Source organism: Rhodococcus sp. IEGM 1341, from assembly GCF_030056895.1.
Taxonomy (GTDB): domain Bacteria; phylum Actinomycetota; class Actinomycetes; order Mycobacteriales; family Mycobacteriaceae; genus Rhodococcoides.
Map to the genome: position 1 here is coordinate 1 of NZ_JASHKV010000012.1, position 115,343 is coordinate 115,343.

Below are 115,343 nucleotides of genomic sequence, written 5' to 3' on the forward strand. Positions count from 1 at the left end.
CATCGCAAACATCCCTAATGATCAGGCCCGTTGCGACCACCGCTCGAATCCGCCCCACTCCTGCTACGAGTTTCCACGCACGAGGGGAAGCGCGATCAGTCGAACTGCGGGTCCTCGTTGCGGCTGCGCTTGAGCTCGAAGAAGTGCGGGTACGACGCGAAGATCACCGATGCGTCCCACAGTTTGCCTGCCTCTTCGCCACGCGGGATTCGGGAGAGCACCGGGCCGAAGAAGGCCACGCCGTTGACGTGGATGGTCGGGGTGCCGACATCGGGTCCGACCTTGTCCATACCTGCGTGATGGCTGGTCCGCAGGTCCTCGTCGTGGTCGGTGCTCTCGGCGGCCTTCGCCAGGTCACCGGGCAGGTCCAGTTCCGCCAACGACTCCGCGATCACGACGTCGAAATCCTTGTTGCCCTCGTTGTGAATTCGCGTTCCCATGGCCGCGTACAACGGGTCGAGGATCTCGTCACCCTTCAGCTTGGCTGCCGCGATCGCAACGCGAACCGGACCCCAGGCCTTCTTCATCATCGCGGCGTACTCCTCGGGCAGATCGCGGCCCTCGTTGAGTACTGCCAGGCTCATGACGTGGAAGTTCACATCGATGTCTCGCACCTGCTGCACTTCGAGAATCCACCGCGAGGTGATCCAACACCACGGGCACAGTGCGTCGAACCAAAAATCCGCGGTGTCTTTCTGTCCTGAACCGGCCACTGTCCTACTCCTTGGAAGTCGAGGTCATCGTGTCTTCATTGCGTAACAACCGCACACCGCGCAGACATTCCGCACGGCCCGTCGGCCAGCGCGGGGTACGCGTGACGTGATGGGATGGACGGCACTATCCATAACTACACGAAGAGGTGTCGACTGAAGTGGTTGCTCCCAACCTGACGCGTGACCAAGCCTCCGAACGTTCGGCGATCATCGGGGAAACGAAGTACGCGATCGTTCTCGATCTCACCGACGGCGAGGGCAATCCGGGCGAGAAGACTTTCCGCTCGCTCACCACCATCACGTTCGCGGCCACCGCCGGGGCGTCGACTTTCGTGGACATCATCGCGAGCACGATCCGCTCCGCGACGCTCAACGGCACCGGTCTCGATACCGCGAACTACGACGAGTCGACGGGCCTCGCACTCGAGAATTTGGCCGAGCACAACGAGCTCGTCATCGACGCCGACTGCCTCTACTCGCACACCGGAGAAGGTCTGCACCGCTTCGTCGACCCGTCCGACGATTCGGTCTACCTGTACTCGCAGTTCGAAACCGCCGATGCCAAGCGCATGTTCGCCTGCTTCGATCAGCCCGATCTCAAGGCCACCTTCGATGTGAAGGTCACCGCGCCGGAGAGCTGGGCCGTCATCTCCAATGCCGCGCACGCCGCCGAGCCTGCAGCGGGCGAGCACGTGTTCGACACGACCCCGTCGATGAGCACCTACCTCGTCGCGCTGATCGCCGGGCCGTACGCGGAGTGGACCGACTCGTACACCGACGACCACGGCACCATCCCCCTCGGAATCTATTGCCGCGCATCGCTTGCCGAGCACATGGACGCGGAGCGCCTGTTCACCGAGACCAAGCAGGGCTTCGGTTTCTACCACGAGAACTTCGGCACTCCCTATGCCTTCGGAAAGTACGACCAGCTGTTCGTGCCCGAGTTCAATGCCGGCGCGATGGAGAATGCCGGTGCCGTCACGTACCTCGAGGACTACGTCTTCCGGTCCAAGGTGACACGCGCCTCGTACGAGCGGCGCGCCGAGACCGTGCTGCACGAGATGGCACACATGTGGTTCGGCGACCTGGTGACCATGACGTGGTGGGACGACCTGTGGCTCAACGAGTCGTTCGCGACGTTCGCTTCGGTGCTGTGCCAATCCGAGGCAACCGAGTACACCAACGCGTGGACCACCTTCGCCAACGTCGAGAAGGCCTGGGCGTACCGCCAGGACCAGCTGCCGTCGACGCATCCCATCGCCGCCGACATTCCCGATCTCGCGGCCGTGGAGGTCAACTTCGACGGCATCACCTACGCCAAGGGCGCGAGTGTGCTCAAGCAACTGGTGGCGTACGTCGGTAAGGAGGACTTCCTCGCCGGCTTGCGGGCGTACTTCGTCGATCACGCCTTCGGCAACGCCACGTTCTCGGATCTCCTTGCAGCACTGGAGAAGTCGTCGGGACGCGATCTGTCCGATTGGGGCGCCCAGTGGCTGCGCACCACCGGCCTGAACACCCTGAGTCCGGATTTCGACGTCGACGCCGACGGCAAGTTCACCCGCTTCTCGGTGCAGCAGACCGGTGCGGCCCCGGGTGCAGGCGAGCATCGCGTACACCGCATCGCGGTCGGCATCTACGACGACGTCGACGGCAAGCTGGTGCGCACCGACCGCGTCGAACTCGACCTCGATGCTGCCGAGTCGACGAATGTCGACGCGCTGGTGGGTGTATCACGCGGCAAGCTCGTTCTGGTCAACGACGACGACCTGACGTACTGCGCGGTGCGTCTCGACCCGGATTCACTCGAGGTCCTGCTTTCCCGAATCGGCGACATCGCCGAACCACTCCCCCGCACCCTTGCGTGGTCGGCGGCCTGGGAAATGACTCGATCCGCCGAGATGAAGGCGCGAGACTTCGTTGCCCTCGTCCAGCGCGGAATCGGCGGTGAGACGGAAGTGGGTGTGGTGCAACGTCTTCTGCTTCAAGCGCAGACCGCCATCACCAGCTACGCCGATCCGGCGTGGGCGGCCGAACACGGTACCCCCGAGTTCGCCGACGCTCTGCTCGAGCTGGCCCGCGGGGCCGAGGCAGGCTCGGATCACCAGCTGGCCTTCGTCAACGCCCTCACCGGCATCGAACTCGGCGATCGCCACATCGAGGTGCTGCGCGCATTGCTCGACGGTGACGTCGACGGTCAGTCCCTGTCCGGTCTGGGAGTCGACACCGATCTACGGTGGCGCATCGTCACGGCCCTGGCCGGTGCCGGGGCCATCGACGCGGATGGACTTCAATCGCCGGTCATCGACGCCGAGGCGGGCAAGGACAACACAGCTGCCGGGGCTCGATCGGCTGCGGCGGCACGTGCTGCACGCCCGAGCGCGGAGGTCAAGGAACAGGCGTGGACCACAGTGGTCGACGACGACGCGGTGCCGAACATCACCGCTCGCTCGATCATCGGCGGCTTCGCCGGCCCAGGTCAGGGCGAGCTGCTCGAACCGTATGTCGCTCGCTACTTCGACGCCATCGAAGGTGTGTGGTCTCGTCGATCCAGCGAGGTCGCGCAGACCGTGGTGATCGGGCTGTACCCATCCTGGTCGATCAGTGAGCAGTCACTGGCGGCCGCGGACGAGTTCCTCGACGGCGATCTGCCACCCGCACTTCGACGGTTGGTGATCGAGGGCAGGGCCGGCGTCGTCCGCGCTCTCGCTGCGCGGGAGTTCGACGCGAGCTGATCTCGACGGCACAGACGACGAGGGCCGGTTGCCCACCGCGAGGTGGACAACCGGCCCTCGTCGTGGAAGCGCGGTCGGGAGGTGAAGAGTTACGGGCTGAGGATGGATGCGGTCATCACCCGGACGGCCGTGACCAGACCGTCGATGAGATTGCCGTCGCGGAACGGACCGAGCGCGGCGGTGACACCCAACTGTGCAACCCGGTCGGTCGCACGGTTGGACACTCGCCTGCCGGTGCGGATCTCGAGAGCATGCCGATTGGGGTCGACGGCGATCAGGACCGAACGGATGGCATCGGGTGTGCCGGGGAACACCGAATCCGCACCCGCAGCGGGATCGACGCCGAGATCACCGATGTAGACGTTGAACCGGATCTTGGTCTGTCGAATCGCCTGCGTGAGTGCATCGTCGAGTGCAACCAGGTCCTGCGTCGCGAACGGCAGGTGCTCGGGGTTGGTCGTCCCGAATTCGTGAGCAGCCGAGATGCGGCCGCTCGCGGTGAGGGCAGCACCGACGGGCAGGTCTTCTTCTCTGACGTCACTGCGGACGAGTTCACCACTTGCCACTTGCGGAACCTCCGATCGAGTCGGCTGTGTCGGCACCGTGCGAACCGTGACCTCCGAAAGGAGTCACCTCGTCCGTAGCAGTCCACAGCAATGGCTCGCGCGTCCACTCGTCCGTCAGTCGGTAGGGCGGAACGTCCATACCGGGCTGCTTGTCGGTCAAGTAGGACAACGCGCCGAGGAGTCCGATCACCGCAACCGGAATCACCCCGAATATCAGCGTGGTCTCAAAAATGCTCACAGGGTGTGACGTTAGTCGACAATTGCGCGTCGGACCACGTCGGGGCCGGTGTTGTGACCGAAAAGTGCAGGCGTGCCCGAGTCAGGCAGCGCCCTCACCGAGGTACGCGAGCCAACTGGGATCCAGCTCCTTCGTCGTCGCCAACAGTCGCCAGTGCGGACCCTTCGGCGGCACCAACTGGGCGCGCAACGTCCAGCCGATCTCGCTGAGCAGTTTGTCCGCCTTGCGATGGTTGCACGAGGCGCAGCAGGCGACACAGTTCTCCCACGAGTGGCCACCTCCGCGGCTACGCGGAACCACGTGGTCGACGGTCTCGGCCTTGCTTCCGCAGTATGCGCACCGGAACCGATCGCGGTGCATCAGCGCCTGTCGTGTCATGGGTACCCGGGCTCGATACGGAACACGGACGAACGTCCGCAGTCTGATCACCGACGGGACCTGCACCGAGCGGTCGGCCGACCGGATGAACGGCCCCTCCGGATCGTCGTGCACCACGTCGGCCTTCCCACAAACGAGAAGAACCACCGCCCGGCGCATCGGAAGCGCGGTCAGTGGTTCGAATGTGGCATTGAGGAGCAGCACACGGCGCTTGACCCACGCCGGTACGGCGTCGTCGCCCGTGGCACTGTGGGCCGTCGGCACCACACGCAGCGGAGAAGCCCCCGAGGCCGTCTCACGCTGGTCGTGCGTGGTGCGGCCCTCAGTGGGCGGGAGTTGTCGATGGCGGTGTTGCGAATTCTTCATGCGTTGCTCCAGAAACAGTCGGCGCCCGCGCATGGCTTGCGTGGAACACGAGTCACAGTGGAACACGAATGCACCCTCCTCGCACAGCCTTTTTCCCGGCATTTTCTGTTGCCGATCGGTGAACATCTCGCATCCTCGCGTTCACGAACGACGAACGACGGCTCCATGCGCTGCGTGACTGGCAAGATTTCTGCGTCTCCGTAGACTTTTCGGGTGTCTGTATCAACCTTCCTGTCCGCATCGTCCCTCTCCGAACCGTCGCTGTTGCGAGATCTCGACACCCGAGCGTTCGAGCTGACGGAGACCGGACGCGACTGGTTGGTCGATCGTCCGCTGCAGGCCCTTGGCTATCTGGCCCTCGCCATCGTGCTGCGCCTCGTCCTGCACAAACTGATCGATCGATTCACCCGCAACAACGTCGGGAAGTCTCCGACGCTGCTGCGTCCGCTGCGCGAGCGTTCGTCGAGCACCGTCAAGGGCGCGATTCTCAACGAGCGACGCAAACAGCGTGCCAACACGATCGGCTCGGTGCTCAAGTCCGCCGTCTCGGTCATGATTCTCACGTGGTTCGTGCTGTCGGTGCTCGACGTCGTGGGGGTCAACGTCGCTCCGTTCATCGCCTCGGCCGGGATCGTCGGCGTCGCCCTCGGCTTCGGTGCGCAGAACCTGGTCCGAGACTTTCTCTCGGGCATCTTCATGCTCCTCGAGGACCAGTACGGAGTGGGCGACGTCGTCGACCTCGGTGAAGCGACCGGCACGGTCGAGAGCGTCGGGCTACGCGTCACGACGATCAGGGACGTCAACGGCACCGTGTGGTACTGCCGCAACGGCGAGGTGCTGCGCGTGGGCAACATGAGTCAGGGCTTCGCGGTCGCCGTGTTGGATCTGCCCGTGTCCCACACGGCCAACATCGACGAGGCCCGCGCAGTCGCCGAACGCACCACGCTGGCGGTGGTGGAATCGAAGGACTTCGCCGATGACATCCTCGAACCGCCCGAGATGCTCGGTGTCAACGCGGTCAGCGCCGACACCGTCACCATCCGCATCACGATCAAGACCCGCCCCGGACGCCAGTGGGCCGTACAGCGCAGACTGCACCAGGAGATCCTCCAGGCGTTCGACGATGCCGACATCAAGGCACCGTACGCACTGGGTCGCCCGGGTGGGGTCGTGGCCGAGCGAGGCAGCTGAGGGACAATGAACGTGACCGACGCCGACCAGGAACGAACAGAGAGAGTGTGATGACCGAACCGCAGCAGACGTTCTACGACGCGGTAGGCGGTGCCGAGACGTTCCGGTCACTCACGGCGAAGTTCTACGAGGAAGTCGCCAAGGACGAGATAGTGCGGCCGTTGTACCCCGAGGAGGATCTGGCACCGGCCGAACGGCGGATGCGGATGTTTCTCGAGCAGTACTGGGGCGGGCCGCGAACCTACTCCGACGAGCGCGGCCATCCTCGACTTCGCATGCGCCACAACCCGTTTCGGATCGGACCGATGGAGCGAGACGCGTGGCTGCGCTGCATGCACATCGCGATCGCGTCGATCGCCCCCGAGGTCATGGACTCCGCACACCGAGCCCAGTTGATCGACTACATGGAGATGGCCGCCAATTCGATGATGAACTCGGCGATCTGACGGCCCCGAAAGCGCAGCGGGCTACAGCGATCCGACGCGCTGCGGGCTCTTGCCGCCGACGGCGACCTTGAGCTTGCCCACCCGCGCGCGAACGGAGCCGGCCACCTTGAGCGCGAAGCTCATGGGAGCGGGTAGGTGCTGGCGCAGGATGGCGTGCTTGCGTACGTAGCTCTCCACGTGCCACTCCGACCAGGTGCCCGCACGGAACAGTGCGGCATCGCCGGGAAGCAGGGTGCGCGGTGCGTGATCCTCACTCGAGACGGTCACCGAACCGTCCATGATGTGCACGATCTCGTCGACGGCGAAGTACCACCGGAAGCGTCCTGCCGTGCAGTCCCACACGTTGGTGGTGGTGGTGCCGTCGATGCTCTTCGACCACTCGGCGAGGCGAGCCTGCGGGCTTCCTTCGAGAATCCAGGTCGGCTCGATGGGGCTGTCGTCGAGCGCGATATCGCCGAGTCGTACGGCTTCGATGGTCGAAGTGATCATGGTTTCCGTCGCGTCCTCACCGTCGGGCGCGGCTTCCGCCGCTACTGGTTCCAGGAGCAGAACATACAACACTTTCCCAACGAACCGGCACGAGTCGGTCATGTGAATGAGCACAAAGCTTTACTGTTCGTTGACGTACGAGGTTGCCTCCTGTCATGCCCCAACGCCCCTGAATCGTTCCGTGGCCGATCGTTTGGCACTATTGCCCCTTGTGACCGATCCGATCGAAAGCTCCGAGCTGTTGTGGTGGCAGGACGCCGTCTTCTACCAGATCTATCCCCGCTCGTTCGCGGACTCCAACGGTGACGGCATCGGTGACCTCGACGGAATTCGCGACAAGCTCGGCTACCTGGAGCTGCTGGGAATCGACGCAGTCTGGATCGGACCCATCACCCGGTCGCCCATGGCCGATCACGGGTACGACGTGTCGGATCCCCGTGACATCGACCCCCTGTTCGGCAACCTGGAGATCTTCGACGCATTGGTCGACGAAGCTCATGCGCGCGACATCAAGGTCACGATGGACCTGGTGCCCAATCACACCAGCAGCGAGCACCCGTGGTTCCGATCTGCCCTGACGGCGGCACGCGGTAGTGCCGAGCGTGCTCGCTACATCTTTCGAGACGGACGTGGTGACGACGGTGCGCAGCCGCCGAACAACTGGCCGAGCATCTTCGGTGGCCCGGCCTGGACGCGGATCACCGAGCCCGACGGATCCCCCGGCCAGTGGTACCTGCACATCTTCGCGCCCGAGCAACCGGATCTGAACTGGAACAACCCGGAGGTGTTCGAAGACTTCGCGCGCACCCTGAGATTCTGGCTTTCTCGCGGCGTCGACGGCTTCCGGCTCGACGTGGCACACGGTATGGCCAAACCAGTCGACCTGGCCGACATGAGTCTCGAACTCAACGCGTTGATGAAGAACGACGACGACGATCCCCGGTTCAACAATCCTCGGGTCCACGACCTGCATCGACGCATCAGAGCCGTCATGGACGAATACCCCGAAGCGGTGACCGTGGGCGAAATCTGGGTGCAGGACAACGTGCGCTTCTCCGAGTACATCAGGCCTGACGAGTTGCACCTGGGTTTCAACTTCCGGCTGGCCAGTGTCGATTTCGACGCCGCAACCATCCGCGATGCCATCTCCAATTCCCTTGCCGCAGTAGAACTGGTCGACGGAACTCCGACGTGGACGCTGTCGAATCACGACGTCGAGCGTGAGGTCACCCGGTACGGCGGTGGGGATCTCGGTCGGGCGCGCTCGCGCGCCATGATCCTCGTCGAATTGGCGCTTCCCGGAACGATTTTCGTGTACAACGGTGCCGAACTGGGGCTGCCGAACGTACAACTGCCCGACAGTGCGTTGCAGGACCCGGTGTGGGAGCGATCCGGGCACGCAGAGCGCGGCCGCGACGGCTGCCGAGTGCCGATGCCGTGGGAGGGGCACACACCACCGTTCGGGTTCTCCTCCACCGATCGAACCTGGTTGCCGATGCCACCGGAATGGGACGGGTACACCGCCGAGGCGCAACTCGAAGACGTCGATTCGATGCTGAGCCTCTATCGGACGGCGTTCGAGCTGCGGGCTCTACGTCCGGAATTCACCGGTAGCGGAGTCGATTGGTACGGATCTCCTCCCGGCTGCCTGGCATTTCGTCGACGCGGTGGCCTGATCTGCGCCTTGAACGCGTCGGAGGAGTCGATCCCGCTGCCTCCCGGCGAGCTACTGCTGGCCAGTGCGCCGTTGGTGGACGGCAGGCTTCCGGCGAACGCCGCTGCGTGGCTCGTCTAACGCTCGACGGTGAGCGACAACTGTTGTCCCGCGCGACGAGCGAAGACGGAGCCGTAGCGGGCATCGAGACGTAGCCAGACCTTCGACACCCGCACACGAACCACCTCGTCGGGCGCGATCCGATCCGGGTCGACGTCGACGGTCAACGGGTCGCTGCCACTGTGCGGCACGAAACCCATTGCAGTGAGCGCGAATACCGTCCGCATGGAGATCGAGACGTCGTCGTTCTCGCCCGCGACGTGCAGCACCTCCTGTTCGAGCAACGAACTCGGCGGGCCGTGACTGCTGCCGTGCTCCTTGGCCAGTGCAACGCCGCGTTGCGCGAGCCCCACGAGCACCCGGGCCGGCACATCGTCGAGATGGCCGAAGCCGCCGTCCGGTGGCAGGGCTCCGCGCCAGGCGGAATCCATCGAAAAGCCCGGGTCGATCACACCGTCGGTCGCCTGCTGCACCGCCGCGACCAACACGTCGGCACCGGCACTCGTGTCGTCGGGCACCACGGTCCCAGTGATGACGCGAGCCGCAAGAGCATCGAAACCCGTTGCAGCCCAGCAGGACACACCTCCTCCCGCTCGGGTCCGCATACGGATCACCGCAGCTTCGTCCAAACGCAGCGCCCTGGTGCAGAACGTCGCCAGGTTCTCCCGCTCGACCGCATCGGGAACGGTCAGTACGCGCTCATACACGCTGCCAGCTCACGAGAAACTCACGCTCTTCGGGAGTGAGCCGGCGCAGCCGCTGCGCATCGATGTCGAACGCCGCAATCTGCGTCGAGGCCACCACGGCCGCGGGAGTGTCCAACGACGCTCCCCGGGCTCGTACCTCGTATCCGACGACGAAGTCCACCGCCCGCACCGCGTCGATCCACATGAACACATCGAGGGGGCCGTCCTCGTGCCGGAGCTGGCCTCGATACTTCACGTGCAGATCCGCGATCACCGCGCCGTGGCGCAGGTTCGCCGTCGGCCTCCCGTCCACCAACAGCCAGGGAATGCGTGCCTCTTCGAGGAGAGTGACCATCCGGGCATGGTTGATGTGTTGATACACATCCATATCCGACCACCGCACGTCCACGGTGGCATGAAAGCCCACTCGCTCGGTTTCAGGTCGCTTGTCGGACAGATGGGCGTCGGGCACACTCACGTGGTCGTTTCCTCTTCTCGGTCGAGTATCGGCGGTATCGCCCGTGGCGATGTGGTGCGGGAGGTCAGGGCACCATGTTGCGGACCTGTCGGGCAGCGACCGACAGGGTGGCCAGGTCGAGGGTTCCCGACTCGGCGATTTCGGTCAACGCCGCACGAGACCTCGCCAGACGAGACGAGTTGGTCGACTCCCATTCGGCGATCTTCTCCGCGACCGACTCGTCCGGCTCGCCGCCCGCCAATACGGCCTGCGTGATTCCCCGCAACGAGGAATACAGATCGTCGCGAAGAGCCAAGCGCGCCAACGAATGCCAGCGGTCTCCGCGGGCCAGCTTGGACACCGCGGTGAGCAACCAGTCGATACCGATGTGCGCATCGAGGGCGAAGTAGAGCTCGGCGACCTCGGCTCCGTCCCGGTCGACGATGTCGGCGATATCGATGATGTCGAGTAGGCAGTACACATCGAGCAAGCCGTAGATCCGGCGCGCCAGCTCGGCCGGCGCGCCGCGTTCGATCGCCGCAGCCGATCGGGAGTCCAGGTCGCTGGCTTGATGCCCGGAGATCCACCTGGACACCGACGGTTGCAGTGCCCGCACCTGACCGGCGTACCGACTGATCTCGGCACCGACGGCCAACGGCTGCGGACGGTTGGCCAGCAGCCAGCGCGAGACACGGTCGAGCATGCGGCGAGACTCGAGCAACAGTTCGGCCGAGACTGCAGTCGGCACGTCCGCGGCCCTGATCGAGTTCCACACCTCGTCGAGTCCGAATATCTCGGTGGCGGCGGCGAAGGCACGGATGGCGTCGGTGCCTGCCGCACCCGAATCCTCGGTCAATCGGTAGGGGAACGTGATGCCACCGCAGTCGATGGCCTCGTTGGCCAGCGTCGTAGCCACCAGTTGTCGCCGGAGAGGATGCGTGGTGATCGCGGCGGCATACGGCTCTCGCAGCGGCTCGGGGAAATACTTGGGCAGCCGCGGAGCGAAGACGTCACTGTCGGGCAGTTCACTGTCGAGCAGTTCCGCCTCCAACGCCAGCTTCACGTGAGCCATCAACGTCGCGAGTTCCGGCGAGGTCAGCCCGCGGCCGTCCTGCTTGCGACGCCGTAGATCCGCCTCGGTCGGTAGCGCCTCCAGCTCGCGGTCGAGACCTCGGCGCACTTCCAGATCCTCGATCACCCGACTGTGCACGGTGACCAGGCTCGGTGCGTCGAACCTGGAGGTGCCGAGCAGTTCGTTCTGCATGATGTTGTCCCACAACACCAGCCGGCCCACCTCGTCGGTCATGGACGCGAGCAGCTCGTCCCGATCCTCGCGCGCGAGGTTGCCGTTGGTGATGGCCGTCTCCAACAGGATCTTGATGTTGACCTCGTGATCGGAGCAGTCGACACCCGCGGAGTTGTCGACGGCATCGGTGTTGATCTTGCCTCCGGCAGCGGCGTATTCGATGCGGCCCAGTGCGGTGGCTCCGAGGTTGCCACCCTCCCCCACCACGGCGGCGCGCACGTCGATTCCGTCGACCCGCACCGTGTCGTTGGCCTTGTCACCGACCTCGGCATTGGTTTCGGTGGACGCCTTGATGTACGTACCGATTCCGCCGTTCCACAGCAGATCGGCCGGGGCCCGAAGGATCGCGTTCACCAGCTCCGGCGGTGACAGCGCGACCACGGAATCCCCCAGCCCGAGGGCGGCGCGCGCCGCCGCACTGATCGGGACCGACTTGCGCGTCCGCTCCCACACGCCGCCGCCCGCACTGATGAGCGAGGTGTCGTAGTCCGCCCACGACGACCGCGGCAGTGCGAACAACCGCTCCCGTTCGGCGAACGAGGACTCACGCTCGGGGTCGGGATCGAGAAAGATGTGCCGGTGATCGAACGCGGCGAGCAGGCGAATGTGCCGGCTGAGCAACATGCCGTTGCCGAACACGTCCCCGCTCATGTCGCCGACGCCGACGACTGTGAAATCCTGGCTCTGCGTGTCGATTCCGAGCTCACGGAAGTGGCGTTTGACGCTCTCCCACGCACCCTTGGCGGTGATGCCCATGGCCTTGTGGTCGTAGCCCGCCGAACCACCGGACGCGAAGGCGTCGCCGAGCCAGAAACCGTATTTCGCGGCAACGTCGTTGGCCATGTCCGAGAAGGTCGCGGTGCCCTTGTCCGCGGCAACGACGAGATAGGTGTCGTCTCCGTCGCGGCGCACGACTCCGGTGGGAACCGTCACCGTTCCGGTAGCGCGGTCGAGATTGTCGGTGATGTCGAGCAGCCCGGCGATGAACAGGCGGTAGCAGGCCTTGCCTTCCTCGGCGTGGGCCTGGCGATCTCGATCGGCGTCACCGGTCACGGCAGGGGGCCTCTTGACGACGAATCCGCCCTTGGCTCCGACCGGCACGATGACGGCGTTCTTGACCATCTGGGCTTTGGCGAGTCCGAGGATTTCGGTCCGGAAGTCCTCCCGTCGATCCGACCAGCGCAGTCCGCCGCGGGCAACGGCTCCGAATCGCAGGTGCACACCTTCGACGCGGGGCGAGTACACGAAGATTTCGAACTTCGGCTTCGGCTTGGGCAATTCGGCGATCGATTGCGGATCGAACTTGAGCGAGAGGTACTCGCGATATTCGCCGTCGACCCCCACCACGAAGTAGTTGGTGCGCAGGGTGGCACGGATCAGCTCGAACATGCTGCGCAGAATTCGGTCGGCGTCGAGACTGACGACCTCGTCGATCAGTTCACCCAGCTGGGTGCCGATCGACTGCGCGTTCTCCTCCGAACTCGCCTCGGGATCGAACTGCGCCTCGAACAACCCGACGAGCAGCCGCGCAGTGCGCGGGTGTGTCAGCAGCACGCCCTCGATGTTGAACTGGCTGTAGGGAAAACCGGCCTGGCGCAAGTACTTCGCGTACGCGCGTAACACCACTGCCTGCCGCCAGTGCAGGCCGGCGCGCATGACCAGCTCGTTGAACCGGTCGGCCTCCGCCTCGCCGCTCCACACCGCCGCGAACGCATCGGTGAATCGGTGCTGCACTCGACTCTCGCGATCGGCGGTGCCCGCCTCGGACAACTCCGCGTCGATGTCACCGTCGATTGCCGAACGCAGCATCTCGCGCGAGGCCGAGAGCCCGAAATCGTAGATCCAGCACGACATTCCGTCCGGCCGCACCACCGGGTACGGCCGTTCGTCGTCGACCTCGACGCCGAGACTCTGCAGGATGGGCAACACCTGCGACAGCGAGACACCCGCGCCGCCGATGTACAGCGAGAACCGCCAGCTACCCACGGCCGACTGCTCGTGGCGGTAGAGCTGCATGTCGATCGACTCGTCGCCGAGCCCTTCGAGGCGAGCGATGTCGGTCACGGCCCGAGCCGGACTGAAGTCCTGCTTGTAGGCCTCGGGGAACGCCTCTGTGTAGCGCTGAATCCGCAGCGGGTCCACGGTGCGGTCCAGCGAGACCGCGTCGCCGAGGGAGTCCTCCCAGGTTCTGGTGGTCTCGGTGAGAGCCGCCTCGATCCGGGTGATGTCCTCGGCGGCCAGCTCCGTCGATGCCGTTCCCGGCGTCCGGCGGACGGTCACGTGCAGCAGCGCCAGGTCCGATTCCGTCACGCGCGCCGTGTAGTCCAGAGAGGTGCCGCCGAGCTCACGGAGCAGCCGATCCTGAATGGCCAGCCGAACACGGGTGGTGTAGCGATCTCGCGGCAGGTACACCAGGGCGGAGACGAAGGATCCGCCGGCATCGGGCCGCACGAACAACTTGACCTTGCGCCGACGGCCCAGTGCCAGAACAGCACTCGCGGTCTCGAACAGCCAGGACGCCGAGGTGGCGAACAGTTCCGAGCGCGGCATCGACTGCAGCACTTCGAGCATCGCCTGACCCGAGAACGACCCGAGATCATGACCGGCCCTGGCGATCACCGAGCGCACCCGACGCTCGATCACCGGAATGTCGAGCACGTTCTCGTGCAGCGCCGTCACGGTGAAGACGCCGACGAAACGGTGTTCGGCGGAGTTCTCGGCGTCGAGAACACTGACGAAGTAGGGGTAGACGGCGCGGTGCACCGTGGCCGGACTCGGTCCCTGAGTCAGGGCGACCAGGTCGCGCTGACCGAGCGGCTCCGAACCGTCCACGTCGTGGGCCGCATCGCGCAACACCCCGAGGCTGCTCGACTCCTCCCCGGTGGACGTCCGTGCACCGTCGACGCCGCCGAGCCGGTACCGGCGGTAGCCGAGGAGCGTGTAGTGACCGTCGCCGAGCCAGCGCAGCAACGCGGCTGCGTCGCGATGTTCGACGGCAGTGTCGGACTCCGCATCACCGGCCCGCTCGGCCGCGCCGTCGAGCAGATCGGCGACCTCGGCCTGTACCCGACGCATGCGCTCGGTGTCGCCGACGACCTGACGCACGTCGGCCAACACCCGGCTCGCCTCCGACTCCACGCGGTCGAGGGCCTCCGCGGACGTGGACGGATGCAGCTGGACGTGAATCCAGGATTCGCGTCGACCGTCGGCGATCGGACCTGTCAGCTCGCCGTCCGCGTCGCGGGCGACCGACAGAATGGGATGGACAACGTCGGTGTACTCGATGCCGAGTCTGGACAGCAGCGAGATGACCGACTCGACGAGGAGCGGCATGTCGTCGGTGACGATCTGCAGATAGCTGCCCGCGGCCTGATGGGCGGCCGAACTCGACTCGCTGGGGCGGTGCACCGCTACGTTTGCGGTCTCGGGCAGCCGCTGAGCGGCCAACCGGACGTGCCGGTGAAAGGACGTGGTGTCGGGAGTGTGCGCGGACGCCCCGACGGCCGTCGTGTCCACATGCTCGAAGTATTCGGTACGCAGTGTCGCCAGCTCGGCCAGGAGTCGGTCGTCGAGGCCGTCGGCCCAGTCGTTGTCGGGCAGGTCCAGCGAGCGTGGCATGGTGTTCGAGTACTCCCTCGTGAGGATTTTCCCGACGCCCGCCGATCGCCGGTCGTCGATGACTCCTCGACCTTAGTGTCGAACACCCTTTTACCGCAGTGACCTCGCTGAGCCGGCGCGTGGCGAACTACTTCGCGACGAGATACTCCGCGAGAAGGTTCCTCTCGTCCTCCGACAAAGGACGAGAGGAAGACGTCGCGAGATCGAAGGCGACCATCAGTGCTTCGGCATCCGCGCAGACTTTTCCGTCCCGGTCGGTCACCACGTGCCGGACGCCGTACGAGGTGGTCCCGATGCGGGTGATCCACAGCTCGATCGTCAGCGGACCCGAGTCGTCGAGAATCGGATGCAGAAAATCGGTGGTGAGTTTCCGCACCACCGCTGCGCCGCGCACACCCGGACCCCCGAAGACCGCGTTCAGGAACCGAACGCGGCCCTCCTGGAGGTATTCGACGAACCGGGTGTTGTTGACGTGGCCGAGACGGTCGGAATCACCCCACCGCACCTGAAGTGTGCAGGTGAAGGTTTTCGCCGACATGTCAGTCTCTGGTCAGCTTTCGGTGCGTGACGCGATGCGGGCGAGCCGCGTCGGGTCCGAGGCGTTCGACCTTGTTGGCCTCGTAGCCCTCGAAGTTGCCCTCGTACCAGTACCACGCGGCCTCGTTGTCGCCGAAGCCACCTTCCCACGCCAGGATGTGCGTGCAGGTGCGGTCCAGGAACCACCGGTCGTGCGAGATGACCACGGCGCAGCCCGGGAATTCTTCGAGAGCGTTCTCGAGAGATCCGAGCGTTTCGACGTCGAGGTCGTTGGTCGGTTCGTCGAGCAGGATCAGGTTGCCGCCCTGCTTGAGCGTCATCGCCAGGTTCAGACGGTTCCGCTCACCACCGGAGAGCACTCCGGCAGGCTTCTGCTGATCGTGGCCCTTGAACCCGAACGAGCTGATGTACGCACGCGACGGGAACTCGGAGCTGCCGACGGTGATGAAGTCCAGACCGTCGGAGACCGTCTCCCACACCGTCTTCTTCGAGTCGATGCCCGAGCGGTTCTGGTCGACGTAGCTCAGCTTGACGGTCTGACCGATCTTGACCTCGCCGCCGTCCGGCTCCTCGAGCCCGACGATGGTCTTGAACAGCGTCGTCTTACCGACGCCGTTGGGGCCGATGACGCCGACGATGCCGTTGCGGGGCAACGTGAACGAGAGATCCTTGATCAGCACGCGGCCGTCGAAGCCCTTGTCCAGGCTCTTGACCTCCACCACGACGTCGCCGAGGCGCGGCGGGTTGGGGATCTGGATCTCGTCGAAGTCGAGCTTCCTGGTCTTCTCGGCCTCGGCCACCATCTCGTCGTAGCGAGCCAGACGAGACTTGCTCTTGGCCTGACGTGCCTTGGCACCGGAACGAACCCAGGCGAGCTCGTCCTTGAGGCGCTTCTGCAGCTTCTGGTCCTTCTTGCCCGAGACCTCGAGACGCTCGGCCTTCTTTTCCAGGTACGTGGAGTAGTTGCCCTCGTACGGGTACAGGTGTCCGCGGTCGACCTCGGCGATCCACTGCGCGACGTGGTCGAGGAAGTACCGGTCGTGAGTGACGGCGAGAATAGCGCCTGCGTATGCGGCCAGGTGCTGTTCGAGCCACAGCACACTCTCGGCGTCGAGGTGGTTGGTGGGCTCGTCGAGCAGCAGCAGGTCGGGCTTGCTCAGCAGCAGCTTGCACAGCGCCACGCGGCGCTTCTCACCACCGGAGAGGTTGGTGACGGGCGACTCGGGCGGCGGGCAGCGCAGCGCGTCCATGGCCTGTTCGAGCTGGGAGTCGATCTCCCAGGCATCGGCATGGTCGAGCTTTTCCTGCAGCTCGCCCATCTCTTCCATCAGCTCGTCGGAGTAGTCGGTTGCCATCAACTCGGCGATCTCGTTGTAGCGCTTGAGCTGGACCATCGTCTCGCCCAGACCGTCCTCGACGTTCTCGCGAACGGTCTTGGTGTCGTCGAGGACCGGTTCCTGCATGAGGATGCCGACCGAGGCACCGGGAGCGAGGAATGCCTCACCGTTTCCGGGCTGATCGATTCCCGCCATGATCTTGAGGATGCTGGACTTACCGGCGCCGTTGGGGCCGACGACGCCGATCTTCGCTCCTGGATAGAAGCTCATCGTCACATCGTCGAGGATGACTTTGTCGCCGTGCGCCTTGCGCACCTTCTTCATGGTGTAAATGAATTCAGCCATGAGGGCCAGCTTATCGGTGCGAGTGGGTCTCCGGCACCACCGCCCGAGCGCGCAGCCGCCGCCCGCACTCGATCGAGGTTCCGATGCAGCGCGGACGGCGGATACCGGGAGACCGTCAAGCCGGAACGGACTCGCGCACGTCGTCCTCGATGCGATCGTGGTCCCGATCCTCGTCCACAGGTTCGGTAGCTCCCGGATCGCCGTCCGTCGCAGCCTCCGGTGCCACCGCTTTCGTCCGATGGATCGAGACATTGCAGCGCGCGAGATCCGGTCCGACGGCGCTGGCCCGCATCTCCAGATCGGCGCGTTCGACCCCGTCGCGGTTGGTGTACTCGTTGGTCCGCAGCTGCCCGTAGGCGATGATCGGGTCGCCTTTCATCAGCGATGCTCCGACGCCGCGCACGAGGCGACGCCAGCACGTGACCGTCAGGTAGAGGGTTCCGCCGTCGGTCCACTCGCCGGTGTTGCGATCCTGACGTCGGGCGTTGCTGGCCATCCGGAAGCTGAGGACCTCGTCGCCGGTGGGTGTGGAGCGCTTTACGGGATTGGTGATGACCGTTCCGACAACTGCGCACTGTGCTTCGTACATGGTGTGTTCCCCCTCGATCGATGTCGCGTGGTTGCGATCGATATCGACACTGCTACGCGGAAGACGTCCGTGGTGAACGAGTCGGCGAAATGTGGACAACCGGCCGGCCTGTGGATGAAGCACCCGAATCGGGGCCCGTGCGACCCGAGAATGTCGGGACCGTGTGCTAGTCGGGAATCTCGGCGTACATGTGGCCGTCGAGCTCGGGGATCACTCGCCCCGCAGTGAGCGAAGCAACCAGCGCCGCAGTCGAATCGGCGTCCGGAACCGCGACGGTCAGTACCGCGGACGCGCCGTAGGAGGTGCCGACCACGAAAACCCCGTGCCCGCGTAATTCCGATTCCACACGACCGACCTCGGCGTGGTCGAGTTCGAGAGTCATGATCTCGCGTCGTTCCCGGGTCAGGAACATCGCTCCGGACAACGCCTCGGTCACCGCGCCGCCGTAGGCACGGGCCAGTCCGCCGGTGCCCAGCTTGGTTCCGCCGAAATATCTGCTGACGACCGCGACGACGTTGGTCAGGTGATGCCCGCGCAGCACGTCGAGCATCGGTGTACCTGCCGTACCGCTCGGTTCGCCGTCGTCGTTGGATCGCTCGATGCGCGGATCCGGCGGCGACACATCGACGATGAACGCCGAACAGTGATGTCCGGCAGCAGGATCGGCCTTGCGGGACGCCTCCATCACAGCTCGCGCCTCGGCTTCCGTGGCCGCGCGATCGACGACCGCGAGAAACCTCGACTTCTTGACCTCGATCTCGCACTCGACACGACCGGCGATGGTACGCAGTGGGATCACCCGATCTCACTCATGCGGCAACACTGTCCACCACATCGTCTGCGGCTCGGACCAATTGGGCGTACATGCCGTCGTTCTCCAACAGGGATTCGTGGCTTCCGACCTCACGAACGACGCCGTGATCGAGTACTGCGATGCTGTCCGCGGAGCGCACCGTGGACAGTCGATGCGCGATGAGGATGGTCGTTCGCCCGTTCATCAGGCCGTCGAGCGCGGTTTGCACTGCGCGTTCGGTGCGATTGTCGAGGGCGCTGGTCGCTTCGTCGAGCACCAGGATCGGTGGATTGCGCAACACCGTTCGGGCAATGGCGATGCGTTGCTTCTCACCGCCCGAGAAGCGGTATCCGCGTTCGCCGACCATGGTGTCGTACCCGTCGTCGAGGCCGTCGATGAAATCGTGGATCTGTGCCGTTCGGGCCGCCGCGAAAATCTCCTCGTCGGTGGCGTCGGGTTTGGCGAATCGTAAGTTCTCTCGAATGGTGGCGTGGAACAGGTACGTCTCCTGGGAGACGACGCCGACCAGGTCGGCGATGTTCTCCGACGCCATCTCCCGCAGGTCGATGCGGTCGATCGTCACCGATCCGGCCGTCGGATCATGCAGCCGCGCAACGAGATAGCCCAGAGTCGTCTTGCCGGACCCGGTTGCGCCGACGAGAGCGAGCGTGCTGCCTGCCGGGACCTCGAGGTCGATGCCGGTCAAAGTCGGAACCGTTGCCGAGGTGTAGGTGAAGTCCACGGCGCGGAAGGCGACGTCTCCGCGGACGGACTCGCGAGGCAGCGCCACCGGATGGGCGGGCTCGGCCACGTCGATCGGCAGATCGAGGTACTCGAACACTCGCCCGAACAGGGCGAGCGAGGCCTGCACCTCGACGCCGGTGTTGAGCAATTGCATGGTGGGCCGGAACAATTGGGTCTGCAGAGCGGTGAACGCGACGAGAGTTCCGATCGTCAGTGCGCTCCCCTGCCCGATGGTGATGCCGGCGAACCAGTACACCAGAGCAGGCATGACGGCGAAACTGATCTGGATCGTGGCCATGCGCCACTTCCCTGCCATCATCGCCGCGAGTTCGACGCCGGCCACTTCGTGGGATCGGTCGGCGAACTTCTCGGTCAAGACCTGTGCGGAACCGGTGGTCTTGCCCAGCAGAATGCCGCTGACCGAGAGTGATTCCTCGATCTGCACCGACAGGTCGCTGAGCAGCTTCTGTCGCTTGGTGGAGATCTTGCGCCGCTCGTCGCCGATGCGGCGAGCGACACGGACGAAGACCGGCAGGATGATCAACGAGAACGTGGCGAGCTTCCAGTCGAGCAGGAAGAGTGCGACCACCGTCGCGGCAACGGTCGTCGCGTTCTGCGCGATGGACGTTGCGGTATTGGTGACCACCGATTGCATGCCGCCGATGTCGTTGGCGATGCGTGATTGCACCTCGCCGGTGCGGGTGCGTGCGAAGAATCCGAGGGATTGGCGTTGCAGGTGCGAGTAGACCTGGACGCGTAGATCGTGCATGAGTCGCTGACCGACGCCGTTGGACATCCAGGTCTGCACGACGCCGAGAGTGTTGGTGGCGACTGCGACTGCGATCATGCCGAGTGCGATCAGGCTGACGAGCGTGACGTCGCGGTCGGGTATCGCATGATCGAGGAGTTCGCGGAGGAGTAAGGGGGACGCGAGCGCGATGATCGCGCTGACGACGATGATCGCGCTGACGACGGCGATCTTGCGGCGGTAGGGCGTGAACAGAGCCAGGACTCGGCGCACGGGTGCTGGATCGGACGCGAGGAGAGAACGTTCGGGTCGGCTTTCCAAGTAGACCTCCGTGATAGCTGAAGTAATATGCAGAGGCTACCTCACTATGAGGTGGTGAGCAACCGTCGCTATGATCCCGTACATGGAAACCGGACACTCGCCCAACCTGAGCGAGCAGTTCATGGCCGTCGCGCGGCAGATCCGGCGCAGCCACATGACTGCGTTGGAACCGTTCGGCCTCAATCCCTCTCAGAGTCGGGCCCTGCACGTGTTGGCGCGCGAGCCGGAGTCCGTGCGACTACGCGATCTCGCCGAGCACCTGCGCATCGTCGCGCGATCGGCCACCGACATCGTCGACTCCCTCGAGGCGGCGCACCTGGTGATCCGGCAACAGGATCCGAGCGATCGGCGAGCCGTCCTGGTCGAGCTGACCGACACCGGCCGCGCGCTGTTGGACAGAATCGACGACGCGCGCCGTCAGGTGTCGTCGGAAATGTTCGACGGCCTCGAGCCCGCGGAACGCGACGAGCTGAACCGACTGTTGAGCAAGATCGCCGAGACCGGCTGAACCGACCGAGTACTACTGCTCACCGGTCCGTTCGCGTCGTGCGAGCTCGGCGAACATCGCGTTGTGCGCGGCCAGGTCGGCATCGTGATCGCGCTCGGCGGCGCGGTCACTGCGCCTGGCATCTCGATCGTCGCTGCGGGTCCATTGGATCAGCAACGCCAGCATGACGAGCACCAGTGGAACCTCGCCCGTGGCCCAGGCGATTCCGCCGCCGAGCTTCTGATCTCCGAGCAGGTCGGAGTTCCAGTCCAGCCCGAGCGTCCGGTAGAACCAGCCACCCATCACGGTGTGCATGCTCATCAGAGCCACTCCGAAGAAGGCATGGAACGGTAGCGAACCGAACACGACGGCGAGTTTGGTGACCGGAGCGATCTTGCGCGGAGACGGATCGACTCCGATGACGGTCCAGTAGAACAGGTAACCGCTGAGCACGAAGTGCAGGTTCATCAGAAGGTGCGCGCCGTGACTGTCCAGTACCGCCCCGAAGATTCCGCCGAGGTAGAGCACGTAGAAGCCGCCGACGAAGATCAGCGCCGCGACGAGCGGGTGGGTGACGAACTGCGAAAGTCGACTGTGCAGGCCCATCAGCAACCACTCGCGCATCCCGGGGACGCCGTCCTTGCCTGCCGCAGGCAGTACCCGCAATGCCAGCGTCAGCGCGCCACCGAGCGCGAGGAGGACGGGGGCCAGCATCGAGAGCATCATGTGTCCGGTCATGTGCACGCTGAACACGGCCGTGGAGTAGCGACCGATTCCCGAGGACGTGCTGATCAGCAGCGTGAGGCAGCCCAGCACCCACGCGACAGTACGGCCGACGGGCCATGCGTCGCCGCGCAGCCGCAGACGGCGGACTCCGATCAGGTACACCACGGCCATGACGATTGCCGCGGTGCCGAAGATCAGATCGAAGCGCCAGTCCAGAGCCATGCGCGCGAACGTCGGCGGGCCACTGAGGTTGTACCCGAGTGCCGCTTCCGTGGTCGTGAGGTTGGGGTCGATCTCGGCGGGGGGCGGTGTGCGGCCGAGCCCGACGGCCAGGCCGATGGTCGCAGCGAGGACCAGCACCTCGGCACCGGCGAACCGGAGCAGCGGCCCGCGGGCCGTGGGATCGGCGATCAGGGCCGGTAGGGCGCGGCGGCGCTGCATCCAGCCGAAGCCACCCAGCACGATCAGGGCGACGATCTTGCCCACGATCAGCAGGCCGTAGGTGGTGGTGAACAGGTCGGCGAGCGAAACCCGGACCAGGGCGTTGATGACGCCGCTGATGCCCATGACCACGAAACAGACTCCGGCGATCGTGGAGAATCGGCGAGCCGCGACATCGGCGTGTGCACCGCGCCTGCGAACGTGCGCCAGCAGCGCGAACAATCCGCCCGCCCACAGCGACGCGGCCCCGAGGTGCAGGATCAAGCTGTTGGTGGCGATGTCGTGCGAGCCGCCCGCCGAGGAGTGTCCGCTGAGCGCGATCGGCAGCAGCGTCGCGAGGGAGAACCCGAGCAGTGCGGGCGTCCAGGCCCACCGCAACACCGTGCGCGACGCGATGGCGAGCACAACGGCCATGATGGCGGTCCAGCGCCAGGCACTGGCGATCTCCACCTGGTCGAGCGCAATCCACAGGTTCGCCGGTTTGATGGCCTCGGCGAACGGCTGCCCCGAGGTGTCGGACAACGTCAAAGGCACCAGAAGCAGGGCGCAGACGGCCCAGATGATCGACGCCACCGAACCGGTCCGGACCGCGCGGTAGCCGTCGACGTCGAGAATCCCGTTCTTCTGCGGCGGTACGAGGAACGCGGCCAGCAGAAAGGATCCGATGGCGATGACGGCGGCGATCTCGCCGATGGCCCTCAGCGCAGGCAGACCGTACGTGGTGGCCGGGCCCGGATCCGGGATTCCGAGCAATACCAGCGCATCGGAGGCGGAGAGCATCACGATGAGTGCGGCGACCACACCGGCGATGACGCCTGCGGTGGCGAACACCGTCGTCGTGGTCGACCGTGGATCGTCGTTCGTCGAACCGTCGTTCGCCCGGACATCGTCCGCCGGGAGTTCAGCGGTCGAGGGTTCGGGCTTCTCGAGATCCGGTGTTGCCATACCACCAGAGTAAGAGGTGATCGGGAGTACTCGAAACGCGAGTCCTACACAGCGTCGTACTTGTCCGTGCTCGCGGCCTCGGTCGCGTCGTGATGGATGCGACCGTGTCGGGCGCGCAGCGGTTCACCGGTACCGCCCCAGCGGTGGGCGATGATCTCCGCTGCGATCGACACGGCCGTCTCCTGCGGGGTGCGCGCGCCGAGATCGAGACCGATCGGGCTGGCCAGACGAGTGAGTTCCGTCTCCGTCAGACCGGAAGCCCGCAACCGAGCCATGCGGTCGTCGTGGGTTCGGCGCGATCCCATCGCGCCGACGAACGCCAGCGATGGAATGCGTAACGCCACCTCGAGCAGTGGCACGTCGAATTTGGGGTCGTGGGTCAACACACAGACGACGGTGCGTTCGTCCACCTCCCCCGCCGCGATCTGTGCGGATAGATAGTCGTGCGGCCACGCGACCACGACCTGCTCGGCTGCGGGGAACCGCTGCGGAGTCGCGAAGACTGCCCGTGCGTCGCAGACCGTGACGCGGTACCCGAGGAATGCGCCCTGCTGCGCCACCGCGGCAGCGAAATCGATGGCTCCGAACACCAGCATCCGCGGCGGCGGAGCGTGGCTCGAGACGAACACCTCCATCCCCTCGCCCCGTCGCTGGCCGTCGGGCCCGTAGGTCAGGACAGCCGAACGGCCCGCGGCGAGAAGCCCTTTCGCATCGTCGGCCACGGCAGCGTCGGCACGCTCGCTGCCGAGCGAGCCTCGGGTGCCCGATTCTCCGACGACGATCCTGCGGCCGACCCGTTCCGGATCGCCGTGCGCGACGACTGTCGCCATCGCCACGGGCACATTGGCACGAACGTCCGCGACGAGGGCCTCGAATTCGGGAAACGTCTGTCGGGTGAGCACTTCGACGAACACGTCGAGCGTTCCGCCGCAGGTGAGCCCGACGGCGAACGCATCGTCGTCCGATACCCCGTATCGGGTGAGCACCGGAGCCCCGGTGCGCATGACGTCCTGCGCGAGTTCGTAGACCGCGCCTTCGACGCAGCCGCCGGAGACCGAACCGGCCACCGCACCGTCGGAACCGACGAGCATGGACGCTCCGACCGGACGCGGCGCGGAATCGAAGGTGCGGACCACCGTCGCGACCGCTGCCACGTCGCCGGACTGCCAGGTGCGCAGCGCGTCGTCGAGGACGTCGTGCACAGCACCTCCTTCGACCTGGGGTCGGAACGATTCCGAAACCACCGCTTTCCCGCTGCGACCATCGCCCAACCCATGCCGGCGCGATCGGCGTATACGGAAAGGTACACTCGTCAACCGTGCTCGAGCGGGTCCGCCCGCACGTGCCAGCCTCCGTAGCTCAGGGGATAGAGCAAGGGCCTTCTAATCCCTTGGTCGCAGGTTCGAATCCTGCCGGGGGCACCCTCTGACCAGCAGAAACGTAAGTCCGTTCGGCTCACTGTGGTTGACTTCGCATAACGAAGGGTCACACGTGCATCAGCTCACTCTCGGAGTCCTCTCACGTTCGCGCAAGCCCGATGAGCGGCGACTACCGATTCACCCACTGCATTTCGATCGAATAGATGCCGATATCCGCGCCCGAATGTTCCTCGAATCCGGCTACGGCGAGCCGTTCGGAATTTCGGACGAGCACCTGGCCACCCAGGTGGCGGGCATTCGCACGCGCGACCAACTCATCGCCGAGTGCGATGTGATCCTGTTGCCCAAGCCCCAGGCCGAGGATCTCGCATCCTTGCGCCCAGGGCAGACACTGTGGGGCTGGCCGCACTGCGTACAGGACGAAGAGCTCACCCAGATCGCCGTCGACCGCAAGCTCACGCTGATCGCCTTCGAGGCGATGAATCACTGGACCCACGAGGGCTCGTTCAATCTGCATGTGTTCCACAAGAACAACGAGTTGGCCGGCTACTGCTCGGTGCTGCACGCACTGCAACTGATCGGGTCCACCGGTGATTACGGTCGCCGGTTGCGGGCTGCGGTCATCGGTTTCGGTGCCACCGCTCGCGGTGCGGTCACTGCACTCAATGCCCATGGCATTCACGATGTGGACGTTCTCACCCAGCGCGGCGTCACTGCGGTGAGTTCGCCGATCCACTCGGCCAACATCGTCAACTTCGATCTCGACGACGCCGATCCACGCCAGAGTCGGGCCCTCACCCCCGACGGCCGCGTACCACTGTCGAGCTTCCTCGCCGACCACGACGTCATCGTCAATTGTGTTCTGCAGGATACTAATTCACCACTGACATTCTTGACGAACCAGGACCTGCCGACTCTCGCGCCTGGCACCCTCGTGGTGGACGTCTCGTGCGACGAGGGCATGGGGTTCGAGTGGGCCAAGCCCACGTCGTTCGCCGATCCCATGTTCACCGTGGGCGACAACGTGCGCTATTACGCCGTCGACCACAGCCCCTCGTACCTGTGGAACTCTGCTACCTGGGAAATCAGCGAATCTCTGCTGCCGTACCTTCGGATCGTGCTCGACGGCCCCTCGGCGTGGAGTACCGATTCCACCATCGAGCGTTCGATCGAGATCAGGGGCGGCATCATCGTGAACCCGAATATCCTTGCCTTCCAACATCGCAGTGCGGAGTACCCGCACACCGCAGCGTGAACGAAGCGCACGGCATGAGCATCACGTGGATCGAGGACGGTAGCGAGCGGACGTGCCGCTGGCAGTCGGAGAACGGCGCTCCCGCACCCCGCACGGTACGCATCGTCGACGATTCGACGACGGCAGACGTGGCATACAAGCTGGCCACGATCGGCGAGGCTCTGTTGTGGCGCGGCGATTACAACAATGCTCGGCAGCTGCTGTCGGCGATGACCCGGCGGGTACCAGCGGCCAAACAGACTTCCGACGCGTCACCTGCGGAGCAGTTTCATCTGCATCGTCAACATCAAGCCAGACGTGCCCGCGTGCTGGGAATGCTTCTGGTGGAACTCGATTCGAGCTTTGGACTCGACCTGGGCCGAGCTCCGGAAGTCCGTGCAGCCGTAACAGAGGCGCTCGGCCCCGACGCCGCGCCGTGCGTGCTGTCGTTGCGCGAGCTGCTCGGCATGGTCGGCGCACACGAATGGCGTCGCAAGGGTGTCTTCGTGCCGGCGCTGAATGCCTCGATCCACCCGCACTACGGCGTCTTCTCCCCCGTCCGCGGCGAGTACATCCAACTCGTCGCCGACGCACCGCTGCCGGACACGGACCGAGCGTTCGACATCGGCACCGGCTCGGGCGTTCTGGCGGCAGTGCTCGCCCGCCGCGGCGTGACCTCGGTGGTCGCGACCGACAAGGATCCGCGGTCGATCGCGTGCGCACGAGCCAACGTCGATGCTCTCGGATTCGCCGATCGGGTCGAGGTGGTGCAGGCCGACATCTTCCCGTCCGGGCGTGCGGGACTGATCGTGTGCAATCCGCCGTGGATTCCCACGAAACCCACGTCGGGCATCGAACATGCGGTGTACGACCCCGGGTCGCGAATGCTCAAGTCCTTCCTCAGCCGACTCCGCGGGCACCTGACGCCGAACGGTGAGGCGTGGCTGATCGTGTCCGACCTCGCCGAGCTGCTCGGATTGGTCACGCGCGCAGAACTTCTCACCGCCATCGACGCGGCAGGCCTGGCCGTCCTCGGCCGAACCGACACCACCCCGACGCATTCGCGCGTCACCGACAGCTCCGACGTGCTGCACACGGCACGCTCACGCGAAACCACGTCACTGTGGCGGCTCCGCGCACGCTGACAGTGGGCACACGACAGCGCCGCCCGAGCATTGCTCGGGCGGCGCTGGTGGATCCGGTACTTCTTACCGTTCGCGGGTCTCGAACTCGCCGTTGATCACGGTGCCCAGCGGCGCGTCACGCTCCGCCTTCTTCGCCGCCTCACGCATTTCGATTCCGTCGGTGATCAGATCACCGATTTCACGAGTGACGTCGCGGACGGCTCCGGCGATGATCACCACGATCCGGCCGACGTGAGTCGCGGCCGATTCGGTGAACTCCTGCACGGTGTCCTTGTTGCGCTCGAACTTTCCTACCAACAGGACCGCCCCCTTCGAAGTCGTCACGCTGCGCTGGTCTTCTTACGCTCGACGATAACACCGGCCGGAGCCGCCGATCCTGTGAGCGAGTTGGGCAGGGCGAGCTTGAAGATCTTGCCCCACACGGTGCCGATCTGGTGAAAGAAGCCGCCGGTGTTGTAGGGCAGGTCGTACTTCTCGCACAGGGCCTTGACCTCCGGCGCAATCTGCGGGTAGCGGTGCGCGGGCAGATCGGGGAACAGGTGGTGCTCGATCTGGTGCGAGAGGTTGCCCGACATGATGTGGAACAGCGGAGTTCCCTCGATGTTGGCCGATCCCAGCATCTGTCGCACGTACCATTCGCCGCGGCTCTCCTCGGCGGTCTCTTCCTTGCTGAAGGTCTGGACTCCGGTCGGGAAGTGGCCGCAGAAGATGATCGAGTAGGTCCACACGTTGCGGATGAGGTTGGCGGCGACGTTGCCGACCACGGTGGACGCGAAGAACGGGCCGGTCAGCGCGGGGAAGATCACGTAATCCTTGAGGGCCTGCTTACCCGCCTTGCGCCACATGCCCTGCAGCAGCGGCTTGACGTCGTGCCACTTGCGCTTGCCCGCGACGATGTTCTCCGTCTCGAGGTCGTGCAGCATGACGCCCCACTCGAAGAACGTCATCAGCAGGAACGCGTACACCGGGTTGCCGAGGTAGTACGGGTTCCACTTCTGGTCCTGATCCATACGCAGGATGCCGTAACCGATGTCGCGGTCCATGCCGACGATGTTGGTGAACGTGTGGTGCATGTAGTTGTGCGAGTGCTTCCACTGGTCTGCCGGGCAGACGGTGTCCCACTCGAACACCTCGGAGTTGAGGCCGGGCTCACGCATCCAGTCGTACTGGCCGTGCATGACGTTGTGGCCGATCTCCATGTTGTCGAGAATCTTCGCCACTCCGAGGGCACCGACGCCTGCGAGCCATGCAGGCGGAAGGAAGGGCAGGTACATCAACGCGCGTCCGGCGACCTCGAGGCCGCGCTGCGCCTTGATGATCTTGTAGATGTATTCGCGGTCCTCGTCACCGAGCTTGGCGACGGTGCGGGCGCGCAGGTCGTCGAGTTCGCGGCCCAGTTCCTCGACCTGTTCGTAGGTCAGCACGGTCGGCTGATCCGGCAGGGTCTCGTCACGTCGGAAGGGCAGGACGGTGGTGGGCAGGATCGAGAGAATCGTTCCGAGCATCTGATGATCTCCAATTCGATCGGGTCGAGATGGGTCTTGGGGTTGTCGCTGTTCGAGGTGGATCTAGATGTCGATGTCGACGTCGCCCACGGCAACGGACACGCACAGCTGGATCTTCTTGTCCGATTCGGTGTCGGTCTCACCCGTCTTGATGTTCTTGGTGCAGCCGGACTTCTTCACCGAGGTACAGGTGAAGCAGATACCCATCCGGCAGCCGTTGGCCGGTGAGAGTCCCGCTGCTTCGGCCTGTTCGAGCAGCGTCTCGCCGTCGTTCTCCGAGGACACGTCGCTGCCGGAGAACGTGGTGGTTCCGGTGACGTCGTCGCTGACGGTGGCGAACGAGGGTGTGAACTCCTCGAGGTGCAGCCGCTCGCTGAGACCTGCGTCGTCGAAGTAGGACGTCACGCTCTTCATCAGTCCGGGAGGTCCACACAGGAAGGTGTCGGCCTCGGCGAACCACGGGGCCACCGCATCGAGATGTTCCTGGCCGAAGAACCCGTGCAGGTCGCCGCCGGTCTTCTGCTCGGTGTACGCGAAGACGATGTTCACGTTCTCGTGCTGGGCGGCGATCTTCTCGAGGTCCTTCTTGTACGCGACGTCGTTTTCGGTGAACGCGTAGTGCAGGAAGGTCAGGTCGCTGCTGTACCCCTCGTCCAGCAGCGACCTGAGCATGGACAGCACCGGCGTGATACCGCTGCCACCGCTGATCAGCAACGTCTTTGCCGGGCGTGGTTGGGGAAGCTCGAACGTGCCGTCCGCCTGCGACAGGCTGACCACCAGGCCGACGTACGCGTTCTTGTGCAGGTACTGCGACACCAGACCCTCGGGATGCGCCTTGATCGTCAGTTCGATCCGGCCGTCCTTGCGGTACTGCGAGCACGCGGGCGAGTAGCAGCGGGTGTGGCGTACTCCGTCGATGACGACTCCGACCTGAACGAACTGGCCGGCCTTGAAACCCTTCCACTGACGCGTGGGACGGATGGTGAGCGTCAACGAGTCTTCGGTGGACCGGTGTATCTCGGTCACTTCGCCGCGAAGGTCACGAACGGTCGTCATCGGGTCGACGAGTTCGAGGTAACGATCGAGCGCGTGGGGCGTGGCCATGGCCTCGAACAGGGAAAGAAGCGAGAACTTGCGCGAACCCGAGGCCCGCGACGGACGTTCTTGAAGCGTCATTCCATCCTCCCTTACCGGATCGAAACCTACGACCCATTCAGTGAACGATTGTGCACTAACATGAGTGTGGCAGAGCGACACCGGTACCTGTCAACGTTTATGTGACCGCCGTTACAGAGCGAATCGACAGTTCTGTGGGTGCCGGGGAGGAACCGGAAGGGAGATCACAGAGTGCGCGCCCATAAACTGGACGTTGTGACAGAACCGGGGACCCGCGCCGAGCGCAAGGAGCGCACGCGGCAAGCACTGATCGAGGGCACCCTGGACCTGCTCCGCGAGCGTTCCTTCGCCAGCGTCAGCCTCCGTGAGGTCGCTCGATCCGCCGGCATCGTCCCCACCGCGTTCTATCGACACTTCGCTTCCATGGAGGACCTCGGCGTCGCTCTCGTCGAGGACAGCATGCGGATGCTGCGACAGATGCTGCGCGACGCCCGACGCAACCCCAGCACCAAGACGGCCACCGAGTCCTTCGGCATCCTGGTTCGCCAGGTTCGCTCTCACGAGGATCAATTCCGCTTTCTCAGTCGCGAACGGTACGGCGGCGTGACCGGAGTGCGCCGCGCCTTCGCCACCGAACTACGACTGTTCGTCAGCGAGCTGACCATCGACCTGTCCCGCATGCCCGGGCTCGAGCAGTGGGACGTCGCCGATCTGGAGATGACCGCCGACCTGCTCGTCTCGACGATGCTCACCGCGGTGGTCGGCCTGTTGGAAATCGACAGACCGGGTAGTCAGAACGAGAAGGATCTGATCGAGCGGACCGAGAAGCAGATCCGCATGATCATGCTCGGGATGAGCCGATGGGAACCACGACGGGCTTGACCGTTCGAGAACGAGACGGCCGCGAAGGGATGTTCATGACCGAGGTAAATGTCGGCGAGTACGTGTTCGAGGTCGAGATGTCTGGACCACCGGACGGCGTTCCGGTGGTTGCGCTGCACGGCTTTCCGCAGACCAACGCGTCGTGGACCGCGGTAACGCCCGGCCTGGTCGCCGTAGGCTGTCGCGTGATCGCCCCGAACCAGCGGGGCTACTCCCCCGGTGCGCGTCCGGTCGGCGTCGAGCACTACCGCATCGAACATCTCACCGGCGACATCCTCGGATTGCTCGACACGCTCGAGCTGCCGTCGGCGCATCTGGTCGGACACGACTGGGGTGCGGTGGTCGCCTGGCATCTCGCAGCCGAACATCCGGATCGCGTACGTACTCTCACGGCGGCGTCGGTCCCGCATTCGGCCGCGTTCAACTGGGCCATCCGCGAGGATCCGGATCAGCAGGAACGGTCGACGTACTTCGGTCTGCTCCGAGAACCGGAGAAGGCCGAGCGAGTTCTGGTCGAGAACGACGCACAGCGGCTGCGCGCGATGTTCGGTGCGGACAGCCTCGACGACGAATACGTTCGGCATCTCACCGTCCCCGGCGCGCTGACGGCCGCATCGAGCTGGTACGCCGCGATGACCAGGGAGTTCGCAAACCTTCCTCCGGTGACCGTGCCCACCACCTACGTCTGGAGCAACGGCGACACCGCCATCGGTCGAGCTGGAGCGGAGCGCTGCGGCGAATTCGTCGATGCGCCGTACAGATTCGTCGAATTGGACGGCATCTCGCACTGGATCCCGGAAGAAGCGCCCGAGGAACTGACGGCCGAGATACTGGCCCGTATCGAGTCTGTCTAGACCTGTTCGGGTGCGCGTACCTTCAGCAGCGCCAGCAGGCCGGCAGCGAGGACGATGATCAGCCCGGCGATACCCGCGCGATCGGCGTCGAACATCCACACGAACAGACCGAACAGCGACGGCGCGAGGAACGAGGCGGCGCGTCCCGTCGTAGCGAACAGTCCGAAGAATTGACCTTCGCGTCCCGGTGGAGCCAGCCGAGCCAGGAAGGTGCGGGCGGACGACTGCGCCGGCCCGACGAACAGGCACAGGATCAGCCCGAAGATCCAGAACATCGTCGGTCCCGAGACGAACAGCAGAATCGTCCCGGCGGCGATCATGCAGGTGAGCGAGAAGACGATCACCTTCTTCGGGCCGATTCTGTCGTCGAACCGTCCGGCCACGATCGCTCCGAGCCCGGCGATGACATTGGCAGCGACACCGAACAGCAGGACATCGCCTGCTCCGATGCCGTAGACGCTGACAGCGAGAACGGCACCGAAAGTGAAGACCCCTGCCAGCCCGTCCCTGAACAGTGCACTGGCGATGAGGTAGTAGACGGCGCGGCGGTCTGCACTCCACAGCTCACGGACATCACGGAACAAGACGCGGTACGAGGCCGCGAAGCCGGCCTCTGCGGCCTTCGGATCGGCGACGGCGCGGGGTACCTCGGGAACGGCGAGCAGCACCGGGATGGCCGAGACGGCGAACCACACGGCAGCGAGTAGAGCGACGAGTCGGATGTTCAGTCCGCCGTCGGTGCTCAGCCCCAGAACTCCGCGGGTGTCACCGTCGCCGGCGATGAAACCGACGTAGCACAGGAGCAGCAGTACGATTCCGCCGAAATAGCCCATGGACCAACCGAACCCGGATACTCGGCCGATGTTCGCCGGAGTGGAGACCTGCCGCAGCATCGAGTTGTACGGGATGCTCGCCAGCTCGAACATGATGGATCCGAGACCGAGCAGCAACAGGCCGAGCCACAGATAGTGGTAGTCGTCCTCGACGAAGAACAGGCCGGCCATGGCGACGACCGTCAGCGCGGTCAACACCCCCAGCAGCCACTTACGTTTGCCGCGCGCGTCGAAGTACTGCCCGCAGACCGGCGCGAGTAGTGCGATGACAACGCTGGACACGGCAATCGACCAGCTGAACCAGGTGGTGGCCGAGATGGAACCGGGCAGATCGTCGCCGACGGCGTCGGTGAGATACACCGAGAACACGAACGTGAGAATGACGGCGTTGAACGCGGCCGAGCCCCAGTCCCAGAACCCCCAGGCGGTGACCTGCTTACGCGTTGTGGCGACTCCGACGACAGCGGCCTCCGGCTGGGTTCCCATGGTTGCCAACACTAGACCGCGGCATCCGAATTCATCGGTGCACCTAGTTGCATAGTCACCGTGTTGCATACATACTCTCGGGTGTGGCTTTGGAACACGCGATTCTGGTTTCCCTCACCGAGCTCTGCGGCTCGGGGTACGAGCTCGCCCGCCGCTTCGACAAGTCGATCGGATTCTTCTGGAGCGCAACGCATCAGCAGATCTACCGGACGCTGACGCGGATGGACGGGGCTGGGTGGATCACCGGAGAGGCAGTCGCGCAGGACGGCCGGCCGGACAAGAAGGTCTACTCCGTCAGCGCTGCGGGTCGCGCGGAGCTCGATCGCTGGATCGCCGCTCCGACCGATCCTTCGCAGCTACGCGAGGAGCTCGCGGTCAAGATCCGCGGGGCCGCCAACGGTGACATCGATGCTCTCAAGATCGAAGTCGCCCGCCATCGCGATGTTCATGCCACCCGCCTCGACGTCTATCGACTGATCGAGAAGCAGGACTTTCCGGCCCCCGCTGCCCTCACCGGCACCGCGTTGCATCAATACCTGGTGCTGCGCGGCGGAATTCGCGTCGAAGAAGGATTCACCGAGTGGTGCACCGAGGTATTGGAGAAGCTGTGAAGACCGAGCAGACTGCTGGCCCGTATCCGATTCTGTTGTCTCCGTTGGATGTCGGCGCAACCACGCTGAAGAACCGCGTGATCATGGGATCGATTCACACCGGCCTCGAAGATCGCGCCCGCGACACCGGCCGCCTGGCGGCCTACTTCGCCGAGCGTGCCCGCGGCGGAGTCGCGCTGATCATCACCGGGGGCTATGCCCCCAATCGCACCGGTTGGCTGTTGCCGTTCGGAGCCAAGCTGACCAACCGCATCGAAGCCCGTCGGCATCGCCGGATCACTGCTGCCGTCCATGACGAAGGCGGCAAGATCGCACTGCAGATCCTGCATGCCGGGCGCTACTCCTACCAGCCGCTGAGCGTGTCGGCGTCGTCGATCAAGGCTCCCATCAATCCCTTTCGGCCGCGGCGACTGACATCGAGGGGCGTCCGCTGGCAGATCCGCAACTACGTACGCTGCGCCCGGCTCGCGCAGAGCGCCGGCTACGACGGCGTCGAGATCATGGGCGGAGAGGGTTACTTCATCAACCAGTTCCTCTCCGAGCGCACCAACAAGCGACGTGACGAGTGGGGCGGTTCGGCGAAAAACCGTCGGCGGATGGCCGTGGAGATCGTGCGGCAGACGCGAGCGGCCGTGGGCCCCGACTTCCTCGTCGTGTTCCGGCTGTCGATGGCCGATCTGGTCGAACAAGGCCAGAGCTGGGACGACATCGTCGCGCTGGCCGAGGACGTCGAAGCTGCGGGTGCGAACATCATCAACACCGATATCGGCTGGCACGAGTCGCGGGTGCCGACCATCGTCACCTCGGTTCCCCGCGCCGCATTCGCGGACATCACCGGCAAGCTCGAGAAGCACGTGTCCATCCCGGTCGCCGCGTCCAATCGCATCAACATGCCCGAGATCGCCGAGAACATTCTGGCTCGCGGCGACGCGCAGTTGATCGCGATGGCCAGGCCGATGCTGGCCGATCCGTTCTGGGTCGAGAAAGCCGCCACCGACTCCGCCGACCGGATCAACACGTGCATCGCCTGCAATCAGGCCTGCCTGGACCACGCCTTCGTGCACAAGAAGGTCTCGTGCCTGGTCAACCCGCGTGCCGGACGCGAGATCGACCTGCAACTGCTGCCGACGAAGATGACCAAGAAGGTGGCGGTCGTCGGAGCCGGACCCGCAGGCCTGGCCGCCGCGCTCAATCTCGCGCAACGCGGACACGCCGTCAGCCTCTTCGAGGCCAGAGACGAGATCGGCGGGCAGTTCGGAATCGCGCGACTCATACCCGGCAAGGAGGAGTTCGCCGAGACGATCCGGTACTTCTCCAGTGCACTTCGCAGCGCAGACGTCGCCGTTCACCTCGACACCCGAGTCACCGCCGCCGAACTCGTCGCAGGCGAGTTCGACGAGGTGGTGCTGGCCACCGGCGTCACTCCCCGAATGCCGAGTATCCCCGGCATCGAGCACCCCTCGGTCCTGTCGTACGCAGAACTGGTGCGCGACGGCAGGCCCGTCGGCGATCGGGTCGCGGTCATCGGTGCAGGCGGTATCGGTATCGACATCTCCGAGTTCCTCACCACCGACGCCTCCCCCACCTTGGATCTGAAGGAATGGAAGCAGGAGTGGGGCGTCACCGAGCCCGAGGCCGCGCCGGGGGCGTTGACGACTCCGGTACCCGCACCCTCTCCGCGTGAGGTGTATCTGCTGCAACGCAAGCCGGGACGCATCGGCGCAGGACTGGCGAAGACGACCGGCTGGGTTCATCGAGCTGCACTGAAAGCCAAAGGCGTGCATCAGCTTTCGGGTGTCAACTACGAGAAGATCGACGATGCGGGCCTGCACATCTCCTTCGGTGACAAGCACGAGCGTCCCCGCGTTCTCGAGGTGGACACCATCGTGATCTGCGCCGGCCAGGAATCGGTACGCGACTTGGTCGACGACCTGAAGGCCGCGGGCACCACCACGCACATCATCGGCGGTGCGGACGTCGCTGCGGAGCTCGACGCCAAGCGGGCCATCGAGCAAGGCACCCGGCTCGCGGCCACGATCTGATCTGTCCGCTAGCCTGTCTCACCGTGAGCCTGCCCAAGCCCAGCCCAGATGCCCGCGCCGTCGTCACCGGAGCCTCTTCCGGAATCGGTGAAGCCCTGGCCACCGAACTCGCCGCCCGAGGTCATTCACTGATCGTGGTGGCTCGACGCGGCGAATTGCTCGAGGCGTTGGCCGCAAAGCTCACGGCCGAGTACGGCGTCACCGTCGAGGTGCGTCAGTCGGATCTGTCGAACCGTGAGCAGCGACAGGAACTGGTGACCGAGCTGTCCGAGCGCGAGATCTCGATCCTGTGCAACAACGCAGGGATAGCAACGTTCGGGCCGTTGTCCGGTCTCGATCCCGCGTACGAGCGCGACCAGGTCGAGCTCAATGCCGTTGCGGTGCACGACCTCACACTGGCGGTCATGCCCGGCATGATCGGTCGCGGAGCGGGCGGCATCCTGATCACCGGTTCGGCGGCGGGTAACATGGCCATCCCCAACAACGCGACCTATGCAGCGACCAAGGCCTTCGTGAACACGTTCTCGGAGTCACTGCGCGGTGAGCTGGCGGGTACCGGAGTCAACGTCACCCTCCTCGCTCCCGGCCCGGTCCGCACCGAGACACCGGACCCGGCCGAGGCCTCGATCGTCGACAAGATGGTTCCCGATTTCTTGTGGATCGACAGCGCCTACACCGCGAAGGTGTCTCTCGAGGGCCTCGAGAAGAACAAGATGCGCGTCGTACCGGGTCTGCTGAGCAAGGGCATGTCGGCGGCCGGCCAGTACAGCCCGCGCAGCATCTCCGCACCGATCATCGGCAGCTTCTACAAGAAGCTCGGCAACTGATACCCGAATTTTGGTCGTTCCGCGGGCTCCACTCCCGACTGAGCAAGCTCAGCGTCGGCGGCGACGTCCGGTTCCGAAGATGCTGCGCGAGATCTCCCGTCCGGCAGCCGAGGCGGCCGATCGAAGGAAGCTCTTGACGGCAGGGTTGCCCATGATCCGCTCTGCGGCCGACGGCCCATCCGGCTCGCTCGGCGGTAGATCCGGCAGATCCGCAGGCAGGGGCGGGATGTCGAACTTCTCGGCCGGGGCCGGTACGTTCGCCACCCGCGCGTTCATCCGCTCGTAGGCCGACTCGCGGTCGATCGTTTCTCGGTACTTCGAGGACAGAGTGCTCGACGACGCGGCCGCCGCGATGGCGTCGTTGCCGATGGTGTCCATCAGAGAGCGGGGCGGCCGAATCTTGGTCCACGCCACAGGAGTCGGTGCACCCTTCTCCGAGAGCACCGTCACGATCGCTTCGCCGGTACCCAACGAGGTCAGCGCCTTCTCCAGGTCGTAGGCGTCGGTCTTGGGGTACGTGCGGACCGTCTTGTTCAAGGCCTTCTGGTCGTCGGGCGTGAAGGCGCGCAGGGCGTGCTGAATCCGCGCACCCAATTGCGAGAGAACACCGTTGGGGACGTCGGTGGGCAGCTGCGTGCAGAAGAAGACACCGACACCCTTGGAGCGGATGAGCTTGACGGTCTGCTCCACCTGCTGCAGAAACGCCTTCGAGGCGTCGGCGAACAGCAGGTGTGCCTCGTCGAAGATGAAGACCAACTTGGGCTTGTCCACGTCACCCACCTCGGGCAGCGTCTGGAACAGATCGGCCAGCACCCACATCAGGAACGTGGAGAACATCACCGGCCGCGAAGCCTGCGCCCCGAGCTCGAACAGGGCGATCACGCCTCGGCCGTCCGGCCCGACGCGCAGCAGGTCCTCGGTCTCGAGCTCGGGTTCGCCGAAGAAGGTGTCGCCGCCGTCTGCTTCGAGGTTGACCAGCGCGCGCAGAATCACCCCTGCGGTGGCCGAGGAGACTCCGCCGATGCCCTTCAGGTCGGCTTTGCCCTCGTCGCTGGTCAGGTGCATGATCACCGACCGCAGGTCTTTGAGATCGAGCAGGGCGAGCCCCTGCGAATCGGCCCAGTGGAAGATCAAGCCGAGAGTGGATTCCTGAGTGTTGTTCAGCCCCAACACCTTGCTGAGCAGAATCGGCCCGAAGGCGGTGATGGTGGCGCGAACCGGGACGCCGATTCCGTCGGTACCCAGGGAGAGGAACTCCACCGGATGGCCGGCGGGAGCCCAGTCCGGAATACCGGTGTCCGCTGCTCGGCTGCGGACCTTCTCGTTGTCTGCTCCCGGCTGCGACAGGCCGGACAAGTCACCTTTGACGTCGGCCATGACCACGGGAACGCCTGCGGCGCAGAGCTGTTCGGCAATGCCCTGCAGCGTCTTCGTCTTTCCGGTTCCGGTGGCCCCGGCCACCAGTCCATGTCTGTTCAACGTGGCCAACGGAATTCGGATACGAGCGGACGGATCGGTGACGCTGTCCAGCACCACGGTTCCCAATTCCAACGCGGCACCCTCCGACGCGTATCCGGCGGCGATCTCGGCGGCCTTGCCCGTCGATGCCTGCGGCTGCCCCTGTTCCGCGGCCAACGCCTCGGCTTCGGCGGCGTCCGCTGCGGCCAGAGCTTCGGCGGCAACCCGTGCCGCTTCGACGGCGGCGGCCTTGGCAGCCCTCGCCTTCTCTGCCGGGCTGAGCGTGGGTGCCGGCTGCGTCGGGTCGACTGTCATGTCCGCGTCCTCCATGAACGTGTGCTGATGCTGAACTGGCTCGATCGCCACCGCAAACCCTAGTGGCACAGCAGCTCGCACTAGTGTGGTGCGAGTGCAGGACAAACTTGTGTGGATCGATTGTGAAATGACCGGCTTGGACCTGAGCAAGGACAAGCTGATCGAAATTGCGGCGCTGGTGACCGACAGCGAGCTCAACATCCTCGGGGAGGGTGTCGACATCGTCATCCATGCCGACGACGACGCGTTGGCGAACATGCCTGCCGTCGTCACCGACATGCATGCCAAATCGGGCTTGACCGACGAGGTGCGCGCGTCGACGGTGACGCTGGAGGAAGCCGAGCAGCGCGTCCTGGCGTACATCAAGGAGCATGTCCCGGTGGCCGGGACCGTTCCCCTCGCGGGAAACTCCATCGGCACCGATCGCGGCTTCATCTCTCGCGACATGACCGCGCTCGACACCTACCTCCACTACCGCATGATCGACGTCAGCTCGATCAAGGAACTCGCCCGCCGGTGGTACCCGCGGATCTACTACGGACAGCCACCCAAGGGCCTTGCGCACCGCGCCCTGGCGGACATCAAGGAGTCGATCAAGGAGCTGCAGTACTACCGCCGGACTGCCTTCGTAGCGCAGCCGGGGCCGTCCACCAGCGATATTGCAGCTGTCGTTCAAGATCTCGACACGCAGTCAGGGGCGGATTAGCAACCCGGGATTCAACCCGCTAGTATTGTCGACGCTGCTGATGGAGAGCCCGAAAAGGTTCTGCGGATGCGTGCAATGGTGGGCGTAGTTCAGCTGGTAGAGCACCAGGTTGTGATCCTGGATGTCGCGGGTTCGAGTCCCGTCGCTCACCCCATACGAACAAGGCCGGTCTCCTCGTGAGGCCGGCCTTTTTCGTGTCTCCATTCCCCGAGCGACGAGCCCTCCGGTGCCGCCGCGACCACGCTGACCTCGAATTACGTTGTTGTAATTCAACTTTCAGGTTTCTTGTGGGGTTAATGTGACGTACGGTTACCAATGGCACTTTTGGGGAAGAAAAGTACCAATGTGATTCATGTGTTTTTTGCTACGTGAGTTCAGCGTGCCCCGAAGCGTCACCGAACATGTTCTTACGTCCTGCGCGCACCCATCCGAGGTGCGCGGAGGACGCAGACGAGGAGGCTTTTCGTGGGTCGCAGAATGCACAGAGTCATAGCGGGTTCGATCTTGTCGGCAGCACTGTGCATCGGCACAACCGGCTTGCTCAGCCCAGCGGTGGCCACCGCTCAACCCACCATCGAACTCCCCCAGATCCCGATACCGCAGCCCGACGCGCAGCAACGGGCCGCGATTCTCGCGGCCGTTCTGGACGCCACCGGCGTCCTCATCAACCAGGTGGCAGCGATCGTTCTCGACAGCGACGTGCTCTCCGCACCGGACTCACCGGACGCTCCGAGCGCCGCGGAAGTACCCGAGATCGAACTCCCGACCGCTCCGCCGACCATCGGGCTCGGTGGAGCAGTGCTGCCCATCGATGCAGGCGACTACCGCATCACCTCCGGCTACGGCGGGCGCAACAACCCGACCGGCAACGGCGCGCAGTTCCACCAGGGTGTCGATTTCGCTGCGGACAGCGGAACTCCGATCCACGCGGTCACCGGCGGAACCGTCGTTCAGGCCGGAGACGCAGGCGACGGCTACGGCAAGCTCGTGCGGGTCAAGAGTGGCAACACCGAGACCTACTACGGCCACCAGTCCAGCATCGCGGTCTCGGTCGGCGACGAAGTGGCACCGGGCGATGTACTCGGCGCAGTCGGCAGCACCGGAAACTCGACCGGACCGCATCTGCACTTCGAGGTGCGCAACAACGGTTCGAGCGTCGAACCGGTGGCCTACCTGAAGACGCTGGGTATCGATCCCTCGCTGTACCAGACTCGCGACCGAAGCTGATCGGCCGAACCACGGTCCGATCAGACCGTGGTGGCGTTCCCGGCCTTCCACTCGTCCCACGGGACGTTCCAGTCACCGAGGCCGTCGGTACCCGACAGCGTTCCACCGACGGTGTTCTTCACGACGACGATGTCGCCGCGCTTGGTGTTGTCGTAGACCCACTTCGCATTGGTGGGGCTCAGGTTCAGGCACCCGTGCGAGGCATTGGAATAACCCTGCTGTCCCACCGACCACGGTGCGGAGTGGAAGAAGATGCCGCTGTAGGACATCCGCGTCGCCCAGTCGACCGGGGTGCGGTATCCGCTGGACGAATTCACCGGCACACCGTAGGTCGAGGAATCCATCACGAGATGTTCGAAGCGGTCGCCGATGATGTAGACGCCGTTGTCGGTGGGCGTGCTGTCCTTGCCCATCGATGTCGGCATGGTGATGACGTCCTGGCCGTTGACGTTGAACGTCACCTGCTTGGTGTTGTCGTCGGCGGTGGCGATGACCGCATCACCGATCGTGAACGAGGTCGTGGCGTTCTCCTGACCGAAGATGTCGTCACCGAGATCGCGTCCGTACACGTTCACCGCCACGTCGACCTTGGTGCCCGGTGCCCAGTAGTTCTGCGGACGCCAGCGAACTTCTTTGTTGTTGACCCAGTAGAACGCGCCCTCGACGGCTGGCGTCGTGGTGACGGTGATGGCGTTCTGTGCGGCCACTTTGTCGGTGATCGGTTCGTCGAACTGAACCGCGACCGGCTGACCGATTCCGACGATGTCGCCGGGGTTCGGCAGAACGTAGGGCTTGGTGAAGTTGCCGGGTTGGCTGGTGGTGAAGCTCGATACCGTGCTCGACGCTCCCCCGAGTCCGTACGCGTCGGCTTGGACGCGGTATTCGCGGTCGTAGCCGAGCGGTTCGGTGTTGGTCCACGACAGTCCGTCGGGCGAGATCGCGCCCGAGACCGGCACGCCTTCCGGGTTGAGCATCGTCACCGAGGACAACTTGCCGTCGGCGACCGAGACGGTCACCGGGTCCGCCGGCGAGAATCCGACGGCTCCGTCGAGGACGCTGGAGGTCAGCTTCGGCTTCATGAGCTCGGTCATCGGGTTGGAGTCGATCGGCACCGACGGTTCGGAGACGTCCGATGCAGAACTACATCCCGACAGGACTGCCACCGAAGCAACCACTCCCACCGCGGCGAGTACGAATCCGCGATACACCCTCATGAATCACACCACTTCCCACTTCGAGCCCGACCCGGACGATTGTGCCAGCGGAAAATCGGACACTCCACTCGACAGCCCGTTCGATGAGTAACGTTCGAGTACCAATCGCAGACCAGGAAGTTCGTGTTACCTCCCATCCGCCTCTCACCAGCTCCCGGGCGGACATCACCGCTCCTGGCGGGGCACAGTGAGGACAACGTCATATCCGGCTAACTGACGTGTAATGGCGGCGCACCCTGGGCCGGGCACTGTGGAATCCATGGTCACCACGGTGAAGACACTCTGCGCGTACTGCGGCGTGGGATGCGGCATGGTGCTCGAGATCGGCGGCCCGACCACATCGTCCGATGCCACCCCGACCAGGCCTGTCGTGACCAAATCCGTCGGCGACAAGTCCCACCCGGCCAACTTCGGTCGACTGTGCACCAAGGGGACCACCACCGCGGACATGCTCGCGGCGCCCGGGCGGCTCGAGAAGGCCCAGATCCGGCATCGCCGCGGCGAGCAACCGGAGAGCACGGACACCGCGGTGGCGATCAACGACACCGCTCGGCGACTGCGCACCATCATCGACGAACACGGGCCCGATGCCCTCGCGTTGTACGTGTCGGGGCAGATGTCGATCGAGGCCCAATACCTGTCCAACAAACTGGCCAAGGGGTTCATCGGCACCAACCAGATCGAATCCAATTCCCGACTCTGCATGGCGAGCGCAGGAACCGGATACAAGCAGTCACTGGGAGCCGACGGCCCGCCCGGGTCGTACCAGGACTTCGACCACGCCGACGTGTTCTTCGTCATCGGCTCCAATATGGCCGACTGTCACCCCATCCTGTTCCTGCGGATGATGGACCGCGTCAAGGCAGGGGCGAAGCTGATCGTCGTCGATCCCCGTCGCACCGCCACAGCGGACAAGGCCCACCTGCATCTGCAACTCGAGTCGGGGTCGGACCTGGCGCTGCTCAACGGTCTGCTGGCGCTCATTGCGGAGAACGGCGACCTCGACACCGAGTTCATCGCGGAGTTCACCGACGGCTGGGACGCGATGCCGGAGTTCCTCGGCGACTACACCCCGGAGAAGGTCTGCGCCGCAACCGGACTCGACGAGAAGGACCTACGAGCCGCGGCCGCGATGATCGGCGGTGCAGAGAACTGGATGAGCTGCTGGACGATGGGTCTGAACCAGTCGACGCACGGAACCTGGAACACCAATGCGCTGTGCAACCTCCATCTGGCGACCGGTGCCATCTGCAAGACCGGCAGCGGCCCGTTCTCCCTGACCGGGCAACCGAACGCCATGGGCGGTCGGGAAATGGGATACATGGGCCCCGGGCTGCCGGGCCAACGAGCGGTGGTCAACGACGCCGACCGCGCATTCGTCGAGGATCGATGGGGCGTTCCGCGCGGAACGCTGCGCACCGACGTCGGCGGCGGAACCATCGAGATGTTCTCCAAGCTCGCTGCCGGGGAAATCAAGGCCTGCTGGATCATCTGCACCAATCCGGTTGCCTCGGTGGCCAACAGAACGACGGTGATCGACGGTCTCGAGCGCGCCGAGTTGGTCATCACTCAGGATGCGTTCGCCGATACCGAAACCAACGACTACGCCGATGTGATGCTGCCCGCCGCGTTGTGGACGGAAGCGCACGGAGTGATGGTCAATTCCGAACGCAATCTCACGCTGTTCCAACCGGCGCTCGAGGCACCGGGCGGTGCACTGCCGGACTGGAAGATCATCGCCGACATGGCGTGCGCGCTCGGATATGCAGATGCTTTCACCTATGCGAGCGCCGAGGAGGTGTTCGAGGAGATCAAGCAGTTCTGGAATCCGAACACCGGCTACGACATTCGCGGAGTCACCTACGAACGGTTGCGCGAGAGTCCCATCCAGTGGCCGTGCCCGCCCGACGCGACAACCACCCGGCATCCGATCCGCTACCTCAACGACGGAGTGAGCCAACGGCAACGAGTGTCCGACGACGGTTCGATCCCCGCACTGTCCTTCCCCACTCCGAGCGGTCGGGCCCAGTTCTTCGCCAGGCCTGCGATGGCACCCGCGGAGATGCCCGACGACGACTACCCGTTCGTGCTGAACACCGGACGCCTGCCACACCAGTGGCACACCATGACCAAGACCGGCAAGGTCGCCAAGCTGAACAAACTCGATTCCGGACCGTTCGTCGAGGTGCACCCACTCGACGCCGACCGGCTCGGTGTGATCGACGGCGACAGCGTCCAGGTCGCGTCCCGCCGAGGCCGAGCCGTCCTTCCTGCCGTCGTGACCGATCGAGTGCTCCCGGGCAGCTGCTTCGCGCCCTTCCACTGGAACGAAAAATTCGGTGAGTACCTCGCCATCAATGCCGTCACCAACGACGCCATCGATCCGTATTCTCAGCAGCCGGAGTTCAAGGCGTGCGCGGTCACTCTCACCAGAGTTGCTGCAGCCCAATCGCCCTCACCCGTAGGCGACGAACCTTCCCACGATCCCGTCGAGGCGCTCGCCACGATCGTCGGTCTCCCTGCGCGTCCTTCTCAGCCCCTGACGACCGTCGAACAGCGTTACGTCGCAGGGCTTCTCGAAGGTCTGGGCAGTGAGGCCGGTCGCAGCGCCGCCGGAACGCCCACTCTGCCGTCGCGCACTCCCCTGTCCCCCGAGAACCACGCATGGCTCGACGGCGTTCTCGCGGGCCTGTTCTCGCGTGGACCCGCCACCGGCGGTGCTGGTGCCGATGTATCGGCCGAGACAGCCGATCCGGGGCGACGGCCGGTGCTGTTGCTCTGGGCTTCGCAAACCGGCACCGCCGAGGAGTACGCCCAGGCCTGCCTGTCCCACCTGCGGGGAGCCGGCCTGTCTATCGCCGAACACTCGATGGATTCGTTCACCGTCGATTCCCTGCCCGCCGAGGCCGATGTGCTGATCGTCAGCAGTACCACCGGTGACGGCGAAGCGCCGGACAACGGTGCGACGTTCTGGGACAGCCTCGTCGCCGAGCCCACCAATGAGCTTCCGGGAATTCGTTATGCTGTGCTCGCTTTCGGCGACTCCAGCTACGCAGACTTCTGTGGCCACGGACGCAGGATCGACGAGCGGCTCGCCGAGCTGGGTGCGCGGCGACTGCTGGAGCGGGTCGACTGCGAGCCCGACTACGAGAACGAGGCGGCAGCGTGGCTCGATGCGGTGATCGAGCGGCTTCGACGCGATGACGACACCACCACCGAAGCAGCGGTGGAGTCCACTGCTCGCACCGTTCCGCAAACCCGAGCGGAGCCGGAACAGTACAGCAAGAAGTCACCGCTGGTGACGACTCTCGTACGCAATCGGGTACTGACCGCACGCGGATCCGTCAAGGACGTCCGCCAATTCGGATTCCATGTACCCGACGGGACTCTCGAGTACGAGGTCGGTGACGCACTCGGAGTGTGGCCGCGCAACAGCGATGCCTACGTCGACGAGTGGCTCGAGGCCACCGGACTGGACCGGGACACCGCTGTCGATCTCGCTGGCCACGGTTCGATGTCGCTGCGCACAGCGCTGGGCCGCCACCTCGAAATTGCTCGTGCAACACCGGATCTCCTGAAGTTCGTCCACCGACGGACTGCGGACGACGATCTCGAGGCGATGCTGCACCCCGACAACAAGCATGCGCTGTCCGACTGGATGTGGGGTCGTCAGTCGATCGACGTGCTTGCTGCCCATCCGGTTCGAGCTTCGGTGGACGACTGGTTGGCAGTTCTCAAACCTTTGCAGCCACGGCTGTACTCGATTTCGTCGAGTCCGAAGGAGAACCCCAACGAAGTACAGGTGACCGTCTCGGCGGTGCGGTACAACGTGCACGGAGTTCCCCGGCGCGGCGTGTGCTCGACCTACCTGGCCGACCATGCGTCGAACCACGACGTGGGGATCTTCGTGCAGAAGTCCTCGCATTTCAAGCCGCCGGAGGACCCGACAACCCCGATGATCATGGTCGGCCCGGGTACCGGTGTCGCCCCCTTCCGCGCATTCCTGCACGAGCGTCGCGCGCTCGGGCACACCGGCCACAACTGGCTGTTCTTCGGTGAACAGCACGCCGACACGGACTTCTACTATCGCGACGAACTGACGGCGATGCTCGGCGACGGTTCGCTGAACCGCCTGGACGTCGCATTCTCACGCGATCAGAAGGACAAGGTCTACGTCCAGGATCGGATGCGTGAACACGGGGCCGAGTTGTGGAACTGGATTCACCGCGGAGCCCACTTCTACGTGTGCGGCGATGCGTCCCGAATGGCCAAGGACGTCGACGCCGCGCTGAAGGGCGTGGTGGCGCAACACGGCAAACTCGCGCCGAGCAGTGCCGAGGCCTACGTCAAAGCTCTTGCCGCAGAGAAGCGATACGTCCGCGACGTCTACTGAGTCGGTGGAACCGTGCGGGTGAGGAACTCGATCTGGTCTGCCACCACCCGCTCGAACGCCCCGCCCAGGTAGATCTCGAAATGGCCGACGTCGTAGGTCTTGATCTCGCCTTGTGGTGCCGTCCGTGCGTAGCGCAGAGTGGCCTTCGCCGGCGCGACCGAATCCGTCTCGCAGACTACGAACAGGATGGGACAGCGCACGTCCTTTGCCCTTCGCCCGGGCCGGTGCCGCACGATCTGCAGCGCGACTCTGGCTGCGACTCGGTTGTGGAACGTTTCGTCGGCGTCCGGCGCAAGTGCCAGGTAACCGTCGTAGCTGTCGGGCGAGGTCATCAATGCGGTCGTCCCCGGCCGTCCGGCTGTGTTCACCATCAGCGGCGCTCGTCCGATCACCGATCCTGCCAGATCAAAGAGAGCCCGGCCGGACAGCTTCATCGATGTCCAGCTGTTCGACGCGAGTCCCGACGCAATCCCGTCGGTGAACGGGCACTGCGAGATCACCGCCGCGACCTCCTGGTCTCGGGCGGCTGCGACGATGACGTGACCGCCGCCGAAAGACGAGCCCCACAACATGATTCGGGAGTTGTCCACGTCCGCGCGCGAGCGGGCATGGGCAATGGCCGAAGCCCAGTCCCGCAGCTGCGATTCGATGTCGAGCAGCTGCCGGGGCTCGCCGCCGCTGGCCCCGAAACAGCGATAGTCGAACACCAGGCAGGCATACCCCGCAGCGCGGAAGCGCTCCGCGTAGGCGTCGAGCCGCATTTCCCTGGTTCCGCCGAGTCCATGCGCCATGACGATCACCGGAGCGGGGCCGGATTCGGTCGGAAGATAGAGCCAGGCCGCGCAGGCCACGCCGTCAGAATCGAACGTCACATCGATGCGATCTGGGATCGAGCCCCCCGGCTGCGAATTCATGCGCAGACAGTAGCCCATTCCGGTCGACGGTGAAACAGGTCGATCAACGGCCGGAATGCTCCGCGGCGTAGGCGTCGACGCGTCCGTAGGCGATCTTGGGTGTCCAGTCTCTGTGCACCAGTCCGAAGTTCTGTTCGGTGTCGGCTGTGTCGGAGCCGGCGTCACGGAGGCTGTAGACATAGGCCGGCCCCAGCCAGTCGTTACCGAGAACCGCGTCGAGGACGATCCCGATGCTGTCCGATTGCACCTGCTCGCTGACACTGTTGGGGTTCGTACCCGTGGGCGCTCCGAACTCGGTGATCCAGATCTGTTTGCCGCTGTCACCGCCGGCGACCATGGTGTCTCGCATGGACCACATCTTCATGGCGGTGTTCCACGACGCCGTGCTCGGATCGTTGGGTAGGTACGGCCACGTGTAGGGATGCACGTTGAAGGCGTCGAAGTACTTGTTCGATCCCTGCGCGTACATCTTGGACAGGAACGTCGTACCCGCGATGTTGCCGTTCGTGTCCTCGGCGGGTGCCATCCCGCCCGCGAGCACGGTGGAATCGGCTTGCACCTGCTTGATCGCCGTGTAAGTCGCTTTGATCAGCGCCGAGTACGCCGTCACGTCGGGGGCAGGCTTGAAGAACGTCACGATGTTCGGCTCGTTCCACACTTCCCAGATCTTGATCCGGCTCTGGTAGCGCTGAACCACAGTCTTGGCGAACGCTGCGAAGGTGGCGGGGTTCGCCGGACGGGAGTGCGAATCGTTGACGGCGGCGGCTACTCGCGCCCACCTCGGGGTGTACGCGATGATGCCGTGCACGCACATCCCTTGGGCCACAACAGCATCGATCACCCGGTCTGTTCGGCTCCAATCGAATCTGCCCCGGGTCGACTCGATGGCAGACCAATCGATGTCGAGACGAACCGAGAAAGCTCCGGCGTCACGGGCGAGCGTGAGTTCCCGATCGAGATCCGCAGGAGACAGCCCACCTATGGTCGCTCCGGGTGATACTCCGATCCGGACCGCATCCGATTGCCGCGCACATCCTGGATCTCCTGCCGGTGCTTGCTGCGTTCGCAGAGCAGATGCAGCTGCGGGTACCGCCCCGGCCGCGAACGACAACAGCACGACCAACAGTGCTGCACTCGCTCGTCGCGTCGAATTCCTTCTCATCGGCAGATGCTAGCAATGACCGGGAACGCGATATCGCGTTATCGGCGTTGCCCCGTTGTTTCCTGCTTTGTCTCACCGAACCCGAATAACTCACGCCGGGCGCGAGAATAAGGAATGCACCTCCCGAGCGTCGGTGCAAGAACTCGGCCTGTACTACCATCTGGACAATGACGACAGGATTTTCCGGTTTCGACGACCGTCTGAACGAGCTGCTCGCCCGGCAGGCGGAGAAGTCCGGTCTTTCCACCGATGAATTCATTCGCGGTGCGGTGGTAGACCGGCTCGTGCGGGAACTGTCGGATGATCAGGACTCCGATGTCGGCGCTTTGCTTCGTGCGCTGCAGGAGGGCTCGGAGAAGGGCGTCGGCCCAGCCGAGGTCACGCGAGTGTTCGGCACCCCGATCGACGATCCCGACAGACTGGCCGCTGTAGCTCGGACTGGGCTGATGGACACCGGATCCGACGCGGGATACGACAGGATCGTCAGAATGGTCGCAGACGCCCTGAGCGCCCCTTCTGCTGCATTCTCCCTTCTCGACGACAAGCGTCAGTACTTCAAGAGTGCACTCGGACTCCCTGCGGAACTCGGTGGCGCGCAGGAGGTCCCCATGGACGGGTCCATCTGCCGCTATGCGATCGATCTCGGGCAACCACTGGTTGTCGAGGACGCTCGACTCAACGACATCCTCAAGGATCACCCCTCCGTGCAAGGCAACCTTCTCGTGTCCTACCTCGGAATTCCGCTCACCGACGACGCAGGCCACTCCGTGGGCACCCTCTGCGTATGGGATCAGCGACCGCGTCAGTGGACGACCGGTCACGTCCAGATACTCCAGGATCTGGCGTGGATAATTCGCGAGCGAGTTTTCGAATAAAGGGGCTGTTCCCCGACAAATATAAGCATTTTCGACTTACAACCGACTTCAGGTTTTTTTCGATAAGTCGACCGGGTGGCCGCTTTCGCGCCGGTATACATTTATGGGATATATGGGACCGACCGATCCGAACTAGCCACCGGAAGTAGCTGTGCCGAAAACACTGGAATCACCGCGCACTCGCCCGCGGGCCGCCGAGGCCGACACCGTTGCAACCGGTCGCCCCCTTGTGGATCGGCTTCGAGTCGATCCCCTCAACACCGCGATCAGCGTCGCGGTGGATGTGCTCGCTGCAGCCGTCGCTCTGATCGGAGCCTTGCTCTGGCACTCGGGCAGTCTCACCGACACCGGTTGGCTCCCATGGCTGTTCCTGCCACTGCTGATCGGAATCCTCGCCGGAAAGTCGATGTACCGACGCAGTCTCCGGCGCAACTTCCTCGACGAGATCGGTCCTGCCGAAACCGCTGTCGCCTTCGCGTCGCTCGCTCTGCTGGTCGTGATGTTCCTGGCAGACACCGACTACCGTCCCAGTGAGGTCGTGCTGCGACTGTGGTTGCTGAGCGCCTTGACGATCGCGATCGCTCGATTGACACGAGTCGTTCTCCAGCGCACGCTGCGCACCAGGTTCGGATCCGCAGCGCCGACCATCGTGCTGGGAAACGACCCGATCGCGCACCAACTCGTCTCGCGCACAAAGCAGTTCCCGGAGTACGGTCTCGAACCCATCGGTTATGTGGGCGAGGCTCCGGTTGCCGACGTCTCCTCGAACGGCGAGGTGCCCCACCTGCCGCACCTCGGACTCCCCAGCAATTTCGAGACGGTTGCCCGCAAGACCGGTGCCGAGGAGTTGATCGTCACGTTCGCACCGACCGAGGATCGGGAGTTGATCGCCGCCATCAGGATTGCGCATCGGCTCGGTATGCGGGTGTGGGTGGTACCCAGGTTGTACGACGCAGTCGGGGTCAACACGCGCGTCGAGCACATCGGCGGCCTGCCGTTGATGGTGCTCCCGCATGTGAACCCCAAGGGATGGCAGTTCGCTCTCAAAGGACTTCTCGATCGGGTTCTCACCGCGTTCGGGCTTCTGTTGCTCTCCCCCGTCTTTCTGACGCTGATGCTGCTCGTGCGCCTGAGCTCACCTGGCCCGATCTTCTTCAAGCAGGAGAGAATCGGCCGCGACGGATTGCCGTTCGATTGTCTGAAGTTTCGCTCCATGCGGCCTCCACGTGCGTCCGACGCCGAGTTCGAGCGAAAGGCCGGGGACGCACCCGGCGGTGTCGAAGGTGTCGACCGACGAACGCGCATCGGAAAGATCATGCGGCAGACCTCGATGGACGAACTTCCGCAGCTGCTCAACGTACTTCGCGGCGATATGAGTCTGGTCGGTCCGCGCCCGGAACGACCCGAATACGTCGACCTGTTCGAGATGCAGATCCGTAGGTACGGGGAGCGGCACCGCGTCAAGGCAGGCGTGACGGGATGGGCTCAGGTGCACGGCCTCCGCGGCCAGACGTCCATCGCGGACCGCGCCGAGTGGGACAACTACTACATCGAGAACTGGTCGGTGTGGCTCGATGTCAAGATCCTGTTCCTCACCGTCCTGGCCGTGCTGAAGCGCGCCGAGGACTGATCGTGGTCTCCGCCGAACACGGCCACGTTCTGGTCACCCCGTGATCACGTACGTTGCGCTCGCTTTCGGCGCAGCGGTCGTCCTCGCGCTCGGCTGCGCGGTGGCATCGGCGATCTACCGCCGCCCGCAGCGCGGCGTGCTGTTGCTCGCAGCATTCGTTCCGCTGCACGGCCTTCTGGTTCTGGTGCCCCTGCCAGGGGTGGTGTCGGGCTGGAAGGAAGGCCTGGTCGTCTTCACGGTTCTGTGCGCGTGGTTACGCCGACCGCGACACGTCCGTGGCTCGATGCCTCGGGTCTTCATGCCGTGGTGGCCCGCCGCTGCTGTCTTCGTCGTGTTCGGCAGCGTGTCTGCGTTTGCCACCTTCGGAATTGTCGGCGTGTTCGGCATCAAGGTGACCTTCTTCTACATTCTGCTGGTGGTCGTCATGTGGCTCGCGCCGTTCGATGCCACGGACCGAGACCACCTCGTCTCCGTTCTCATGGGCATGGGCGTGTTCACGTCGGCGGTCGGCATCGCGCAACTTCTGGCCGGGCCAGCCGCACTGGTGTCGCTGGGTTACGAATACGGCACTCAGGTCCGCACATCGGGCGGGCTACTGCGCACGTTCAGTACGTTCAACCTGCCGTTCCCGTTCGGGTTGTACGTGATGTTGGCGTTGCTGGTCGGCGGTGCGGTGGCGCTGGCCGATCCGCGTCGACGGCGAAACATGTTGTTTCTGTGGGCGACTCCGATGATGGTGGTCGCCATGTCGAGTTCGATCGTGCGCGGAGCCATTCTGGGACTCGGAGTGGGGGCGATATACCTGATCGCGGTCCGCTTCCGCTATCTCGCCGCCCCCCTGGCGGTGGCCGCGGTCGCGGTGGCCGCGGCTGTTCCGTTCGTCCCCAACATCACATCGGTGTTCTTCTCGTCGAGCAGCCTCGGTCAGCGCGGTGACGGATGGGCCAACATCATCGCCAGCATCCTGATTCATCCGTTCGGGACGGGGCTGGGATCGAGTGGGTCTGCGGCAGACCGCATTTCCACCGCCGAGGGTGTCGCGTTCACGCAATCGGGGCTCTCGACCAACTACCAGCCCGACAACTACTACGTGAAGGCACTGCTCGAACTCGGACCGATCGGCCTCTGGGCAGTGGTCGCCTTGCTCGTGACGTCGCTGCTGTGGTGCACCCGCCTGTCCCGGGCGCTACCGGGCAACGACGGTGCGCTCGCCCTTGGCGTCGGCGCTTCCATCGTCGCAGCGATGTTCGCCAGCCTCGTCTCGACGTATTTCGAGATCTTTCCGATCGATGTCTATTTCTGGCTCTTGTTAGGAGTGGTGGGATGCGCAGCAGCGCAACACGAATCGTCTTCGGGGCGCTCGCCCTCAGGCCCGGAGGAAGCGGAGTACAGACCTACATTCGCGAGCTCCTGAACGAGCTCCCCCAGTGCCTACCCGGTGCCGATCTCGCCGCGTCCGTGCAGCGCGACGCCGTCGGTGAGCTCCCGCCCTCGGTCACGGCGTTGGAACGGCCTGTCACCAGCGGTGCGGCTCGTGCAGTGCTCGGTGCCCTCCCCGTCGGTCGTTGCGATGTGGTGCACGGCCTGGACGTCGACCTACCGTTTCTGACCAAGGCCTTCACGGTTGCCACGGTGCACGACCTGTCGGTCATCGACATGCCGTCGGCCTCCAGTCGGTTTCGCGCGTTGGGCGAACAGAGACTGGTACGGCGCGCACTGCGCCGCGCAGATCTGCTCATTGCGGTCTCACAGTTCACCGCCGATCGAATCAAGGCGGTCAGCGGACGAGACGCCACGGTGGTCGGTCTGGCACCCGCAGCGTGGGCCGCTGTCCCCACCGACAGCCGGATAGATCTGGTTCGGCGCAAGTACGACTTGCCGGACCGTTTCGTGATGCAGGTCGGAACGGTGGAGCCCCGCAAGAACGTTCAGCTCGTGGCCGACGCGGCGGAGAGTCTCGGAATACCGTGTCTGCTGGCCGGGGCCGGCTCCACCGGTCCCCACGCCCCTCGCAATTCCCGGGGGCTCGGGTACGTCGATGTCGAGGATCTGCCCGGCCTCTACGCTGCCGCGACAGTCACTGCGTACGCCTCTCGGTACGAGGGCTACGGGCTCCCGCCCGTCGAGGCGATGGCGTCGGGCGGCGCGGTCGTCGCCAGTGCCGTCGGTGCCCTCCCCGACGTCGTCGGCGACGGCGCCGTTCTCGTCGAGTCCGAGAACGTGGACGACTGGGTACAGGCGATGAAACCACTCGCTTTCGACGGGGACGCGCGCGCAGCTCTTCTCGACGCGGCAGCCGTAGCCACCCGCGAGATCAGCTGGCGTAGAACGGCGGAGCTCACCGCCGACGCGTATCGAGCCGCGGGCATCGTCTGATGGCCGAGGAGCTCGCGCTCGACGGCACCGAGCAGCCACCGGACTACCGCGCGATCGCAGCGGATCCGAAAGCCGCGGCCAGAGCGACGATTGCCGTTCTGATCAGCAGAGTGATCATCGCGACGCTGGGGTGGGTGGGCAGCGTCGTCGTCGCGAGGTCCCTCGGACCGGACGAGTGGGGCCAGTTCAGCTTCGTCTTCGCGCTGCTGGGCTTGATGTCCGTCGTGACCGATCTGGGGGTCGGACGCGTCGTGCTGGCGAAATTGATGGACGACGATTCCGAGGAAATCGGTCGAACGGCGTCGGCGTTCCTGGCGCTCCGAACCGTGCTCGGTTTGGTGGGGTACGTACTGGCCGTCGCATACGTTCTGCTGCTGCAATATCCGAGCGAGGTGGTCCTCGCGACGGTGGTCGGCGGACTGGTGGTCGTGTTCGCAACCCCGGGTCACGCCCTGAGCGTGCTCTTTCAGAGCCGTCACCGCCTGGTACTCGTGGCCGTTGCCGAAAGCGCCGGGCAAGCAATCCAATTGGCGTTGACCGTGCTGGCCGCCGTGCTGGCCCCCACCCTGCTGATCTTCGTTCTCCCGGCCGTGGCCAACGAAGTGTTCAAGTTGGTGACCAAGGGTTTCGGTATCGGCAACCGTTCGATGGGCCTGCGACCGTCGCGGCACATCGACATTCGTCGCTGGGGGCCCTACCTGAAAGAGGCCGTGCCACTCGCGATCGGCTTCGCCCTCACCATCGCCATGCTCAAGATCGACATGCTGATGCTCAGCCTGCTCGACACGTTCGAAGCCGTGGGACTGTATTCCATCGGCTACAAATTCTCGGACATGATCGACACCTTCGTGTTGGCGGCAGTCGCACCGATCAGCACCTTGCTCGTCGCGTCGTGGCCCCACGACACCACCGCATTTCGCGCACGCTCGCGTTCGGCCGCACTGCTGTTCGCACTCTTCGGCGCAATGGCTGTCGCGGCGTTCGTACCGTCGGCCGAGCCGTTGATCGGGCTGCTGTACGGCGAACGGTTCGTCGACGGAGCTCACGCAGCCCGATTACTCGTCATAGGCGCGGCGCTGATGTCGTTGGTTATGCTGGGAATCTTCCTGCTCGCGTCGGCCGGAATGCAGCGACACTACCCCGTGGTGGCACTGGTCGGTCTGGCCCTGAACGTCGGGTTGAATCTGTTCCTGATCCCGCGGATGTCGTACGACGGAGCCGCTGTTTCCACCGTCGTGACGATCGGCACCACTCTCGTTCTGCTGTGGATCGTGATCGCGCGAAGCATGCCCATATCCGGACTGCTTCCCGTGCAATCCATTTCGGTGATATTGGTGGTCACCGCAGCCACTACGGTCGGCGGCTGGTTCCTGGTGCAGCACTATCCGGGCCTGTGGCTGCTCGTCTCGGTTGCGGCAGCCTTGCTGGTCGCACTCTTGCTGTACGTGTTCGTCACCATCGGACTCGTCGAGTCACCACTTCCGGGACCGGCCGAGAAAGGACGTCACCGTGCGCGTTCCGAATGACCATCGACACAACGGACACATCGCCCGATTCGGACCCCGCCCTGCGGAGTCGAAGTCGGGTTTCACGAAGGTAGAAGACCGTTGTGCCCGTTCTTCGAATGTTGTTGATGTGCAGTTTCATTCACGAGCGGCACGGCTACGCGAACGGCATACGAGCCCGGCTATCATCGAGCCTGTCGGCTCCACGAATCTCCGAAGCGGTACGTCCGCTCGCATCGACGACGGAAGGGTACACGGTTGATGTCCGTCCACGATGCCGTACACCGGGGCGACGTGCCCCCACCTATCGACCTCGCGGGACACATGCGAGAACTCGGCCGGGCACTGCTGCCCGCCGTGATCGTTGCTGTGCTGGTGGGTGCGGGCGTGTTCTACCTCAGGAGCGAACTCACCGAAAAGCAGTACGCCGCGTCGGTCGTGGCCGAGATCGAACCGGCCCAAAGCCTCGTTCCCGGTGACGCGTTCATCGAGCAGATGCGCGCACCGTTCGTGGAATTGGCGACCGATCGCAGCGTGCTCGATCAGGTCCTCACACAGGTCGACTCCGGACTGAACGCTGCCGAGCTGGCGTCGAGCGTAGAACTCTCCCCCGGTACTTCACCTGCACTGCTGACCGTCACGGTGACGACCCGTTCTCCTGAGCTCGCCGCAGATCTGGCTCGCGCGATGGTGTCGACGATGGCAAGTACCAGCACTGCCAACGCGATTCGTGACTCGCGAGAGCGAACCGACGAAGCGCAGTCCGCGATCGACGCGCAACAGGCGCGATTGGACGCTCTGCCCGCCGACGACCCGAGCCGGCCCGCATCCGTGTCGGAACTGGCCGAACTGCGCACCCGCCTGAGCGAGTTGGAGGCCACTGCGGGCGGAGACCGACTGGTCGTGCTGTCGAACCCCGACCAGAGCACCACACCGGTGTCACCCAAACCGGTCTCGGAGGCACTCGTCGCCGGGCTCGCCGCACTGATCGTTGCAGCCGAACTGATCGTGTTGCTGCGAGGACGTCTCGGACGCAAGCCCTCTCGGTCCTGGGCTCGTCGGGTGTCTCGCAAATACGGAGCGAAATTCGACCCGACGGCGAGCGACACCATGCCGCCCGCCGTGGCCGCGCGGATCGCAGCACTCGAACGCGGCGATAGACCCGTCTCCAGGGGTGCTCGGCACGCTGCGCCCAAGGGCGACAACGTGATCGTCCTGTTGGTCGGCGAGGGCGCTGTGACGGCCTCGACTCATGATCCGGATCGGACAGGCGAACGTCCTCGGGTCACCGAAGAATTCGGGTTGTCGGAGCAGTGGTGGCAGCACACCGACGTGGGCGACGTCGAGACCGTCGTGGTGTTGGTGTCGACACGTGGGCGCGACAAGAAGGCGGCAACTGCCGCGCTGCGGCAGCTCGACGAGTTCGACATTCCCGTGCATCTGGTCCTGCAGAGCAAGAACTCGACCCGACGGGTGGAACAGACCGCGCAGACGATCGCACCGGAAGGCCAACGCCATGCCAGCTGACAGAATTGCCGTCGTACACGAAAGATTCACCGAGATCGCCGGATCCGAGCACGTCATCGAACAGCTCGCGCTGCACTGGCCCGCGGCCGAGGTGTTCGCGCCGATTTCCCGGCCGGCCGGGGTTCCGTCGGGAATCGGCCGGGAGCCGCACACGACCGGCCTCAATCGTGTGTACAACGCGTTGGGCCAACGGTCGTACGCACCCGTTCTGCCGATGATGCCGCTCGCCTTTCGGCGCATGCCGCTCGACGGTTTCGATGCAGTCGTGGTGAGTCACCACGCATTCGCCACTCAAGCCGTGTTCGCCACCGACTCCCCGGTGATCGCCTATGTACACAGCCCGGCACGATGGGCCTGGGACCCCGAACTACGCGCAGGCGAGGGTGGCGGACGAGCAGGAGCAGCGATACTGACGGCACTGTCGGCCGTTGCCCGTCGTTGCGAGATCGCTGCCGCCCCGAAACTGAACACCGTGGTGGCCAATTCGACTGCAGTCGCACGTCGCATCGAGGATTGGTGGGGCCGTGACGACGCAGTGGTGGTCCATCCGCCCGTCGACACCGAGGGCTTCGTTCCCGATCCGTCCGTCGAGCGAGAGAACTTCTTCCTCCTCGCCGGACGCCTCGTTCCCTACAAGCGGCCCGATATCGCAGTCCGGGCCGCTGCCGAGGCCGACGTTCCGCTCGTGGTGGCCGGAGACGGACGAGCGATGGACGCCTGCCGTGCACTCGCCGGTCCGAAAACGACCTTCCTGGGCCGAGTTTCACACGAGAAACTCCTCGAACTGCACCGAACGACGCGGGCCCTGTTGATGCCGGGAGTGGAGGACTTCGGCATCGTCCCCGTCGAGTCCATGGCCTGCGGGACTCCCGTGATTGCGCTGGGCGACGGCGGTGCCATGGACTCGGTCGTACCGGGAAAGACCGGAGTGCATGTGCCACCGGGGTCGGACGAGGAAGTCGTCGCCGGATTCGCCGACGCCATGCGCTCGTTCGCTCCCGGAGACTTCGACCGCAGAGAGATTCGCACGTGGGCAGAGGGTTTCTCGCGGGCCCAGTTCCGCAGTCGTATGCAGGAGGTAGTCGATGCGGTCCGCTGAACGCCGATATCGTTCGACCGCACTGGACCGAGTCTTCGCCGACACCCGGATAGTGACTGCCGTCGGCCCCGTTCGTGGCCTGGACATCGAGCGCACACGCGCAACGCTGCGCGCCGCCGAACGTGTCGCCCGGACACCCCACGTTGCGCTCGAACCGCGGTCGGATACACGACAATGGCGCTACCGCAGCGACATCGCCGGAGACAACGTCACGGCCGGCACCGGAGCCACCGAGGATCTGGGCCGCATGCTCACCGACATTCGACGGCGAGACGGTGCGAGAGGACCGCTCGAGGTGATCGTGTTCGAGGACCATCTCGCTGTCGACTACTCGCACGGAATCGGCGACGGCCAGATCGGCGTCATGATGCTGGCGGCTTTCTCCGACGACGCCGATGGGACCCTGGTTCCCGCGCTCGCGACAGGGTTACCGGCCAGCGCAACGTGGAAAGCGCTGTGGCGTCACTATTCTCGACATCCGAAGACATTGGCGGACTTCTGGAAGTTGCGCGGTCGCCACCGAGCCGAGGCCGACGGCGATTCTGCTCCACGTCGCAGAATCGAGAACTGGGAGTCCGCGAAGGTCAGCCGCGCCGGGTACATGAACCGAACCCGAGTGGACGAACTCAAGCACTGGACGGCCGAGTACATGCCGGGAGCGACCGCCGCGTCGATCTCGACAGCGCTGTGGAGCGCAGCGCTGCGGGCCGAGGGCGTCGACGTCGACGATCACATCATGGTGTTGTTCAACAGCAGGCGTTATCTCGATCCGGCGCAGCAGAGTTCGCACGGGAACTTTGCCGTCGGCATTCCGCTTCACCTCCCTTCGGGCACGACACCCGTCGGTATCACTGCGGCAATGCGCGAGGTGATCGAATCGGGATGGCCGATAGCGGTGTTGGGAATGTCGCTACTGCGCGATGCTGCGACGCGATTTCGGTCTTCCGCTCGCGCACAGACCGATTCGGTCGTCGAGGTTCCAGAGACCTTGAGGTTGGCCGTCAGCGACCTCGGGCGACTGCGCGTCTTCGACCACCTCGATTGGGCCGACGACGGCAGGCCGCCGCAGATGGCAGCATCACTCGAGCCCGACGGCCCGGATGGCTGCACCATGCTCATTGCCGAGATTGCGGGTGGGCGGACCTACACGGCATCGTTCTGCAGCAAGATGATCGACGTCGCTGTGGTGGACGCAGCACTGCGGCGCATGTGCGACGACCCCGTCGCGCTACTCCGAGATGCTTTCTGACACAGGAACGGGGCTCGATCATGACCGCTGGATCGACGGTGTTGTTCCTGGCCCACACCGGGCAGGTCTCCGGTGCCGAAAAGGTGCTTCTGGATCTGATCGACGAGGCCGAGCGCCGCGGCTACGACACTGTGATCGCCTGTCCCTCCGGCCCCCTGACCGACCGAGTGCCCACGACGACGCGACACATCCCCATCGGCGAGCTGGGGCTCGGTGGTGAACGAGGAGCCGCCCGAGGCGTCGCAGCGGCACGCATGTCGGCGCGGTGGGTCACCGCAGCACGCGCGGTGCGTACGGTTGCCCGGGCGCCGGGCACCGTCACCGTCGTGAACTCACTCTTCGCGCTCCCGGTCGCACGGCTGGCCCGACCCCCTCGCGGTGCGTCGTGGCTCGTCCACGACACCATGACCTCTGCCAAACAGCGCGTGGTGGTGCGGTTCGCACGGTCGGCCGTTCGCGTCGCAGTCTCGGTATCGGAAGCCACCGCTGTACCCCTGCGCGCGGCCGGACTCCCGGTCGTGGTGTCACACAACGGAGTTCCATGGCCGGTTCCGCGTTTCGGCGGTGAGCTGCACGCCCCGCCGGTCGTCGGCATACTTGCCCTCCTCACGCCGTGGAAGGGCCATCGAGTTCTGCTCGACGCCGTGGCCACACTCCCCGAGATCCGTGTCGAACTCGCCGGCGGCAGCTTCCCCGGTGATCGTGACTACGTCGCAGAACTTCACGAGCGAGCGTCTCGATCGGACCTCGCGGGTCGTGTCGAGTTCCTCGGGCACACGGACGCGAAATCGGCGCTACAGAGATGGGACGTGGTCGTTTCCTCGAGCACGTCGCCGGAGGCGGGTCCGTTGTCGGTGCTCGAAGCGATGTCACACGGGCTGCCGGTGATCGGAACCGACCACGGCGGCACCCACGAGTTCCTCGCCGACGGTGCAGGAATTCTCGTCGAACCCGGCAACGTAGCAGCCCTCGCCGCAGCCATTTCCACGGTCATCGGCGATTCGAACCGACGAAGCGCACTCGGGGACACTGCGAGACACCGTGTTGCCAGCCGCCACGACATCGGCCGGACACTGCCCGAACTTCTGCACCGTCTCACCGACTGACAGACCGCCCGACCGCGCGAATTCGGTTAGGAAATCGAACGAAGCCGACCCCGGGCCCCGACGGCTGTGTTTGAATCGGGGCCCGATGGGAACGATGGGGGCTGATATGACTCGCGCCGTGACGAGATCCAACGAGCATTATCAATGGTGTATCGGCGTCATGACCAGCCTCGCGTTGACCACCGCCGTCAAACGCATCGTCTCCGCTGCAGCCCTGGCCATGGCTGTGGTCGTGACCCTCGAGCTCGCATTCGGCTACGGAGCCACGACGGCGATCCCGTCGATCGTGCAGTGGACGTGCATGATCGCCGCATACATCATGGGCGCGTTCTGGTGGTTCGGTCCGTGGCCGACGCTCGGACAGGCGTTCGCCTTCGTCGTCATCGCCAACTTCGCAATTTTCAGTGCCACCATCACCGCAGATTTCGCACCCGAGGTCACGCTCGGCAAATGCGCGTTCCTCATCCCGATCGGCATGCTTGCCGGCTTCTTCTTCGACAAGTGGCGGCTGGCCACCCACATCGCTCTCTGCCTGCTCGGCACCACGATCGTCGCGGTCTACATCGTCGTCGAGCGCGGTGTGGATACGTTCGTGGCAGTGGTTCTGTGGGCTCCGATCGTCATCTCCTTCACCGGCTTCGCCCTGCTGCTGCAGGCAACCACCCAATCCATGCGTCTGGAGTTCGAGTAACCGACATGCGAACCTTCTCCCTCCCCCACACCGGGACAGAAGTCTCGAGCATCGTGCTGGGGTTCATGCGCATCACCGATCTGGACGACGACCGGATCAGGAGATTGGTGGCCACCGCGCTCGACGTGGGCGTGACGATGTTCGACCACGCCGACATCTACGGCGGGTCACCGCACACGTGCGAGAAACGATTCGGCGATGCGGTGACGTTGACCCCGTCGCAGCGCGAGCGCATCAGCATTCAGAGCAAGGTGGGCATTCGCGAGGGCTGGTTCGACTTCTCCAAGGATCACATCGTCACCACGGTCGAGGCGTCACTCGAAGCCCTCGGCGTCGATCACCTGGACACTCTTCTGTTGCATCGCCCGGACACCCTCGTCGAGCCGGAGGAGGTCGCAGCAGCGTTCGACGACCTGCACGCGTCGGGCAAGGTCTTGGGCTTCGGCGTCTCCAATCACACACCCGGACAGATCGAGTTGCTGAAAACGGCTGTCGATCAACCGATTCTGTTCGATCAAGTTCAGCTGAGCATCGTGCACTCGCCGTTGATCGCGGCGGGCCTGACCGCCAACATGGGCGCCGAGGACCAGTCGATCGACCGCGACAACGGTCTACTTGACTACGCAAGAACGCGCGGCATCACCTTGCAGGCGTGGTCACCGTTCCAGAGCGGGACGCCGTCCGGCGTGTTCGTGGGCGACCGCGAGAACTACCCGGATCTGAACGTGGCACTGGACGAGATCGCCGACGTGTACGGGTCGACGCCGTCGGCGGTGGCAACGGCCTGGATCACCAGGCACCCGGCCGATATCCAGGTCGTGCTCGGTACCACCAGTCCTGATCGAGTCGTCGAAGCCGCCGGGGGTTCGGACCTACGCCTGACCAGGCAGGAGTGGTACCGCCTGTTCCGGACGGCGGGCCACACACTGCCCTGAACGACGCTCAGCGGCGTCACATCTGCCGTTACCTTTTCGTTCCCGACTAGCTATCGGTCCGTGATGATCAGGCCTCGATTCGGTGACGTTGCGCTGTCAGGATTGCCCCACGGCGCGCATCGGAACCTGTAGCCCTCGGGTTCCACCCCGTGCACGTCGGTCGTTAGGCCATCCGAACTGAGAGGTTCGCACCGTGACTGTCACCGACCACTTCGATTCTCGCCTCGCACGTGTCGGGCGCGGCAATGCTCATTACTTCATCGGCACCGAGCTCTACTCCCCTCGTCTGACTGTCGTCCGCGCGACGGGCGATCTCGACCATGGGTCTCGTGCCGATCTGGCGCAGGCGATCGATGAGGCCCTGCACGGCGAATCCGTTGTGCTGCTCGACTTGTCGGCAGTGACGTTCATGTACACGGGGTCTGCGTCCGTGGTCCTCGACGCTGTAGCACGCAGCGCCGGCCGCCTCGAGGTCTTCGCCCCGACGCGGCCCGCGCGCATCGTTCTCGACGCACTGGGCGCGGCGACGATCGGGGCGGATCCGCGCGCCGCCTGACCGGTGGAGGTTTGCGGTCCGGCCGATTCGGCAAACCCGAGGAGGACAGCGACTCCGGACGGCACATGTGCCGCGAGTCGTCTCCACGGAATCGAAGCGGCTCGTTCGACTTGCCGCGTGGAGCATTTCACGCACACCGAGGCAAGGATCGACAATGTCCGACCAGTTCAGCAAATCCGACCCGACCACCGCGTTTTCGATGCCCGATCGGGCCGAACAGGGTCGTCTCGAGCACCCCGGACTGACCCGCGACATGGTCACCGCTCCCGATCACGGCGAGGATTCCTACCGTGGATCGGATCGCCTGCACGGCCGTAAAGCATTGGTCACCGGCGGCGACTCGGGTATCGGCCGTGCCGTTGCACTGGCATTCGCGCGCGAGGGTGCCGACGTCGTCATTGCACACCTAGAGTCCGAAGGTCCGGACGCGCAGACCACCGTCGACCTCATCGAGGGAGCGGGCCGCGCCGGTAGAGCCATCGCCTGTGATCTGACCGACGAGTCGCAGTGCGTGCAATTGGTCGACACCGCGTCCGAGGTTCTCGGCGGGCTCGACATCGTCGTCAACAACGCCGCGTTTCAGATGGCGCAGATGGGCGGCATCGCAGACATCACCACCGAGCAGTTCGATCGCGTACTCAAGACCAACTTGTACGCCCTGTTCTGGATCTCGAAACGCGCTGCCGAAATCATGGACGCGGGATCCACCATCATCAACACCACCTCGATCCAGGCATCGAATCCCTCTCCCGAGCTGATGGACTACGCCACCACCAAGGCCGGAATCGTGGCGTTCACCAAGGGTCTCGCCGGCGATCTCGCCGAACGCGGAATTCGCGTCAATGCCGTTGCACCCGGGCCTATTTGGACGCCGCTGATCCCGGCCACGATGCCGGTGGAGAAGTACGAGAAGTTCGGCGAGACCGTCCCGCTGGGACGACCGGGTCAACCTGCAGAGCTGGCACCGGCTTATGTCTTCCTGGCATCGAACGAATCGAGCTACATCACCGGCGAGACCATCGCGGTCACCGGCGGCACGCCGTTCAACTGATCTTGTCGCCCTCTGCGGTGTCGCGCCACGCAAGTAGCACACCGTTTCCCTCGGGTCGTCGCCATGGCAGGAACAATGCGACGGCAAGCGCACATGCCACAGCGGCACCGACGGTCACGAACGACGCGAGCTGAAAGCCCTCCAGCGAGGCCGCTTTCATCGCGTGGATCAGGTCGGCCTTCTGCGTCGCGAAAATCGGGTCGGTGGGCGCTTTCCCGATTTCGATGACGCTGACGACCGTTTCGCGAGCGAACGCCTTTTGGTAGGGCTCCATGATCGCGTCGGGTATCGCGTCGATCTTCGGACTCACCTGTGAGGTGTAGATCGACGCGACGATCGATCCGAGCACGGCAACTCCGAGCGTTCCGCCGACCTCTCGGGTGGTGTCGTTCACCGCGGAGCCCGCACCTGCTTCGTCGAGCGTCACCGAGGACATGATCGACTCGGTGGCAGGGCCCTGCACGATCGCCAAGCCGAGGCCCATCAGCACCATCGAGACGAGAACCGGTCCCAGATAGGGCGTTTCGACCTCCACCTGACCTGCGATGAACATCCCGATGCTCATCACCATCAGCCCGAAAACGATCACCGCCGTGGTTCCGATGCGTTGCGCAATGATCGTCGCCAGCGGCGCACCGATGGCGATGGATACTGCGAAGGGCAGTGAGTGAACGCCGAACTGCAGTGGGGTCAACTCCATCACACCCTGGAAGTACTGGGTGATCATGAACAGGAAGCCGAACATACCGAAGTACGCCACGGCAATGGCCAAGGCGGGCAGTGAGAATCGTCGGTTCCGAAACAGGTTCAAGTCCAGTACCGGAGCCGGTGTCCGCAGCTCCCACCAGACGAACGCGACGATGGCTGCCGATCCTGCCAGATATGCTCCGATGCTCGTTGCAGACAGCCAACCATTGTGTGGCGCTTCGATGATCGCCCAGACCAGCACGGTGATGCCGGCCAACGACAGCGCGATACCCAGGGGGTCGTACTTCCCGACGTGCTCTGCTCTGGACTCCGGTACGCACGCCAGCGCGGCCACCAGAACGAGCAGTGCCACCGGAACATTGATCCAGAACACCGAGTGCCACGAGAAGTGCTCGAGCAGAAACCCACCGGCAGTCGGGCCGATTGCGATGGCAAAGCCCGCCATGGCAGTCCAGGCCGCGATGGCCAGCGCTCGCTCCTTGGCATCGGTGAAGATGTTGATGATCAGGGCAAGGGTCGCCGGAAACACCGCGGCCGCACACACTCCCATGGCCGCCCTCGCGGCGACCACCTGCCCCAGATCGGCGGCGACAGCGCCGCCGATCGACATCACAGCGATGCCCGCCAGTCCGAAAATCATGACCTTCTTGCGGCCGTAGCGATCGCCGAGGTGACCGAACGCCAACAGCAGTCCGGCGAACGTCAGTGTGTATGCGTCGACGACCCACTGCAGGCCGCTCATATCGGCACGTAGCTGCAGTCCCATCGAGGGCAGCGCGACGTTGACGACGGTGTTGTCCAAGACGACGAGCAGCTCGGCTGCGCAGATCACGATCAGCGCGAGGTATCGCCGACGGAACTGCGGCAACTTCACTGGCTGACTGGAGGTGGTGGGTGACGACATCGGAATCCCTTCGACTATGACGGTCGGCATAGTTCCTGAAGGGAAGTTAGCTGTAACTAGTAGTTATAGCAACATCGCCCGGCTCCTCCCGGTCGACGTCAGCGGCCCGCCGAGGCCTCCAGAACCGCCTCGAGCAGCGCCGACAACTCCCCCTCGGTCCGATCCAGAGCCGTGGTCGAGCGCTGCGCCTTGGCCATGATCAGCGCACCTTCGATGGCCGCGATCGCAAAGGTCGCCAACGCGTACGACCGCTCGCGAGTCAAGCCGCGCTGCCACAGGGACGCCGCGATCACGTCCTCCCAGGACGAGAAGGACTCACCCGCCGCGGCAACGGCCTGCGGCGCATGCAGCCCCTCGAGCGCGGCCGGCGCGACGGGACACCCCGCCTCGAAATCCGTGGCCAGCAGTTCGCTGCGGAATCCCTCGAGAATGGCCCGTACGGTCGCCGACGGACCGGCCGACGCCAGGCCGGCCGAGATCATCGCGCTCATCTCGGCTCCCGCAGTACGCGTAGCCTCTTCCACCAGCTGAGGCTTGCCGCGGGGAAAGTGGTGATAGATCGAGCCGCGGGGAGCGCCCGCGTGATCGATGACGTCGGCCAGCGAGGTGGCGTCGACGCCGCGTCGACGAAACAGCTGGGCAGCGCTGCGCAGCATGTCGTCCCGAGCACTGCTTCGATTCGTCATCCGAACCCCTCCCACGGACGCCACAATGATTGACGTGACGTCTCGTTACACCTACAGTCGTTCTGTAGCTATGTTGTCCATCATAGCTGGAGCCGCAGTCCCGGAACCGGAGCAACGCATGTCCCCTGACACCGACGTGATCGACCTGAGCAGCCCGCTCACCCTCACCTGCGGGCAGATCCTGCCGAATCGTGTGATGAAGGCAGCGCTCAGCGAAGGACTGTCCACCGCCGAGCACGGCCCGGACTCCCGCCTCGAAACGCTGTACCGCCAGTGGGGCGCCGGCGGCTACGGCCTGGTGGTGACCGGCAACGTGATGGTCGATCGGTCCCATCTCGGCGAACCGGGCAATGTCGTCATCGAGGACGACCGAGACCGTGATGCGCTGGCCCGTTGGGCGAAAGCGACGACCGACGGCGGTGCCCCCATCTGGATGCAGCTCAATCACCCTGGCCGGCAGGCCAATCCGATCGTCACCCGCACCAAGCCCGTTGCACCGTCCGCCATCGCCCCCAACATTCCGGGCATCCCGGCACCTCGCGCGTTGAGCGAGAACGAGATTCACGACATCATCGGCCGATTCGCCACCGCGGCGGCCGTGGCCGAGACGGCCGGTTTCGACGGCGTCCAGATCCACGGTGCGCACGGCTACCTGGTGTCGCAGTTCCTCTCCCCTCTGTCGAACAGGCGCGACGACGCCTGGGGCGGCGACCTCGACGGACGCATGCGGTTCGTGATCGAAGTCGTCCGCGCAATCAGAGCGGCGGTGTCGCCGAGTTTCGCGGTGGGAATCAAGCTGAACTCGGCGGACTTCCAACGCGGCGGGTTCAGCGAGGAAGAATCACGCATCACCGTCGAGCATCTCGTTCGGGAATCGATAGATCTGATCGAAATCAGTGGCGGCAGTTACGAATCACCCGCGATGATGGGCACCGCAAGCACCCGCGATCGTGAGGCGTACTTCCTGGAGTACGCGCGGACGGTGCGCGACGCGGCCGGAACAGTGCCATTGGCGGTCACCGGCGGCTTCCGTACCCGCTCGGTCATGAGCGCGGCAGTGCAATCGGGTGAGTGCGACATGGTCGGTCTCGGCCGTCCGACCGCCCTCGCCCCGGCCGTCGCGACATCGCTGGTCGACGGCACAGTCGATCGAGTCGAATCGCCGCGCGTGGCTCTGCGCGTCCCGTCGAAGTCCAGCGCGTTCAAGCAGATCAACGGCGCTCTCGATCTGCAGTGGCACACCGACCAGTTGCAGCTCATCGGCGCTGGGCAGCAGCCGAATTCGAGCCGCCCGGCATGGAAGACTGCGGCCACGATGCTGCAGCGCAACGGCTGGGACGCGTTCCGTAATCGTCGAGGCTCCGCTCGGGTGGACACCTCTGCTGCCGTGACGAAGTTTCGCCGCGAGCGCTTGATCGGAAAGTATGTCGCCAATCCCATCGTGAACGGATTGACGTCGCTGGGAGTGACGACCTCCCTGGTGACCGACCTCGAGACCATAGGACGCAAGACCGGGCACGCCCGTCGCGTGCCGGTGTCGGCGGCATTCGACGATTCCGGTGCGTGGCTGGTGTCGCAGCACGGCACCAGGTCCGGTTGGGGCGCAAACATCACAGACGAGCCCAGAATCCGAATTCGCGTGGGCAACCGATGGCGCACCGGCACAGCCACATTCGTTCCCGACGACGATGTCGTCGTCAGAGCGCGGTCGTTCTCCGGCAATCCCGTCCTCGGACGCATCATCGGAGCCGGCTTCCGAGCGCTCCAGACCGATCCGATCTCGGTCCGCATCGAGTTCGACGACTGACCGGTTCTTCACTTCCGACTTAGGTTTGCTTTACTTAACTAGTGAAGACTCTCCCCCTCGCGCCCGTAACCGTTGCCGCATTTGTTGCCGTATCGCTGATCACGTCGTGCAGTTCCGCTGCCGAGCCGGCGGACGACGCGGCAGGCCGACCGGTCACCACACAGTTCGGGACGATCGTGGTGCCGGAACGGATCGACTCGGTGGTTGTGATCGACGGCCGACGCGATCTCGACATCGCGCTGACCTTCGACCTACCCATAGTCGGGATGCCGGTGGAAACCGAGGCTCCGCCGGAGATGGCCGGGCCGCTGACCGAACCGACTCGGATGTTGCTCGCCGACGGCGTGCCGGAGCTGTATCCCCGCAACACGGTCGACCTCGAAGCGGTCGCGCGAGTCGCGCCGGATCTGATCATCGGGCGCGACGAAGTGGTCGAGGAGATATACGGCCGGCTCAGCGACATCGCACCGGTGCTGCCGGTGGGGTCCACCGGCAGCGGTGTCAGCTGGCAACAGGACGTGACCACGGTAGGTGATGCACTGAACCTGCAGGACCGAGCGGCAACGATCGTGGCCGAGTACGACTCTCGCGTCGACGAGCTCATCGTGCGGCATGCCGACGCGATCGCGAACACCGCGGTCCTGCCGATCAGTACGTCCGAGGAAGGTGGAATTTCGGTGGGCAGGCAACGAGTGCCGTCCATCGTGCTCGGAGACGTGGGAGCCCGGTTCGCCTCCGCTTGGAACGACGCCGATCCCGAAATCGAGTACGGCCCCGAGAATGTCACTGCCGCATCCGACGCGGTGGCCATGATTGCCGCCATCACGTCCGAGCAGGATCTGCAGGCGATGAACGCCAACCCGCTCTGGACCGGATTGCCGGCGGTGCGCACCGACCGCATCGTCCGGACCGACAAGTTCACCAACGACGGCGGCCCGCTGACCGCGCTGTGGACCCTCGGCCTGGTGGAGAAGCTCTACGCCCCGAGCTGACCGAGATGCATAATCGGTCGATGGCACCTACCCCCACTGGAACGTTGCGCAGCACCGACACAGGCGTCGCTCTCGAGCTGACCAGAACCTTCTCGGCTTCGCGTGAGGACGTGTGGGCACGCCTCACCGAATCGTCCTGGACGGCACAGTGGTTCGGTCCGTGGGAGCGGATCTCGCACAACACCATTCGCGTCACGATGGCATTCGAGGAGGATGCGCCGGCGTCGAACATGATCATCGACGCGTGTGAGCCGCCGGGCCTCCTGGCAGTGCGGATGACCGGCGAGGTTCAATGGCCAGTCGAGGTCCGTCTGACCGAGGCAGGCCCTGCGACCGTTCTCGTTCTTGCACACAGCTGCAGGAGCACGGACGGTCTGGGCGACATCGGACCGGGGTGGGAGTACTACCTCGACATGTTCATCGCCGCCGGAAACGGCGACCCGCGCCCGAGTTTCGACGATTACTACCCATCACAGCAGGAGTACTACTCATCTCTTCGCCCGCGGTGAATCAGTGCTTGCGTAGCGCGTCGATCAGCTCTTCCTTGTTCAGCTTGGAATAGCCTTCGAGACCTATTTCCTTGGCTCGCTCGGTCAATTCGTCGACCGTCCAGTCCTCGTAGGATCCGGATTCTCCACCCTTCCTACCGATCTGATCTCGCCCCTTCTTCGCGGCGGCGTTCGAGATGCGGGCGGCCTTCTCCTTCGAGTTGCCTTCCTCGCGGAGCTTGTCGTACAGGCCCTGGTCCTTCAGCTGTGGTTGGTCTTCGGTTTCGCTCTTCTTCGCCGGCATCGGAACTTCCTTTCACTGGGTCGTGTCGAAGCGCTACCCGGTCTGCACGGCGACAAACCTCGCTCGACGTCGCGGATCGGGTGTGTGTTTCGAGTTCCATCGGGTAAGCGATCGGGATGCATTCGGATAGACCGCAATCGGTAAGCCGAGACACCACCGGCAACGACGACACCACCGACGCAGACGACGCGCCGCTCTCGGTGGGGGTGGTCAGCGACGATGGCTTCGCGGCGACGGTGGCGTCTGCCATCGTCGCCAAGTTGCCCGATCACGCGAGGATCGACGGGCAGCGGCGAGAGATCCGCGTGTCCCGAGCATCGGTGCCGCTCCCGCCCACCGCGACCGGAGCGGCCCCGCTGGGACAGTGGCTCGCGTCGGTGAAGGCCGACGCCGACTACGACATCGTGTTGTGTGTGTCGGAGGTTCCTCGCCGTCTCGGGTCGCGTCCGGTGATCGCCGAGACTCGTGACGGTACGACCGGCGCGCTGTACGTGCCTTCCTTCGGAACGCTGGCGGTTCGACGACGTGCTGTCTCGGCTGCACTGGCCGTGTTGCACGAGTTGATCGAAGCCGACGATTCGTCGCGACCACCGCGGAGGTACTTCGAGTCTCGCTGGGCTTCCAGTGATTCCGAGGAGGGCGACGAGGTGCTGCTGACGTCGAGCATCTTCGGTCGAATCAGGTTGGTGTCGGGGATGATTCGATGCAATCGTCCGTGGCGATTGGTTCCGACGTTGTCGGGCGCACTCGCTGCCGCGAGCGCGGCGTCCGCCTTCGGCGTGTTCTATGCCAGCATCTGGCAGATGGCAGCGTCGATGAGCCTCGGCCGACTGGCCATGATCGGGCTCACCGCAGTGATCGCCATGACCGTCTGGGTCATCTTTCCCAACGGCCTGTGGGAGAGGCGTTCGTTCCGAAGTTCCACGATCGACCGATGGATGTACAACGCAGCCACCGTGGGAACCGTTCTGACCGGCGCTCTCTGTATGTACGCGCTGTTGTTCGCGGTGGTGCTGGGCTCGGCGGCAGTCGTGATCTCACCGGAATTCCTGGCAATGCAGATCGGTCGTACCGCGACTCTGGGCGACTATTTTTCCCTCGCGTGGCTCGCTGCGTCGCTGGGCACGGTGGCCGGTGCAGTCGGGTCGTCGGTGGCAGATCGCGAGGACATTCTCGGTGCCACCTACGGTCATCGCGAGTTGATTCGTCGTCGGTCGGCCACCTCCTCGTCCTGAAAATCGCCACGTGGTTCGCGTTGTGAGCTAGAACAAGAAAAACTGGGTACGTTCGGGATATGCCATACCTGGATCGCGTTGCGGACGTGTTCGTGCTGAACCTCGGAACTCGGGGCGTCGAAGACAGCGAAAATCGCATGAGCCCCGACTGGGTTGCCGAGATCAATGCACTGCTCGACGAGGTGGAGTCCTCCTCCGGCCCGGCTGCCCTGGTCACGACGGCAACCGGCAAGTTCTTCTCCACCGGCGTTGATCTGTCGTGGGGTGCCGACAACCTCGATCAGATCAATCGGTTCATCGGCACCGTGCAGGAGATGCTGGTGCGCTTCCTGACGTTCCCGATGCAGACCGTCGCCGCCATGCAGGGTCACACCTACGGCGGTGCCGCGTTCTTCGTGATGGCACACGACCACCGCATCATGCGTTCCGATCGCGGCTTCCTGTGCTTCCCCGGCGTCAACATCGGGGCGACCTACAGCCCCGGAACCGTCGACATGGTGCGAGCGAGGTTGGCCCCGCACGCCTTTCACGAGGCGCTCACCACCGGACGCCGCTACGGCGGTGGCGACGCCATGGCGCTCGGTCTGGTCGACGCCGTCTCGACGCAGGAGCGTGTGCGCGACGACGCCATCGCCCGCGCAGCCGCGTTGGCCGGCACCCGCGGTGAGGTACTGGGCGAGATCAAACGCACCATGTACGCCGGTGAGGTCCGTTCCCTGCTGACGCCTGTCGCAGGCGTCGACGAAATGGAATGGGTCTCGAACTAGGCGGAGTTGTCAGTGCACCACCAGAACCGGGCATTCCGAGTGATGCACCAAGTTCTGGCTCACTGATCCCAATATCGCTGCGGTGAAACGATTTCGTCCGCGGCTTCCCACTACCAACACCTGGGACGTCGCGGAGATCGACCGAAGTTCGTGTGCCGCCGAGGCACCGACGGACACCGCCCGAACCGGCACCGTCGGATACCTGTCCCGGTAGGTGTCGACGTTGGCCTGCAACCACTTTCGTTCTGCCTCACGAAGGTGCTGCCAGTCGACCGAGGGGCCGTAGTCGAGTTGATCGGTTTCGTGCACGGCACCCACGTGGACGGCGAGCAGTTCCGCACCCAGGATGCTCGCCATCTCGAACGCTGCCGACAGTGCGCGCTTCGATGGCTCCGATCCATCGACCCCAACCGCGACAGGGGCCGGCTCGGCTCCGGAGTCGTCGCGACGCTCGTGCCACACCAGCACCGGGCAGGTCGCGGCGTTGACGATTGCCGTCGTCGAGTACCCGAAGACGATGTCGCGCAACGGCCCCGACTCGCACGCGCCCACGACGAGCATTCCCGCGTCCGCGGAGAGTGCCTTCGCCATACGTGCAGCCGGCAGTTCGGACACCTCCGATTCCACCGTCACCTGGGGATCGACTCCGTGCACGACGTCGACGGCGCGGGCGAGTACGCCTTCACCCTCCTGCCGCAGCCGCGTCGGGAAGTCGGTGGTGTTCAGCTCGGCGGCGACGGCCGCACTCCACTCGTCCTTCGGTGCACCGTGGACGAGGTGCACCGACGTCGATGCCGCCCGGGCGAAATGCGCCGCCCATTCGGCCACCCCCTTGTCCGTGGGCGAGCCGTCGACAACGACCGCGAGCGGTCCGTCGAATGTGGTTGCCGCGATCGTGTGGTCCATCGTTCCTCCGTTGGCCGAAGACGGTTTCTACGTCGTCTCCCACGATCGCTGCCCTGGCGACGCGCCACTAGGGCATTTGGCCACCGGTGTGACGGGTATTTCGGGTCGAGGCCGCTACGCCCCGGCAACCAGGGGCGCCACTTCGGTGCCGAGTAGCTCGATGCCGCGCAGAAGGTCGCTGTGTGCCAGCCGCGGATTGGTCATCTGCAACGACAGTCGATCCACTCCGCCCAGTTGTTCGCTCACTCGCTGAATCTTGTCGGCCACCGTCTTCGGATCTCCCATGAAGAACGCACCGTTGGGACCGGCGGTGGCATCGAACTGCTGCCGACTGGGCCGCGCGAATCCGCGCTCCCGAGAGATCTTGGTGAACATCTCGTTCCAGCCGGGGTAGATGGTGTCTGCTGCGGCCGTCGTGGTCTCGGCAACGAAGCCGAACACGTGCAGGCCCACCTTCAGCTGCTCCGGCGGATGGCCCGCCTGCGCTCCGGCGCGACGATAGAGGTCGACGAGCGGGGCGAACTGTCGTGGTTCTCCGCCGATGATGGCGATCATCAGCGGGAGCCCCAGAAGCCCTGCGCGAGCGAAGGACTCGGGAGTCCCACCGACCCCGACCCAGATCGGCAACGGATCCTGCAGCGGACGTGGGTAGATGCCCTGACGGTTCAGCGCCGGGCGGTGCCGACCGGACCAGGTCACCTCGACGTTGTCCCGGATCTGCAGCAGGAGGTCGAGCTTCTCGGCGAACAGCGTGTCGTAATCGGCCAGGTCGAGACCGAACAGCGGGAACGACTCGGTGAAGGATCCGCGTCCCACGACGAGATCGATCCGGCCCTTGGAGATCAGATCGAGGGTGGCGAACTCCTGGAAGACCCGGACCGGATCGTCGGCGCTGAGCACTTTGACTGCGCTGCCGAGCCGAATGTTCTCGGTCCGCGCGGCTGCTGCAGCGAGAATGATCGACGGAGCCGAGTCGTAGTACTCGCTGCGGTGGTGCTCGCCGATACCGAACGAGTAGAGCCCGACCTGATCTGCGAGGGCGATCTCTTCCAGTAGGTGACCCATTCGCTCCTCGGGAGCGATCACCCGACCGTCGGTCGGGTCGGTCACGGAAGAGACGAAACTGTCTACGCCCAGATGCATGGTGGGACCTTTCGATTCGGGATGGTCGATTCCAACAGCATCGGTGAAGATTCAATTATTCCGATGGGTGTCGAGTTGGCAGCTACTCGCCCCATCGTTTCAGCTCGTCCGCCGCGTAGTACATCTGCTGTGATGCGCCGAAACGAACGAGCAACCGCTGCTTGTCCTCGTAGAACCAGACCACGGTTCCGTACATACCTGCCATGGGCCCACTCAGCGGTGTGACTCCGTCGCCCACCTCGAATCCATACATACGTGCACCGTACCGATCGAGGGTGCCGAAATCGGACACCCAGCGTTCGGCTTATCGGCGTCCGCGTTTGCGTGCGCGACGCTCGTCGAGCTTCCGCTTGCCGTAGCCCCACGTGACGCGGCCCAGACCCTCGAAGAGTCGGCTGGAGAGACTTCTGCGTCCACTCATACGGCGGCCCCGTTTCCGATGACGGTCATTCTCGGTCCCTTTCTCTGAGGCAGTAGAACCCTGCGACTGGCCGGTGAAGTGATCCGGCACGATCGATGAGTCGAATCGGAACGGAGCAACCACACATCGGACACGCGTGATCTACATCACGTACGACGTCTCGATCGTCGAGCTACGCCCGTGTGACGAGTCGATCCATCCACCCGATCAGCTCGGGGTAGGCAGCGACGTTCGCGGCCGGATGGTCGAACGCGGGTACCAGATCGGTTCCGAAGTCGAACTCTCGGACGGTGATGTCCGTGACGCCTGCGGCGCGCCAACGCTGTACCAGGATTCGGCTCTGCTCGATCTCGACGGAGGTGTCGTGGACGCCGTGCACGATCATCACGGGTGCGACGGGCGCGGTGAACCCGGTGGTGTTCTCCTGCGTCATCGGACCCAGCACGGGCCCGGTCATGAGCGTTCCCAGGGAAGAGCCGTCCGCAGTGAGGTCCTCGGATCGCAACGGTCCGTAGGTGAGAGCGTCGACCGTGCAGAAATCCTGCGCCGCATCGATGGCTGCCCGTCCTCGATCGTTGAACAGAGCCCGAATCTGTTCGGCCCGGTCGGGGTGAGCGCCGATCAGGCCGCCGATCGTGTACAGCATCGTCGCGGCGGACTCGGAGCCGTCCTGGCCCTCGACGCGCAGCACAGGATCGGTCGGTGCGGCACCGACGAAAGCACCGACCACGGACACATCGGGCGCGTAAATGGACGCGAGCTCCGCGGCCGCGGCCGACGCGACGCCGCCCGCCGAGTATCCGTAGAGCACAACAGGCGCGTCGGTCTCCCCTGCCGCAGCCCGTGCCGAGTCCAGCACGGCGCGGGCACTGGCGATCCGACCCAGAAACTCGTACTCGCCGGGGGTTCCCAGCCCTTGATAGTCCGTCGTGACCACCTGGTACCCCTGCGCCAGTAGTGGCAGCAGTGCCGGCATCGTGGTTGTCAGCCCCAGCTCCGAGGAGCCCGAGCAACGATCGGCAACCCCGTAACTGCCTGGCGCATAGGCGATCACGGGCCGGGGCCCGGGACCGGACCACGCACGCGTCGGCGTGACCAGCAGCCCCGACACGGCCACCGCACGATCGCGGGGATCGGCCGACCGGTACAGAATGCGCTCGGTGTGCGATCCCAGAACGTCGAGCTGTGGCACGGATTCTCGGCGCAGGATGGACCCGGGTGCGTATGCCTCCAGGCCGACGACGGGCTCACTGTAGAGATCGGCACCGTCTGGAGCCGCCGAGGCGGGTGCGGCCGAGGCGGGTGCGGCCGAGAGAACGAGGCACCCGACAAGAACGGACAGGGCGAGGGTGACGAAAGGCAGTCTCATGTCGCGAGCCAGTATGCGGTCCGAAGTGCGGGTCCGCATTCTGTATTCGCGGATTTGCGACACCCACGTCTTGGTCGGTGATGCACCACAAAAAATGCCCCTGCCAGCGTTTCCACTGGCAAGGGCATTCGTTGTGCGCCATCAGGGATTCGAACCCCGGACCCGCTGATTAAGAGTCAGCTGCTCTAACCAACTGAGCTAATGGCGCCGATCCGCACCGCGTGTTCTCTGCGGTGCGGGAGAAACATTAACAGCAGATGCCGCCAGATGTGAAATCGGCTGGTCGGAGCACCTGTCGGGTCAGTTGAAGATCCTGCGAACCACGAGAACTGCCACCACTGCGCCCACTCCGAGGAGGGTGAACTTCACTGCCGGCTCGTTGAGCTTGGCCACCACGGACTGCTTGGTGTTGGCGACGATGTTCTTGGGGCTGGCACGGACGCTCAGCTCGTCCAGGGTGCTGGCGAGCTGATTGCGAGCGGCCTCGATCTCGCGCTCGATTCGGTCGGTGTCCTTGGCCACGTGTCCTCCAGCTTGTTGCAAATAGTCTCGGTCGCAGTCGAGCCTAGAGCACGGCGATATTTCGATACTCTCGTGCGGTGACCGAATACAGCAAGCTCGAGCCGGGCGACACCGCTCCGGCGTTCACCCTGCCCGATGCCGACGGCAACGACGTCTCCCTCGCCGACTACGCAGGCAAGAAGGTGATCGTGTACTTCTACCCCGCCGCGAGCACCCCGGGCTGCACCAAGCAGGCCTGCGATTTCCGCGACAGCCTCGCCGAGCTCAACGGCGAAGGCCTCGAGGTCATCGGCATCTCCCCCGACAAGCCGGCCAAGCTCGCCAAGTTCCGCGACAAGGAAGAGCTGACGTTCCCGCTGCTCTCCGACGAGGAGAAGACGACCCTGCAGGCGTGGGGCGCGTTCGGGGAGAAGAAGAACTACGGCAAGGTCTACGAGGGCGTCATTCGCTCCACGTTCCTCGTCGACGAGGAAGGCAAGATCGAGGTGGCGCAGTACAACGTCCGCGCCACCGGCCACGTCGCCAAGCTCCGCCGCGATCTAGCTGTCTGACCCTGCGAGCCGCTGCAGGAACAACGCCTCGGCGACGGCCATCTTCTCGATTTCCGTCGGGTCCACGCTCTCGTTGGGAGCGTGGATCCGGCACCGAGGCTCCTCGACGCCCATCAGCACGATCTCGGCGTCCGGCAGCACCTGAGCCAATGCGTTGCACAGCGGAATCGACCCGCCCTGGCCTGCCGTCCCCATGGGATACCCGAAGGCCTTCTCCAACGCTTCGAACAGCGCCGCGTAACCCGGCCCATCGGTTCCGGCCCGAAACGGCGACCCGATGGCCTCACGCTCGACGGTGACCCGCGCATTCCAGGGCGTACGCGCCTCCAGATGAGCCACCAACGCACCCTGAGCCCGCTGCGGATCCATCCCGGGCGGCACCCACAAATTGAGCCGTGCCGACGCACGAGGCGAGATCGCCGCAGCCGACCCCACGACCGGCGGGCAGTCGATCCCCAGGATCGTCAGAGCGGGCCGCGCCCACACCGCCTCGGCCACCGAACCCGAACCCGCCAGCCCGACGCCATCGAGCACGCCGGCATCGGCACGGAACTGCTCGGCGTCGTACTCGACCCCGTCCCAGGTCTGCGTTCCGTCGAGTCCGTCGACCACGGTGTCGCCGTGCTCGTTGCGCAACGTCGAGAGCACCTGCACCAGTGCGGCGAGCGCATCGGGTGCTGGCCCGCCGTACATGCCCGAGTGCACCTCTCCGGCAAGGGTTTCCACATGCACCACCACGTTGGCGATACCGCGGAGCGTGGTGGTGACCGTCGGCAAGCCCACCTGTGCGTTGCCGGTATCGGCGATGACCACCATGTCTGCCGAGAACAGTTCGGGGCGCTGTTCCACGAGCGCTTCCAACCCGCCGGTGCCCATCTCTTCCGAACCCTCGCAGACGATCCGCACGCCGACCTCGAGCGACTCCCCCAGCGCCCGTAGCGCCAGCAGATGCATGATCACGTTGCCCTTGCAGTCCGCCGAACCTCGTCCGTACCAACGACCGTCCCGCTCGGTCAGCTCGAAAGGCTGACTGTCCCAAAGTTTTTCGTCACCCGGAGGTTGAACGTCGTAGTGCGAGTACAGCAGAACGGTCGGTGCTCCTGCCCGAGCCGGCCGTGAACCGACGACGGCCAGTGAGCCGTCGATCGTCTCGATCAGCTGCACGTCCGGAATGCCAGCGTCGACGAAGGCCCGCTGCACCCACTGCGCCGCACCGGTGCATTCCTCGACCGGAAACTGCCGTGGATCGTGCACCGAGGTGAAGCGGACCAACTCTGCCAACTCGGATTTCGCTCGGGGCATCTGCGATGCGATCGCAGATCGAACGTCGACGGGGCGCGCATCGGCGGGCATGAATCCTCCAAACGAGAAAATGACAGACGGGCCGTAGCCAGTCTGTCATCACTCGCCACAGGAACGATTCAGCGTCAGCGGCCGGAGAACTCCTGATGAATCCACTCACCGGTCTGCTGCCAGTGCCGATCCCACGCTTCCTGCTCGAGCTGTTCGGGCGACTTGCCCGGCTCCGGAACGGGAACAGGAACGGTGAACTGCGGAGGGGCCACCTCGGTCGGCGACGGCAGAGGTCCCGGCTGCGGGGCCGCCACAGCCTGACGTGGCGGATCCTGCGTCGCCCACGTCTGAGATGTCGGTGCAGGCTCGACAACTGTCGATGGGTCCGCAGCCGGGGGAATCGTCTCGGGCGGCGGCGCAATCGCCGGCACCGGCGCAACCACGACCGCACCCGGATCGGACGTCGTCGGATCCACCTGCCTGGTTGCCCCCGCCAGATCCGCACCGGCATCGCGTCGATCGACTACCTGCTCGGCGTTCGTCTCGGATTCACCCGGCAACGTCGCAGCGACCGCGACACCAGCGGAGAGCACACCGGCCAGCAGCACTGCGGCGAACACGAGCTTGCGCCCGGAGCCTCCCGACCGGGCCGGCTTCGAGCCGACAACCGACAGCACTGCGGGTGAAGGAAGCGGCGCTGCCACCCTGTCGTTCACCACCGCAGGGGCGGGCCCGGAGTCGGCAATCTCGGCGTCGGCCTGGTCGGACTCATCGGCTGCTACGACCTCGGCATCGGCGGCCGCGACCGGCTCCGAGTTCTCGGTCGCCTCCTGCGCAGCGGCAACCACAGCCGGCTCGTCCTGATATGCCAGCAGCGCAGCTCCGCGGGCTGCGACCTGATCCGCGTCACCGACGCGCACCACGGGGACACCGAGTCCGAGCGACAGGATGTCGACCAGGTCTCGATTACTCGAAGAATCACCGAAGAGGGCCACGAACTCGGGCTTCTTGCCGGACTGATCCACAACTTCCCACGCCAGTGGGATGGTGCTGCCGATGCGCTCGGGCGACATCGAGTCCAGCGTCGCAGTCTTCACCGGGGTGATCGAGGCATCTGCGGCATCGGCGAGCGAGATGGAGACGCCCGCGTCGCCCATGTAGTACAGCAGGACGGTCTTCGCGTCGGCGAAGTCCTTCGACGTGGCGAGCCAGCCGAGGAACGATTCGGATGCGGAGGACAGGACTGCGGAATCGTCGCCGAGAGCGGCTGCGAACTCGGCGCGCTCGCCCTCGGTTCGGTACACCACACCCACTGCGTCCACGCTTGCGTCGAGCTCTGCCGCCTCGGCGAGCATCGTCTCGATCGCTGTCGTCAGAACCGAAGCCGCATCGGGATCGAGCGGGGTAGTCCGATCGGCGAGTATCTCGCCGGAGGTCGGCTCGACAAGAATTGTCTGCATCGAGCCAGATTCGATCGCTATACCAATAGTTGCCATGGCAGTCTCCCTGTGCTCAGGGTGGAGGCGCCCGACCATGAACGTCATCCAGCGGATCCGAACGACGATCACCCTGCACGGAATTTGATTCTGTTACCTGAACCATACCTGTTGACGGTTAAATTGGTCCGAATCGGTCTTGGAGTTTGTCACAGTATGAGGAACCAGCAGTTGTCGTCGACCCCAGGTTTCTTCGATACCTCCAGCTGAAACACGCGTGTCCGCCCCAGAACCGAAACCGGTGGGAGTGACCTACCGGACCGTTGTGGATAACGAGCACCCGCGCCGGATAGCCTGACCGGGTGGAATCCTCTGCTCGTGCCCAGTCCTCGCGCCGTCTCGACGCCGCGCTCGAGTCGACGGCACAGACACAGGAACTGATGCCTCGACGACGACCCACCCAGGAACGCAGCCAACGGAAGTTCGACGCACTGCTGCAGGCCTCACGCGAGTTGCTCAGCGATGTGGGATTCGAGTCGTTCACCTGCGAGGAAGTCGCGTCGCGCGCCGAACTCCCGATCGGCACGCTGTACCAGTTCTTCGCCAACAAGTACGTCATCGTCTGCGAGCTCAACCGCCAGGACCTCGTGGGGGTCCAACAGGAACTCGCCGAGTTCGACGGCGAAGTCCCGTCCCTGGACTGGGTGCGGTTCCTGAACAACTTCGTCGACCACATGGCCGGCATGTGGATGACCGATCCGTCGCGACGCGAAGTGTGGCTCGCCATGCAATCGACACCGTCGACGCGCGCAACCGGGGTGATTCACGAGCGGGAGTTCGCCGAGCAGGTCTCGCGCATGCTCGGACCGCTCACTCCGCGCACGCCTCGGCATCGCCGCAACCTCATGGCTCAGGTGTTGGTGCACATCGTCTACTCGATGCTCAACTTCTCCGTGCAGGACGGCCAGAGCCACGAGGACGCCGTCGCCGAGCTCAAACGCATCATGATGGCGTATCTGCTCGTCGCCGAGAAGGAGAGCAGGCGTTCCGGCGGCTCGACGAACGAGAGCGAACCGGCCTGAGCAACCCGAGCCCGCACAGACGAAAGGCCCGCCCGATCACGTGGATCGGACGGGCCTGACTCGTTCTCGGAGCGAATTCACTCCTCCAGAATCGCCACCGCGGCGGCGATGTCGCCGTCATGTGTCAGCGACAGATGAATCTTCACCGTCGGCAGGAACTCCTGTGCCATCCCGTGCAACTTGATCGACGGCCGACCCCACGCATCGTTGACGACCTCGATCAACGGATACGGGTTGTCACCGATCTGCGGCGGACGCGCGAATCGCGATGTCGCCCAGGCCTTCAGCACCGCTTCCTTGGCGGCCCACCGAGCCGCGTAGTGGCGGGTCGGGTCGGAACTCTTCGTTGCGGCATGACGCCGCTCGCCCGCGGTGAAGCTGTCGCGGATCATCGTCGTGCCGACCTTCTCCATCTGCTCGGCGAAGTCGGACACCGTCACCAGGTCGAAACCCACTCCCAGGATCGCCATCAGATGGCACCCGGCAGACCGGAGGAGTAGACATCGTCCGCGCCGAGGCGAGCGGACTCGTTGAGCAACACGTTTGCCTCCAGTTCGCGTGACGCCTTGGCCGGCGTCCCGTCATGTCCGAGCCGTCGATCGTCGGGCCGCTCGTAGAGGGAGTCTCCTCCCACCATCGCGGAGATCAGCCTGCGCTGACCGGCGATGCGACGCTCGTTCGCCTTCGCGATGTACTGCGCACGTCGGTCCGCCGGAACGGCCTCGAGGAACGCCTGCGGGTGCACCAGAGCGATGAGTCCGGACACGTGGCCGAATCCGAGCGAGGTGAGCAGACCTGCCTTGAGCGGTACCGAGTCACCGAAGCGCAACGGCTCCCGTGCCCACACCAGATGCTCGAAGCCGGTCATCTTGTCGTCGACGCAATCGAGGCTGCGGTTCGGCGGAATGACACCGTTGGCCAGCACCTGGCACAGGCCGATCAGCTGCCAGGCAGCCGCTCCACCCTTCGAGTGTCCGGTGAGGCTCTTCTGCGAGACGACGAACAGCGGAGCGCCGTCCGAACGGCCGATGGCCTTGGCGAGGCGAGTGTGCAGTTCCGCCTCGTTCGGGTCGTTGGCTGCGGTGGAGGTGTCGTGCTTGGAGATCACGGCCACGTCGTCTGCACTGACGCCCAGTGCGTTCAGCGAGAGCGCGAGCGCCGAATCCTTTCCTCCGCGACCGGCACTGAGCGCGCCGAGTCCCGGAGCCGGGATGGACGTGTGCACTCCGTCGCCGTACGACTGTGCGTAGGCCACCACTCCGAGGACCGGCAGGCCCATCTCGAGTGCCAGGTCTCCGCGAGCGAGCAGAATCGTTCCGCCGCCGTGGGATTCGACGAATCCACCGCGCCTGCGGTCGTTGGCCCGCGAGAACCGTCGATCGCTGATGCCCTTGGCGGTCATCGCTGCCGAGTCCGCGGTGGCCGACATGTCGCCGAAGCCGATGATGCCCTCGGTGCTCAGGTCGTCGAAGCCGCCGGCGACCACGAGCTGCGCCTTGCCCAGCTTGATCTTGTCGACGCCTTCTTCGACGGAGACGGCCGCGGTGGCACAGGCGGCGACGGGGTGAACCATCGCGCCGTAGCTACCGATGTACGACTGAACCACATGCGCAGCAACGACGTTCGGCAGAGCTTCCTGCAGGATGTCGTTCGCACGAGCGTCGCCGAGCAAGGTGTCGATGTACAGCGAGCGCATCGATTCCATGCCGCCCATGCCGGTGCCCTGCGTGTTGGCGACCAGCGTGGGGTGCACCCAGCGCATCAGTTCCGACGGGTTGAAGCCCGAGGAGATGAACGCGTCGACCGTGGTGACGATGTTCCACAGTGCCACTCGGTCGACCGAGCTGGCCATGTCGGGCGAGATGCCCCACTTGGTGGGATCGAATCCGGTGGGAATCTGTCCACCCACGGTGCGGGTGAGCTTCATCTTGCGCGGAACGCGAATCTCGGTGCCCGCCTTGCGGGTGACCTGCCAGTCGCTCGAATCCGGAACCGGTGTGATCAGCGTGTGCTCGGGGTCCGCTGCTGCGAACGACCGGGCGTCGATCTCGGTTCCGACCACGAACGTGAGGTCGTTGTCGAGGAAGATCGAGGTCATCAGCGGGGCGGTGTTGCCGACCATCGCGCCGTCGTCGCCGTAGGTACGGATACCGCACTTCTCGACCACCATGTCGTGATACTTGTCGGCGATGTCCTCCTCCGGCACCAGGTCACCGGACTCGATGTCGTACCAACCCGGCTTGGGATCGTTCTCCCAGGCGATGAGGCCGGTGTTCCATGCGAGTTCGAGAACGCCTGCGGCAGAGAGCTGCTCGTCGACCTCCATCTCGAAGCGGGTACGTGCCGAACCGTACGGTCCGAGCTCGCCCGCGCCGACGATGACGACCAGGTCCTTCGGGTCGACGTCCAGTGTCGGCCAGGCCGGAGCCGTGGTCGACGTGGACAGCCGCGGCGGTGCGGGCAGCGCCGCGATGACCGAGTTGTCCTCTGCCTCTTCGGTCTTCTCGGCAGCGGCCGCAGCTGCATCCCGAGCGAGCTCGACGAGGTTGAGCTTGGTGTTGGCCAAGCCGCCCGTGAGATCGACGACGATCGGCTCCTGCGCAGCCTGACGGCGAGCGGTAGGTGTGCACAGTTCGAGCAGTTCGGTCGCCATCTCGTCGGTGGACCAGGTGCGAACGCCTTCGGCCTCGACGGCCTCGACGATCGGATCGTTGCCACCCATCAGGCCGGTGCCGCGCACCCACCCGATGTGAGCGTGGGCGATGGACACCCGCTCGGCCCAGTTCTTCTCCGAGCCCCACTTGGCGACGACTGCGTCGAGTGCGGCCTTCGATTCGCCGTAGGCACCGTCGCCACCGAACATTCCGCGGTTCGGCGATCCCGGCAGCACCACGTGCAGGTGAGTGTCGATGTCGGTGTCGTAACCGACCTTCGACAGTCCGGTGATCAGACGCTCGACCGACCAGAGCAGCACGCGCATTTCCATCTCGGCGCGAGCTCCGGCGTCGGACATCTCGCCCATGACCCGAGGCGCTGCGAACGGGAACAGCATCGTCGGTGTCGTGGCGGCCTTGACGAGAGTCTTTGCGCCACCGGCAGTGTCGATGTAGTCACTGCCGATCCACTCGATGAGTGCATCGACGTCGGTGTACGACGCGATGTTGGCCGGAACCACCCAGAGCGACGCTCCGCTGCGTGCGCTGTCGCGGTAGAGGCTGCGGTAGAAGCCGAGTCGCTCGTCGTCGAGCCTGGAGGTGGTGACGAAGACCGTCGCTCCCCCGGCCAGCAGCTTGGCCGTCACCGCAGCTGCGATGGAGCCCTTGCTGCCGCCGGTGACCACTGCGACCTCGTCGGCCCATGGGCCCTTGTCCTCGGATGCGACCGCGATGTCCGCGATGCGTCCGAAGGTTTCGGCCAGCACTGCCTTGTTCTCGTAGTCGGCCTTGGCCTTCCACCACTGTGCTTGAGCTGCAACGGCATTGCCGGCACCGGCGAAGGACTCGACGGCGACGTCGCCTGCGGTACCGAGCCACAACCGGGCCAGGTCCTCACGGGCGGTGGCCCAGCGGTCGTCGATCAGGACGGCGCGCTTGGCGTCGAACGCCGGCGCGACGAGGCGAGGCCAGTCGGATCCCAACTCGGCCGAGACCAGCTCGACCAGAGCGGCGTCGGGATCCTCGGCCAGCAGTGCGTTGGGCGCATCGGCCAGTCCGAGCTGTTCGAGCACCAACCGGGCTGCGGAGGCGAGGACGCCGTCGCGGCCGGTGATGTGCTCGGTGAACTCACCGAGAGCAGCAGCGTCGACGGTTCCGCCGGCTCCGCCCCCTGCCTGCGGCATCGAGACTGCGACGCCGCGGCGTGCGGCCACCGCGGCCACGGCCGCGTCGATGACGTTGTCGACTGCGTTGCCGTCGGCGAGAGCGCCGTCGGCCAGGCCACCGAGTGCGCCACCACGAACCGAGGCACCGTCACGGGTACCGAGGGCGACCTCGGCGGTGACGTGGTGCGCCCAGCCGTCGCCCAGTTCCCAGGTCTTCTTGACGCGATCGGCGATCGAGGCCGGGCGTCGACCCGAGGGGCCGAAGACCTTGCGGAGATGGTCGTTGATGGAGTCGCTGAGCACCGGACCGAACGGCTTGTACGTACGAGCCAGCTTGTTCACCGTGCCCGAGAGCGCACCCATGTCGGCATCGGCTGCACCGTCGATGGCACCGAGCGAGAGCTCGGAACCGAGGTCGACGAGCAGCTGATTACGACGCGAGGACACACCGTCGCACAGAGCCTCGATGGTGTCGGCAGGCCCGATCTGATCGAGCTGCAGCTTGGTCCACAGACCGATGAGGATCTTGGTCGCATCGGCGGCGACGAACGCGATGTCGTCCGGACGAGGTCCGCCGGACGGTGCTGATGCCGGAGCGGGAGCTGCGGCCGGAGCTGCAGCTGCCGCCGGAGCAGCGGCCTCCACGGGTGTCGACTCTTCCTCGTCGGCCGGAGCCGGGTCGGTGTCGGTGCCGTAGATGATCGCAGCCTCGCGCTCGAGGTTGAGTACCTCGACCGGGTGGCCGAAGCGGCCCGGGAGCTTGAGGGTCTGCGACGCGAGGTTCGCCACGGTCGGGGTTGCCCCCAGGCCGATCTCGACGAAGCGCTCGACGCCCATGCCGCCGTCGGACTCGTCTGCGAACAGCAGGTCCTGGGTTTCGATCCAGCGCACCGGGCTGGCGAACTGCCATGCCAGCAGCTCGGTCAGGATCACCCGGCACAGAGCGCTCGGCCGTGCTGCCCACGAATCGAACTCTGCGAGAACGGTGTTCAGCGGCTCGGACGGAACCAGATCGGCGATCTCCTGAACGAACTCGCGATTCAGCGAGAACGGCTTGGGCACCAGGTTCGGGATGTAGCGCCCCACCAGGATCGCCGGATCGATCTGCTCGGGGAGCAGCGTCTCGAGGCGGTTGCGGAAGTCGTCGACTCCGCCGCGCAGCACCGTGGAGTGGAACGGCACGTCGATGCCGGGAACCATGATGTAGGCGGCCTTGCCACCGAACTCCGCTCGGCGGATCGCGATCTTCTTCTCCAGCTCGCCGAGGCCGGCAACCGTGCCTGCGATGGCGTACTGCGAACCGCGCAGGTTGAGGTTGACGATCTCGAGGAACTCACCGGATTCTTCTGCGACACCGGCGACGAAGCCCTGCACGTCCTGATCGGCCAAGCCGATCTGCGACGGGCGGATCGCTGCCATGCGGTAGTCGCTGCGGCCGCTGGCATCACGCGGAACCAGCGCGTGCATGGCCGAACCACGCTGGAAGACGACCTCGAGGACGGCTTCGAGCGGGAGTACACCGGCAACGGCTGCGAGGGCGTTGTACTCACCGACGGAGTGGCCCGCGAGAATCGAGTTCTCCACGAAAGCACCGGATTCACGCAGTTCGGCAACCTGTGCGACGCCGAGAACGGCCATCGCAACCTGGGTGAACTGCGTCAGGTGCAGCACACCATCGGGATGCTTGTGCGTGACGCCGCGCGCCTTGAGCGACGTCGGGTTGTCGCGCACCACAGCGAGAATGGAGAATCCCAGTGCGCTGCGGGTGTGCTTGTCGGCACGCTCCCACACCTCACGTGCAGCCTTCGACCGAGACCTAGCGTCCAGGCCCATGCCCGCACGCTGGATGCCCTGGCCCGGGAACGCGTAGACGGTCTTCGGCGGCGCGGTGCGAGCGGTGGCGACCATGACCAGTTCGCCTGCGACACGGCAGGAGACCTCGATCAGTTCGGCACCCTGGTCGAATCCGGTGCGGTCGACGCGAACATCGATCTCCGCTCCGGGTCGAACCATGCCGAGGAAGCGTGCGGTCCATGCGGTGAGGCGACGCGGCGGAGTCTTGGTGTCCGCGTGGTCGACTGCGGTCACCGTCTGCTGCGCGGCGGCCGAGAGCCACATGCCGTGCACGATCGGGCTGCCGAGGCCGGCGAGCAGCGCCGCGGCGTCCGAGGTGTGGATGGGATTGTGATCGCCCGAGACCTGAGCGAACGCGGCCATGTTGCGCGGGGCCACGATGGTGGCCTGACGGCGACGACGACGCGGGGTGTCCTTGGCGTCGGCGCTCACCGAGCCGCCGGCGCGGGCCGGGTCGACGAGTTCGCCCTTGCCGGTGCGTCCACGAATCGCGAAGCGCTCCACCAGAGTTGCGACGGCGGGAGCATCGAGGCCCTCGCCGAGCATGGCACCGATCTCGACGGTGACCTCGACGACGCGGCCGAGGTCGGTGTCGAGCACCTCTCCGGCCGCAGCCTTGACCACGAGAATCGAGGTGTCGGTGGGCAATTCGCCGATCAGGTTGACGCTGTGATCGAGGTGCACCAGGTCGAGCATGCCCTCGATGACGTCGATGCCTTCGGCGTTGCGGGTGGCACCCAGCACTGCGAAGACAGCGGGCCAGCAGGCACCGACCAGAACGTCGGGAACGGCCTTGCCGCTGACGGTTAGCGAATCCGGCAGTCCCGATCCGGTGACGCCTGCGTGATCGGCGATCAGATCGGGGATCCATGCGATGTTCAGCCGGGCGACGCCGCCCTTGACGGCCGGAAGCTCTTGGCCTGCAGCAACTCCGAGCAGCGCCGACATGGCCTGCTGAGCGTCCTGCGCGGTGACGACGGGAGCGCCGCCGTCGATCGTCGAGGCCGGAACCGTCAGGCGGATACGAACTTCCTTGCCCGGGGCGAGCGGAACCAGCAGCTCCACGTGCTCGGAATCCAGAACGGTCAGCGACGAACCGGTCTGCGGGTGCACAGCGACCGTCTCGGACTCCACGGTCCAGTCGGCCGGATCACCCAGGCGTGCAACGGGGTTCTGCGTCATCCGCGAGGCCCAGGTGACGTCGGGAGCAGCGAGCACGATGCCCAGCAGTCCGGGTGCGATCTCGGCGTGGCGACGGCTCGCGATGGCCGTGGGCTCGACGCCCTCGGCGAGAAGCTGATCCGCAGTGGCCTTCTCGAAGCGATCGAGCAGCTCGCCCACGGGCTCGTCGACGCGAGTGATGCCTGCGACGGCGACGGTACCGGGGATGATGCAGACCTGATCGGCGGAGTAGCGGGCGTCGTGTGCCTGCCACAGCGAGTCACTGCGCCACCAGCGGCGCACGTCTCCGTCGACGACGGGGACGAAGTTGACCGGCTTGCCAGGCATGCGGCACAGCGAAGTGAAGAAGGTGATGTCGGCCGGGTGCAGAACCACGTCGGCAGCGTCGGGGAACTGTGCGAGCAGCGACTTCAGAGCTGCACGCGGGCGTTCGAGAACCTCGGCGTCGGCGAACAAGGTGGGGATGGGTCCGCGATCGACCGGGTGCAGGCGAGCCTCGGCGCGCTGCAGCATCTCCAGGAAGCGAGTACGCCAGGTGACGTCGAGCCACACCGACTCGCGTGCCTCGGAGACGGCGTCGGTGAATTCGCCGCCGCAATCGAAGTCGCTGCGCGAGTCGGTTCCGATGGCCAGATCGAGGTAGCGAACCAGCCACTGCTGGTACGTCATCTCGGCAACGTCACCGAAGAAGGGCTTGGCGGTGCCGTCGAGTGCGGCGATGATCTCGTCGCGACGCTCGGCCACGGCGTCGGCGTTGCCTGCGACCTCGTCGAGCAGTCGGCCGCACCGCGATGCCGCATTGTCGATCTCGTGGATGTCGGCACCGAGCTGGCTACGGCCCGAGGCCATTCCGCCGTTCGCGGTACCGGCACCGACCCAGTCGGGGGTTCCGGGTGTGTCGACCAGAAGCTGCTTGACCTCGGGAGCCGTCGTGGCCTCCAGGGTTGCCATCGCTGCAGTGCCGACGAGGATGCCGTCGAGCGGCATCTTCGGGTAGCCGTGCACAGCCGACCAGGTTCCGGTGAGGTACTCCGCTGCCCGCTCGGGTGTGCCGATGCCGCCGCCGACACAGACGACGAGGTTGGGCCGTGACCGCAGCTCCGCGTAGGTGGTCAGCAGCAGGTCGTCGAGGTCCTCCCACGAGTGGTGTCCGCCTGCGCGGCCGCCCTCGATGTGGACGTTGACCTGGTACGAGGGAACCTCGTTGGCGATCCGGATGACGGCGCGAATCTGCGCGACGGTGCCGGGCTTGAACGAGACGTAGCTGATACCTGCCTCGGACAGCTCTTCGATGAGGGCCACTGCCTCTTCGAGTTCCGGGATGCCTGCGGTGACGACGACGCCGTCGATGGCCGCACCCGCTGCGCGAGCGCGCTGCACGATGCGGCGTCCGCCGAGTTGCAGCTTCCACAGGTACGGATCGAGGAAGAGCGAGTTGAACTGGATCGCGCGGCCGGGCTCGAGAAGTGTGGAGAGTTCGGCGACACGATCGGTGAAGATGTCCTCGGTGACCTGGCCGCCACCGGCGAGCTCGGCCCAGTGCCCTGCATTGGCAGCTGCGGCAACGATTTTGGCGTCTACCGTCGTCGGCGTCATGCCGGCGAGCAGGATAGGCGAACGTCCGGTCATCTTGGTGAACGAGGTCTCGACCACGACGCGGCCGTCGGGCAACGTGACCGGAGTGGGGGCGTAGGCAGACCATGCGGGCTGGACCTCGGGAGCAGCTCCCGGAGTGAGCAGATTGCGGTGGCCACCGCGCGAGGAGGCGGCGATGATGCCAACGCCCTGTCCGCGCAACGCCGGAGTGGTCATGCGGGTGAGCAGGTCGCCCGGACCGAGATCGAGAATCCAGTCGGCACCGGCGTCGACGACGCCGTCGATGGCGTCGACCCAATCCACGGAGTCGACGAGGATCTTCTGTGCGAGCTCGCGTGCGAGATCGACATCGAGACCGCAACGCTGTGCCCAGGCGCTGACGAGTTCGACGGCGTCTGCCAGAGCGGGGTGATGGAAGCCGATCTCGACGGGAAGCTGCTCGAAGACCGGGGCGAACACGGCACCGCCACGCTTCTTGGCGTCGCGGTCGCGCTCTTCCTCGGCAGCGATCTGCTCGCACTTCTCCTGCACGCGAGCCAGCTGGGCCGGCGGTCCCGAGAGTACGACGCGACGACGGCCGTTGCGGATGGCCAGAGCTGCGGATCGCTCCGGCGCTCCGTCGATCGCGAGTTCGGCGATGATCGCCTGCAGCCGTGCGGGTTCGACGTTGGCAACCGAGACCATCGGCGCGCGGTCTCCGGCACCGATGATGCCGCGGCGGCGGCCGACGAGACCTGCGGCAGCACCCACGAGCTGGGCGATAGCCAGGAAGTTCGCATCCTGTGCGCCGTCGGCTGCGACGGACTCGGCGGCGATGAGTCCCTGCGAGTGTCCGACGACCTTGACGGGCGGGGTCTGGGCCGGATCGAGTCCCTGCAACTTCAACGCACGCAGTGCTGCGACCTGGGTGAGGAACACTCCGGGGAGCGAGACGGCAGCGGAGGTCAGAGCAGCCTCGGACGGTCCGTACGAGCCGACGGTGTCGTCATCGGCGAGGTCCTGTTCGAGCATCCAACCGATCGGATCGAAGCCGACCGAGCGCACGACCAGCAGCTCGTCGGCCACGGGCGCGAGAGTGACTGCTGCCTCGTTGACGAGATCGGTCAGTTCGGGTTCGAGCGCGGAGTCGCGAGCCAATTCCTCGAGGGAGCTGAGCCACGGTGCGCCCTGGCCGCCGAAGGCCAATGCGTACGGCTCGCCCGCGGCGAAACGATCTGCCAGAGTCCGAGAGCCGCCATTGCTTCTAGGGGATTTGTCTGCGTTGCCGGTGCTTCGCGAGCCTCGTCCGTGTGATGGTGTGCTCTCGTTGATCGTCAAGGCTGAAGATTCCTCTCGTGGACGCCTCGGGGGTCGGGGCGTTCGCTGTGATGACTGCCCCATGGCGTCGTGGGCTACAGGGTCGAAGCGGTGAGCCGGTCTTCGTCGACAGCTCCTCCGCGCTGCTCAAGGTTGACACAAAATCATGAGGAAATCCTCAGGTTTGCTCGGACGTCCGAGTGCTACCAGCGAGTACGTCACCCGAAGCGGCTTTACCTTTTGTTTACCCGACTCGTCGGTAACCCGTATAGACGCTGGCGAGAGCGCCGAGCGGAACACCAGAACATGAGGAAAGCCTCGCATTTTTCGTTATCTTTTCGTGATGTGATCTCGAGCACAGACGAGCGCTTCCCGACCTTGTCGGTGCGGTCCTCTACCTTGTGCGAACGAGCCGCTCGTCGGGAGAGCGGTCGACGAAATTCGGGGGGAATTCATGTATTCATCGGTAACGGATATCGGCACCGAGGACGAGCTCGACGCGATGCTTCTGCACATCGAATCGCATGCGCCGCAATCCCGTTCGCCACACTGGACACCGGGCTGGCGGGGCGAGAGCGAGGTGGCGTTGCTGGATGCGATCTTCTCGGCGCGCGCTCCCTACGGCGGCCCGTCGAGTGGGGTCCGTGCGGTGGTCCAGCGATGGCGATCGCATCGCGGCGATAACCGACTCGACGACTTGACAACCCTCGCCGAACTGACCGACAGTCCGGATCTACTCGTCGAGATTCTCTCCAACCGTCAACTGGTTCCGGGAAACAGTCGAACCAAGGGCGCTGCCGCTGCCGTGGCCGCTCGGACGTTGATCTCGGTGGGCCTGAGTCGTTCGAGCGACTTCGAGCAGCACACCGAACACCAGTTCGAGGCGTTCTGCGCAATTCCCGGGCTCGGCGAGACCACCTGGGAGTGCATGCTCATGCAGCTGGGAGTGCGCACCGACAAGGCGACCGAACATCTGAACACGTTCGTCGCCGACGCGCTCGAACCGCTCCACCAGAACCTGTCCGTCGGCATTGCCGAGGATCGCGCGTCCGTGATTCTTGCAACGACGGCGGACGCACTCGGCACCGAACTCGCCTCACTCGAGCACGCGATCTGGCGATATCAACACAAGTTACGCAGGCCGAAGCAACGTCAGTCCGAGGCGGCACTTCGACCGACGGGCTGACCTCGCGACATCATTGCCTCCACGCCGTCGAGAATGCACTCCAACCCGAACCGGTAGGCGTGCACGGGGTCGCTGGCGGCGTCGTACGACGTCGCCGCGGCCGTCCCGACCCGAGACGACACCGGAAAGCGTTCGCGGTCCATCACCCGTTCGAGGATCGGCGCGGTGGCCGCCCACCACTGGGCGTCTGACATGCCCGACTGTTCCTTGACACGCGTCACGCCGGCGAGGGCTCGCGCAGTACCGGAGACGTGTGTGAGAACCAGCGTGAGAACGGAGTCGATCTCGACGTCGCCCAGGCCGATGCCGTCGAGGGGGCGCAACTCGGCCTCGTACTTGTCGTTGGTGTGCGGGCCGAGCACCGGCCGTGCACCCTCCGCTTCGAGCAGCCACGAATGCCGTTGGTACAGAGCCCAATTGCGCTCGGCGACGAAGCGCATCGCCGGACGCCATCCGCCGGCGACGGAGGACGGCTCGTCGACGTGCGAGTAGAGACCTGCAAGCGCTCGATCGATCATCAGATCGGCCAGCTCCTCCCGCCCCGGTACATGCGTGTAGAGCGACATCGCGCCGACGCCGAGATGCTCGGCCACGTTCCGCATCGACACCGCCTCGAGACCGTTCGCGTCGGCCAGTTCGATGGCGGCATCGACGATCGCATCCACGCTCAGTCCGGTCCGACTCGGCTTGGCACCGACTCGCCACAGAAGCCCGAGTGTCCGGGCCGGGTCGAAGGGGAGGTCCTTTTTCGATGCCACTCGGCGAGTGTAGCGACACCGTACGGTGTACACCGCATGACGTGTGCCCACCGATTGTCCAGATGCCTACCTGTACAGGTGAGCATCCGAACAATTCGTGGGCATACAGTCGAGCAGACCGCGCCACTGACAACAACCATCCAGGTTGTAGACTTCACCGGCACGCGCGAGTGGCGGAATTGGCAGACGCGCTGGATTTAGGTTCCAGTGTCTCAGGACGTGGGGGTTCAAGTCCCCCCTCGCGCACCATGGATTTATCGGCCCGGCTTTCCTCGAGACTTCTGCAGGTTCCGACGTGTGAAGGCGGTTCGAATGCCCGAGGAATCGAACGACACGATCTTCGCCGAGATTGCAGACGAGAGGCGTTCTCTCGCAAGAACTCTCGAGACTCTCACTCCCGAGCAATGGGAAGCCCAATCGCTGTGCGAGGCGTGGACCGTCCGAGACGTCGCCGCCCATCTGGTGGTGCCACTGATCGTCCCGCTGTGGCAGTTCGGACTCGTCATGGTGCGCACCCGAGGCAACTTCGACCGGGCCAATCAACTGATGACCATGCGCGTTCGTCGCGAGCACGGAGACGAATTGCCCGCCTTGCTCACCGGTCATGCCGACAAGAAATTCACCCCGCCTGGCCACGGTCCGCTGGCCCCCTTGTCCGACGTCATCGTGCACGGGTTGGACGTGTGCACGCCGCTGGGAATCGAACATCATGTTCCCGGCCATCGCATGATCACGATGCTCGATTTCCTGGTGCCCGCGAGCGGTGCCGCACCGTTCAAGGGCCCCGAGCTTCGACTGCAGTGGCGCGCGACCGATCTGGATTGGAGCCGCGGAGAGGGCCCGGTCATCGAAGGATCGGCCGGCACCCTGGCACTGGTTCTGACCGGACGCAGCAGCGCCCTGGGCGACGTGACCGGGCCCGGTGCCGAGCAACTCGCCCAGGCACGGGCCAACCGTCGTCGAGCATGAGCCGAACTCGAACCGTCCATGGTGAGAATCACCGCCGGGCCGCAGCACGCGACTACCTGCAGTAGTAGTACCTCCGGTACCGTCGAGGGGTGACTTCATCCCGCCCGAACCGTCGGCCAGCACTGATCGCGCTGGTCATCGTGTCCGCGGCGGTATGCCTGGGCCTCGGCTGGTGGCAGTGGGAGCGCTTCGAGGCAGTGGGCGGTAACGGCCAGAACCTCGGATATGCCTTTCAATGGCCTCTGTTCGCAGTGTTCGTGGTCTACGCCTACCGCAAGTTCGTCCGCCTCGAAGACGAGGACCCGGACGAGGCGGCAGCAGCGCGACCCGACGGACCCACAGAAGTGCCCCTCGACCTGCTCCCCCAGCGCAGCGCGCCTGCGGCAGACGCCCGCGACCTCGACGATCCCGAGGCGCGGCAACTACTCGAGTACAACAGCTACCTCGCGGAGCTGAACGAATCCCGCGGGACCGACAGGAGCACCACGTGAGTTCGGCACCGGAGAAGACGCAGGCGTCTGCGAACAAGACTCAGAAGATCGCGTCCGCGTTGCTGCGCTACCGCGTTCTTGCGTACGCCACGGGAATCTGGCTGCTCGTTCTCGTGACCGAGATGGTCGCCAAGTACATTTTCAAGGTCGAGAACGTGCCCAATTGGATTGCCGTCGTACACGGTTGGGTCTATCTCGTGTATCTCGTGCTCACCGTCGATCTGGCGATCAAGGTGCGCTGGCCTGCTGCCCGTACGATCGGCACACTGCTCGCCGGGACTATCCCGTTCCTGTCGTTCTACGTCGAGCACAAGCGCACCAAGCAGGTCAAAGCCGACTTCGGCGTCTGACATCAGCAGTTGATCGGCTCTGCGTTCTCCGGATCCAATGCGTTCTGCACCATCCGCTGAGCAAGCGGATCGTACGAGATTCCGGTGTGCTCGACGGTGTTGGCCGGGCACACGTCCTGCAACACCACATTCGTGTTTCCCGCGCCGCTGAGCAGCGAGGCAGTGTACGGAACGACGATCTGGTCGTAACGGGTGACGATCGTCGTGTATTCGATGCCCGAGACGGTGTCGCTGCCCTCGTTCAGTCGCTCGAGCACGTCGTCCTGCACCGGCGGTCCCGCCGTCGGGTAGTTCGGCGGAGACAACGCCACGATGCGTGCCACCGTTCGGTCTCCACCGAGGAAGCGGGCGTAGTACCGCGGCACCGTGCCACCCTTCGAGTGGCCGACGATCGACACCTTCTGCGCACCTGTTGCCTCAAGTACGGAATCGACGAACGTCGACAGTTCCGCGGCACTCTCCGGGATGGGCTCGAGCGCACCGAACGCCCGAACCGGCCCGGTGTTGCCGTAGTCGATCGCGAACACGCAGTATCCGGCCTCGGCCAGCTTCGGCGACAGCGATGCCCAGTTGTCGTACGAGTTCTCCAGGAAGCCGTGCACCAGCACCACCGGCTCCGGGTGTTGCGCGCTCGGAACACACGAGAAGTCGTTCGAGCCCGGAGGAGTCACGCCCGGGTGCGCGATCGAGTACGCGAACGCCTCGGCGAAGGAGCCCGCGGCCGGTGCCGCGGAGGCCGGGGCACCTGCCAGGCACAGCGCAGCGGCGGCGAACACAACCGACGTCCGCGTCAGAACGGTTCGCATCGCCACGAGCTACCGCCCCGTCAGTTCTTCGAGCGCCGGAACGAGCTTGCGCAGTGCATGACCGCGATGTGAGGCGGCATCCTTCTCGTCCGGGCTCAGTTGCGCGGCACTGCGGCCGTCGCCCTCCGGCACGAAAATGGGGTCGTAGCCGAAGCCGTTCTCCCCCACCGGCTCTCGGCCCACTACTCCGCGCCATTCACCGCGGACCACCGTCTCGGTGCCGCCGGGAATCACCAGCGCACACGCCGAGACGAATGCGGCTCCGCGACGCTCGTCGGGGGTGTCCGTCAACTGCGCCAGCACCAGTGCGGTGTTGGCCTCGTCCTGCCCGTGCGCACCGGACCAGCGAGCCGAGAGCACCCCTGGCATGGCGTTCAGGGCATCGATTTCGATTCCGGAATCGTCTGCCACACATGGCAATCCGGTGGCCGCCGCTCCGTCACGCGCCTTGGCGAGTGCATTCTCCTCGAAGGTCGCTCCGGTCTCGGGGGCCTCCGGGAACGGCGGGACCTCGTCGAGGCCGACCAGTTCGATTCCGGCCACTCCGGCGGCGTCGAGCACCCGCCGGAGTTCGCGCAACTTCTTCGCGTTTCGGCTCGCTACCAGCAGCTCGGTGTCAGCCACCGAACTTCTTCTTCGATTCCGCGGCCGCAGGCTCGGGCAGATCGCCCGGGTACGGCAACGCCAATGCTTCCTTCTGCACCTCGAACAACTTCTCGATGCCGACGAATGCGGAGTCGAGCAGCTTGTCGAGGGTGGTTCGGGGGAAGGTCGCACCCTCTCCGGTTCCCTGGATCTCCACCAGCGTGCCGGTGTCGGTAGCGACGACGTTCATGTCGACCTCGGCGCGCGAATCTTCCTCGTAGGGCAGATCGAGGCGCACTCGGCCGTCGACCACGCCGACACTGACTGCGGCGATCATGCACGAGATGGGCTGCGGATCGGCCAGTCGTCCCGCTGCCCGCAGGTAGGTGACCGCGTCGTTGAGAGCCACGAACGCTCCGGTGACAGCTGCAGTTCTGGTGCCGCCGTCGGCCTGCAGTACGTCGCAGTCGAGAGCGATGGTGTTCTCGCCGATGGCGGCCAAATCGATGCAGGCACGCAGTGAACGCCCGACCAAGCGGGAAATTTCCTGGGTACGCCCGCCGACCTTGCCCTTGACGGACTCACGGCCGTTGCGAGTGTGCGTCGCGGCCGGGAGCATCGCGTACTCGGCGGTGAGCCAACCGAGGCCGGATCCCTTCCGCCAGCGCGGCACGCCCTCCTCGACGCTGGCCGTGCACATCACCCTGGTGTTGCCGAACTCGACCAGCACCGACCCTGCCGGGTGGCTGGTGAAGCCGCGGGTGATCTTGATGTTGCGGAGCTCGTCGTCCGCCCTGCCGTCTTCTCGTCTGGACACGACTCGAAGCCTAGCGCGTCCTCAGACGGTGAAGACGTCCCCTGGGAGAACGGCGTGCACCGGTCCACTGAACTCCGCTTTGGCCTCGGCGATGACGTCCTCACGGGACGTCCACGGCGGAATATGGGTGAGCAGCAGCTCCCCCACCCCGGCCTCACGAGCGATGCGGCCGGCCTCGGTTCCGGACAGGTGCACTCCCTCGGGCCGCTCCGGACTGTCGGTCCACGACGCCTCGCACAGGAACATGTCGGCCCCGTGCGCCAGGTCCCGGACGGCCTGACACATTCCGGTGTCTCCGCTGTAGGCGAAGGTGCGGCCTTGCGCCGTGGTGACGCGCATGCCGTACGACTCGGGGGGATGGAACACCTGCCGAGCGAGAATCGACAACTTGCCGAACTCCACGGTGCGTCCGTCCACCCAGCGACGCAGGTCGATGGTGTCGGACATGTCGTCGATCTGCCCGCCGCACTCGGCCGAGGCGACTCCGAGCCGGAACGCCGTGTCCTTGGGTCCGTAGACGATCGCTCGTCCCTCCGGCGGGCTGGGATGGTAGCGACGCCACACCAGCAGTCCGGGAACGTCGAGGCAGTGATCGGCGTGCAGATGCGAGAGCAGAACGCTCACATCTCCGGGATCGGCGTAGCGCTGCAACGCCCCGAGGATGCCGGGACCGAAGTCGAGGACGACCGGCGCGGTCTCCTCTTCTTCCAACAAGTAGCCCGACGCGGGTGAATCGGGTCCGGACACACTGCCCGAACATCCCAGGACGGTAATTCGCATGAAAGCCATGCTGCCACGCCGAACGCATCACTCGAAACGTTCGGGCAGTATTCACAGCGCGAGTCGGCGAAATTCACCACCGACCACGGGTGTGTCTGCAGTTACCTCGAACCTACGAAGTGGGCCGATCGAGCGATTTCGCGCGTGCCCTCTCGGCTCGCGCGTCGGCGGACAGCAGTCGAGCGGCAACCACTCCGCCGACCGCGCCGAACAGATGCCCCTGCCAGGAGACGTTGGGCTCGCTCGGCAGCACGCCCCACAGTGCGCTGCCGTACAGCACGAACACCACGACTCCGATCGCGAGTTGACCGAGCTTGCGGGTGAAGAAGCCACGCACCAACAGATATGCGATGAAACCGAAGATCAGGATCGACGCGCCGATCGTGTTCGTGTAGGAACCGGCGGTCAGCCAGGTACCGAACCCGCCCACCACCCAGATGATCCCGGTGGCAGCCAGACCACGCGTCAAACCGGAGAGCAACACCAGAAATCCGAGTACGGCTATCGGCACGGTGTTCGCGATCAGATGCTGCCAGTCGTCGTGCAGCACGGGCGCGAACAGAATGCCCCACAAACCCTCGACCGAGCGGGCCTGTATCCCGTTGCGTTCGAGCCTCGACCCGCTGGCCACATCGATGAACTCGATGACCCACAGCAACACGGTGAATGCTCCCACCAGAATGGCGGCCTGCATCCAGACCGGCCGCGCACGCTCGGCGGGACGGTTACTGATATCGCTCATGATCGCCTCCGGAACAGTTCCCTCCACGGTACCGGGCAGAGGTATCGCGCGAGCTGAGCTCAGGCTCTCGATCCACCGAACGCGGACGTGAAGATCTGGCGGTACGTGGGGATGCCGGCCACCGAGGTGGCATCGAGCAGGGCCGCGACGATGGCTCGCTCGACGACGATCGCCGCGGCCTCGGTGACCGCGGCCAGTACCGGGAGTTCCGCGGAGAACGCGGCGGGCACCGAGGACTCCGCGGTGACGGGTCTGGTGCCGGTCGACACGGCGAAGATCGTGTCGCCGTCGAGCGGCGAGTGTGCCGGTCGCACGGCCCGCGCCAACCCGTCGTGACCGGCGACGGCAATCCGCTTGCACGACGCGGACGACAACGCTGCATCGGTGGCGACGACCCCGATCGTGGTGTTGAGCGCAGTGCCCTTCGGTTCGAAGGCGAGCGCGGACCACAGCTGGTTCACGTCGGGCTTGCGCATCCCGAACGCCGCGGGCCCGAGCGTGCCGACGCCCCACAGCAGGCCGGTGCGCGGGTCGAACACCGCGCCCACCGGATTGGCGACCATCAGCGCCGCGACGGTGACCCCCTCCGCCGGACCGCCCGCGATCACCGTGCTCGCGGTACCGACGCCGCCCTTGAGAACTCCGGCGCGGGCACCAACACCGGCCCCGACCGATCCCGTCGCGAAATCGGTTGCCGCTGCGGCCGCGGCGAGATAGCCGAATTCCGCCGTCGGCCGTGAAGCCCAGTCGCCGACCGGAAGATCGAAGATGACCGCGGCGGGGACGATCGGTACGACGTGATCGGGACTGCCCATCGGGATGCCCTGACCGTGCTCTTCGAGCCACCGCATGACACCGTCGGCCGCGGCGAGCCCGTAGGCACTGCCCGCGGTCAACAGGATCGCGTTGACGTGCTGCACGGAGTGGCTCGGATCGAGCAGATCGGTCTCGCGAGTCCCCGGCCCGCCGCCGCGAACATCGACGGCCGCCGTCGCACCACCCAGCGCACGCACCACGGTGCAGCCGGTGGCCGAACCGGAGCCCATCGCGGCGTCGTCGTCGAGTTCGTGATGGTGACCGACCAGCAGACCGGCCACGTCGGTCAGGGAGTCCCGTGGTCCGGGAGTCTGGAATGCAGCGGTCACGCGTGCGTCCTAGGGGATGAGGACCTGTACGAGTGAATCCTGCATCCAGGTCAGCCAGTGGTAGACGTCGAGATGTGGAGCGCGAGGATCACCCTCGTCGAGAACGTCGGGTGTGTCCGCGCTGATCCCCAGCGTCGTGCCGAGCGCCAGCCTCACGTCGTTGAGGCCGGTCAGCCAAGCATCCGCTTGCTCCTGGGTCAGCACGATCTTGCCACCGGACTCGGGAAGCGTGGCCAGGATCATCGATCCGGCAGCCAACTTCTCGTCGATGATCTCGGGCTCGTGCAGTCCGCGCAGGGCACCGTTGAGGTCGGTCGGGTCCTCCTCGTCGCGGCCGGGGTCGGCGCGGTGGAAGTCCGGCAACAGCCGCGCCAGTGCGGCGTCCTCGGGCGGACTGTTGTGCCCGGTGCGCAGACCGGTCAGCGCTGCGAGTTCGTCGGTGGGGGCAGCGGCGGAACGGTCGCGCAGCAATCCGAGAACCGAGCCGACAAGCGAACGGAGTACGGCGGCCTCACGAGCATCGATCTCGGACTTGATCTTGACCCCGGACAGCGAATTCCGTCTCGTCCACGTGCGCACTGTTGCTGATGTCCTTCTCTGACGAAGAGGTGATGAGCGGTTGACTACTTGTCCTGCTGCATGGTGGCCCACAGACCCGCCGCGTGCAGCCGTCGAACATCGTTCTCCATCGCGTCGCGCTCGCCGCTCGACACCACGGCCTTGCCTTCGGAGTGCACCTGCATCATCAGCTCGGTCGCCTTGGCCTTGCTGTAGCCGAAGAGCTTCTGGAAGACGTAGGTGACGTAGTGCATCAGGTTGACCGGGTCGTCCCACACGATGGTGACCCAGGGGGTGTCGTGAGATTCGTCGGCCGCAACGGCCTCGGTCTGGGCCGGAACCGCTTGCGGTGACGCAGCGACGACCTCACGTGCCGAGAAGCCGTCCACGGGCAGAAGCGAGCCGTCCACCGTCAACCAAGGCATGCCCAACAGGGTACGGCGTGTCGGGCCAGCGTCCCACGCTCGCCCCTTCGCTCGTAGTGTGGGCGAGGTGAGCAACCACGCGACCACAGATCACGCGAATCACAGCGACGGTGCCAGCACCGCGCTGCTGACCGATCAGTACGAATACACGATGCTCTCGGCCGCCCTGGCCAGCGGCTACGCCGATCGCATCTGCAGCTTCGAGGTCTTCGCGCGCAGGTTGCCCGGTGGCCGTCGATACGGAGTTCTGGCCGGCACCGGACGCATTCTCGACGCGATCGCGCGCTTCCGATTCGGGCCGGACGAGTTGCGGATCGTCGCCGAATTCCTCGACGCCGACACCGTCGAGTGGCTACGCAACTACCGTTTCACCGGCGACATCGACGGCTATCGCGAGGGTGAACTGTACTTCCCCGGCTCCCCCGTTCTGACCGTCCGCGGCACCTTCGCCGAGTGCGTGGTCCTCGAGACAGTAGTGCTCTCGATCCTCAATCACGACAGCGCCATCGCGTCCGCTGCAGCGCGGATGGTGGCGGCCGCGAAGTCCCGTCCGATCATCGAGATGGGTTCGCGTCGAACCCACGAGGAAGCCGCTGTCGCCGCATCACGCGCGGCATATCTCGCCGGGTTCACCGCGACGTCCAATCTCGAAGCCGTCCGACGCCACGGCGTCCCCGGCGCGGGCACGTCGGCCCACGCCTTCACCCTGCTGCACACCACAGCCGACGGCCCGGACGAACGGTCCGCATTCGCGGCGCAGGTGCGCGCGCTCGGTGTGGGCACCACACTGCTCGTCGATACCTACGACATCACCCAGGGCGTTGCCAACGCCATCGAGGTGGCCGGGCCCGAACTCGGCGGTGTGCGCATCGACTCCGGCGACCTCGGTGTGCTCGCCCGGCAGGTGCGCGACCAACTCGACGCCCTGGGTGCGCCGAAAACCAAGATCGTCGTCTCGGGTGACCTCGACGAATACGCCATCGCGGCATTGCGAGCCGAGCCGGTCGACTCCTACGGCGTCGGCACGTCGCTGGTCACCGGATCCGGTGCCCCGACGGCCGGCATGGTCTACAAACTCGTCACCGTCGACGGCATTCCCGTCGCCAAGCGCAGCAGTCACAAGGAGTCGCGCGGTGGCACCAAGGCGGCGCTGCGTACCGCGCGCCGCACCGGCACCGCAGTCGAGGAGATCGTGTACCCGTTCGACGCTCCCCCGACCGTCGACGACGATCTGACGGCGGAGACGTTGACCACGCCGTTGGTTCGCGGCGGCGAACGAGTCGCCGACCTACCGACGCTCGCCGACGGCCGCGACCTGCTGGCCAGGCGCCTCGTCAGCCTCCCGTGGGAGGGCCTGAAGCTGTCCCAGGGCGAGCCGGCGATACCCACCCGGTTCGTCGAGGGGTGAGAGCGGTGTCGGTACCGAACCGGGTGGGCGATCGGCAGTAGTCTGCTTCGGTGCCGTCGAAGACCGAGTTGCCAACCGTTCCCGCTCTCCTGCAGGTCGCGGTGCACTCGCTCGGCGGCAAGGAACGCAGCAATCAGCTGACGATGGCCTCGGCGGTGGCGCACTCCATCGACACCGGCGAACATCTGGCGGTGCAGGCGGGCACCGGAACCGGTAAGTCCCTCGCCTACCTCGTCCCGAGCATCAGGCACGCGGTGGAATCGGGCAAGACCGTCGTCGTCTCCACGGCCACCATCGCGCTGCAGCGGCAGCTGGTCGACCGCGATCTCCCCCGCCTGTCCGACGCCCTGACCGAGGCCGTCGGCCGTCGCCCCAAGTTCGCAATCCTGAAGGGCCGCAACAACTATCTGTGCATGAACAAGATCCACACCGGTGCCGCGCAAGAGGCACCGGATGCGGAACTGTTCGACCCTTTCGCCGTCTCGCGGATGGGACGCGAGGTGGTACGGCTGACGAAGTGGTCGTCCGAGACCGAAACCGGCGACCGCGACGACGTCGTGCCCGGAGTCAGCGATCAGGCCTGGCGTCAGGTCAGCGTCACCGCGCGTGAATGCCTGGGCAAATCCCGCTGCCCCGTCGGCGAGGACTGCTTCGCCGAGCGCGCCCGTACCGAGGCCGCCCAGGTCGACGTCGTCGTGACCAACCACGCCCTGCTCGCGATCGACGCGATCACCGGAATTCAGATCCTGCCCGAGCACGACGTCGTGGTCGTCGACGAGGCCCACGAATTGGTCGACCGGGTGACCGGCGTGGCCACCGAGGAACTGTCGGCCGCGACCGTCACCGCCGCGGCGCGTCGTAGCGCGAAGCTCATCGAGGAGGAGACGGTCGACCAGCTCGAGGGAGCTGCCGAGAACTGGGCCGCGATTCTGGACGAGCTGCCCCCGAGCCGGTGGCAGTCCCTACCCGAGGGCGTCGGCCCCGCGCTCGCGTCCATTCGCGACGCGGCCTGGGCGGTACGCACCGCGATCGGCCCCAACAAGCAGGGCATGGCCACCAGTGACCCCGAGGCCGCCGCGGCTCGCAGCGCCGCGCTCGTGGCGGTCGACGAGGTCCACGACAGCGCGGTCCGTGTTCTCACGGCATTCGACGAACCCGATCCGGCCAAACGCAAGGACGTCGTCTGGCATGCCGTCGACGATTTCCGCGGCAACGTCAAACGCACCGTCCGCATTGCACCGCTGTCGGTGGGCGGGCTGCTGCGAGCGCGCCTGTTCGCCGAGTCCACCGTGGTCCTCACCTCCGCGACCTTGACCGTGGGCGGATCGTTCGACGGGTTGGCTGTCAACTGGGGCCTGCCTGCGGAGAAGCCGTCGCGCAGTGACACCGCGATGGCGTCGGGTGTGGAACCGCCGTCCGATACCGGGTCGATCAGGTGGAATTCGCTCGACGTCGGGTCGCCGTTCGACCACGCTCGGGCAGGGATCATGTACATCGCCAAGCATCTGTCGCCGCCCGGACGCGACGGCCTCTCCAGGTCCTACCTCGACGAGATCGAGTCGCTGGTCAGCGCCGCCGGTGGCCGCACACTCGGACTCTTCTCGTCCATGCGCGCCGCCAAGGCCGCCGCCGAGGAGATGCGGGAGCGCCTCGACACGCCGATCCTGTGCCAGGGCGACGACTCCACCGGTGCCCTGGTGCAGAAGTTCGCCGACGACGAGGCCACCTCCCTGTTCGGGACACTGTCACTGTGGCAGGGCGTCGACGTCCCGGGCCCGTCGCTGAGCCTGGTGATCCTGGACCGCATTCCGTTCCCGCGGCCCGACGATCCGCTGCTGGTGGCCAGGCAGCAGGCCGTCGAATCACGTGGCGGCAACGGCTTTCTCGCGGTCGCTGCCAACCATGCAGCCCTGCTGCTGGCGCAGGGCGTCGGTCGACTGCTCCGTAGCGTCGACGACAAAGGTGTTGTCGCCGTTCTCGATTCGCGCCTCGCGACCGCCCGCTACGGCGGCTACCTACGTGCCTCGCTGCCGCCGTTCTGGGAGACCTCGGACCCGGAGGTGGTCCGCAAGGCCCTCACCCGCCTGGCCGGAAAGTAGCTGCCCCTCAGGCAGTCGCCACCAAACCGAGCTCGGCATCCGAGGCCAGACCGCGGTGATGAGGAAGCACCCGCACCGTGTATCCCACCGTGCCGCTGTGCGGTAGCCGCGTCTCGCCCGCGTACACGTGCTCGCCGCCGTCGGTTCCCACGTGCGTCATGGCCGTCGTGCGAATGTCGGTGAGGTTCTCGTCCTCGTCGACGCGTCCCACGACCGCCTGCACCACGACGTCCGACGCGTCCAGTCCACCGAGATCGACGTTCGCGCGCAGTGAGAGCTCCGCACCGATCACCGGTGTGTCGGGCAGACCCTCACTGTCGACGCGGGTGACTTTCACTGCGCCCCATGCCTGTTCGACGCGGCGGCGGTACGACGCGACGTCCGTGGCACCGCGGTGCTTCTCCGCCGAGGCCGCGCGGGCGGATTCGGCTGCGGGCGCGTAGTAGCCGAGTGTGTAGTCCTGAACCATTCTCGACGCCAGCACTTTCGGCCCCAGCTGCTCGAGGGTGTGCCGCACCATTTCGATCCAGCGGCTCGGCACGCCGTCGTCCCCGCGGTCGTAGAACTTCGGCAGTACTGCCTGTTCGAGCAGTTCGTAGAGCGCGGCGGCCTCCAGATCGTCACGGCGATTGTCGTCGGTGACGCCGTCGGCCGTCGGGATGGCCCAGCCGTTCTCCCCGTCGTACATCTCGTCCCACCACCCGTCGCGAATCGACAGGTTCAAGCCGCCGTTGAGCGCGGACTTCATGCCCGAGGTACCGCACGCTTCGAGCGGGCGCAGCGGATTGTTCAGCCACACATCGCATCCCCAGTACAGGAATCGAGCCATGGACATGTCGTAGTCGGGCAGGAACACGATGCGGTGCCGTACGTCGGCCTGATCGGCGAACCTGACGATCTGCTGGATGAGCGCCTTTCCGCCGTCGTCGGCGGGGTGCGATTTGCCCGCGACCACCAGCTGGACCGGACGAACCGGGTCCAGCAACATGGCGCGCAGTCGCTCGGGTTCGCGCAGCATGAGCGTCAGCCGCTTGTAGGTCGGTACCCGTCGAGCAAACCCGACGGTGAGTACGTTGGGATCGAAAACGTTTGCTGTCCAACTGATCTCGGCCTCGGTGGAGCCGCGTTCGAGCGCCGAGCGCCGCACCCGACGCCGCACCTCGTCCACCAGTTGCGCGCGAAGGGTGTTGCGCGTGGACCACACGCGGTCCGAGGACAGCTCCCCCTCCAGCGCCCATTCCCGGGCAGACCACGTCGGAGCGTGCACGCCGTTGGTGACCGACCCGATCGGCACCTCGGAGGCGTCGAATCCTCGCCACAGGTCGTTGAACATCTCGCGGCTGACGATTCCGTGCAGCTTCGACACCCCGTTGGCGCGTTGTCCCAGACGCAGCCCCATGTGCGCCATGTTGAACACCGAGGCGTCGCTCTCGCCGCCGAGGGCGAGGATTCGGTCCATCGGCAGACCCGGCAGCAGCGCCGACTCCGCGCCCCCGTCCGCACTTCCGAAGTAGTGCCGCACCAGATCGGCCGGAAACCGGTCGATTCCGGCGGGGACAGGAGTGTGAGTGGTGAAGACGGTGCCGGCTCGCACCGCAGCCAGTGCCGCGTCGAAGTCCAGGGTTCCCGAGGTGACGAGTTCGCGGATGCGTTCGACGCCCAGGAAGCCGGCATGGCCCTCGTTCATGTGGAACACCTCGGGATCGGGCAGTCCGTGTGCACGGGTGTAGGCCCGGATCGCTCGAACTCCGCCGATACCGGCGAGTATCTCCTGCTTGATGCGGTGATCCTGGTCGCCGCCGTACAACCGGTCGGTGACTCCTCTGAGCTCGGGGTCGTTGTCCGCGATGTCGGAATCGAGCAGCAGCAGCGGGACACGTCCCACCTGGGCGATCCACACCCGTGCCCGCAGAACCCGAGATCCGGGCATGGACACGTGGATCAGCACCGGAGAGTCGCCGTCGTCGGTGAGCAACCGCAGAGGCAGACCGTGCGGGTCGAGGGACGGATAGCGTTCGGCCTGCCAACCGTCGGCCGTCAGCGACTGGCGAAAGTATCCCGAGCGGTAGAGCAACCCGACGCCGATCAACGGCAACCCCAGGTCGGAGGCCGCCTTGAGGTGGTCACCGGCCAGGATGCCTAGCCCGCCCGAGTAGTTCGGCAGCACCTCGGTGACGCCGAACTCCATCGAGAAATACCCGATGCCCGACGGCAGAGCACGTCCCTCGGCCAGTTCGTTCTGGTACCAGAGCGGACGGGCGAGGTAGTCGTGCAGATCCGCTTCGGCGGCGTCCAGCTCGGTCAGAAAGCGCTCGTCGGCCGCGAGTTCCTCGAGACGCGCCGGTGCGACGGCTCCCAGTACGGCGACGGGATCGCGCTCGAGTTCGGTCCACAACAGTGGATCGATGTGCTCGAACAGATCCTGCGTCGACGAGTGCCACGACCACCTGAGGTTTGTCGAGAGCTCGGCGAGGGCATTCAAGCGGGCGGGAAGATGGGCTCGGACGGTGAATCGGCGCAAAGCTTTCACAGGATCGAACCCTACCCACGGACACCTGTGTCGATGGGCGGCTTGCACGAAATCTGCTCCACGGTGTCCGTCGCGGGCAGTATGCGTCGGCGCACGCGCCATCTGCATTGCTGCACTACGGTTGACGAGTAGAAGCACACCGAGATCGGTTCGATCAGAGGTTGCGCCCGCGCAGCCATACCTCTAGCGAAGAATGGAGTGTGAAGTGACAGGTCGACTTGGTATCGACAATGTCCTTCCAGATACGACGACCGGGAAGTACCCCGCGAAAGCGGTGGTGGGCGAGACGTTTCCAGTCTCCGCCGACGTCTGGCGCGAGGGTCACGACGCGGTGGCCGCGACACTGTCGGTGCGCGGACCGGGAGGCAAACTCGAACGCATCCCGATGACACCGGGCCGCGAACCCGACACGTTCGACGCGGTGTTCGTCCCCTCTCGGCCGGGTTACTGGATCTGCCGCATCGAAGCGTGGAGCGATCCGATCAGCACCTGGCGCCATGCCGTCGAAGCCAAGCTCGGAGTGGGCCAGAGTGCCCACGAACTCGCGAACGATCTCGAGATCGGCGCACGGCTGTTCCTGCGGGCTGCCACCGGTGTTCCTGCCGAGAGCAGGCAGATGCTGGCCGATGTCGCCGCCGCGCTGCGTGACACCGACCGCCCGCTGCCTGCCCGGGTCTCCTCCGCGTTCGCATCGTCGGTCGCCGAGTTGTTGTTCGTACACCCGCTGCGCGAACTGGTGACTCGATCGCGCGCGGTCAACGTGTGGGTCGATCGCAATCTCGCACTCAACGGTGCCTGGTACGAGTTCTTCCCGCGGTCGACCGGCGGATGGAACGAGGACGGCACTCCGCGGCACGGCACGTTCGCGACGTCGATCGAGCAGTTGCCCCGCATCGAGCGGATGGGATTCGACATCGTCTACCTGCCGCCGATCCACCCCATCGGCACCATCAACCGCAAGGGCCCGAACAACACGTTGACCCCGGGACCGGAGGACGTCGGGTCGCCGTGGGCCATCGGCTCCAAGGACGGCGGACACGACGCGATCCACCCCGAACTGGGCACCGAGGACGACTTCCGCGCGTTCGTCGCCGCTGCACACGAACACAACCTCGAAGTGGCACTCGATCTCGCCCTTCAGGCCGCTCCCGACCATCCCTGGGCTGCAACACATTCCGAGTGGTTCACCGTGCTGCCGGACGGCACGATCGCCTACGCCGAGAACCCTCCGAAGAAGTACCAAGACATCTACCCGGTCAACTTCGACAACGACCGACGCGGCATCTACGAAGAGGTGCTGCGCGTGGTCCGATACTGGATCTCGCTGGGAGTCAAGGTCTTCCGAGTCGACAACCCACACACCAAGCCGCCGGACTTCTGGGAATGGCTCATCGCCGAGGTCAAGAAGACCGACCCGGACGTGCTGTTCCTCGCCGAGGCGTTCACCCGCCCGGTGCGCATGTACGGACTGGCGCAGCGCGGCTTCACGCAGTCGTACACGTACTTCACCTGGCGTACCGCGAAGTGGGAGCTGACCGAGTTCGCCGAGGAACATGCCCGACGCGCCGACGACGCGCGTCCGAACCTGTTCGTCAACACTCCGGACATCCTGCACGAGAGTCTGCAGCACGGCGGGCCCGGAATGTTCGCTCTCCGAGCAGCTCTCGCGGCGACGATGGCCCCCACCTGGGGCGTCTACTCCGGCTACGAGCTGTTCGAGCACCAGGCCGTGCGAGAAGGCAGCGAGGAGTACCTGGACTCGGAGAAGTACCAGTTGCGTCCACGCGACTTCGAGGGTGCGCTGGCCCGCGGCGAGTCGCTCGAGCCCTGGATCACCACGCTGAACGCAATCCGGCGGGCGCATCCGGCGCTGCAGCAGCTCCGCAACATCCACTTCCACACCATCGACAACGAGGCGCTGATCGGGTACTCCAAGTTCGACCCGCAGACCGGTGATTCGATCCTGGTGGTGATCAACCTCAATCCCTTCGGAGCCGAAGAAGGCACGATCCACCTGGACATGCCTGCCCTCGGCCACGACTGGCAGGACACCCTCACGATCAAGGACGAAGTGAGCGGAGTCCATTACGACTGGGGCCACACCAATTTCGTCCGGCTCGAGCCCTGGACGTCGGTGGCGCACATCTTCACGCTCCCCCACATCCCGTACCCGGCTCGTATCGAACTGGCCTACCGCGGCAACCGAAAGTGAGTGGATTCAACGTGACCGAGAATCCGACGACGCCCGAAGACACCGTCGCAGCCCCGTCCGACAACGATCTCGAACTCATCGCTGCAGGGCGGCACTACAACCCGCATTCCGTCCTCGGAGCCCATCCGGTGGCCGGTGGAACCGCGATCCGCGCCCTCAAACCCGATGCCGAGAAGGTCGTCGCCCGCGTCGGTGGCGTCGACCACGAACTGACCCACGTCGCCCACGGAGTCTTCTCGGCTCTGATTCCGTTCGAGGACCTGATCGACTACCGCCTCGTGGTGACCTGGCCCGGTGGACACGTCTCCGAATCCGCCGACGGATACCGGTTCCTGCCCACTCTCGGCGAGCTCGATCTGCACCTGTTCGGCGAGGGCAGGCACGAGCGGCTGTGGGACATTCTGGGCGCGCACCAACAGTCGTACGCGACACCCGACGGCCCCGTCACCGGTACCTCGTTCGCGGTCTGGGCTCCTGCAGCCCAGGGTGTCACCCTCGTCGGCGATTTCGACGGCTGGACCGGTCGAAGCTGGCCGATGCGCGTACTGGGCTCGACCGGCGTGTGGGAGCTCTTCGTACCCGACATCGCTCCGGGCGCGCTGTACAAGTTCCGCGTCCACGGTGCCGACGGTTCGGTCAAGGACAAGGCCGATCCGATGGCCTTCGCCACCGAGATCCCACCGTCGACGGCCTCGGTCGTCACCGCGTCCTCGTACACCTGGAACGACGAGTCCTGGCTCGACACCAGGGCCGGCATCGAGCCGACGCAGGCACCGATGAGCGTGTACGAGATCCACCTGGCGTCCTGGCGGCCGGGCCTGGGGTACCGCGAGTTGGCAGAGCAGTTGGCCGAATACATCACCGAGACCGGCTTCACGCACGTGGAACTGCTCCCGGTCGCCGAGCATCCGTTCGGCGGATCCTGGGGTTACCAGGTGACGTCGTACTACGCACCGACCTCGCGCTTCGGCAGCCCCGACGATTTCCGCTACTTCGTCGATCACCTGCACGGTGCCGGAATCGGCGTCATCGTCGACTGGGTGCCCGCCCACTTCCCCAAGGACGAATGGGCGCTGGCCCGGTTCGACGGCGGCCCGCTCTACGAGCACGGCGACCCGCAGCGCGGCGAGCAACTCGACTGGGGCACTTTGGTATTCGACTTCGGGCGGCGCGAGGTGCGTAACTTCCTGGTCGCGAATGCGCTGTACTGGATCGACGAGTTCCACATCGACGGACTGCGCGTCGACGCCGTCGCATCGATGCTGTACTTGGACTACTCCCGCCCCGAGGGCGGCTGGTCGCCGAACATCTACGGTGGCCGCGAGAACCTCGAGGCCGTGACCTTCCTGCAGGAGATGAACGCGACGGTGCACAAGAAGCACCGCGGTGTCGTCACCGTGGCCGAGGAATCGACGGCGTGGCCCGGCGTAACCCGGCCGACGAACGTCGGCGGACTCGGGTTCAACATGAAGTGGAACATGGGCTGGATGCACGACACGCTGGGCTTCCTCGGGCGTGATCCCATCCATCGCAGCTACCACCACCACGAGATCACCTTCTCTCTGGTCTATGCGTGGAGTGAGAACTACCTGCTCCCCATCAGCCACGACGAGGTGGTGCACGGCAAGGGCACGCTGTGGACTCGGATGCCCGGCGACGATTACGCCAAGGCAGCCGGCCTGCGCGGCATGCTCGCCTACATGTGGGCGCACCCCGGCAAGCAACTGCTGTTCATGGGACAGGAGTTCGGGCAGACCCGTGAGTGGTCCGAGGAACGCGGACTCGACTGGTATCAGATCGACGAGGAACCTCTGCACAACGGCGTCAAAACCCTTGTGTCCGATCTGAACTCGACGTACAAGTCCCACCCCGCACTGTGGACGCTCGACACCTCGCCGAGTGGATACTCGTGGATCGACGCCAACGACACCGAGAACAACGTGCTGAGCTTTCTGCGGTACGGATCCGACGGTTCGGTCATCGCGTGTATTTTCAACTTCTCCGGTACCGAGCACGGCAGCTATCGTGTGGGACTACCGGAACCCGGCCGTTGGACAGAGATCCTCAACACCGACGCAACGGAGTACGGCGGCTCCGGTGTGGGCAACCTGGGTGAAGTGACGGCAACATCGCACTCGTGGCACGGTCGACCGGCATCAGGCCAGGTCGCCCTACCCGCCAACGGGGCGATCTGGATAAAACTGGAGCGATAGATGAGTGGCGGCCGCACACCCCGACTACTGGCCGCGGCCGCCACTGCAGGGCTGATTCTGCTGACCTCGTGCGCGCAGACCGTCAGCGGAAACGCCGTATCGATCTACGAGAACCCGTTCACCGTTGCCGGACTCCCGGTGACGAGCGGGCCCAGCGGGCCCCGGCCCGATGCCCCCGATTCGACCATCACCGTGGAGAACGCCGAGGGCACCGACTCGGACATCCTCGCCACGAACGCGATCGACGACATCCAGCAGTTCTGGGCCGAGCAGTACTCCAGCTTGTTCAAGGGCACGTTCACCCCGGTCTCGAAGGTCGTCTCGTGGGACGCGTCCGAGAACGAGGGATCGGGCATCAGATTCTGCGGAGACCGAACCGGCGGTATTCCCAACGCTGCGTACTGCACCCGTGACGACTCGATCGGCTGGGACAGGACCATCCTGCTCCCGGCTCTGGTCGACGCGTTCGGACCGATGTCGGTAGTGATGGTCATCGCCCACGAATACGGCCATGCCATTCAGCACCAGTCTGGGCTCGTCGGCGACGACACCCCGACCATCGTTGCCGAGCAACAGGCCGACTGTTTCGCCGGTGCCTTCATCCGCCACGTCGCCGAGGGCGATGCGCCGCACTTCACCATCAACACCTCGGACGGACTCAACGGCGTCCTCGCCGCAACCGTCGCTGTGCGCGACGTCGATCCAAACGATCCGGAATCGGTGCACGGCTCTGCCTTCGAGCGCGTCACCGCAGTGCAGATCGGCTTCACCGACGGTGCCGGGGCCTGCACGAGCATCGACGAGGCCGAGATCGACTCGCGTCGAGCATCCTTGCCGCAGAAATTCGACGATCCCGACGACTCGGGTGAACTACCGGTCACCGAGGACTCCCTCGACGCCTTCACTCGATCCTTCGAGCAGGTACTGCCCGTCGCAGATCCCCCGGCCGTCGACTACACCGGATCGGACGTCGGATGCGCCGACGCCGAAGCCACTGCGCCGGTGTCGTACTGCCCCTCGACCAACACCATCGGCGTCGACGTCGAGGCCCTGGCCGAAGTCGGCCAGCCCGAGACCCCGCAGCGCGGAGACATATTGCCGCTCAACGTCTCCGGTGACTACAGCGCCTACGTGCTGTTCGCCTCGCGCTACACCCTCGCGGTGCAGAAGGAAGCCGGCCAGACCCTCGACGACCCGCAGACCGCTCTGCGTTCGGCATGCCTGTCCGGGGTCATCACCTCGGCGATGAGCGCCGAGAACGGTGACACCGGCCTCGAAGTCTTTCTTTCCCCAGGCGATCTCGACGAAGCCGTGTCCGGACTGCTCAGCGACGGCCTCGCAGCCAGCGACGTCAACGGTACGACGCTGCCGTCGGGGTTCTCCCGAGTCGACGCGTTCCGTTCGGGAGTTCTCGGCGGAAGGGAACTGTGCGACGCGCGTTACAGCTGAGTCCTGCTGTCAGTACAGAGCGGACGCGAGCTTGCGCCGCGCGGAGACCACCAGCGGATCGGCCGAGTCGAACAGCTCGAACAGCTCGAGCAGTCGAGTGCGCAGTGCAGTGCGGTCGTCGCCTGCACTGATCTTGATTCCGTCGATCAGACGAGCGAAGGCCTGCTCCGGTTGCTGACCGGCCATTTCGGCGTCCGCTGCATCGATCCGAGCCTGTACGTTTCCGGCGTCGGCGTCGGCGAGTGCAATCGCGTCCGGTGCCAGGTTCTGCACCCGCGCGAGGAACTTGACCTGACGCAGTGCAGCAACCGCCTCGGTGTTCTTCGGTTCGGCGTCGATGATCGCCTGGTAGGCGGCTTCCGCCTTGTCGAAATCGCCCTCGTCGATGGCCTCTTCGGCTGCAACGATCCGCGGATCCTCGATCTCGGGTTCCGGTTCGGCAGCAGCCGCCCCGGGAGGCCCGGTGAGCTTTCCTGCAGTCGCCTGCTCGACGGCTTGTAGCCACTGACGCAACTGCTCGTCCGACTGGGTGCCCTGGAGATCAGCGAGGGGCTGGCCCGCTGCGACGGCAACCACCGTCGGAATGGCCTGTACGCCGAAGGCCTGGGCGATCTGCGGATTGGAGTCCACGTCGACCCGCGCGAGCACCCACGTACCCGCGGCTTCCACGGCCAGCTGCCCGAGCTTACGCGTCAACGCCTGGGACTGCGGCGAACGCGCCGAACCCAGGTCGACGATCACCGGTACCTGCGTGGACCGCTGCAGAACCTCGGCCTCGAACGTCGCCGCGGTCACGTCCACGATCGGTGCCAGTCCTCCCGCGTCGCCTGCGGGCTCGGCTGCAGGTGCAGGTGCCGGACGGTCCTTGAGAACGGACAGGTCGACGGCACCGGCAATGGATGCGGGAACGACGGCTGACGGGCGGACGGGAGGACGGGAACCGGGTCGAGTCACGCCCTACAGTTTGTCACTAACGCGATTCGTCATCCACTGGCGGGCGGTGCCGGTCGGTCAGGACAGAACCTTGGTGTCGGCGGCGGGCCGGCCGGTGCTCAACTCGGCGAGACGGCCGGTGCGCGCGGCCCAGATCTCGAAGATCACGGTGCCGAACGGGGGGAACGCCGCGACCAGAGCCAGCAGGGTTGCCTTGACGTCCCACTTGAGCTTGATCGCCGTCAACACGGCAACGGCCAGGTACACCACGAACACGCCGCCGTGGATCGGTCCGAAGATCTTCACGCCGATTTCGTTGCCGTCGGCGGGGATGTACTTGAACGCCATTCCGATCAGCAGTCCGAGCCAGGTAAACGCTTCGAGCACAGCGATGAAACGGAAGCGTTTGGCCGTGCTGCTCAGGTCGAAGAAGTTGGTCATGCCCGCTATTGTGCCCGGTCTGCTACGACGGAGCGTAGTGGCTCTGGTCTCAGTTCTTCTCCAGAGCCACTACGAGTCCTACTGCTTCGGCACTCGAACGATGAGGGCGTCGCCCTGTCCGCCGCCGCCGCACAGTGCGGCCGCGCCCACTCCGCCGCCGCGACGCTGCAGCTCGAGAGCCAGATGCAAGGCGATGCGAGCTCCCGACATGCCCAGGGGATGCCCGATCGAGATCGCTCCCCCGTTGACGTTGACGATCTCCGGATCGATGCCGAGTTCGCGCGTCGACGCGATTCCGACCGCTGCGAACGCCTCGTTGATCTCCACGACGTCGAGGTCCTTCGGGGCGATGCCTTCCTTCTCGCACGCCTTGGCGATGGCGCGCGCCGGCTGCGACTGCAAGGTGGAGTCGGGACCGGCCACCACTCCGTGTGCACCGATCTCGGCGAGCCAGGTCAGACCGAGCGACTCGGCCTTCTCCTTGCTCATCACCACGACGGCGGCGGCACCGTCGGAAATCTGCGACGCGGATCCCGCAGTCACGGTGCCGGCCTTGTCGAAGGCGGGGCGAAGCTTGCCGAGGGAATCGACCGTGGTGTCGGCGCGAATGCCTTCGTCTGCGGTGAACTGGATCGGCTCACCCTTGCGCTGCGGAATCGAGACCGGGACGACCTCGTTGTCGAATACCCCGTTCTTCCACGCCGTGGCGGCCTTCTGGTGCGACGCGGCAGCGAAGGTGTCCTGCTCCTCGCGGCTGATGGCCTCGGAGCTCTGGTTCCGCTGCTCGGTCAACGCGCCCATGGCCTGATCGGTGAAGATGTCGTACAGACCGTCGTAGGCGAGGTGATCACGCATGGTGACATCGCCGTACTTGAATCCGGCCCGCGACTTCTCGAGCATGTGCGGCGCCTGGGTCATCGACTCCTGACCGCCTGCGACGACGATCTCGAATTCACCGGCGCGGATCAGCTGGTCGGCCAGTGCGATGGCGTCGACTCCGGACAGGCAGACCTTGTTGATCGTCAGAGCAGGCACGGTCATCGGAATACCAGCGGCAACCGCAGCCTGCCGCGCAGGGATCTGACCGGCACCAGCGGTGAGAACCTGGCCCATGATGACGTAGTCGACCTGATCCGGCGCAACACCGGCCTTGTCGAGTGCACCCTTGATGGCGATTCCGCCGAGATCCGATCCCGAGAAGTCCTTGAGGGCACCCGAAAAACGTCCCACGGGTGTGCGAGCGCCGGCGACGATGACTGTTGTGGTCACGATTTCCTCCGAAAGTATGAAGACGGCCTTGTCGAGATCAACGCTCCGACGCCCCCTACCGATACCGGCCGGGCGGAGCACCGAAACGCAGCTGGCGCTAACGTCATGGCCATGACCTCCAGCACGCAGTCTTACACGGGAGCCCCGCTGCGCTCCGATCTGGTGACGGCTATCGATCATGTGGGTGTCGCGGTGCCCGATCTCGACGCTGCCATCACCTGGTACACCGACCACCTCGGCATGGTTGCAGTGCACGAGGAGATCAACGAGGAGCAGGGCGTTCGCGAGGCGATGCTCTCCTTCCCCGGAGCCACCGAGAAGTCCGCTGCACTGCAGTTGCTCGCGCCGATCGACGAATCGTCCACCATCGCCAAGTTCATCGGCCGCAACGGCCCGGGACTGCAGCAGTTGGCCTACCGCGTCACCGACATCGAAGAGATCTCGACCGAGCTGCGCGCTCGCGGCGTTCGGTTGCTGTTCGACGCCCCGCGCCGCGGCACCGCCGATTCTCGGATCAACTTCGTCCACCCCAAGGACGCCGGTGGCGTACTGATCGAATTGGTCGAACCCAACCCAGCCGCGCACTGATCGAACTCTGCGAACGAGCCGTATGGCTCTCTACTTGACTCACCGGTAAATTGACGGCCATGGCCATCGATCATGAGCGCACTTCCACGGTGCAACTTCCCTTTTCCATCGTTCGGAAGGGGTTCGATCGCGACGAAGTCACCAACTACTTCGAGCGGTTCGACGCCGAACTACGTTTGACGACCGCAGATCGTGATGCGGCCGCCGCGCAGGCTCGTGATCTGGCCAAGCAGCTCGACGATGCTCGTGACGAGATCGACGAACTCCGCAAGGACATCGATCGCCTGTCGGTTCCGCCCACCACGGCGGAGGGGATGAGCGATCGCATTTCACGCATGCTGCGACTGGCCTCGGACGAGGCATCCGAGGTCCGCGCGAAGGCGCACTCGGAGTCCGAGGAGATGATTTCCGTTGCGCAGCAAGAGAGTGCCCGACTCCGCGGACGGCACGAGTCACTGGTGGCCGAACTCGAAGAGCGCCGAACGGCACTCGAAGCCGAACACCAGCAGACCATGGCTCAGGCGCGCACCGAGGCAGCTCGAGTAGTCGAGGCCGCGCAGGCCGAGCGCGACAAGTTGGCTGCCGAATCCGAGGCAAAGCGCGCCAAGGTTCAGGAAGACTTCGAGATCACGATGGCCGAGCGCCGCACCAAGGTTCTCACCGCTCTCGAGGAACTCGAAGCGTCGAGCAAGGCCGACGCTGCCCGCCGCATCGAGGAGGCGACCACCGAGGCTGCCCGACGGCTTCAGTCCGCGAGTGAGCAGGCCGAGCGTCGGATCGCGCACTCGAAAGAACTGGCCGAGGAGCTGCGTGTGCTCCGCAGTCGGGTGCTGGCACAGCTGCTCGGAATTCGCGGGCAGCTCGATTCGGTTCCGGCGATGCTCGCCTCGGTCAATCGTGAGAGCGAACTGCTCGACAATCCCGACCCGACGGCCATCCTGAAGAAAGAAGAAGAGAAGGCTGCCGCGAAGGCCGAGGACGAATCGGCCGACTCGGAGTCCTGATTCAGCCGATCCTGCGCCTGGCCTCCCCCGCTACGACCACCTGCGGGTGAGGCCTCGCGTGTTTCGGCCGGACCAACACCCGGTGTGCCAGTGTCTGCGATTGTCGGCACCGCCGAAATCGTCCGACGGCCACGCAACGATATGTGCGACGCCCGGCCGCACCTCGTGATCGCAGCCGGGGCATCGATAGGTCTTCACGGCCTTCGCACCCGGGACCATTCGTGTCGTGTACGTGTCACCGTCCGGACCGACCTCGATCCGGTTGCCGCCCAGCACGGAATCGGTAGCCGGAGCGAGATCACTCGGGCCGCTCCGATTCGGTCGGCGGGGTTGGTTACGACGAGGCACCCGTCCAGTGTAGAGAACGGGCCGATTCGTGCCGACCGTCGTCAGAAAAGACGGAACTCGGTACTGTCGGTTCCCCGCAGGACGTCGTAGTCGAGTGTGAGACAACGAATGCCGCGATCGGTGGCCAGCGTCTTCGCCTGAGGCTTGATGACCTGCGCAGCGAACACTCCACTGACCGGAGCCAGCAGCGGATCACGGTTGAGCAGCTCCAGATACCGAGTCAGCTGTTCGACGCCGTCGATCTCACCACGTCGCTTGATCTCCACTGCCACCGTTCCGCCATCGGCGTTGCGGCACAGGAGATCCACCGGTCCGATGGCCGTCATGTATTCGCGTCGCACCAACGTGTAACCGTCACCCAAGGTGCTGACGTGCTCGGCCAACAACTCCTGAAGGTGAGCCTCCACACCGTCTTTCACCAAACCGGGATCGATACCCAACTCGTGACTCGAGTCGAGTTCGACGTCGTCGATGGTGATGCGAAGTTCCTCACCGGCCTTGTTGGTGACGATCCACTTGGTCGTCTCGTCCTCGGTGGTCTCGACCATCCAGCAGGGCGGAGACATCCAGTTGAGGGGCTTGTAGGCCCGGTCGTCCGCGTGCACGCTGACCGATCCGTCGGACTTGACGAGGAGCAGGCGGCGAGCGGACGGGAGGTGTGCGGTGAGGCGGCCGACGTAGTCGACTTGGCAACGAGCAATAACTAGACGCACTCGACCACCTTAAAGCAGGAGCCCCGATAGTCTGTGACGACCATGCCGCAATTGAGACGATCTGCCGCTCCGCTGGGCTCCCGACTGCTCGGCGACACCTCCGAATCACCTCGCCGACGGCGGGTCCGAATCCAGATCCTGCTGACCGTCTTCCTGATCCTGTCGAATCTTATCGGCGCGGTCATAGTCGGTGTGTTGATCAGCGTCGTGGTGCCCGGCCCGGACGTCCTCGATCCCGACAAGTACTGGTGGGTGAACTACATCGTCGTCCCGGTCTACGTGTTCG

At 65.2% G+C, this 115,343-nt stretch carries 97 protein-coding genes and 4 tRNA genes (1 of these 101 running past the window's edge); 50 read left to right on the forward strand and 51 right to left on the reverse strand.

The window, feature by feature from the left end; translation table 11 throughout:
• Nucleotides 1-95 precede the first annotated feature (95 nt).
• A complete protein-coding gene (locus QM615_RS20290) occupies nt 96-713 on the reverse strand; it encodes a mycothiol-dependent nitroreductase Rv2466c family protein (protein ID WP_283347838.1) in 618 nt (205 codons plus the stop codon).
• Between the two features lie 158 nt (nt 714-871).
• On the opposite strand from QM615_RS20290, the gene pepN reads away from it, so the two are divergent.
• Nucleotides 872-3,445: an aminopeptidase N gene (gene pepN, locus QM615_RS20295; protein ID WP_283347839.1), complete on the forward strand. Its 2,574-nt coding sequence runs from the start codon at nt 872-874 to the stop codon at nt 3,443-3,445.
• An 89-nt stretch (nt 3,446-3,534) separates the two neighbouring features.
• On the opposite strand, the gene QM615_RS20300 is transcribed toward pepN, so the two are convergent.
• The 3 genes from QM615_RS20300 to QM615_RS20310 all read right to left on the reverse strand — a co-directional run bounded on the left by QM615_RS20300 (nt 3,535) and on the right by QM615_RS20310 (nt 4,993).
• The gene (locus QM615_RS20300; protein ID WP_149406254.1) at nt 3,535-4,011 is read right to left on the reverse strand and encodes a DUF5130 family protein; all 477 of its coding nucleotides are present in this window, start codon (nt 4,009-4,011) and stop codon (nt 3,535-3,537) included.
• Nucleotides 3,998-4,249: an aa3-type cytochrome oxidase subunit CtaJ gene (gene ctaJ, locus QM615_RS20305; RefSeq protein ID WP_068052560.1), complete on the reverse strand. Its 252-nt coding sequence runs from the start codon at nt 4,247-4,249 to the stop codon at nt 3,998-4,000. Before ctaJ ends, QM615_RS20300 begins: the two co-directional genes overlap by 14 nt.
• Nucleotides 4,250-4,330: 81 nt before the next feature.
• Nucleotides 4,331-4,993, reverse strand: a complete 663-nt coding sequence (locus QM615_RS20310) for an HNH endonuclease (RefSeq protein ID WP_176460278.1) — start codon at nt 4,991-4,993, stop codon at nt 4,331-4,333.
• A 264-nt stretch (nt 4,994-5,257) separates the two neighbouring features.
• Here QM615_RS20310 and QM615_RS20315 point away from each other — a divergent pair, with 264 nt between their 5' ends.
• Together QM615_RS20315 and QM615_RS20320 are read left to right on the forward strand one after the other, a co-directional pair.
• Nucleotides 5,258-6,184 carry a mechanosensitive ion channel family protein gene (locus tag QM615_RS20315; RefSeq protein WP_502941899.1) on the forward strand — a complete coding sequence of 309 codons (927 nt, stop codon included), beginning with the start codon at nt 5,258-5,260 and terminating at the stop codon, nt 6,182-6,184.
• 50 nt (nt 6,185-6,234) lie between these two features.
• Entirely contained in the window at nt 6,235-6,630 is a 396-nt protein-coding gene (locus QM615_RS20320; protein ID WP_094640235.1) for a globin, read from the forward strand.
• A 21-nt stretch (nt 6,631-6,651) separates the two neighbouring features.
• On the opposite strand, the gene QM615_RS20325 is transcribed toward QM615_RS20320, so the two are convergent.
• Nucleotides 6,652-7,119 (reverse strand): cupin domain-containing protein, encoded by a 468-nt coding sequence (locus tag QM615_RS20325; RefSeq protein WP_283347840.1) that lies wholly within the window; start codon nt 7,117-7,119, stop codon nt 6,652-6,654.
• Nucleotides 7,120-7,330: 211 nt separating this feature from the next.
• Between QM615_RS20325 and QM615_RS20330 the strand changes: the two genes are divergently transcribed.
• Nucleotides 7,331-8,914, forward strand: coding sequence for a glycoside hydrolase family 13 protein (locus tag QM615_RS20330; protein ID WP_283347841.1), 1,584 nt, complete (start codon nt 7,331-7,333; stop codon nt 8,912-8,914).
• Here QM615_RS20330 and QM615_RS20335 read toward each other — a convergent pair.
• The 8 genes from QM615_RS20335 to QM615_RS20370 form a co-directional block, all read right to left on the reverse strand.
• Entirely contained in the window at nt 8,911-9,600 is a 690-nt protein-coding gene (locus tag QM615_RS20335; RefSeq protein WP_068052569.1) for a DUF8010 domain-containing protein, read from the reverse strand. The two genes, QM615_RS20330 and QM615_RS20335, sit on opposite strands and share 4 nt — an antisense overlap.
• Complete coding sequence (locus QM615_RS20340) at nt 9,593-10,057, reverse strand: acyl-CoA thioesterase (RefSeq protein ID WP_068052572.1); 465 nt, start codon at nt 10,055-10,057, stop codon at nt 9,593-9,595. Before QM615_RS20340 ends, QM615_RS20335 begins: the two co-directional genes overlap by 8 nt.
• A gap of 64 nt (nt 10,058-10,121) precedes the next feature.
• Entirely contained in the window at nt 10,122-14,960 is a 4,839-nt protein-coding gene (locus QM615_RS20345) for an NAD-glutamate dehydrogenase (protein WP_283347842.1), read from the reverse strand.
• A gap of 127 nt (nt 14,961-15,087) precedes the next feature.
• Nucleotides 15,088-15,498: an acyl-CoA thioesterase gene (locus tag QM615_RS20350; protein WP_269593756.1), complete on the reverse strand. Its 411-nt coding sequence runs from the start codon at nt 15,496-15,498 to the stop codon at nt 15,088-15,090.
• Nucleotide 15,499: 1 nt separating this feature from the next.
• Nucleotides 15,500-17,179 (reverse strand): energy-dependent translational throttle protein EttA, encoded by a 1,680-nt coding sequence (gene ettA, locus QM615_RS20355; RefSeq protein WP_032402531.1) that lies wholly within the window; start codon nt 17,177-17,179, stop codon nt 15,500-15,502.
• 115 nt (nt 17,180-17,294) lie between these two features.
• Nucleotides 17,295-17,768 carry a single-stranded DNA-binding protein gene (locus QM615_RS20360; protein ID WP_269593755.1) on the reverse strand — a complete coding sequence of 158 codons (474 nt, stop codon included), beginning with the start codon at nt 17,766-17,768 and terminating at the stop codon, nt 17,295-17,297.
• A gap of 166 nt (nt 17,769-17,934) precedes the next feature.
• The gene (locus QM615_RS20365) at nt 17,935-18,567 is read right to left on the reverse strand and encodes an IMPACT family protein (protein ID WP_269593754.1); all 633 of its coding nucleotides are present in this window, start codon (nt 18,565-18,567) and stop codon (nt 17,935-17,937) included.
• A 10-nt stretch (nt 18,568-18,577) separates the two neighbouring features.
• The gene (locus QM615_RS20370) at nt 18,578-20,326 is read right to left on the reverse strand and encodes an ABC transporter ATP-binding protein (protein WP_283278821.1); all 1,749 of its coding nucleotides are present in this window, start codon (nt 20,324-20,326) and stop codon (nt 18,578-18,580) included.
• A gap of 130 nt (nt 20,327-20,456) precedes the next feature.
• Between QM615_RS20370 and QM615_RS20375 the strand changes: the two genes are divergently transcribed.
• Entirely contained in the window at nt 20,457-20,882 is a 426-nt protein-coding gene (locus tag QM615_RS20375) for a MarR family winged helix-turn-helix transcriptional regulator (RefSeq protein WP_231893809.1), read from the forward strand.
• Nucleotides 20,883-20,894: 12 nt separating this feature from the next.
• Here the strand turns inward: QM615_RS20375 and QM615_RS20380 are convergent, their stop codons facing one another.
• Nucleotides 20,895-22,808, reverse strand: a complete 1,914-nt coding sequence (locus tag QM615_RS20380; RefSeq protein ID WP_269593980.1) for a bifunctional copper resistance protein CopD/cytochrome c oxidase assembly protein — start codon at nt 22,806-22,808, stop codon at nt 20,895-20,897.
• 209 nt (nt 22,809-23,017) lie between these two features.
• Complete coding sequence (locus QM615_RS20385; protein WP_269593752.1) at nt 23,018-24,175, reverse strand: XdhC family protein; 1,158 nt, start codon at nt 24,173-24,175, stop codon at nt 23,018-23,020.
• A 146-nt stretch (nt 24,176-24,321) separates the two neighbouring features.
• Here QM615_RS20385 and QM615_RS20390 point away from each other — a divergent pair.
• From QM615_RS20390 to QM615_RS20400, 3 genes are all read left to right on the forward strand, one after another.
• Nucleotides 24,322-24,394 (forward strand) — tRNA-Arg (locus tag QM615_RS20390).
• A 70-nt stretch (nt 24,395-24,464) separates the two neighbouring features.
• A complete protein-coding gene (locus QM615_RS20395) occupies nt 24,465-25,607 on the forward strand; it encodes a N(5)-(carboxyethyl)ornithine synthase (RefSeq protein ID WP_149406282.1) in 1,143 nt (380 codons plus the stop codon).
• A 14-nt stretch (nt 25,608-25,621) separates the two neighbouring features.
• The gene (locus QM615_RS20400; RefSeq protein ID WP_269593751.1) at nt 25,622-26,731 is read left to right on the forward strand and encodes a methyltransferase; all 1,110 of its coding nucleotides are present in this window, start codon (nt 25,622-25,624) and stop codon (nt 26,729-26,731) included.
• Nucleotides 26,732-26,794: 63 nt separating this feature from the next.
• Here the strand turns inward: QM615_RS20400 and QM615_RS20405 are convergent, their stop codons facing one another.
• The 3 genes from QM615_RS20405 to QM615_RS20415 form a co-directional block, all read right to left on the reverse strand.
• Nucleotides 26,795-27,028, reverse strand: coding sequence for a hypothetical protein (locus QM615_RS20405; protein WP_032394788.1), 234 nt, complete (start codon nt 27,026-27,028; stop codon nt 26,795-26,797).
• A 23-nt stretch (nt 27,029-27,051) separates the two neighbouring features.
• Nucleotides 27,052-28,236, reverse strand: coding sequence for a fatty acid desaturase family protein (locus QM615_RS20410; protein ID WP_068050025.1), 1,185 nt, complete (start codon nt 28,234-28,236; stop codon nt 27,052-27,054).
• A 63-nt stretch (nt 28,237-28,299) separates the two neighbouring features.
• Nucleotides 28,300-29,412: a ferredoxin reductase gene (locus QM615_RS20415; RefSeq protein ID WP_094670061.1), complete on the reverse strand. Its 1,113-nt coding sequence runs from the start codon at nt 29,410-29,412 to the stop codon at nt 28,300-28,302.
• Nucleotides 29,413-29,607: 195 nt separating this feature from the next.
• Between QM615_RS20415 and QM615_RS20420 the strand changes: the two genes are divergently transcribed.
• Nucleotides 29,608-30,234: a TetR family transcriptional regulator gene (locus QM615_RS20420; RefSeq protein ID WP_149406285.1), complete on the forward strand. Its 627-nt coding sequence runs from the start codon at nt 29,608-29,610 to the stop codon at nt 30,232-30,234.
• Nucleotides 30,235-30,263: 29 nt separating this feature from the next.
• Entirely contained in the window at nt 30,264-31,088 is an 825-nt protein-coding gene (locus tag QM615_RS20425; protein ID WP_269593979.1) for an alpha/beta fold hydrolase, read from the forward strand.
• Here the strand turns inward: QM615_RS20425 and QM615_RS20430 are convergent.
• Entirely contained in the window at nt 31,085-32,407 is a 1,323-nt protein-coding gene (locus tag QM615_RS20430) for an MFS transporter (protein WP_269593750.1), read from the reverse strand. The genes QM615_RS20425 and QM615_RS20430 overlap by 4 nt on opposite strands.
• 83 nt (nt 32,408-32,490) lie before the next feature.
• Between QM615_RS20430 and QM615_RS20435 the strand changes: the two genes are divergently transcribed.
• The 3 genes from QM615_RS20435 to cmrA are packed head-to-tail and all read left to right on the forward strand — an operon-like array spanning nt 32,491 to nt 35,887.
• A complete protein-coding gene (locus QM615_RS20435) occupies nt 32,491-33,018 on the forward strand; it encodes a PadR family transcriptional regulator (protein ID WP_269593749.1) in 528 nt (175 codons plus the stop codon).
• Nucleotides 33,015-35,060: an NADPH-dependent 2,4-dienoyl-CoA reductase gene (locus tag QM615_RS20440; RefSeq protein ID WP_283347843.1), complete on the forward strand. Its 2,046-nt coding sequence runs from the start codon at nt 33,015-33,017 to the stop codon at nt 35,058-35,060. Before QM615_RS20435 ends, QM615_RS20440 begins: the two co-directional genes overlap by 4 nt.
• 23 nt (nt 35,061-35,083) lie before the next feature.
• Nucleotides 35,084-35,887: a mycolate reductase gene (cmrA, locus tag QM615_RS20445; RefSeq protein ID WP_068050011.1), complete on the forward strand. Its 804-nt coding sequence runs from the start codon at nt 35,084-35,086 to the stop codon at nt 35,885-35,887.
• Nucleotides 35,888-35,935: 48 nt separating this feature from the next.
• On the opposite strand, the gene QM615_RS20450 is transcribed toward cmrA, so the two are convergent.
• Nucleotides 35,936-37,660 (reverse strand): helicase HerA-like domain-containing protein, encoded by a 1,725-nt coding sequence (locus QM615_RS20450; RefSeq protein WP_283347844.1) that lies wholly within the window; start codon nt 37,658-37,660, stop codon nt 35,936-35,938.
• Between the two features lie 94 nt (nt 37,661-37,754).
• Here QM615_RS20450 and orn point away from each other — a divergent pair, with 94 nt between their 5' ends.
• The 3 genes from orn to QM615_RS20465 all read left to right on the forward strand — a co-directional run bounded on the left by orn (nt 37,755) and on the right by QM615_RS20465 (nt 39,593).
• Nucleotides 37,755-38,366 carry an oligoribonuclease gene (orn, locus tag QM615_RS20455; protein WP_283347845.1) on the forward strand — a complete coding sequence of 204 codons (612 nt, stop codon included), beginning with the start codon at nt 37,755-37,757 and terminating at the stop codon, nt 38,364-38,366.
• Between the two features lie 78 nt (nt 38,367-38,444).
• A tRNA-His gene (locus QM615_RS20460) sits at nt 38,445-38,520 on the forward strand.
• 323 nt (nt 38,521-38,843) lie between these two features.
• Entirely contained in the window at nt 38,844-39,593 is a 750-nt protein-coding gene (locus QM615_RS20465; protein ID WP_269593746.1) for a M23 family metallopeptidase, read from the forward strand.
• A 20-nt stretch (nt 39,594-39,613) separates the two neighbouring features.
• Here the strand turns inward: QM615_RS20465 and QM615_RS20470 are convergent, their stop codons facing one another.
• Nucleotides 39,614-40,807 (reverse strand): L,D-transpeptidase, encoded by a 1,194-nt coding sequence (locus QM615_RS20470; RefSeq protein ID WP_283347846.1) that lies wholly within the window; start codon nt 40,805-40,807, stop codon nt 39,614-39,616.
• A gap of 259 nt (nt 40,808-41,066) precedes the next feature.
• Between QM615_RS20470 and QM615_RS20475 the strand changes: the two genes are divergently transcribed.
• Complete coding sequence (locus QM615_RS20475) at nt 41,067-45,200, forward strand: bifunctional nitrate reductase/sulfite reductase flavoprotein subunit alpha (RefSeq protein WP_283347847.1); 4,134 nt, start codon at nt 41,067-41,069, stop codon at nt 45,198-45,200.
• Here the strand turns inward: QM615_RS20475 and QM615_RS20480 are convergent.
• Nucleotides 45,194-46,114 (reverse strand): alpha/beta hydrolase, encoded by a 921-nt coding sequence (locus QM615_RS20480; RefSeq protein ID WP_149406294.1) that lies wholly within the window; start codon nt 46,112-46,114, stop codon nt 45,194-45,196. The genes QM615_RS20475 and QM615_RS20480 overlap by 7 nt on opposite strands.
• 43 nt (nt 46,115-46,157) lie before the next feature.
• Nucleotides 46,158-47,276 carry an endo-1,4-beta-xylanase gene (locus QM615_RS20485; RefSeq protein ID WP_149406295.1) on the reverse strand — a complete coding sequence of 373 codons (1,119 nt, stop codon included), beginning with the start codon at nt 47,274-47,276 and terminating at the stop codon, nt 46,158-46,160.
• A 167-nt stretch (nt 47,277-47,443) separates the two neighbouring features.
• Here QM615_RS20485 and QM615_RS20490 point away from each other — a divergent pair, with 167 nt between their 5' ends.
• The 13 genes from QM615_RS20490 (at nt 47,444) to QM615_RS20550 (ending at nt 61,876) form a co-directional block, all read left to right on the forward strand.
• On the forward strand, nt 47,444-48,151 hold the full coding sequence (locus tag QM615_RS20490) for a GAF domain-containing protein (protein WP_283347848.1): 708 nt from the start codon (nt 47,444-47,446) through the stop codon (nt 48,149-48,151).
• 151 nt (nt 48,152-48,302) lie between these two features.
• A complete protein-coding gene (locus QM615_RS20495) occupies nt 48,303-49,781 on the forward strand; it encodes a sugar transferase (protein ID WP_283347849.1) in 1,479 nt (492 codons plus the stop codon).
• A gap of 40 nt (nt 49,782-49,821) precedes the next feature.
• A complete protein-coding gene (locus QM615_RS20500; RefSeq protein ID WP_283347850.1) occupies nt 49,822-51,195 on the forward strand; it encodes an O-antigen ligase family protein in 1,374 nt (457 codons plus the stop codon).
• Nucleotides 51,105-52,157, forward strand: coding sequence for a glycosyltransferase family 4 protein (locus QM615_RS20505; RefSeq protein WP_283347851.1), 1,053 nt, complete (start codon nt 51,105-51,107; stop codon nt 52,155-52,157). Before QM615_RS20500 ends, QM615_RS20505 begins: the two co-directional genes overlap by 91 nt.
• Nucleotides 52,157-53,683 carry a flippase gene (locus QM615_RS20510; RefSeq protein WP_283347852.1) on the forward strand — a complete coding sequence of 509 codons (1,527 nt, stop codon included), beginning with the start codon at nt 52,157-52,159 and terminating at the stop codon, nt 53,681-53,683. Before QM615_RS20505 ends, QM615_RS20510 begins: the two co-directional genes overlap by 1 nt.
• Before the next feature lie 273 nt (nt 53,684-53,956).
• On the forward strand, nt 53,957-55,189 hold the full coding sequence (locus tag QM615_RS20515) for a YveK family protein (protein WP_283347853.1): 1,233 nt from the start codon (nt 53,957-53,959) through the stop codon (nt 55,187-55,189).
• Complete coding sequence (locus tag QM615_RS20520; protein ID WP_283347854.1) at nt 55,179-56,288, forward strand: glycosyltransferase; 1,110 nt, start codon at nt 55,179-55,181, stop codon at nt 56,286-56,288. Before QM615_RS20515 ends, QM615_RS20520 begins: the two co-directional genes overlap by 11 nt.
• Nucleotides 56,275-57,537, forward strand: coding sequence for a hypothetical protein (locus tag QM615_RS20525; RefSeq protein ID WP_283347855.1), 1,263 nt, complete (start codon nt 56,275-56,277; stop codon nt 57,535-57,537). The genes QM615_RS20520 and QM615_RS20525 overlap by 14 nt, the downstream gene beginning before the upstream one ends.
• 20 nt (nt 57,538-57,557) lie before the next feature.
• Nucleotides 57,558-58,643 (forward strand): glycosyltransferase family 4 protein, encoded by a 1,086-nt coding sequence (locus QM615_RS20530; protein WP_283347856.1) that lies wholly within the window; start codon nt 57,558-57,560, stop codon nt 58,641-58,643.
• 160 nt (nt 58,644-58,803) lie between these two features.
• Nucleotides 58,804-59,334, forward strand: a complete 531-nt coding sequence (locus QM615_RS20535) for a giguanylate cyclase (RefSeq protein WP_283347857.1) — start codon at nt 58,804-58,806, stop codon at nt 59,332-59,334.
• A gap of 5 nt (nt 59,335-59,339) precedes the next feature.
• Nucleotides 59,340-60,269, forward strand: coding sequence for an aldo/keto reductase (locus tag QM615_RS20540; RefSeq protein WP_283347858.1), 930 nt, complete (start codon nt 59,340-59,342; stop codon nt 60,267-60,269).
• 193 nt (nt 60,270-60,462) lie between these two features.
• A complete protein-coding gene (locus QM615_RS20545) occupies nt 60,463-60,825 on the forward strand; it encodes an STAS domain-containing protein (protein WP_283347859.1) in 363 nt (120 codons plus the stop codon).
• Nucleotides 60,826-60,979: 154 nt separating this feature from the next.
• Nucleotides 60,980-61,876 (forward strand): SDR family oxidoreductase, encoded by an 897-nt coding sequence (locus QM615_RS20550; protein WP_283347860.1) that lies wholly within the window; start codon nt 60,980-60,982, stop codon nt 61,874-61,876.
• Here the strand turns inward: QM615_RS20550 and QM615_RS20555 are convergent.
• Together QM615_RS20555 and QM615_RS20560 are read right to left on the reverse strand one after the other, a co-directional pair.
• Nucleotides 61,869-63,488 (reverse strand): MFS transporter, encoded by a 1,620-nt coding sequence (locus QM615_RS20555; RefSeq protein ID WP_283347861.1) that lies wholly within the window; start codon nt 63,486-63,488, stop codon nt 61,869-61,871. The two genes, QM615_RS20550 and QM615_RS20555, sit on opposite strands and share 8 nt — an antisense overlap.
• Nucleotides 63,489-63,586: 98 nt before the next feature.
• Nucleotides 63,587-64,174, reverse strand: coding sequence for a TetR/AcrR family transcriptional regulator (locus tag QM615_RS20560; protein ID WP_283347862.1), 588 nt, complete (start codon nt 64,172-64,174; stop codon nt 63,587-63,589).
• 118 nt (nt 64,175-64,292) lie between these two features.
• On the opposite strand from QM615_RS20560, the gene QM615_RS20565 reads away from it, so the two are divergent.
• From QM615_RS20565 to QM615_RS20575, 3 genes are read left to right on the forward strand one after another with little or no spacing between them, the layout of a single operon-like run.
• Nucleotides 64,293-65,981, forward strand: coding sequence for a nitroreductase family deazaflavin-dependent oxidoreductase (locus tag QM615_RS20565; protein ID WP_283347863.1), 1,689 nt, complete (start codon nt 64,293-64,295; stop codon nt 65,979-65,981).
• 41 nt (nt 65,982-66,022) lie between these two features.
• Nucleotides 66,023-66,973: an ABC transporter substrate-binding protein gene (locus QM615_RS20570; protein WP_283347864.1), complete on the forward strand. Its 951-nt coding sequence runs from the start codon at nt 66,023-66,025 to the stop codon at nt 66,971-66,973.
• Nucleotides 66,974-66,993: 20 nt separating this feature from the next.
• A complete protein-coding gene (locus tag QM615_RS20575) occupies nt 66,994-67,482 on the forward strand; it encodes an SRPBCC domain-containing protein (protein ID WP_283347865.1) in 489 nt (162 codons plus the stop codon).
• A 1-nt stretch (nt 67,483) separates the two neighbouring features.
• Here QM615_RS20575 and QM615_RS20580 read toward each other — a convergent pair whose 3' ends face one another.
• The gene (locus QM615_RS20580) at nt 67,484-67,765 is read right to left on the reverse strand and encodes a Rho termination factor N-terminal domain-containing protein (RefSeq protein ID WP_283347866.1); all 282 of its coding nucleotides are present in this window, start codon (nt 67,763-67,765) and stop codon (nt 67,484-67,486) included.
• A 116-nt stretch (nt 67,766-67,881) separates the two neighbouring features.
• On the opposite strand from QM615_RS20580, the gene QM615_RS20585 reads away from it, so the two are divergent.
• Together QM615_RS20585 and QM615_RS20590 are read left to right on the forward strand one after the other, a co-directional pair.
• Nucleotides 67,882-69,000: a hypothetical protein gene (locus QM615_RS20585; RefSeq protein WP_283347867.1), complete on the forward strand. Its 1,119-nt coding sequence runs from the start codon at nt 67,882-67,884 to the stop codon at nt 68,998-69,000.
• A 59-nt stretch (nt 69,001-69,059) separates the two neighbouring features.
• Nucleotides 69,060-69,767, forward strand: a complete 708-nt coding sequence (locus QM615_RS20590; RefSeq protein ID WP_283347868.1) for an enoyl-CoA hydratase/isomerase family protein — start codon at nt 69,060-69,062, stop codon at nt 69,765-69,767.
• Nucleotides 69,768-69,776: 9 nt separating this feature from the next.
• Here QM615_RS20590 and QM615_RS20595 read toward each other — a convergent pair whose 3' ends face one another.
• The 6 genes from QM615_RS20595 to QM615_RS20620 all read right to left on the reverse strand — a co-directional run bounded on the left by QM615_RS20595 (nt 69,777) and on the right by QM615_RS20620 (nt 74,128).
• On the reverse strand, nt 69,777-70,673 hold the full coding sequence (locus tag QM615_RS20595) for a universal stress protein (RefSeq protein ID WP_283347869.1): 897 nt from the start codon (nt 70,671-70,673) through the stop codon (nt 69,777-69,779).
• 114 nt (nt 70,674-70,787) lie between these two features.
• Entirely contained in the window at nt 70,788-71,816 is a 1,029-nt protein-coding gene (locus QM615_RS20600) for an LLM class flavin-dependent oxidoreductase (protein ID WP_283347870.1), read from the reverse strand.
• An 82-nt stretch (nt 71,817-71,898) separates the two neighbouring features.
• Nucleotides 71,899-72,069 carry a KOW domain-containing RNA-binding protein gene (locus tag QM615_RS20605; protein WP_283347871.1) on the reverse strand — a complete coding sequence of 57 codons (171 nt, stop codon included), beginning with the start codon at nt 72,067-72,069 and terminating at the stop codon, nt 71,899-71,901.
• Between the two features lie 340 nt (nt 72,070-72,409).
• Nucleotides 72,410-73,606 carry a lipase family protein gene (locus tag QM615_RS20610; RefSeq protein ID WP_283347872.1) on the reverse strand — a complete coding sequence of 399 codons (1,197 nt, stop codon included), beginning with the start codon at nt 73,604-73,606 and terminating at the stop codon, nt 72,410-72,412.
• Nucleotides 73,607-73,740: 134 nt separating this feature from the next.
• Nucleotides 73,741-73,814 (reverse strand) — tRNA-Lys (locus QM615_RS20615).
• 92 nt (nt 73,815-73,906) lie between these two features.
• Nucleotides 73,907-74,128, reverse strand: a complete 222-nt coding sequence (locus QM615_RS20620; RefSeq protein WP_032375974.1) for a DUF3618 domain-containing protein — start codon at nt 74,126-74,128, stop codon at nt 73,907-73,909.
• Between the two features lie 77 nt (nt 74,129-74,205).
• Between QM615_RS20620 and bcp the strand changes: the two genes are divergently transcribed.
• Nucleotides 74,206-74,679: a thioredoxin-dependent thiol peroxidase gene (gene bcp, locus QM615_RS20625; RefSeq protein ID WP_032370166.1), complete on the forward strand. Its 474-nt coding sequence runs from the start codon at nt 74,206-74,208 to the stop codon at nt 74,677-74,679.
• Here the strand turns inward: bcp and QM615_RS20630 are convergent.
• A complete protein-coding gene (locus QM615_RS20630) occupies nt 74,668-76,032 on the reverse strand; it encodes a dipeptidase (RefSeq protein WP_283347873.1) in 1,365 nt (454 codons plus the stop codon). The two genes, bcp and QM615_RS20630, sit on opposite strands and share 12 nt — an antisense overlap.
• A gap of 74 nt (nt 76,033-76,106) precedes the next feature.
• Nucleotides 76,107-77,432: a hypothetical protein gene (locus QM615_RS20635; protein WP_283347874.1), complete on the reverse strand. Its 1,326-nt coding sequence runs from the start codon at nt 77,430-77,432 to the stop codon at nt 76,107-76,109.
• Nucleotides 77,433-77,848: 416 nt separating this feature from the next.
• Between QM615_RS20635 and QM615_RS20640 the strand changes: the two genes are divergently transcribed.
• Nucleotides 77,849-78,490, forward strand: a complete 642-nt coding sequence (locus tag QM615_RS20640; RefSeq protein ID WP_149406378.1) for a TetR/AcrR family transcriptional regulator — start codon at nt 77,849-77,851, stop codon at nt 78,488-78,490.
• Between the two features lie 77 nt (nt 78,491-78,567).
• On the opposite strand, the gene acpS is transcribed toward QM615_RS20640, so the two are convergent.
• Both acpS and QM615_RS20650 read right to left on the reverse strand, forming a co-directional pair.
• Nucleotides 78,568-78,960, reverse strand: coding sequence for a holo-ACP synthase AcpS (gene acpS / locus QM615_RS20645; RefSeq protein ID WP_008715184.1), 393 nt, complete (start codon nt 78,958-78,960; stop codon nt 78,568-78,570).
• A complete protein-coding gene (locus tag QM615_RS20650) occupies nt 78,960-88,259 on the reverse strand; it encodes a type I polyketide synthase (RefSeq protein ID WP_283347875.1) in 9,300 nt (3,099 codons plus the stop codon). The genes acpS and QM615_RS20650 overlap by 1 nt, the downstream gene beginning before the upstream one ends.
• Nucleotides 88,260-88,692: 433 nt before the next feature.
• Between QM615_RS20650 and QM615_RS20655 the strand changes: the two genes are divergently transcribed.
• A complete protein-coding gene (locus tag QM615_RS20655) occupies nt 88,693-89,424 on the forward strand; it encodes a DUF8548 family protein (RefSeq protein WP_283347876.1) in 732 nt (243 codons plus the stop codon).
• Here the strand turns inward: QM615_RS20655 and QM615_RS20660 are convergent.
• On the reverse strand, nt 89,391-90,182 hold the full coding sequence (locus QM615_RS20660) for a TetR/AcrR family transcriptional regulator (protein ID WP_283347877.1): 792 nt from the start codon (nt 90,180-90,182) through the stop codon (nt 89,391-89,393). The two genes, QM615_RS20655 and QM615_RS20660, sit on opposite strands and share 34 nt — an antisense overlap.
• Before the next feature lie 164 nt (nt 90,183-90,346).
• Between QM615_RS20660 and QM615_RS20665 the strand changes: the two genes are divergently transcribed.
• The 4 genes from QM615_RS20665 to QM615_RS20680 all read left to right on the forward strand — a co-directional run bounded on the left by QM615_RS20665 (nt 90,347) and on the right by QM615_RS20680 (nt 91,992).
• Nucleotides 90,347-90,431: transfer RNA gene (locus QM615_RS20665), tRNA-Leu, on the forward strand.
• A gap of 63 nt (nt 90,432-90,494) precedes the next feature.
• Nucleotides 90,495-91,151 carry a maleylpyruvate isomerase family mycothiol-dependent enzyme gene (locus QM615_RS20670; protein ID WP_283347878.1) on the forward strand — a complete coding sequence of 219 codons (657 nt, stop codon included), beginning with the start codon at nt 90,495-90,497 and terminating at the stop codon, nt 91,149-91,151.
• Nucleotides 91,152-91,240: 89 nt separating this feature from the next.
• Nucleotides 91,241-91,642, forward strand: a complete 402-nt coding sequence (locus QM615_RS20675) for a transcriptional regulator (RefSeq protein ID WP_188078670.1) — start codon at nt 91,241-91,243, stop codon at nt 91,640-91,642.
• Nucleotides 91,639-91,992 (forward strand): DUF3817 domain-containing protein, encoded by a 354-nt coding sequence (locus QM615_RS20680; protein ID WP_068050412.1) that lies wholly within the window; start codon nt 91,639-91,641, stop codon nt 91,990-91,992. Before QM615_RS20675 ends, QM615_RS20680 begins: the two co-directional genes overlap by 4 nt.
• 2 nt (nt 91,993-91,994) lie before the next feature.
• On the opposite strand, the gene QM615_RS20685 is transcribed toward QM615_RS20680, so the two are convergent.
• From QM615_RS20685 to clpS, 8 genes are all read right to left on the reverse strand, one after another.
• The gene (locus QM615_RS20685; protein ID WP_283347882.1) at nt 91,995-92,798 is read right to left on the reverse strand and encodes an esterase/lipase family protein; all 804 of its coding nucleotides are present in this window, start codon (nt 92,796-92,798) and stop codon (nt 91,995-91,997) included.
• A 9-nt stretch (nt 92,799-92,807) separates the two neighbouring features.
• Nucleotides 92,808-93,422: an RdgB/HAM1 family non-canonical purine NTP pyrophosphatase gene (gene rdgB, locus QM615_RS20690; RefSeq protein ID WP_283347879.1), complete on the reverse strand. Its 615-nt coding sequence runs from the start codon at nt 93,420-93,422 to the stop codon at nt 92,808-92,810.
• Nucleotides 93,415-94,200, reverse strand: coding sequence for a ribonuclease PH (gene rph / locus QM615_RS20695; RefSeq protein WP_068050410.1), 786 nt, complete (start codon nt 94,198-94,200; stop codon nt 93,415-93,417). Before rph ends, rdgB begins: the two co-directional genes overlap by 8 nt.
• 21 nt (nt 94,201-94,221) lie before the next feature.
• Nucleotides 94,222-94,980 carry a cyclic nucleotide-degrading phosphodiesterase gene (locus QM615_RS20700; RefSeq protein WP_188078671.1) on the reverse strand — a complete coding sequence of 253 codons (759 nt, stop codon included), beginning with the start codon at nt 94,978-94,980 and terminating at the stop codon, nt 94,222-94,224.
• Between the two features lie 112 nt (nt 94,981-95,092).
• On the reverse strand, nt 95,093-95,722 hold the full coding sequence (locus QM615_RS20705) for a rhomboid family intramembrane serine protease (protein WP_149406325.1): 630 nt from the start codon (nt 95,720-95,722) through the stop codon (nt 95,093-95,095).
• A gap of 59 nt (nt 95,723-95,781) precedes the next feature.
• Nucleotides 95,782-96,867 (reverse strand): P1 family peptidase, encoded by a 1,086-nt coding sequence (locus tag QM615_RS20710; protein ID WP_283347880.1) that lies wholly within the window; start codon nt 96,865-96,867, stop codon nt 95,782-95,784.
• A 9-nt stretch (nt 96,868-96,876) separates the two neighbouring features.
• Nucleotides 96,877-97,446: an oxidative stress transcriptional regulator AosR gene (aosR, locus tag QM615_RS20715; RefSeq protein ID WP_068050408.1), complete on the reverse strand. Its 570-nt coding sequence runs from the start codon at nt 97,444-97,446 to the stop codon at nt 96,877-96,879.
• Nucleotides 97,447-97,490: 44 nt separating this feature from the next.
• Nucleotides 97,491-97,850, reverse strand: coding sequence for an ATP-dependent Clp protease adapter ClpS (gene clpS, locus QM615_RS20720; RefSeq protein WP_269595871.1), 360 nt, complete (start codon nt 97,848-97,850; stop codon nt 97,491-97,493).
• Nucleotides 97,851-97,908: 58 nt separating this feature from the next.
• Between clpS and QM615_RS20725 the strand changes: the two genes are divergently transcribed.
• Nucleotides 97,909-99,258 carry a nicotinate phosphoribosyltransferase gene (locus QM615_RS20725; protein ID WP_283347881.1) on the forward strand — a complete coding sequence of 450 codons (1,350 nt, stop codon included), beginning with the start codon at nt 97,909-97,911 and terminating at the stop codon, nt 99,256-99,258.
• Between the two features lie 50 nt (nt 99,259-99,308).
• A complete protein-coding gene (locus QM615_RS20730; RefSeq protein ID WP_068050406.1) occupies nt 99,309-101,357 on the forward strand; it encodes an ATP-dependent DNA helicase in 2,049 nt (682 codons plus the stop codon).
• Between the two features lie 7 nt (nt 101,358-101,364).
• On the opposite strand, the gene glgP is transcribed toward QM615_RS20730, so the two are convergent.
• Nucleotides 101,365-103,887, reverse strand: a complete 2,523-nt coding sequence (gene glgP, locus QM615_RS20735) for an alpha-glucan family phosphorylase (RefSeq protein ID WP_149406328.1) — start codon at nt 103,885-103,887, stop codon at nt 101,365-101,367.
• A 205-nt stretch (nt 103,888-104,092) separates the two neighbouring features.
• Here glgP and QM615_RS20740 point away from each other — a divergent pair, with 205 nt between their 5' ends.
• The 3 genes from QM615_RS20740 to QM615_RS20750 are packed head-to-tail and all read left to right on the forward strand — an operon-like array spanning nt 104,093 to nt 109,761.
• Complete coding sequence (locus QM615_RS20740) at nt 104,093-106,099, forward strand: alpha-1,4-glucan--maltose-1-phosphate maltosyltransferase (RefSeq protein ID WP_149406329.1); 2,007 nt, start codon at nt 104,093-104,095, stop codon at nt 106,097-106,099.
• An 11-nt stretch (nt 106,100-106,110) separates the two neighbouring features.
• A complete protein-coding gene (gene glgB, locus QM615_RS20745; protein WP_149406330.1) occupies nt 106,111-108,312 on the forward strand; it encodes a 1,4-alpha-glucan branching protein GlgB in 2,202 nt (733 codons plus the stop codon).
• A complete protein-coding gene (locus tag QM615_RS20750) occupies nt 108,313-109,761 on the forward strand; it encodes a neutral zinc metallopeptidase (RefSeq protein ID WP_149406331.1) in 1,449 nt (482 codons plus the stop codon).
• A 9-nt stretch (nt 109,762-109,770) separates the two neighbouring features.
• Here QM615_RS20750 and QM615_RS20755 read toward each other — a convergent pair whose 3' ends face one another.
• From QM615_RS20755 to QM615_RS20765, 3 genes are all read right to left on the reverse strand, one after another.
• Nucleotides 109,771-110,658 (reverse strand): tetratricopeptide repeat protein, encoded by an 888-nt coding sequence (locus tag QM615_RS20755; protein ID WP_149406381.1) that lies wholly within the window; start codon nt 110,656-110,658, stop codon nt 109,771-109,773.
• A gap of 114 nt (nt 110,659-110,772) precedes the next feature.
• Entirely contained in the window at nt 110,773-111,144 is a 372-nt protein-coding gene (locus QM615_RS20760; protein ID WP_188078681.1) for a DUF3817 domain-containing protein, read from the reverse strand.
• A gap of 69 nt (nt 111,145-111,213) precedes the next feature.
• Nucleotides 111,214-112,404, reverse strand: coding sequence for an acetyl-CoA C-acetyltransferase (locus QM615_RS20765; RefSeq protein WP_149406333.1), 1,191 nt, complete (start codon nt 112,402-112,404; stop codon nt 111,214-111,216).
• 105 nt (nt 112,405-112,509) lie between these two features.
• Here QM615_RS20765 and mce point away from each other — a divergent pair, with 105 nt between their 5' ends.
• Complete coding sequence (gene mce, locus QM615_RS20770) at nt 112,510-112,992, forward strand: methylmalonyl-CoA epimerase (RefSeq protein ID WP_410482240.1); 483 nt, start codon at nt 112,510-112,512, stop codon at nt 112,990-112,992.
• Between the two features lie 59 nt (nt 112,993-113,051).
• Entirely contained in the window at nt 113,052-113,996 is a 945-nt protein-coding gene (locus QM615_RS20775; RefSeq protein WP_149406335.1) for a coiled-coil domain-containing protein, read from the forward strand.
• A 30-nt stretch (nt 113,997-114,026) separates the two neighbouring features.
• Here QM615_RS20775 and QM615_RS20780 read toward each other — a convergent pair whose 3' ends face one another.
• Nucleotides 114,027-114,344 carry an Rv1322 family protein gene (locus QM615_RS20780; protein WP_149406336.1) on the reverse strand — a complete coding sequence of 106 codons (318 nt, stop codon included), beginning with the start codon at nt 114,342-114,344 and terminating at the stop codon, nt 114,027-114,029.
• A gap of 41 nt (nt 114,345-114,385) precedes the next feature.
• On the reverse strand, nt 114,386-115,057 hold the full coding sequence (gene nucS / locus QM615_RS20785; protein ID WP_094640377.1) for an endonuclease NucS: 672 nt from the start codon (nt 115,055-115,057) through the stop codon (nt 114,386-114,388).
• Between the two features lie 42 nt (nt 115,058-115,099).
• Here nucS and QM615_RS20790 point away from each other — a divergent pair, with 42 nt between their 5' ends.
• A protein-coding gene (locus QM615_RS20790; RefSeq protein ID WP_149406337.1) for an adenylate/guanylate cyclase domain-containing protein crosses the window boundary here: on the forward strand, nt 115,100-115,343 show its 5' end (the start). It continues 1,346 nt past the right edge of the window; only the first 244 of its 1,590 coding nucleotides appear in the window; its start codon is at nt 115,100-115,102; its stop codon lies beyond the right edge, outside the window.

What these genes read in the sequence shown, in the direction of transcription:
- QM615_RS20310 (WP_176460278.1), bottom strand. Translation starts at nt 4,993, where the DNA reads ATGAAGAATTCGCAACACCGCCATCGACAACTCCCGCCCACTGAGGGC.
- QM615_RS20320 (WP_094640235.1), top strand. Translation starts at nt 6,235, where the DNA reads ATGACCGAACCGCAGCAGACGTTCTACGACGCGGTAGGCGGTGCCGAG.
- QM615_RS20325 (WP_283347840.1), bottom strand. Translation starts at nt 7,119, where the DNA reads ATGATCACTTCGACCATCGAAGCCGTACGACTCGGCGATATCGCGCTC.
- QM615_RS20345 (WP_283347842.1), bottom strand. Translation starts at nt 14,960, where the DNA reads ATGCCACGCTCGCTGGACCTGCCCGACAACGACTGGGCCGACGGCCTC.
- QM615_RS20350 (WP_269593756.1), bottom strand. Translation starts at nt 15,498, where the DNA reads ATGTCGGCGAAAACCTTCACCTGCACACTTCAGGTGCGGTGGGGTGAT.
- ettA (WP_032402531.1), bottom strand. Translation starts at nt 17,179, where the DNA reads ATGGCTGAATTCATTTACACCATGAAGAAGGTGCGCAAGGCGCACGGC.
- QM615_RS20360 (WP_269593755.1), bottom strand. Translation starts at nt 17,768, where the DNA reads ATGTACGAAGCACAGTGCGCAGTTGTCGGAACGGTCATCACCAATCCC.
- QM615_RS20375 (WP_231893809.1), top strand. Translation starts at nt 20,457, where the DNA reads ATGGAAACCGGACACTCGCCCAACCTGAGCGAGCAGTTCATGGCCGTC.
- QM615_RS20380 (WP_269593980.1), bottom strand. Translation starts at nt 22,808, where the DNA reads ATGCTCTCCGCCTCCGATGCGCTGGTATTGCTCGGAATCCCGGATCCG.
- QM615_RS20400 (WP_269593751.1), top strand. Translation starts at nt 25,622, where the DNA reads ATGAGCATCACGTGGATCGAGGACGGTAGCGAGCGGACGTGCCGCTGG.
- QM615_RS20410 (WP_068050025.1), bottom strand. Translation starts at nt 28,236, where the DNA reads ATGCTCGGAACGATTCTCTCGATCCTGCCCACCACCGTCCTGCCCTTC.
- QM615_RS20415 (WP_094670061.1), bottom strand. Translation starts at nt 29,412, where the DNA reads ATGACGCTTCAAGAACGTCCGTCGCGGGCCTCGGGTTCGCGCAAGTTC.
- QM615_RS20425 (WP_269593979.1), top strand. Translation starts at nt 30,264, where the DNA reads ATGTTCATGACCGAGGTAAATGTCGGCGAGTACGTGTTCGAGGTCGAG.
- QM615_RS20430 (WP_269593750.1), bottom strand. Translation starts at nt 32,407, where the DNA reads ATGGGAACCCAGCCGGAGGCCGCTGTCGTCGGAGTCGCCACAACGCGT.
- QM615_RS20450 (WP_283347844.1), bottom strand. Translation starts at nt 37,660, where the DNA reads ATGACAGTCGACCCGACGCAGCCGGCACCCACGCTCAGCCCGGCAGAG.
- QM615_RS20465 (WP_269593746.1), top strand. Translation starts at nt 38,844, where the DNA reads ATGCACAGAGTCATAGCGGGTTCGATCTTGTCGGCAGCACTGTGCATC.
- QM615_RS20470 (WP_283347846.1), bottom strand. Translation starts at nt 40,807, where the DNA reads ATGAGGGTGTATCGCGGATTCGTACTCGCCGCGGTGGGAGTGGTTGCT.
- QM615_RS20475 (WP_283347847.1), top strand. Translation starts at nt 41,067, where the DNA reads ATGGTCACCACGGTGAAGACACTCTGCGCGTACTGCGGCGTGGGATGC.
- QM615_RS20480 (WP_149406294.1), bottom strand. Translation starts at nt 46,114, where the DNA reads ATGAATTCGCAGCCGGGGGGCTCGATCCCAGATCGCATCGATGTGACG.
- QM615_RS20485 (WP_149406295.1), bottom strand. Translation starts at nt 47,276, where the DNA reads ATGAGAAGGAATTCGACGCGACGAGCGAGTGCAGCACTGTTGGTCGTG.
- QM615_RS20490 (WP_283347848.1), top strand. Translation starts at nt 47,444, where the DNA reads ATGACGACAGGATTTTCCGGTTTCGACGACCGTCTGAACGAGCTGCTC.
- QM615_RS20505 (WP_283347851.1), top strand. Translation starts at nt 51,105, where the DNA reads ATGCGCAGCAGCGCAACACGAATCGTCTTCGGGGCGCTCGCCCTCAGG.
- QM615_RS20510 (WP_283347852.1), top strand. Translation starts at nt 52,157, where the DNA reads ATGGCCGAGGAGCTCGCGCTCGACGGCACCGAGCAGCCACCGGACTAC.
- QM615_RS20520 (WP_283347854.1), top strand. Translation starts at nt 55,179, where the DNA reads ATGCCAGCTGACAGAATTGCCGTCGTACACGAAAGATTCACCGAGATC.
- QM615_RS20525 (WP_283347855.1), top strand. Translation starts at nt 56,275, where the DNA reads ATGCGGTCCGCTGAACGCCGATATCGTTCGACCGCACTGGACCGAGTC.
- QM615_RS20530 (WP_283347856.1), top strand. Translation starts at nt 57,558, where the DNA reads ATGACCGCTGGATCGACGGTGTTGTTCCTGGCCCACACCGGGCAGGTC.
- QM615_RS20535 (WP_283347857.1), top strand. Translation starts at nt 58,804, where the DNA reads ATGACCAGCCTCGCGTTGACCACCGCCGTCAAACGCATCGTCTCCGCT.
- QM615_RS20540 (WP_283347858.1), top strand. Translation starts at nt 59,340, where the DNA reads ATGCGAACCTTCTCCCTCCCCCACACCGGGACAGAAGTCTCGAGCATC.
- QM615_RS20550 (WP_283347860.1), top strand. Translation starts at nt 60,980, where the DNA reads ATGTCCGACCAGTTCAGCAAATCCGACCCGACCACCGCGTTTTCGATG.
- QM615_RS20555 (WP_283347861.1), bottom strand. Translation starts at nt 63,488, where the DNA reads ATGTCGTCACCCACCACCTCCAGTCAGCCAGTGAAGTTGCCGCAGTTC.
- QM615_RS20560 (WP_283347862.1), bottom strand. Translation starts at nt 64,174, where the DNA reads ATGACGAATCGAAGCAGTGCTCGGGACGACATGCTGCGCAGCGCTGCC.
- QM615_RS20565 (WP_283347863.1), top strand. Translation starts at nt 64,293, where the DNA reads ATGTCCCCTGACACCGACGTGATCGACCTGAGCAGCCCGCTCACCCTC.
- QM615_RS20575 (WP_283347865.1), top strand. Translation starts at nt 66,994, where the DNA reads ATGGCACCTACCCCCACTGGAACGTTGCGCAGCACCGACACAGGCGTC.
- QM615_RS20580 (WP_283347866.1), bottom strand. Translation starts at nt 67,765, where the DNA reads ATGCCGGCGAAGAAGAGCGAAACCGAAGACCAACCACAGCTGAAGGAC.
- QM615_RS20585 (WP_283347867.1), top strand. Translation starts at nt 67,882, where the DNA reads ATGCATTCGGATAGACCGCAATCGGTAAGCCGAGACACCACCGGCAAC.
- QM615_RS20590 (WP_283347868.1), top strand. Translation starts at nt 69,060, where the DNA reads ATGCCATACCTGGATCGCGTTGCGGACGTGTTCGTGCTGAACCTCGGA.
- QM615_RS20595 (WP_283347869.1), bottom strand. Translation starts at nt 70,673, where the DNA reads ATGGACCACACGATCGCGGCAACCACATTCGACGGACCGCTCGCGGTC.
- QM615_RS20600 (WP_283347870.1), bottom strand. Translation starts at nt 71,816, where the DNA reads ATGCATCTGGGCGTAGACAGTTTCGTCTCTTCCGTGACCGACCCGACC.
- QM615_RS20605 (WP_283347871.1), bottom strand. Translation starts at nt 72,069, where the DNA reads ATGTATGGATTCGAGGTGGGCGACGGAGTCACACCGCTGAGTGGGCCC.
- QM615_RS20610 (WP_283347872.1), bottom strand. Translation starts at nt 73,606, where the DNA reads ATGAGACTGCCTTTCGTCACCCTCGCCCTGTCCGTTCTTGTCGGGTGC.
- QM615_RS20630 (WP_283347873.1), bottom strand. Translation starts at nt 76,032, where the DNA reads ATGCCCGCCGATGCGCGCCCCGTCGACGTTCGATCTGCGATCGCATCG.
- QM615_RS20635 (WP_283347874.1), bottom strand. Translation starts at nt 77,432, where the DNA reads ATGCAGACAATTCTTGTCGAGCCGACCTCCGGCGAGATACTCGCCGAT.
- QM615_RS20640 (WP_149406378.1), top strand. Translation starts at nt 77,849, where the DNA reads ATGCCTCGACGACGACCCACCCAGGAACGCAGCCAACGGAAGTTCGAC.
- acpS (WP_008715184.1), bottom strand. Translation starts at nt 78,960, where the DNA reads ATGGCGATCCTGGGAGTGGGTTTCGACCTGGTGACGGTGTCCGACTTC.
- QM615_RS20655 (WP_283347876.1), top strand. Translation starts at nt 88,693, where the DNA reads ATGTATTCATCGGTAACGGATATCGGCACCGAGGACGAGCTCGACGCG.
- QM615_RS20670 (WP_283347878.1), top strand. Translation starts at nt 90,495, where the DNA reads ATGCCCGAGGAATCGAACGACACGATCTTCGCCGAGATTGCAGACGAG.
- QM615_RS20685 (WP_283347882.1), bottom strand. Translation starts at nt 92,798, where the DNA reads ATGCGAACCGTTCTGACGCGGACGTCGGTTGTGTTCGCCGCCGCTGCG.
- QM615_RS20700 (WP_188078671.1), bottom strand. Translation starts at nt 94,980, where the DNA reads ATGCGAATTACCGTCCTGGGATGTTCGGGCAGTGTGTCCGGACCCGAT.
- QM615_RS20705 (WP_149406325.1), bottom strand. Translation starts at nt 95,722, where the DNA reads ATGAGCGATATCAGTAACCGTCCCGCCGAGCGTGCGCGGCCGGTCTGG.
- clpS (WP_269595871.1), bottom strand. Translation starts at nt 97,850, where the DNA reads ATGCCTTGGTTGACGGTGGACGGCTCGCTTCTGCCCGTGGACGGCTTC.
- QM615_RS20750 (WP_149406331.1), top strand. Translation starts at nt 108,313, where the DNA reads ATGAGTGGCGGCCGCACACCCCGACTACTGGCCGCGGCCGCCACTGCA.
- mce (WP_410482240.1), top strand. Translation starts at nt 112,510, where the DNA reads ATGGCCATGACCTCCAGCACGCAGTCTTACACGGGAGCCCCGCTGCGC.
- QM615_RS20775 (WP_149406335.1), top strand. Translation starts at nt 113,052, where the DNA reads ATGGCCATCGATCATGAGCGCACTTCCACGGTGCAACTTCCCTTTTCC.